At 70.4% G+C, this 112,778-nt stretch carries 105 protein-coding genes, 1 tRNA gene and 1 pseudogene (2 of these 107 cut by a window edge); 46 read left to right on the plus strand and 61 right to left on the minus strand.

Going from position 1 to position 112,778, the window contains the following annotated elements:
* Positions 1-156 carry the end of a GNAT family N-acetyltransferase gene (locus ACFY36_RS33385; protein WP_499749906.1) on the plus strand. 348 nt of this gene lie to the left of the window's left edge, so 156 of the gene's 504 nt are visible here — the last part of the coding sequence; the start codon falls outside the window, past its left edge; the stop codon is at positions 154-156.
* An 89-nt stretch (positions 157-245) separates the two neighbouring features.
* Entirely contained in the window at positions 246-1,409 is a 1,164-nt protein-coding gene (locus ACFY36_RS33390) for a DUF4192 domain-containing protein (RefSeq protein ID WP_499749907.1), read from the plus strand.
* Between the two features lie 5 nt (positions 1,410-1,414).
* Here the strand turns inward: ACFY36_RS33390 and ACFY36_RS33395 are convergent, their stop codons facing one another.
* A complete protein-coding gene (locus ACFY36_RS33395) occupies positions 1,415-2,983 on the minus strand; it encodes an alkaline phosphatase D family protein (protein WP_499750223.1) in 1,569 nt (522 codons plus the stop codon).
* A 108-nt stretch (positions 2,984-3,091) separates the two neighbouring features.
* Positions 3,092-3,919 (minus strand): formate dehydrogenase accessory sulfurtransferase FdhD, encoded by an 828-nt coding sequence (gene fdhD / locus ACFY36_RS33400; RefSeq protein ID WP_499749908.1) that lies wholly within the window; start codon positions 3,917-3,919, stop codon positions 3,092-3,094.
* 329 nt (positions 3,920-4,248) lie between these two features.
* On the opposite strand from fdhD, the gene mobA reads away from it, so the two are divergent.
* The 3 genes from mobA (at position 4,249) to ACFY36_RS33415 (ending at position 6,376) form a co-directional block, all read left to right on the plus strand.
* The gene (gene mobA, locus ACFY36_RS33405; RefSeq protein ID WP_499749909.1) at positions 4,249-4,848 is read left to right on the plus strand and encodes a molybdenum cofactor guanylyltransferase; all 600 of its coding nucleotides are present in this window, start codon (positions 4,249-4,251) and stop codon (positions 4,846-4,848) included.
* Between the two features lie 116 nt (positions 4,849-4,964).
* Positions 4,965-5,213, plus strand: a complete 249-nt coding sequence (locus tag ACFY36_RS33410; RefSeq protein ID WP_499749910.1) for a DUF6457 domain-containing protein — start codon at positions 4,965-4,967, stop codon at positions 5,211-5,213.
* 74 nt (positions 5,214-5,287) lie between these two features.
* Positions 5,288-6,376, plus strand: coding sequence for a T3SS (YopN, CesT) and YbjN peptide-binding chaperone 1 (locus ACFY36_RS33415; protein WP_499749911.1), 1,089 nt, complete (start codon positions 5,288-5,290; stop codon positions 6,374-6,376).
* A gap of 58 nt (positions 6,377-6,434) precedes the next feature.
* Here ACFY36_RS33415 and ACFY36_RS33420 read toward each other — a convergent pair whose 3' ends face one another.
* Together ACFY36_RS33420 and ACFY36_RS33425 are read right to left on the minus strand one after the other, a co-directional pair.
* A complete protein-coding gene (locus ACFY36_RS33420) occupies positions 6,435-8,180 on the minus strand; it encodes a beta-propeller domain-containing protein (RefSeq protein ID WP_499749912.1) in 1,746 nt (581 codons plus the stop codon).
* A gap of 20 nt (positions 8,181-8,200) precedes the next feature.
* Positions 8,201-8,671 (minus strand): Lrp/AsnC family transcriptional regulator, encoded by a 471-nt coding sequence (locus ACFY36_RS33425; protein ID WP_499750224.1) that lies wholly within the window; start codon positions 8,669-8,671, stop codon positions 8,201-8,203.
* Positions 8,672-8,738: 67 nt separating this feature from the next.
* Between ACFY36_RS33425 and ddaH the strand changes: the two genes are divergently transcribed.
* Entirely contained in the window at positions 8,739-9,566 is an 828-nt protein-coding gene (ddaH, locus tag ACFY36_RS33430) for a dimethylargininase (RefSeq protein WP_499749913.1), read from the plus strand.
* A 27-nt stretch (positions 9,567-9,593) separates the two neighbouring features.
* Positions 9,594-10,166: a bacterial proteasome activator family protein gene (locus tag ACFY36_RS33435; RefSeq protein ID WP_499749914.1), complete on the plus strand. Its 573-nt coding sequence runs from the start codon at positions 9,594-9,596 to the stop codon at positions 10,164-10,166.
* On the opposite strand, the gene ACFY36_RS33440 is transcribed toward ACFY36_RS33435, so the two are convergent.
* From ACFY36_RS33440 to ACFY36_RS33455, 4 genes are all read right to left on the minus strand, one after another.
* Entirely contained in the window at positions 10,163-10,966 is an 804-nt protein-coding gene (locus tag ACFY36_RS33440) for an HAD family hydrolase (protein ID WP_499749915.1), read from the minus strand. The genes ACFY36_RS33435 and ACFY36_RS33440 overlap by 4 nt on opposite strands.
* On the minus strand, positions 10,966-11,778 hold the full coding sequence (locus ACFY36_RS33445; RefSeq protein ID WP_499749916.1) for an HAD family hydrolase: 813 nt from the start codon (positions 11,776-11,778) through the stop codon (positions 10,966-10,968). Before ACFY36_RS33445 ends, ACFY36_RS33440 begins: the two co-directional genes overlap by 1 nt.
* A gap of 107 nt (positions 11,779-11,885) precedes the next feature.
* Positions 11,886-13,148 (minus strand): serine--tRNA ligase, encoded by a 1,263-nt coding sequence (gene serS / locus ACFY36_RS33450; RefSeq protein ID WP_499749917.1) that lies wholly within the window; start codon positions 13,146-13,148, stop codon positions 11,886-11,888.
* 34 nt (positions 13,149-13,182) lie between these two features.
* Positions 13,183-13,929 (minus strand): hypothetical protein, encoded by a 747-nt coding sequence (locus tag ACFY36_RS33455; protein WP_499749918.1) that lies wholly within the window; start codon positions 13,927-13,929, stop codon positions 13,183-13,185.
* Between the two features lie 67 nt (positions 13,930-13,996).
* Here ACFY36_RS33455 and ACFY36_RS33460 point away from each other — a divergent pair, with 67 nt between their 5' ends.
* The 3 genes from ACFY36_RS33460 (at position 13,997) to ACFY36_RS33470 (ending at position 15,635) form a co-directional block, all read left to right on the plus strand.
* Positions 13,997-14,425, plus strand: coding sequence for an OsmC family protein (locus ACFY36_RS33460; RefSeq protein WP_097325388.1), 429 nt, complete (start codon positions 13,997-13,999; stop codon positions 14,423-14,425).
* Between the two features lie 61 nt (positions 14,426-14,486).
* Positions 14,487-14,849: a metallopeptidase family protein gene (locus ACFY36_RS33465; protein WP_499749919.1), complete on the plus strand. Its 363-nt coding sequence runs from the start codon at positions 14,487-14,489 to the stop codon at positions 14,847-14,849.
* Positions 14,850-14,897: 48 nt separating this feature from the next.
* Positions 14,898-15,635 (plus strand): AIM24 family protein, encoded by a 738-nt coding sequence (locus ACFY36_RS33470; RefSeq protein WP_499749920.1) that lies wholly within the window; start codon positions 14,898-14,900, stop codon positions 15,633-15,635.
* On the opposite strand, the gene pheA is transcribed toward ACFY36_RS33470, so the two are convergent.
* From pheA to ACFY36_RS33495, 5 genes are all read right to left on the minus strand, one after another.
* Positions 15,632-16,579, minus strand: coding sequence for a prephenate dehydratase (gene pheA, locus ACFY36_RS33475; protein WP_499749921.1), 948 nt, complete (start codon positions 16,577-16,579; stop codon positions 15,632-15,634). The genes ACFY36_RS33470 and pheA overlap by 4 nt on opposite strands.
* Positions 16,580-16,597: 18 nt before the next feature.
* A complete protein-coding gene (locus ACFY36_RS33480; protein WP_499749922.1) occupies positions 16,598-17,185 on the minus strand; it encodes a hypothetical protein in 588 nt (195 codons plus the stop codon).
* A 23-nt stretch (positions 17,186-17,208) separates the two neighbouring features.
* Positions 17,209-17,598, minus strand: coding sequence for an ACT domain-containing protein (locus ACFY36_RS33485; RefSeq protein WP_498656101.1), 390 nt, complete (start codon positions 17,596-17,598; stop codon positions 17,209-17,211).
* A 74-nt stretch (positions 17,599-17,672) separates the two neighbouring features.
* The gene (locus ACFY36_RS33490) at positions 17,673-18,134 is read right to left on the minus strand and encodes a PAS domain-containing protein (RefSeq protein ID WP_498693389.1); all 462 of its coding nucleotides are present in this window, start codon (positions 18,132-18,134) and stop codon (positions 17,673-17,675) included.
* 107 nt (positions 18,135-18,241) lie between these two features.
* Positions 18,242-18,973 carry a hypothetical protein gene (locus tag ACFY36_RS33495; RefSeq protein ID WP_097325493.1) on the minus strand — a complete coding sequence of 244 codons (732 nt, stop codon included), beginning with the start codon at positions 18,971-18,973 and terminating at the stop codon, positions 18,242-18,244.
* Between the two features lie 300 nt (positions 18,974-19,273).
* On the opposite strand from ACFY36_RS33495, the gene ACFY36_RS33500 reads away from it, so the two are divergent.
* Complete coding sequence (locus ACFY36_RS33500) at positions 19,274-20,470, plus strand: arginine deiminase (protein ID WP_499749923.1); 1,197 nt, start codon at positions 19,274-19,276, stop codon at positions 20,468-20,470.
* 13 nt (positions 20,471-20,483) lie between these two features.
* On the opposite strand, the gene ACFY36_RS33505 is transcribed toward ACFY36_RS33500, so the two are convergent.
* The 9 genes from ACFY36_RS33505 to ACFY36_RS33545 all read right to left on the minus strand — a co-directional run bounded on the left by ACFY36_RS33505 (position 20,484) and on the right by ACFY36_RS33545 (position 28,498).
* Complete coding sequence (locus ACFY36_RS33505; RefSeq protein ID WP_499749924.1) at positions 20,484-21,218, minus strand: glycoside hydrolase family 16 protein; 735 nt, start codon at positions 21,216-21,218, stop codon at positions 20,484-20,486.
* A 2-nt stretch (positions 21,219-21,220) separates the two neighbouring features.
* A complete protein-coding gene (locus tag ACFY36_RS33510; protein WP_499749925.1) occupies positions 21,221-22,099 on the minus strand; it encodes a DUF5926 family protein in 879 nt (292 codons plus the stop codon).
* 38 nt (positions 22,100-22,137) lie between these two features.
* Positions 22,138-23,322: a sensor histidine kinase gene (locus ACFY36_RS33515; RefSeq protein WP_499749926.1), complete on the minus strand. Its 1,185-nt coding sequence runs from the start codon at positions 23,320-23,322 to the stop codon at positions 22,138-22,140.
* Between the two features lie 56 nt (positions 23,323-23,378).
* Positions 23,379-24,179 (minus strand): glycerophosphodiester phosphodiesterase, encoded by an 801-nt coding sequence (locus ACFY36_RS33520; protein WP_499749927.1) that lies wholly within the window; start codon positions 24,177-24,179, stop codon positions 23,379-23,381.
* The gene (locus ACFY36_RS33525; protein ID WP_499749928.1) at positions 24,176-24,511 is read right to left on the minus strand and encodes a rhodanese-like domain-containing protein; all 336 of its coding nucleotides are present in this window, start codon (positions 24,509-24,511) and stop codon (positions 24,176-24,178) included. Before ACFY36_RS33525 ends, ACFY36_RS33520 begins: the two co-directional genes overlap by 4 nt.
* A gap of 19 nt (positions 24,512-24,530) precedes the next feature.
* Complete coding sequence (locus ACFY36_RS33530) at positions 24,531-25,739, minus strand: LCP family protein (RefSeq protein ID WP_499749929.1); 1,209 nt, start codon at positions 25,737-25,739, stop codon at positions 24,531-24,533.
* A gap of 102 nt (positions 25,740-25,841) precedes the next feature.
* Positions 25,842-27,515, minus strand: coding sequence for a monocarboxylic acid transporter (locus tag ACFY36_RS33535; RefSeq protein ID WP_499749930.1), 1,674 nt, complete (start codon positions 27,513-27,515; stop codon positions 25,842-25,844).
* Positions 27,515-27,871 carry a DUF485 domain-containing protein gene (locus tag ACFY36_RS33540; protein WP_499749931.1) on the minus strand — a complete coding sequence of 119 codons (357 nt, stop codon included), beginning with the start codon at positions 27,869-27,871 and terminating at the stop codon, positions 27,515-27,517. The genes ACFY36_RS33535 and ACFY36_RS33540 overlap by 1 nt, the downstream gene beginning before the upstream one ends.
* Positions 27,872-27,988: 117 nt before the next feature.
* On the minus strand, positions 27,989-28,498 hold the full coding sequence (locus tag ACFY36_RS33545) for a flavin reductase family protein (RefSeq protein WP_499749932.1): 510 nt from the start codon (positions 28,496-28,498) through the stop codon (positions 27,989-27,991).
* Between the two features lie 81 nt (positions 28,499-28,579).
* Here ACFY36_RS33545 and ACFY36_RS33550 point away from each other — a divergent pair, with 81 nt between their 5' ends.
* Both ACFY36_RS33550 and ACFY36_RS33555 read left to right on the plus strand, forming a co-directional pair.
* On the plus strand, positions 28,580-28,810 hold the full coding sequence (locus ACFY36_RS33550) for a hypothetical protein (protein WP_342751598.1): 231 nt from the start codon (positions 28,580-28,582) through the stop codon (positions 28,808-28,810).
* A 26-nt stretch (positions 28,811-28,836) separates the two neighbouring features.
* Positions 28,837-29,064: a hypothetical protein gene (locus ACFY36_RS33555; protein WP_499749933.1), complete on the plus strand. Its 228-nt coding sequence runs from the start codon at positions 28,837-28,839 to the stop codon at positions 29,062-29,064.
* Between the two features lies 1 nt (position 29,065).
* Here ACFY36_RS33555 and ACFY36_RS33560 read toward each other — a convergent pair whose 3' ends face one another.
* The 7 genes from ACFY36_RS33560 to ACFY36_RS33590 form a co-directional block, all read right to left on the minus strand.
* A complete protein-coding gene (locus ACFY36_RS33560; protein WP_499749934.1) occupies positions 29,066-30,673 on the minus strand; it encodes an ABC transporter permease in 1,608 nt (535 codons plus the stop codon).
* Positions 30,664-31,446 carry an ABC transporter ATP-binding protein gene (locus ACFY36_RS33565; RefSeq protein ID WP_499749935.1) on the minus strand — a complete coding sequence of 261 codons (783 nt, stop codon included), beginning with the start codon at positions 31,444-31,446 and terminating at the stop codon, positions 30,664-30,666. The genes ACFY36_RS33560 and ACFY36_RS33565 overlap by 10 nt, the downstream gene beginning before the upstream one ends.
* Positions 31,447-31,464: 18 nt before the next feature.
* Complete coding sequence (locus ACFY36_RS33570; RefSeq protein ID WP_499749936.1) at positions 31,465-33,081, minus strand: sodium/solute symporter; 1,617 nt, start codon at positions 33,079-33,081, stop codon at positions 31,465-31,467.
* Positions 33,078-33,464, minus strand: a complete 387-nt coding sequence (locus ACFY36_RS33575; protein WP_499749937.1) for a DUF485 domain-containing protein — start codon at positions 33,462-33,464, stop codon at positions 33,078-33,080. Before ACFY36_RS33575 ends, ACFY36_RS33570 begins: the two co-directional genes overlap by 4 nt.
* A 30-nt stretch (positions 33,465-33,494) precedes the next feature.
* Complete coding sequence (locus ACFY36_RS33580; RefSeq protein ID WP_499749938.1) at positions 33,495-35,000, minus strand: DUF4153 domain-containing protein; 1,506 nt, start codon at positions 34,998-35,000, stop codon at positions 33,495-33,497.
* A 70-nt stretch (positions 35,001-35,070) separates the two neighbouring features.
* Complete coding sequence (locus ACFY36_RS33585; protein WP_499749939.1) at positions 35,071-36,075, minus strand: HAMP domain-containing sensor histidine kinase; 1,005 nt, start codon at positions 36,073-36,075, stop codon at positions 35,071-35,073.
* Positions 36,072-36,752 carry a response regulator transcription factor gene (locus ACFY36_RS33590; RefSeq protein ID WP_499749940.1) on the minus strand — a complete coding sequence of 227 codons (681 nt, stop codon included), beginning with the start codon at positions 36,750-36,752 and terminating at the stop codon, positions 36,072-36,074. The genes ACFY36_RS33585 and ACFY36_RS33590 overlap by 4 nt, the downstream gene beginning before the upstream one ends.
* 196 nt (positions 36,753-36,948) lie before the next feature.
* Between ACFY36_RS33590 and ACFY36_RS33595 the strand changes: the two genes are divergently transcribed.
* The 3 genes from ACFY36_RS33595 to ACFY36_RS33605 all read left to right on the plus strand — a co-directional run bounded on the left by ACFY36_RS33595 (position 36,949) and on the right by ACFY36_RS33605 (position 38,703).
* Positions 36,949-37,086, plus strand: a complete 138-nt coding sequence (locus ACFY36_RS33595; protein ID WP_498693363.1) for a hypothetical protein — start codon at positions 36,949-36,951, stop codon at positions 37,084-37,086.
* Positions 37,083-37,577, plus strand: coding sequence for an RNA polymerase sigma factor (locus tag ACFY36_RS33600; protein WP_499749941.1), 495 nt, complete (start codon positions 37,083-37,085; stop codon positions 37,575-37,577). The genes ACFY36_RS33595 and ACFY36_RS33600 overlap by 4 nt, the downstream gene beginning before the upstream one ends.
* A gap of 592 nt (positions 37,578-38,169) precedes the next feature.
* A complete protein-coding gene (locus ACFY36_RS33605) occupies positions 38,170-38,703 on the plus strand; it encodes a hypothetical protein (RefSeq protein ID WP_499749942.1) in 534 nt (177 codons plus the stop codon).
* Between the two features lie 216 nt (positions 38,704-38,919).
* Here the strand turns inward: ACFY36_RS33605 and ACFY36_RS33610 are convergent, their stop codons facing one another.
* Together ACFY36_RS33610 and ACFY36_RS33615 are read right to left on the minus strand one after the other, a co-directional pair.
* The gene (locus ACFY36_RS33610; protein WP_499749943.1) at positions 38,920-39,663 is read right to left on the minus strand and encodes a LytR/AlgR family response regulator transcription factor; all 744 of its coding nucleotides are present in this window, start codon (positions 39,661-39,663) and stop codon (positions 38,920-38,922) included.
* Positions 39,660-40,850, minus strand: a complete 1,191-nt coding sequence (locus ACFY36_RS33615) for a histidine kinase (protein ID WP_499749944.1) — start codon at positions 40,848-40,850, stop codon at positions 39,660-39,662. The genes ACFY36_RS33610 and ACFY36_RS33615 overlap by 4 nt, the downstream gene beginning before the upstream one ends.
* A gap of 149 nt (positions 40,851-40,999) precedes the next feature.
* Here ACFY36_RS33615 and ACFY36_RS33620 point away from each other — a divergent pair, with 149 nt between their 5' ends.
* Complete coding sequence (locus ACFY36_RS33620) at positions 41,000-41,848, plus strand: poly(ethylene terephthalate) hydrolase family protein (RefSeq protein WP_499749945.1); 849 nt, start codon at positions 41,000-41,002, stop codon at positions 41,846-41,848.
* Here ACFY36_RS33620 and ACFY36_RS33625 read toward each other — a convergent pair.
* Positions 41,845-43,434: a sugar transferase gene (locus ACFY36_RS33625; protein WP_499749946.1), complete on the minus strand. Its 1,590-nt coding sequence runs from the start codon at positions 43,432-43,434 to the stop codon at positions 41,845-41,847. The two genes, ACFY36_RS33620 and ACFY36_RS33625, sit on opposite strands and share 4 nt — an antisense overlap.
* Before the next feature lie 171 nt (positions 43,435-43,605).
* A complete protein-coding gene (locus ACFY36_RS33630) occupies positions 43,606-44,466 on the minus strand; it encodes an Fpg/Nei family DNA glycosylase (RefSeq protein ID WP_499749947.1) in 861 nt (286 codons plus the stop codon).
* A gap of 25 nt (positions 44,467-44,491) precedes the next feature.
* Here ACFY36_RS33630 and ACFY36_RS33635 point away from each other — a divergent pair, with 25 nt between their 5' ends.
* The 3 genes from ACFY36_RS33635 to ACFY36_RS33645 are packed head-to-tail and all read left to right on the plus strand — an operon-like array spanning position 44,492 to position 48,079.
* A complete protein-coding gene (locus ACFY36_RS33635; RefSeq protein ID WP_499749948.1) occupies positions 44,492-45,664 on the plus strand; it encodes a glycosyltransferase family 4 protein in 1,173 nt (390 codons plus the stop codon).
* A 30-nt stretch (positions 45,665-45,694) separates the two neighbouring features.
* Complete coding sequence (locus tag ACFY36_RS33640; protein ID WP_499749949.1) at positions 45,695-47,197, plus strand: arylsulfotransferase family protein; 1,503 nt, start codon at positions 45,695-45,697, stop codon at positions 47,195-47,197.
* A 60-nt stretch (positions 47,198-47,257) separates the two neighbouring features.
* Positions 47,258-48,079: an alpha/beta fold hydrolase gene (locus ACFY36_RS33645; RefSeq protein ID WP_499749950.1), complete on the plus strand. Its 822-nt coding sequence runs from the start codon at positions 47,258-47,260 to the stop codon at positions 48,077-48,079.
* Positions 48,080-48,608: 529 nt separating this feature from the next.
* Here the strand turns inward: ACFY36_RS33645 and ACFY36_RS33650 are convergent.
* Together ACFY36_RS33650 and soxR are read right to left on the minus strand one after the other, a co-directional pair.
* Positions 48,609-49,403: an HAD family hydrolase gene (locus ACFY36_RS33650; RefSeq protein ID WP_499749951.1), complete on the minus strand. Its 795-nt coding sequence runs from the start codon at positions 49,401-49,403 to the stop codon at positions 48,609-48,611.
* Positions 49,400-49,840 carry a redox-sensitive transcriptional activator SoxR gene (gene soxR, locus ACFY36_RS33655; protein WP_499749952.1) on the minus strand — a complete coding sequence of 147 codons (441 nt, stop codon included), beginning with the start codon at positions 49,838-49,840 and terminating at the stop codon, positions 49,400-49,402. The genes ACFY36_RS33650 and soxR overlap by 4 nt, the downstream gene beginning before the upstream one ends.
* A 45-nt stretch (positions 49,841-49,885) precedes the next feature.
* Between soxR and ACFY36_RS33660 the strand changes: the two genes are divergently transcribed.
* Complete coding sequence (locus tag ACFY36_RS33660) at positions 49,886-50,566, plus strand: thiamine pyrophosphate-binding protein (protein ID WP_499749953.1); 681 nt, start codon at positions 49,886-49,888, stop codon at positions 50,564-50,566.
* 3 nt (positions 50,567-50,569) lie between these two features.
* On the plus strand, positions 50,570-51,433 hold the full coding sequence (locus ACFY36_RS33665; RefSeq protein ID WP_499749954.1) for a transketolase family protein: 864 nt from the start codon (positions 50,570-50,572) through the stop codon (positions 51,431-51,433).
* A 6-nt stretch (positions 51,434-51,439) separates the two neighbouring features.
* Here the strand turns inward: ACFY36_RS33665 and ACFY36_RS33670 are convergent, their stop codons facing one another.
* A complete protein-coding gene (locus tag ACFY36_RS33670; protein ID WP_498693335.1) occupies positions 51,440-51,874 on the minus strand; it encodes a hypothetical protein in 435 nt (144 codons plus the stop codon).
* Positions 51,875-51,922: 48 nt separating this feature from the next.
* Here ACFY36_RS33670 and ACFY36_RS33675 point away from each other — a divergent pair, with 48 nt between their 5' ends.
* Positions 51,923-52,345, plus strand: a complete 423-nt coding sequence (locus ACFY36_RS33675; protein WP_499749955.1) for a PH domain-containing protein — start codon at positions 51,923-51,925, stop codon at positions 52,343-52,345.
* Here ACFY36_RS33675 and ACFY36_RS33680 read toward each other — a convergent pair.
* Complete coding sequence (locus ACFY36_RS33680) at positions 52,330-53,238, minus strand: rhomboid family intramembrane serine protease (RefSeq protein ID WP_499749956.1); 909 nt, start codon at positions 53,236-53,238, stop codon at positions 52,330-52,332. The genes ACFY36_RS33675 and ACFY36_RS33680 overlap by 16 nt on opposite strands.
* A gap of 14 nt (positions 53,239-53,252) precedes the next feature.
* Entirely contained in the window at positions 53,253-53,783 is a 531-nt protein-coding gene (locus ACFY36_RS33685) for a peptidylprolyl isomerase (RefSeq protein WP_499749957.1), read from the minus strand.
* A gap of 164 nt (positions 53,784-53,947) precedes the next feature.
* Here ACFY36_RS33685 and ACFY36_RS33690 point away from each other — a divergent pair, with 164 nt between their 5' ends.
* Positions 53,948-54,541, plus strand: coding sequence for a hypothetical protein (locus ACFY36_RS33690; protein WP_499749958.1), 594 nt, complete (start codon positions 53,948-53,950; stop codon positions 54,539-54,541).
* Here the strand turns inward: ACFY36_RS33690 and eccB are convergent, their stop codons facing one another.
* From eccB to ACFY36_RS33705, 3 genes are all read right to left on the minus strand, one after another.
* Positions 54,542-55,924 carry a type VII secretion protein EccB gene (eccB, locus tag ACFY36_RS33695; RefSeq protein WP_499749959.1) on the minus strand — a complete coding sequence of 461 codons (1,383 nt, stop codon included), beginning with the start codon at positions 55,922-55,924 and terminating at the stop codon, positions 54,542-54,544.
* A 31-nt stretch (positions 55,925-55,955) separates the two neighbouring features.
* Entirely contained in the window at positions 55,956-57,068 is a 1,113-nt protein-coding gene (locus tag ACFY36_RS33700) for a magnesium and cobalt transport protein CorA (protein ID WP_499749960.1), read from the minus strand.
* A 76-nt stretch (positions 57,069-57,144) separates the two neighbouring features.
* Complete coding sequence (locus ACFY36_RS33705) at positions 57,145-58,239, minus strand: aminotransferase-like domain-containing protein (RefSeq protein ID WP_499749961.1); 1,095 nt, start codon at positions 58,237-58,239, stop codon at positions 57,145-57,147.
* Between the two features lie 112 nt (positions 58,240-58,351).
* Here ACFY36_RS33705 and ACFY36_RS33710 point away from each other — a divergent pair, with 112 nt between their 5' ends.
* From ACFY36_RS33710 to ACFY36_RS33720, 3 genes are read left to right on the plus strand one after another with little or no spacing between them, the layout of a single operon-like run.
* Positions 58,352-59,083 carry a phosphocholine cytidylyltransferase family protein gene (locus ACFY36_RS33710; protein ID WP_499749962.1) on the plus strand — a complete coding sequence of 244 codons (732 nt, stop codon included), beginning with the start codon at positions 58,352-58,354 and terminating at the stop codon, positions 59,081-59,083.
* Complete coding sequence (locus tag ACFY36_RS33715) at positions 59,071-60,132, plus strand: iron-containing alcohol dehydrogenase family protein (RefSeq protein WP_499749963.1); 1,062 nt, start codon at positions 59,071-59,073, stop codon at positions 60,130-60,132. Before ACFY36_RS33710 ends, ACFY36_RS33715 begins: the two co-directional genes overlap by 13 nt.
* Entirely contained in the window at positions 60,107-60,835 is a 729-nt protein-coding gene (locus tag ACFY36_RS33720) for a CDP-alcohol phosphatidyltransferase family protein (protein ID WP_499749964.1), read from the plus strand. Before ACFY36_RS33715 ends, ACFY36_RS33720 begins: the two co-directional genes overlap by 26 nt.
* Positions 60,836-61,687: 852 nt before the next feature.
* Here ACFY36_RS33720 and ACFY36_RS33725 read toward each other — a convergent pair.
* On the minus strand, positions 61,688-63,421 hold the full coding sequence (locus ACFY36_RS33725) for a DUF6311 domain-containing protein (protein WP_499750225.1): 1,734 nt from the start codon (positions 63,419-63,421) through the stop codon (positions 61,688-61,690).
* On the opposite strand from ACFY36_RS33725, the gene ACFY36_RS33730 reads away from it, so the two are divergent.
* Both ACFY36_RS33730 and ACFY36_RS33735 read left to right on the plus strand, forming a co-directional pair.
* Positions 63,323-63,526, plus strand: a complete 204-nt coding sequence (locus ACFY36_RS33730) for a hypothetical protein (protein WP_499750245.1) — start codon at positions 63,323-63,325, stop codon at positions 63,524-63,526. The two genes, ACFY36_RS33725 and ACFY36_RS33730, sit on opposite strands and share 99 nt — an antisense overlap.
* A 356-nt stretch (positions 63,527-63,882) precedes the next feature.
* Positions 63,883-64,599, plus strand: coding sequence for a class I SAM-dependent methyltransferase (locus tag ACFY36_RS33735; protein ID WP_499749965.1), 717 nt, complete (start codon positions 63,883-63,885; stop codon positions 64,597-64,599).
* A gap of 34 nt (positions 64,600-64,633) precedes the next feature.
* On the opposite strand, the gene ACFY36_RS33740 is transcribed toward ACFY36_RS33735, so the two are convergent.
* On the minus strand, positions 64,634-65,158 hold the full coding sequence (locus ACFY36_RS33740) for a YbhB/YbcL family Raf kinase inhibitor-like protein (protein ID WP_499749966.1): 525 nt from the start codon (positions 65,156-65,158) through the stop codon (positions 64,634-64,636).
* Positions 65,159-65,428: 270 nt separating this feature from the next.
* On the opposite strand from ACFY36_RS33740, the gene ACFY36_RS33745 reads away from it, so the two are divergent.
* Complete coding sequence (locus ACFY36_RS33745) at positions 65,429-66,634, plus strand: GAF domain-containing sensor histidine kinase (protein WP_499749967.1); 1,206 nt, start codon at positions 65,429-65,431, stop codon at positions 66,632-66,634.
* Here the strand turns inward: ACFY36_RS33745 and ACFY36_RS33750 are convergent.
* The 5 genes from ACFY36_RS33750 to ACFY36_RS33770 form a co-directional block, all read right to left on the minus strand.
* A complete protein-coding gene (locus tag ACFY36_RS33750; protein WP_499749968.1) occupies positions 66,620-67,267 on the minus strand; it encodes a GNAT family N-acetyltransferase in 648 nt (215 codons plus the stop codon). The two genes, ACFY36_RS33745 and ACFY36_RS33750, sit on opposite strands and share 15 nt — an antisense overlap.
* Before the next feature lie 26 nt (positions 67,268-67,293).
* Entirely contained in the window at positions 67,294-68,181 is an 888-nt protein-coding gene (locus tag ACFY36_RS33755; protein WP_499749969.1) for a C40 family peptidase, read from the minus strand.
* Between the two features lie 557 nt (positions 68,182-68,738).
* Positions 68,739-69,344 carry a DUF4352 domain-containing protein gene (locus ACFY36_RS33760; RefSeq protein ID WP_499749970.1) on the minus strand — a complete coding sequence of 202 codons (606 nt, stop codon included), beginning with the start codon at positions 69,342-69,344 and terminating at the stop codon, positions 68,739-68,741.
* A gap of 143 nt (positions 69,345-69,487) precedes the next feature.
* The gene (locus ACFY36_RS33765) at positions 69,488-70,450 is read right to left on the minus strand and encodes an NAD(P)H-quinone oxidoreductase (protein ID WP_499749971.1); all 963 of its coding nucleotides are present in this window, start codon (positions 70,448-70,450) and stop codon (positions 69,488-69,490) included.
* Between the two features lie 14 nt (positions 70,451-70,464).
* Positions 70,465-72,309 (minus strand): ricin-type beta-trefoil lectin domain protein, encoded by a 1,845-nt coding sequence (locus ACFY36_RS33770; RefSeq protein WP_499749972.1) that lies wholly within the window; start codon positions 72,307-72,309, stop codon positions 70,465-70,467.
* A gap of 217 nt (positions 72,310-72,526) precedes the next feature.
* Here ACFY36_RS33770 and ACFY36_RS33775 point away from each other — a divergent pair.
* Positions 72,527-72,611: transfer RNA gene (locus ACFY36_RS33775), tRNA-Ser, on the plus strand.
* Positions 72,612-73,001: 390 nt separating this feature from the next.
* Positions 73,002-75,761: an ATP-binding protein gene (locus ACFY36_RS33780; RefSeq protein ID WP_499749973.1), complete on the plus strand. Its 2,760-nt coding sequence runs from the start codon at positions 73,002-73,004 to the stop codon at positions 75,759-75,761.
* On the opposite strand, the gene ACFY36_RS33785 is transcribed toward ACFY36_RS33780, so the two are convergent.
* Positions 75,747-77,204, minus strand: coding sequence for a cryptochrome/photolyase family protein (locus tag ACFY36_RS33785; RefSeq protein WP_499749974.1), 1,458 nt, complete (start codon positions 77,202-77,204; stop codon positions 75,747-75,749). The two genes, ACFY36_RS33780 and ACFY36_RS33785, sit on opposite strands and share 15 nt — an antisense overlap.
* 119 nt (positions 77,205-77,323) lie before the next feature.
* Between ACFY36_RS33785 and ACFY36_RS33790 the strand changes: the two genes are divergently transcribed.
* From ACFY36_RS33790 to ACFY36_RS33805, 4 genes are all read left to right on the plus strand, one after another.
* Positions 77,324-78,802: a SulP family inorganic anion transporter gene (locus tag ACFY36_RS33790; RefSeq protein ID WP_499750226.1), complete on the plus strand. Its 1,479-nt coding sequence runs from the start codon at positions 77,324-77,326 to the stop codon at positions 78,800-78,802.
* On the plus strand, positions 78,802-79,194 hold the full coding sequence (locus ACFY36_RS33795) for a MerR family transcriptional regulator (protein WP_499749975.1): 393 nt from the start codon (positions 78,802-78,804) through the stop codon (positions 79,192-79,194). The genes ACFY36_RS33790 and ACFY36_RS33795 overlap by 1 nt, the downstream gene beginning before the upstream one ends.
* A 2-nt stretch (positions 79,195-79,196) precedes the next feature.
* Complete coding sequence (locus tag ACFY36_RS33800; RefSeq protein ID WP_499749976.1) at positions 79,197-80,372, plus strand: L,D-transpeptidase; 1,176 nt, start codon at positions 79,197-79,199, stop codon at positions 80,370-80,372.
* A 191-nt stretch (positions 80,373-80,563) separates the two neighbouring features.
* A complete protein-coding gene (locus tag ACFY36_RS33805; protein ID WP_499749977.1) occupies positions 80,564-81,208 on the plus strand; it encodes a hypothetical protein in 645 nt (214 codons plus the stop codon).
* Positions 81,209-81,272: 64 nt separating this feature from the next.
* Here the strand turns inward: ACFY36_RS33805 and ACFY36_RS33810 are convergent, their stop codons facing one another.
* Entirely contained in the window at positions 81,273-81,509 is a 237-nt protein-coding gene (locus tag ACFY36_RS33810) for a hypothetical protein (RefSeq protein WP_499749978.1), read from the minus strand.
* 344 nt (positions 81,510-81,853) lie between these two features.
* Here ACFY36_RS33810 and ACFY36_RS33815 point away from each other — a divergent pair, with 344 nt between their 5' ends.
* Both ACFY36_RS33815 and ACFY36_RS33820 read left to right on the plus strand, forming a co-directional pair.
* Entirely contained in the window at positions 81,854-85,291 is a 3,438-nt protein-coding gene (locus tag ACFY36_RS33815; protein WP_499749979.1) for an NACHT domain-containing protein, read from the plus strand.
* Positions 85,266-86,183 (plus strand): alpha/beta fold hydrolase, encoded by a 918-nt coding sequence (locus tag ACFY36_RS33820; protein ID WP_499749980.1) that lies wholly within the window; start codon positions 85,266-85,268, stop codon positions 86,181-86,183. Before ACFY36_RS33815 ends, ACFY36_RS33820 begins: the two co-directional genes overlap by 26 nt.
* On the opposite strand, the gene fxsT is transcribed toward ACFY36_RS33820, so the two are convergent.
* The 6 genes and pseudogenes from fxsT to ACFY36_RS33850 form a co-directional block, all read right to left on the minus strand.
* Positions 86,161-90,108 carry an FxSxx-COOH system tetratricopeptide repeat protein gene (fxsT, locus tag ACFY36_RS33825; protein WP_499749981.1) on the minus strand — a complete coding sequence of 1,316 codons (3,948 nt, stop codon included), beginning with the start codon at positions 90,106-90,108 and terminating at the stop codon, positions 86,161-86,163. The genes ACFY36_RS33820 and fxsT overlap by 23 nt on opposite strands.
* A 4-nt stretch (positions 90,109-90,112) precedes the next feature.
* Positions 90,113-91,294, minus strand: a complete 1,182-nt coding sequence (locus tag ACFY36_RS33830) for a TIR-like protein FxsC (protein WP_499749982.1) — start codon at positions 91,292-91,294, stop codon at positions 90,113-90,115.
* Between the two features lie 87 nt (positions 91,295-91,381).
* Positions 91,382-92,176 (minus strand): AAC(3) family N-acetyltransferase, encoded by a 795-nt coding sequence (locus ACFY36_RS33835; protein WP_499749983.1) that lies wholly within the window; start codon positions 92,174-92,176, stop codon positions 91,382-91,384.
* Positions 92,173-94,437, minus strand: coding sequence for an FxsB family cyclophane-forming radical SAM/SPASM peptide maturase (locus ACFY36_RS33840; protein ID WP_499749984.1), 2,265 nt, complete (start codon positions 94,435-94,437; stop codon positions 92,173-92,175). Before ACFY36_RS33840 ends, ACFY36_RS33835 begins: the two co-directional genes overlap by 4 nt.
* Positions 94,438-94,468: 31 nt before the next feature.
* The gene (locus tag ACFY36_RS33845; protein WP_498656035.1) at positions 94,469-94,642 is read right to left on the minus strand and encodes a hypothetical protein; all 174 of its coding nucleotides are present in this window, start codon (positions 94,640-94,642) and stop codon (positions 94,469-94,471) included.
* A 403-nt stretch (positions 94,643-95,045) separates the two neighbouring features.
* A pseudogene (locus tag ACFY36_RS33850) lies at positions 95,046-95,753 on the minus strand (helix-turn-helix domain-containing protein); the annotation flags it as partial.
* 216 nt (positions 95,754-95,969) lie between these two features.
* Between ACFY36_RS33850 and ACFY36_RS33855 the strand changes: the two are divergent.
* From ACFY36_RS33855 to ACFY36_RS33865, 3 genes are read left to right on the plus strand one after another with little or no spacing between them, the layout of a single operon-like run.
* Positions 95,970-96,632, plus strand: coding sequence for a DUF4097 family beta strand repeat-containing protein (locus ACFY36_RS33855; protein WP_499749985.1), 663 nt, complete (start codon positions 95,970-95,972; stop codon positions 96,630-96,632).
* An 18-nt stretch (positions 96,633-96,650) separates the two neighbouring features.
* Positions 96,651-97,586: an ATP-binding cassette domain-containing protein gene (locus ACFY36_RS33860; protein WP_499749986.1), complete on the plus strand. Its 936-nt coding sequence runs from the start codon at positions 96,651-96,653 to the stop codon at positions 97,584-97,586.
* On the plus strand, positions 97,583-98,362 hold the full coding sequence (locus ACFY36_RS33865; protein WP_499749987.1) for an ABC transporter permease: 780 nt from the start codon (positions 97,583-97,585) through the stop codon (positions 98,360-98,362). Before ACFY36_RS33860 ends, ACFY36_RS33865 begins: the two co-directional genes overlap by 4 nt.
* A gap of 55 nt (positions 98,363-98,417) precedes the next feature.
* On the opposite strand, the gene ACFY36_RS33870 is transcribed toward ACFY36_RS33865, so the two are convergent.
* The gene (locus ACFY36_RS33870; RefSeq protein WP_498693281.1) at positions 98,418-98,873 is read right to left on the minus strand and encodes a peptidoglycan-binding domain-containing protein; all 456 of its coding nucleotides are present in this window, start codon (positions 98,871-98,873) and stop codon (positions 98,418-98,420) included.
* Between the two features lie 92 nt (positions 98,874-98,965).
* The gene (locus ACFY36_RS33875; RefSeq protein WP_499749988.1) at positions 98,966-100,912 is read right to left on the minus strand and encodes a hypothetical protein; all 1,947 of its coding nucleotides are present in this window, start codon (positions 100,910-100,912) and stop codon (positions 98,966-98,968) included.
* A gap of 105 nt (positions 100,913-101,017) precedes the next feature.
* Between ACFY36_RS33875 and ACFY36_RS33880 the strand changes: the two genes are divergently transcribed.
* A complete protein-coding gene (locus ACFY36_RS33880) occupies positions 101,018-102,451 on the plus strand; it encodes an Ig-like domain-containing protein (RefSeq protein WP_499749989.1) in 1,434 nt (477 codons plus the stop codon).
* Between the two features lie 41 nt (positions 102,452-102,492).
* Here the strand turns inward: ACFY36_RS33880 and ACFY36_RS33885 are convergent, their stop codons facing one another.
* Together ACFY36_RS33885 and ACFY36_RS33890 are read right to left on the minus strand one after the other, a co-directional pair.
* Positions 102,493-103,644 (minus strand): WD40 repeat domain-containing protein, encoded by a 1,152-nt coding sequence (locus ACFY36_RS33885; RefSeq protein ID WP_499749990.1) that lies wholly within the window; start codon positions 103,642-103,644, stop codon positions 102,493-102,495.
* Between the two features lie 158 nt (positions 103,645-103,802).
* The gene (locus tag ACFY36_RS33890) at positions 103,803-107,261 is read right to left on the minus strand and encodes a PQQ-dependent sugar dehydrogenase (protein ID WP_499749991.1); all 3,459 of its coding nucleotides are present in this window, start codon (positions 107,259-107,261) and stop codon (positions 103,803-103,805) included.
* Between the two features lie 147 nt (positions 107,262-107,408).
* On the opposite strand from ACFY36_RS33890, the gene ACFY36_RS33895 reads away from it, so the two are divergent.
* The 3 genes from ACFY36_RS33895 to ACFY36_RS33905 all read left to right on the plus strand — a co-directional run bounded on the left by ACFY36_RS33895 (position 107,409) and on the right by ACFY36_RS33905 (position 110,895).
* Positions 107,409-109,514 carry an MMPL family transporter gene (locus ACFY36_RS33895; protein ID WP_499749992.1) on the plus strand — a complete coding sequence of 702 codons (2,106 nt, stop codon included), beginning with the start codon at positions 107,409-107,411 and terminating at the stop codon, positions 109,512-109,514.
* Between the two features lie 21 nt (positions 109,515-109,535).
* On the plus strand, positions 109,536-110,129 hold the full coding sequence (locus ACFY36_RS33900) for a calcium-binding protein (RefSeq protein ID WP_499749993.1): 594 nt from the start codon (positions 109,536-109,538) through the stop codon (positions 110,127-110,129).
* 67 nt (positions 110,130-110,196) lie between these two features.
* Positions 110,197-110,895: a hypothetical protein gene (locus ACFY36_RS33905; RefSeq protein ID WP_499749994.1), complete on the plus strand. Its 699-nt coding sequence runs from the start codon at positions 110,197-110,199 to the stop codon at positions 110,893-110,895.
* Here ACFY36_RS33905 and ACFY36_RS33910 read toward each other — a convergent pair.
* Positions 110,892-112,226, minus strand: coding sequence for a serine/threonine-protein kinase (locus ACFY36_RS33910; RefSeq protein ID WP_499749995.1), 1,335 nt, complete (start codon positions 112,224-112,226; stop codon positions 110,892-110,894). The genes ACFY36_RS33905 and ACFY36_RS33910 overlap by 4 nt on opposite strands.
* Positions 112,227-112,318: 92 nt before the next feature.
* Here ACFY36_RS33910 and ACFY36_RS33915 point away from each other — a divergent pair, with 92 nt between their 5' ends.
* Positions 112,319-112,778, plus strand: the beginning of a protein-coding gene (locus ACFY36_RS33915; RefSeq protein ID WP_499749996.1) for an NADP-dependent oxidoreductase. 461 nt of this gene lie beyond the right edge of the window; the window shows 460 of its 921 coding nt (coding positions 1-460); the start codon lies at positions 112,319-112,321; the stop codon falls past the right edge of the window.

A 112,778-nucleotide genomic window follows, 5' to 3' on the forward strand; every position in this document is an offset into this window, starting at 1 on the left:
TCGCCCGAGTCGCGCAACGTCGACGCGATCCGCAGCCTGCACGCCGCCGGCTACGACGTGGTGACGTCGATCGAGCTCACCCTCGACCTCGACCGGGCGCCGTACGCGCGCCAAGAGGAAGGGCTCGAACTGCATGACATGCAGTTCCGCTCTTAGTGACGGGCCCGCCTGTGGATAACCACGTGTCGTCCACAGCCTGACGATTCGGCACGCCCCGGCCGGGCCGATCGGAGCAGAGTGCCGGCATGACGCCCGAGTGCTCGATCACCGTTCGCCACCCCGCCGAGCTGATCACCGTCACGCCGTACGTGATCGGGTTCCATCCCACCGACAGCATCGTGGTCATCGGCGTCCTCGACGGCGTGGTCACGTTCGCGGCCCGCCGCGACCTCCCCCCGCCGGGCGACGACGTCGGCGCCGAGCCGCTGGCCACCGTCGCGGCCGGTCAGCCGGCCCGCAGCTTCGCGATCATCGGATACGGCCCCGACTCGCTCGTCACCGAAGCGGTCACGCGCACCCTGGCCGAGTTCGGGCGGGCCGGCCTGCGCGTGTTCGACGCGCTGCGGGTCACCGAGGGGCGCTGGTGGTCCTATTTGTGCAGGGAGTGGGGCTGCAGCCCGCCCGACGGCAACCCCTGCCCGCCGGCCCACCATCCGCTCGCCGCCACCGCGGTCTTCCACGGCATGGTGGCGCTGCCCCACCGCAAGGCCCTCGTGGCCTCGGTGGCGCCGGTCGAGGGCGAGGCCCGCGCGTCCATGGTGGTGGCGACCGCACGGGCGCGCGTCCGGGTGGCGGAGCTCAGAGCGGCCGAGCTCCGGGTGGCCGACGGGCGGTCCCTTCGGCGGGTCGGGCGGGAGGCGGTCCGCGCGGCCGAAGCGCGATATCGGGCGAGGGGTGAGCTCACCGACGACGAGGCGGCCTGGCTGGGTGTGCTGCTGGCCGACGCGGTGGTCTTCGGATACGCGCTGGACCGGTTCGGTCCGGAGCCGTGGCGGCTCGACCTGTGGAACGGCCTGCTGCGACGGGTCGAGCCGGCGTTCGCGGCCGGGCCGGCGGCGCTGCTGGCCTACGTCGCGTGGCAGGCCGGGAACGGGTCGCTGGCCCGGGTCGCGCTCGACCGTGGCCTGCTCGAGGACCCCGGCCACCGGGTGCTCGGCGTGCTCGACGGCCTCCTGTCGGCGGGCATCGGACCGCAGGCGGTCGAGGATCTGCTGCCTCCTTCTCCTCCCGCCATCACGAACCGGTCGGCCCGCCGGGCCACGCGGTTGACGCCACCGGCTCGGACGCGGCCGGGGAACGAAGGCCGGAAGGGCCCCGACGCCGACGGTGGGGCGAGGCCGAGAAACGAAGGCTGGAAGAGGCAGCCCGCCGGCGGCCGGCCCCGCGGTGGCGAGCGGAGGCGGCGATGAGCCGGTCAGGGGCGCATGGTCTCCTGGCGGATCGTCTCGCGGGCGAGGTCGGCCGGGCGCGCGGCGGGCGACCTCGCGGCGACCGGTGAGGTGGGCACGTCAGAGAGCTTGTGGAGACCGGGTTCCCGGTCCTCGATCGCGAAGGAGGCCCGGGTGTGCGCCGGTGCGCCCGTCATGGTCACGTACGGCAGCACCCGGAAATCGGCGGTCATCGCGCTGGGCTCGATCCGGGTCCGTACGTAACCCCGCTGGCTGTTGTGGAAGCGCAGGTGCGGATTCCAAGCGGCCCACGGATGTCGGCCGTCCGGCACGTCGGCGCCGTCACCGTTGGAGGTGGTCGACGAGCACACCAGCTCGGTGCCGACCGTGCGCGACGACGGATCGGCGTAATTCAGCTTGAGCTCGTTGGCCCAGTGGGAGTGGACGTCGCCGGTGAGGACGACCGCGTTGCGAACGCCCGCGTCCACCCAGCCCCGGGTGATCCGCTCACGCGAGGCCGCGTACCCGTCCCAGGCGTCCATGCTGGTCACCATGGCCGGGCCGGCGTCGCTGTCGCGCTGGGCGAAGAAGACCTGCTGGGCCAGCACGTCCCAGTGGGCCGTCGACGCGCGGAAACCGTCGAGCAGCCGGCGCTCCTGCTCCGGGCCGGTGATCGAGCGGGCCGGGTCGGCCGCGGCGGCGCAGTCCCGATAGCCATCGCCGCAGGCCTGGTCGTCGCGGAACTGCCGGGTGTCGAGCAGGTGAAAGGTCGCCAGCCGGCCCCAGCGCAGGCGGCGGTGGATCTGGATGCCGGCCCCGTCCGGGATCGAGGAGCGCCGCAGCGGCATGTTCTCGTAGTAGGCCTGGAAGGCGGCCGTGCGCCGGGCGGGAAGGCTGGGGTCGGTGCTTCCGCCGGCCCAGTTGTTGCTCACCTCGTGGTCGTCGAAGACGACGGCCCAGGGCGCGACCGCGTGCGCCGCCTGAAGGTCCGGGTCGGTCTTGTACTGGGCGTGCCGCCGGCGGTAATCCGCGAGCGTGCGCGTCTCCGGGCCCTCGTGGTCGCGGGGGTTGCCGCCGGGCAGCAGATAGGAGCCGGCCTCGTACTCGTAGAGGTAGTCGCCGAGCTGGAGGATCAGCTCGGGCTCGTCCTCGGCCAGCCGGCGATAGGCGGTGAAGAAGCCGTGCTCGTACTGCGCGCAGGAGGCGAACGACATCGCGAGCGAGCCGGGCCGGGCCGTCGCCGCGGGCGCGGTCCGGGTGCGACCGGCCGGGGAGAGGTGGCGCTCGGCGCGGAAGCGGTAGAAGTACTCGCGGCCGGCCTCGAGGTGGGTCAGCTCGACGTGGACGGAGTGGCCGAAGTCCGGCCGGGCGACCTGGACGCCCCGGCGTACGACGCGGTGGAAGCCGTCGTCGATGGCGACCTCCCAGTCCACCGGGACGTCGCGGGCCGGCATGCCGCCGAGGCCGTCGGGGGCGAGAGGTTCGGGGGCGAGCCGGGTCCAGAGGACGAAACCGTCCTCGGAGGGGTCACCCGAGGCGACACCGAGGGTGAACGGGTCGGTTCGCAGCGGGCCGCGCGGGCGGATCGGGGGCATGCCCACCGCCAGGGAGCCGAGCAGGAAGGAGCGGCGGGAGAGCGCCATGGGAAAGCCCCGTCGTCGAAGGTGCCGAGGCCGGACCTGACGGACGGAGGGGTCGCGTGATCAGACGGTGACTCGCTGTGGCGAAGTGTAGACGTTCATGCTCTGACCACGGAGGAAGCCGACGAGTGTCATGCCGGCCTCGTCGGCCAGCTCGGCCGCGAGGGTGCTCGGGGCCGAGACGGCCGCGAGCATCGGGAGGCCGGCCATCCACGCCTTCTGGGTGAGCTCGAAGCTTGCCCGGCCCGAGACCAGCAGGAGGTGCCCGGTCAGCGGCAGGCGGCCCTCGCGCAGGGCCCAGCCGATCACTTTGTCGACCGCGTTGTGCCGGCCGACGTCCTCGCGGAGCACGACCAGCTCGCCGTCGGCGGTGAACAGGCCGGCCGCGTGCAGGCCGCCGGTGCGGTCGAAGGTGCGCTGGGCGGCCCGCAGCCGGTCGGGCAGGGCGGCGAGGGTGGTGGCGGGGACGGTCAGCGGGTCGGCGGCCACGTCGAACTGGGACTTCGTGCGGACGGCGTCGATGCTCGCCTTGCCGCAGACGCCGCACGAGCTGGTGGTGTAGAAGTTCCGGCTCGGGTCGGTGACCGGCGGGGGCACGTCGGCGCCGAGCACGATGTCGACCACGTTGTAGGTGTTCGGAGTGTCGGTTCCGGCGCAGAGCTGGGCGGTGACCACGTCTGCGGCCGAGCGGATGACGCCCTCGGTGAGGAGGAAGCCCACGGCCAGATCGATGTCCTGACCCGGGGTGCGCATGGTGACGGCCAGCGGCTCCTTGCGGACCCGGATCTCCAGCGGCTCCTCGGCGGCGAGGTCGTCCGGCCGGCGGCGGGGCTCCCCGGCCGCGTCCAGGTTGATCTTCACGACCGGCCGCCGGGTCATCGTCCTCGCCATGCGTCGAGCGTAGGCCGGTCCGTGCCCGGCGTCGCGGCGGGCGGGACCGCCGGCGGCGAGTGTTCCGCCACAGGCCGGCGTCGCGGTGGGCGGGACTGCCGGCGGCGAGTGTTCCGCCACAGGCTTCGGGGTGGGCGGGACTGCCGGCGTCGAGTGTTGCGCCACAGGCTTCGGGGTGGGCGATCGCGGGGAGTCGGGGGGTGATCCGGGGGTGAGTGGGCCGCTACCAGCGGGTGGGGAGATCCACTCGGCCGGTGGGCGGGAGTGATCCGCCACAGGTAACTGAGCGCGCGGTCACGCTCGACACGCGGTCGGGATACGGTACGTACGTGGGGGGATTTGCTGCGGTGGTGCTGGCCGGTGGTGCGGCGCGGCGGATGGGTGGCGCGGACAAGCCGACCATTCCCGTGGCCGGTCAATCCATGCTGACCAGAGTGCTGGCCGCCGTGCACGACGCCGACCCCCGCGTCGTCGTCGGGCCGGTGCCGCCCGACCTGCCCGTGCCGGTGCATTCGACCCGGGAGAACCCGCCCGGTGGTGGGCCCGTCGCGGCCACGGCGGCGGGGCTCGCGCTGGTGCCCGAGGATGTCACCTTCACCGCGCTGCTCGCGGCCGACCTGCCGTTCCTCACCGGCGAGGCGATCGACGTGCTGCGGCTGACCGCGGAGTCGGCGCCCATGCAGGGTGCGGTCTACCGCGACGCCGAGGGGCGGCGGCAGATGCTCTGCGGGGTGTGGCGTACGGCCCGGCTGCGCGAGGCGATCGACAAGCTCGCCCAGGAGCGCGGCGGGCTGAACGGCGCCTCGGTGCGCGAGCTCATGGAACACCTGCGGGTGGCCGAGGTCTCGTGGCGCCGCCCGGGCCCGCCACCCTGGTTCGACTGCGACACCGACGACGACCTGCGCACCGCCGAGGAATGGGCCCGCTGACCAGCAAGGCTGGCGAAATACGCGCGGCCGGGCAAACGTGGGCGGCGGAACAAGCGAGGGCAGCGGGCGGCGCGACCATGTGGAAGCGCGGGCGGTGGACGAGAGGAGCGGGCTCTATGAGTGATCTCGACGCTTGGGTCAAGGTGGCGGCGGCGGAGCTGGGGGTCGATCCGGCTGAGGTGCCGACCGGGGCCGTGCTCGGGCTGGCCAAGGATGTGGCTCATAACGTGGTTCGGCCGGGGGCGCCTGTGTCGGCGTACATCCTCGGGCTGGCCGTTGGTCGTGGCGCCGATCCCGTCGAAGCCGCCGAAAAGGTCAAGGCGCTGGCCCTGAGCTGGGACGGTGAGCAGGGCGGGAGCGCCTGAGCGTTCCAACCTCCGATACGGGCGCGTGCGGGCGGACGCCGCTCGATAAGGTGGCGGGAACGGAGGTGACGATCATGACGGCATCCAGCGCCGAGGGCGCGTCCACCGAGGCTGTTTTCCTGGACGAGCCGACCACGGCCGATCTGCGGGCCAAGGTCGTCGACGCGTGGCGTGAGTTCGGCAGCGCTCTCGCCGGCCTCCTTCCCACCCTGCGGGAGGGTGGGCACATCGATCTGACGCTCGACCCGACCGCCTCGGGCACCGGCATGGCCGTCTACTCGGTCAGCATCCGGGTCCGCGAGGGTGGCGTCGTCGAGGCGCTGGCCACCGGCAACGCGGGACTGCCCGAGGGCTACCGGATGGACCGCTCGTCGATCGGCGAGCTTGTCGCGCTCGGCTGGTCGCCGCCGGGGGTGCTGCCGGGCTCCGGCGACTCGTTCGGCCTCAGCTCCACCCAGGACAAGTCCGGCTCGTTCGCCACCGTCATCGCGCGCACCCTGCGCGACGTCTACGGGGCGCCGCACCCGGCCTTCCTCGTCTACCTCGTGCACGACGAGAACGACGAGCCGATCGACACCGCTCCGCTGGGCACGGCCCGGCACGAGCCCAGCATCGATGCCGAGCTCAGCCTCGACGACCTCGACGAGGACGGCACGCTGGCGGCCGCGCTGGCCGACGCCGCCGACGAGGTCGTGCCGCTCGACGAGCGGGTGCGCACGGTCGTGGCCACCATGTCCAAGACCACCGTCGACCAGCTGCAGTTCGACGCCGACGGCGACATCAGCATCCGGGCCGGCTCGGCCATGGTCTTCGTGCGGGTGCGTGACAACCCGCCGCTCGTCGACGTCTTCTCGCCGATCCTCACCGAGGTCGAGCCGACCGAGCAGCTCTACGTGAAGCTCTCCGAGCTGACCAACCGCATGCCGATCGGGCGCCTCTACTGCGCGCAGGACACGGTGTGGGCGTCCATCCCGGTCTTCGGCCGCAACTTCCAGGCCACCCACCTCATGCTGGCCGTGCAGGTGATGACCGGCCTGGCCGACGAGCTCGACGACCGGCTGCACGGCGAGTTCGGCGGCAAGCGCTTCTTCGGCGAGGGCGACAAGCCCGTGCCGCCGAAAGAGCCGGTCAGCGACGACCACCGTCCCGGGATGTATTTGTAGAGGGCCCGCCCCGCCGGCCACGCGGGGCTGAACCGCGACCGGTCGGGACGGGCCCGGCTCACTTCAGCGCCACCCAGCCCAGACGGTCCAGGGTGGACGCGTTCGAGGCGAGCAGCCCGGAGTCGGACACCGACCACAGCACGTCGCCGATCACCAGCGAGCGCCGCACCGGGCCGGCCATGGTCAGCCGGTCCGGCGATCGCAGCTGATCGCCGGTGACGCGCAGGGCGAGCGGCCCGTCCGAACGGGCGTCGCTGACCGGCACGACCAGCAGAGACGTCGCTTCCCACCACAGCACCGCGTGCGGGTCGATCTCGGCCTCCGACATCGATCCGGGAACGACGTGCTGGTCGAGGCGGCGCGGCGCGGCCGGATCGCTCACGTCGAAGAGGGAGATCTGGGTGCCGAGCGACCGCCCCTCGGCGGTCGCCTCCTGCCCGATGCCGATCAGCCGGTTCTCGCCGACCGGCTGGAGGTGCGCCGAATAGCCGTTGATCTTCAGTTCGCCGGTGACCCGCGGGCGGGCCGGGTCGGCCAGGTCGAGGCTGTACAGCGGATCGGTCTGGCGGAAGGTCACCACATAGCCGCGGGCGCCGGTGAAGCGTACGGAATAGATCTGTTCGCCTTTGCCCAGACCGCTCACCGAGCCGACCTCGGCGAGCTTTCCGTCGCTCTCCTTCAGGACCCGCACCGCCGAACTGTCCGTTGCCGGGTCGGTCGTGGCCACCCGAAGATGACCGTCCCATTCGGACATCGAGTATTGGTTGAGCAGCGTGCCGGGCACCTTGCCGGCCGCGACGTACACGGGCTTGCCGGCCGGCGGCAGCGTGAAACGGTAGATCTCGGTGTCGCGTTTCGGGGTGGTGTCGCGCGCCGAGGAGACCATCCGGCGGAACGCCGGGCTCTCGTTGTTGGCGATGTAGAGGCTGCTGGCCGTGGCGTAAACGGCGTCACCGTCGGCGACGAGCGCCACCGGCGAACCGTCACTGAGCGCGGTCGCGGCCAGGTCGAAGGTCAGCACCCGCAGCATCGAGGCGCCGGTGAACGTCTCGGGCTTGCTGACCTGTGCGCAGTCGAGCTTCCCGGTGGCGCGATCGGAACCGGTCGTGATCTCCCACGCCGGGACCCACGAGTCGATCTGCGGCGTGCTGCTGAGCACGACCCGGGCCACGCTGCCGGTCTGCCGGGCGTCGACCAGCGAGCCGTCCCCGCGATAGCGGCTGAGCAGGCGCGGCGTGCCGGTCAGGTCGATCAGCAACACCTCGGAGCGGCCGCTGTCCGGCCTCATCAGACGGGCCGAGTCCTTGAGGTACGAGGGACCGCCGTCCACGAGCACAAGCGCGTGATCACCGGAGAGGAGCACCTTCGGCTCGCCGAACGATTCGATGCCGAGATCAAGACGCCCGGTCTGGGTGCGGCCCGCCGCGTCGACGACCTTCAGGACGCCGCCGGTGACGGTGACGATCCGCCGGCCGTCGGTCTTGACGATGTCGGGCTCGTCGGCGCCGGCCTCGTGCACGTTGGTGCCCGAATAGGTCTTGGCCGCCGGGACGCCGCCCCGCGCCTGGTCGGGCATCGCCCGCATGTCGTCGATGGCCACCGGCTCCCGGCCGTACTTCTTGGCCGCGGCCCGCAGCTCCTTCTCGAGCTGGGCGCAGGAGTCGAAGGCGACGAGCTTCAGGGCGGGCCGGGCCGCGATGGTGGACGGCGGCGACGACGAGGAGGTGGAGGGAGCCGGCGAGCTGGTGCAGCCGGCCAGCGGAAGCACGGCCAGTGCGGCGTAGAGCCAGGTTCGACGCGACATGTCCGGTTGGACGTCGCGTTCTAGGAAGCGGTTCCCTCCGGCGCGGGAACGGGCGTCGGCGTCTCCACCAAGCGGGACAGCACGATCATGCTGCGGGTGGAGGTGACGAACGGCTCCGCCCGCAACTTCTCCAGCGCCTGCTCCAGGTGACCGATGTCGGCCGCCCGCAGATGCACCAGCGCGTCCGCCTCGCCGGAAACCGTGTAGGCCCCCACCACCTCGGGATGACGCCGGGTGGCCACCGTGATCTGGGCCGGAGTCGTCCGCCCGGTGCAGAAGAGCTCGACGAACGCCTCGGTCGTCCAGCCCACCGCCGCCGGGTCGATCACCGTGGTGAATCCCTTGATCACCCCACTGGATCGAAGCCGGTCTACACGGCGTTTCACCGCCGGGGCCGACAGCGAGACCTTGGCCCCGATCTCGGCGTACGACGATCGCGCGTCAGCCACCAGCAACGCAACGATTCGCTGGTCTACCGCGTCCATCTGCAACGATTCGCCTCCGATGAGCAAGATTTCTCGCTGTTTCGTGCGCCTGAGCCTACCTACGCTCTAGGTCATGAACCACAGCGAGCGCCAGCCGCGGAATCGGACATATCTCATGTGTCCCCCGGAGCATTTCACGGTCGAGTACGCGATCAACCCCTGGATGGACACCACCGTCCCGGTCGACGCGGCGCTAGCGGTCAAACAGTGGTCGATCCTGCGCGACACGCTCGGCGACCTGGGCCACACCGTGCACGTGCTCGACCCCGTGCCCGGCCTGCCCGACATGGTCTACGCGGCCAACGGTGCGTTCTCGGTCGACGGCGCCGTCTACGGCGCCCGCTTCCTCTATCCGCAGCGCGCGGCCGAGGCCGACGCCCACGCCGCCTTCTACGGCGCGGGCGGCTGGCGTTTCGCCGGCCCGGCTCACATCAACGAGGGCGAGGGTGATTTCGCCTATCTGCCCGCCGCCTACGGCGGCCTGGTCCTGGCCGGTCATGGATTCCGTACGGACCCGAGCGCGCACGCCGAGGCACAGGAGGTGCTCGGCCGCCCGGTGCTGTCGTTGCGGCTGGTCGACCCGGCCTTCTACCACCTGGACACGGCGCTGGCCGCGCTCGACGACCGCACCATCGCGTACTACCCCGGCGCCTTCTCCGCGGGCTCCCAGCGGGTGCTGGCCCAGCTCTTCCCGGACGCGGTGATCGCCGACCGGGCCGACGCCGAGGCGTTCGGGCTGAACCTGGTCAGCGACGGCCGGCACGTGATTCTCAACACCGAGGCGATCGCGATGGGTGACCGGGTGCGCGCGGCCGGCTACCACCCCGTGCACGTCGACCTCTCCGAGCTCAAACGTGGCGGCGGCAGCGTCAAATGCGCCGTGGCCGAGCTGAGGCCGTAGGCGGTTGTTTGGACCCGGTGCGGGAAGATGGACCGCATGACCGACGAGAACCGCACCGTGGAGAAGCAGGACGACGGCTCCGTGATCGTGGTCGGCCCCGATGGGCGCCCGCTGGGCACCATGGACGCCGACGGCAAGCTCGACCCCGAGGCGCCGGGCAACCTGATCGAGCAGCCGGCCAAGGTCATGCGCATCGGCAGCATGATCAAGCAGTTGCTCGAGGAGGTCCGGGCGGCGCCTCTCGACGAGGCGAGCCGGGGCCGGCTCCGCGAGATCCACCAGCGGTCGATCACCGAGCTCGAGGACGGCCTCGCGCCCGAGCTGCGCGAGGAGCTCGAGCGCCTGTCGCTGCCGTTCGAGGGCGACACCCCGCCCAGCGAGGCCGAGCTGCGCATCGCGCAGGCCCAGCTGGTCGGCTGGCTCGAGGGCCTGTTCCACGGCATCCAGGCCGCGCTGGTCGCCCAGCAGATGGCGGCCCGGCTCCAGCTCGAGCAGATGCGCGGCGGTGGCGGCGGCCGGCCGGCGCTGCCCATGGGCGCGCTGCCCGGCATGCCCACCCAGGCGCAGGGCGAGGGCGGCCGGACGGGTCAATATCTTTAGCCGAGGTCGTAGAGGTCGCGCAGGTATTGCGCGACCCCGTCCTCGTCGTTGGTCAGGCCGACCTCGTCGGCCACCTCTTTCACCGCGGGGTGCGCGTTGCCCATCGCCACCCCGCGCCCGGCCCAGGCCAGCAGCGGGATGTCGTTGGGCATGTCGCCGAACGCGACGACCTCCTCGGCCTTGATGCCCTCGTTCTCGCAGAGCCAGGCCAGGCCGGCCGCCTTGGTGACGCCGGCGGCCGAGATCTCGACCAGCGCCGTCGACGACGAGTGGGTGGTCTCGGCGACGCCGCCCAGCGTGCGGCTGACCAGCTCGAGGAACTCGTCCGGCTGGTGCGCGGCCGAGCGGGCCAGCAGCTTCACGGCCGGCGCCGAGGTGAGCTCCTCGGGGGTCGACAGAACCCGTACATGCGGATGGTTGTCGTTCTCCCAGCGCACCGGCCACGCCTCCTCGTACCAGAAGGCTCGACCGTCCTCGACCTCGACCGCGAGCGCCACGTCGGGCACGGCCTCGCGCAGCTTGGCGCTGACGTCGAGCAGCAGGTCGACCGACAGCGGGTCGGCCCGCAGGATCTCGTCGGTGTCGGCGTCGTAGACCACCGCGCCGTTCGCGCAGACGGCCGGGACCGGCGCCTTCATCTGGTCGAAGAGCTGCTTCAGCCAGCGGACGGGCCGGCCGGTCACCACGACGAACGGCACGGGCAGGGCGTCGAGCACCTCGATGGTCCGCTTGCTCAGCGTTCCGTCGGTGCGGATGAGGGTTCCGTCGATATCCGAGGCGACCAGCTTGAAAGGCGACATCACCTCGACAGTAGCCGGTCGAGATACACCGCCACCCCGTCCTGATCATTGGTGAGAGTCACGTCATCGGCGACCGCGAGCAGCTCGGGATGCGCGTTGCCGACCGCCACCCGGCCCCAGCCGGCCCAGGCGAACATCGGCAGGTCGTTGGGCATGTCACCGAAGACCAGCACGTCGGCCGGATCGACGCCGACGGCCTCGGCCACCACCGCGAGGCCGGTGCCCTTGTCGACGTTCGCCGGGCAGATCTCCACGTAGTTGAGCCCGGCCTGGGTGACCGAGGCCACCGTCGGCGGGACGATGCGCCGCGCCACCGCGAGGAGCTCGTCGACGTCGTACGCGAAAGATCGGGCGAAGGCTTTGATGACCTCGCCCGTGCAGCACTCGGCGCGGGTGCGCGGCTCGACGACGACCGGGTAGCGCCAGGTCGGGTCGTAGTCGCCCCAGAGCGGCGAGTCGTCGTGCTCCAGCGCCTCGACCATCACGGACAGCGGCCCGGTCTCGGCCTCGATCGCGCCCAGCACCTGGCCCAGCACCTCGCCGCGCAGCCGGGACCGGAGAAGATAGCTGGACTCGGCCTGGTCGAGCACCCAGCCACCCTGCGCCATCACGAGGAAGTCGGCGTCGCGGATGTCGTTGCGGGTGAGGGAGGTGAGACGCGGGCCGCGCCCGGTGGCGCCCACGACCCGGATGCCGGCGGCCCGGACGCGATCGAGGACCTCATGGGTGTACGCGGACACGGTGTCGTCACTGCGAACCAGCGTGCCATCGAGATCGGTCGCGACCAGTTTGGGGAGTCCAGGCTTGACCATCGATACCTCCGGGGTGTCACAACCCCCGCGGAGGGCGGAAGGAGAACGGTACACCCGCCCAGCTACCAGCGGCTATGACTTCTGGTAGCCGGACGGTGTATTACCCGTTAGCGCGAAGGTTCGAGAACATCACGGCCGCCCAGGTACGGCTGGAGGGCCTTGGGAACGCGCACCGAACCGTCGGGCTGCTGGTGGTTCTCGAGGATCGGAATCAGCCAGCGGGTGGTCGCGAGGGTGCCGTTCAGCGTGGCCGCGGTCTGCGGCTTGCCGTTCGCGTCCCGGTAGCGGATGTTGAGCCGCCGGGCCTGGAAGGTCGTGCAGTTCGAGGTCGAGGTGACCTCGCGGTAGCGGCCCTGCGACGGCACCCAGGCCTCGCAGTCGTACTTGCGCGAGGCGCTCGATCCGAGGTCGCCGGCGGCCACGTCGATCACCCGGTAGGGAATCTCGACCTTGGCCAGCATCTCCTCCTCCATCGCGAGCAGGCGCAGGTGCTCCTCGGCGGCGTCCTCCGGCTTGCAGAAGGAGAACATCTCCACCTTGTCGAACTGGTGCACCCGCAGGATGCCGCGCACGTCCTTGCCGTACGACCCGGCCTCGCGCCGATAGCAGGACGACCAGCCCGCGAACCGCTCCGGGCCGCTCTCGAGGTCGACGATCTCGTTCGAGTGGTAGGCCGCGAGGGCCACCTCCGAGGTGCCCACGAGGTAGAGGTCGTCGGCCTCGAGCCGGTAGATCTCGCTCGCGTGCGCCCCGAGGAAGCCGGTGCCCTCCATCGACTCCGGCTTGACCAGCGACGGCGTGATCGACGGGACGAAGCCGTGCTCCACCGCCTGGGCGATCGCCATCTGGAGCATGCCGAGCTGGAGCAGCGCGCCGACCCCGGTCAGGAAGTAGAACCGCGAGCCCGAGACCTTGGCCCCGCGCTCGGTGTCGATCGCCCGCAGGGCCTCGCCGATTTCGAGGTGGTCCTTCGGGTTGTCGATCGCCGGGATGTCGCCGACCTCGCGCAGCACGACGAAGTCGTCCTCGCCACCGGCGGGGACGCCCTCCTGCACCACGTTCGGCACGGCCAGGTGGGCCTGGCGCAGCGCCTCGTCGGCCGCGCTCGTCTCGGCCTCGGCCGCCTTGACCTCGGCCGCCAGCTCCTTCGTCCGCGCGAGCAGGGCGGCCCGCTCGTCGCCGGAGGCCTTGGGCACCTGCTTGCTCAGCGATTTCTGCTCGGCCCGGATCGCCTCGAACCGCTGGGTGGCGGAGCGGCGCGCCTCGTCGGCGCGCAGCAGGTCGTCCACCAGCTCGGTGGACTCGCCGCGCACTCGCTGGCTGGCACGGATCCGGTCGGGGTCGTCGCGAAGCAGACGCAGGTCAATCACGATTGACGAGCCTACCGGCGACCGGGCCCGATCTTCATCCGGATAGGCCGTCCCCGTAGGACGTGAACGGCTTGGCCGGTGCGACCGTCAGGTCGAGCGGAGCGTCGGGCTGCTTGTCGTCGGTGGCCACCGGGCGGCGCCACGACCAGGGTTCGACCGGGCCGGGAACCTCGTCGTCGTCCACCGTGGCCGCCCGGCCCAGATAGCGCCCGGCCAGATAGAGCGAGGCCAGGGCCAGCGCCATGGCGGCCAGGGCGCACCAGATGCCCCGGCCGTAGGCCAGGGTGATCTGGTCACCGTCGAGGGCGATCTCGTAGACCCGGTCGATCGCGCCGCTGCGGTCGCTCAGCTCGGCCGCGAGCGCGATGAGCAGGCCGAAGGCCGTGCCGGCCGCGCTGAGGCCGGCCAGCCGTGCGTAGCGCCGGCCCGCGGGCGGGCCGAACATGGTCAGCACCATGGCCGGGATCACGAGGAAGAGGCCGAGCAGATAGCCGGTGCCCAGCGCGCCCAGGTCACCGATGTTCGCGGCGATCGCGTGCTGTCCCGAGTCGCCGCTGAGCACCTCGGCGTCGACGGTGGTGACCTGCCATTCGGAGAAGAGCGAGGCCAGGGCGGCCACGCCGGCCAGGGCGGCCAGCACCGGGACCACCCGCCGATCGCCGGCCAGCTCTCGGGCGAAGCCACTGGACCGCCATCGCCGGGTGGGTGGCTCGGGGCCGAACTCGACCACCGACTCGGCCGGGGCGACACCGAGGTCGATCGGCTGTTGCTGCGCGGGCATGTGAACCATGATGACGGGTGCGCAGGTCCCCCGGCCAGCGGCCGAACGATGGACTAGCGTTCTGGATATGCCTATTCGTACCGCAACCGCCCGCTGGCAGGGGAACCTCACCGAGGGTTCCGGCACGATCAAGACCGGCAAGGGTGGCATCCAGGGGAACTACTCGTTCAAGTCGCGCTTCGAGGAGGGCGAGGGGACGAACCCGGAGGAGCTCATCGGGGCCGCGCACTCCGGCTGCTTCTCGATGGCGTTCTCCAAGGCCCTCTCCGACGAGGGCTTTACGCCGAACTCGGTCGAGACCGTGGCGAAGGTGCACATGGACAAGACCGACGCCGGCTTCAGCGTCACCCGCATCGACCTCGAGACCGTGGGCGACGTCCCCGGCATCGACGACGCGGCCTTCCAGAAGATCGCCGTGGCCGCCAAGGAGGGTTGCCCGATCTCCCGGCTGCTCTCCCCCGGCGCCGAGATCACGCTCAGCGCCAAGCTGGCCTGATCCTTTCAAGGTCAAAGACCGGGGCGCTTGGTCGTACGTCGGATCGAGCGCCCCGGGCACAATGGGTGGCGTGCCGGTCGAGATGAGTACCGAACGCTTCGAGGAACTTGTCGGTGAGGCCCTCGACGAGGTGCCACCCGAGCTCATGCGCATGATGAACAACGTCGTGATCATGGTCGAGGACCTGCCGCCGGACGGCAGCGACGACCTGCTCGGCCTCTACGAGGGCACGGCGCTCACCGATCGCGGCTGGGACTACGCCGGCGTGCTGCCCGACCGGATCACCATCTTCCGCCTGCCGACGCTGAAGATCTGCGACTCCGAGACCGATGTGATCGACGAGGTCGCGATCACCGTGGTGCACGAGATCGCCCACCATTTCGGCATCGACGATCACCGCCTGCACGAGCTCGGCTGGGGTTAGACGCGCCCTCTTACCCTGGGCTCAAGGAGCCACAACAGGAGGACCTTCATGCGCAGTGAGCTTTTCTCGGCGGAGAACCTCGAGGTCGAGTCGGCCCAGCCCGGGCTGCGGCTGCAGAACTCCAAGCTGCTCAAGGCCGAGCTGAACGGCGAGTTCATGGCGCGGGTCGGCTCGATGGTCGCCTATCAGGGGCAGGTCCACTTCGAGGCGCTCGGTTCCGGCGGCATCGGCAAGTTCCTCAAGCAGAAGATGACCGGCGAGGGCGTGCCGCTCATGCGGGTGAAGGGCAACGGCGACGTCTTCCTGGCCGAGCGGGCGGCCGACATCCATCTCATCGACCTCGACCCGGGCGACGCGCTGTCGATCAACGGCGCGAACGTGCTGGCCTTCGAGTCGTCCCTGAAATACGACATCAAGATGGTCAGCGGCGCCGGCATGATGTCGAACGCCGGCCTGTTCAACTGCGTCTTCACCGGACAGGGCCGGATCGCGGTCACGACGCACGGCACGCCCGTGGTCCTCACGGTCGACCAGCCCACCTATGTCGACCCGCAGGCCGCGATCTGCTGGTCGGCCAGCCTGCAGACCGGATATCACCGCGCCGACCAGCTCGGCCTCGGCACGCTGCTGGGCCGCAGCACGGGCGAGCGTTTCACGATGAGCTTCGCCGGCCAGGGCTTCGTCGTGGTCCAGCCTTCGGAGGAGCCCCCCGGCGGCTTCGCCGGCCTGGGCGGAGGCAACCAGCAGAGCGGCGGCGGCGGAATCCTCGGCAACCTTTTCGACTAAGCGGTCTCGCCGCTCCTGATCTGAGACAGCCAGGCCGCGGAGTCGGCGAAATCGTTTGTGGCCAGGCCTCGCGGGGCGGCGACGGGGGACTCGGGGACCAGGCGGTGGCGGGCGTAGCTGCCCAGGAAGCGGACGTCGGCGCAGATGCGGCGCAGGCCCTGGAGGGCCTCGCCCAGCTGGGGCTCGGCCACGTGGCCGGTGCAGTCGAGGAAGAAGACGTACGTGCCCAGCTGCTCGCCGGTCGGGCGGGACTCGATGCGGGACAGGTTGATGCCACGCACGGCCAGCTCGGTGAGCACCGCCAGCAGGGCGCCGACCTGGTCGCGCCGGATCGAGACGGCCAGCGACGTGACATCGTCGCCGGTCGGCTCGGCCGGGCGGCCGGGGCGGGTGAGCAGCGCGAAACGGGTCACCGCGTCCGGGTGGTCGGCTACCTTGCCGGCCAGCACGGTCAGGTCGTTGCGGGCGACGCCGATCGGGGCGCAGAGCGCGGCGTCGTGCTCGCCGGCGGCCGCGCTGATGGCCGCGGCCGCGTTGGAGAGGACGTCGACGATCACCGCGTCGGGCGCGTTGGCCCGCAGCCAGTTGCGGCACTGAGCCGACGCCTGCGGATGGGCGGCGATCGTCCGGAGCGCGCCCAGGGGCGTGAGCTGCCGCGCGGCCAGCACGAACTCGACCGGCAGCACGACCTCGCGGGTGATCACCAGCGGGGCGCCGGTGACGAGCTCGTCGAGGGTGACCGGGATGGCGCCGCCGACCGAGTTCTCCAGCGGCACCAGCGCGGCGTCGGCGTCACCGGCGCGGACCGCCTCGAGCGCCTCGGGGACGCTGCGGGCGGGGCTGCGCAGCCCGCGCTCGGCCGCGGGGATCGTGCGCAGGGCGGCCTCGGTGAAGGTGCCCTCGGGGCCGAGGTAGACGAAGCGCGTAGGCGGCGTTCCGGGCATGACGGGAAGTCTAGGGCGTCAGAAGCCGCAGGCGAGCACGCGGATCCCGGGCGGCGCGCTGTTCTGCACCGGGTCGATGCAGACCTCCGAGCCGGCCGCCACGCGGGTGAGGGTGGTGCCCGATCCGGTGGCGACCACCAGGAACGGGTCCTCCTCCACACCTTTGAGCCCGAGAGCCGTGTACGACCACGTGCCCGAGCAGAGCGGTCCCTCCCGCACGACGAGGGCCATGTTCGCCATGCCCTCCTCCTTCTTGGCGAGGGCCACGATCTCCGCGCCGGTCGGCGCCGTGGTGCACTTCGGGGCGTGCGAGGGCGTCGGTGTCGGCGACTTCTCGGTCGGCGCGGTCGTGGGTGACGTCGTCGTCGCGATGGTGGCCGGCGGGATCGTGATCGTGGGATAGGCCGTCGGGTAGGTCGTCGGGGGCGGGGTCACGGGCTGGGTCGCCGGCGCGGGCAGGGCCAGCGAGGGGTCCAGCGGGACGGGCGCGGCGCTCGCGGTCGCGTACGTCGGTGAGGTCGGCTGCGGCTGCGGTGGCTCACCGCAGGCCGAGAGGAGCGCCGGCCCCAGGATGATCAGGGGAATTACGCGTGTGCGGGGGAACACCCGGACATGCTAAGCCCGATCCATCAGGACGCAATGCGATGACCGGCGGCGTGCAGAGTGTCCATGGCCTCGGTGAGGCGGACCGCCGGAACCAGCAGGTAGTCGGTCGTATAGGTGGAGAACGTCACAATGTTGACGCGCGCGTCGGCCAGCGGGCCGATGAGCGAGGCCAGGACGCCGGTCAGGGCGAGGTCGAGCGGCCCCACCACGCGCAGGCAGCGCCAGGCGGTGTCGGCCGTGGCCCCGTCGGGCACGCGGTCGCTGGGGCAGATGATCGACAGCTCCTCCGGCGCCCAGCTCAGCGAGATCACGCTCTTCTCGTCCGGCCCCTCGTTCAGCGAAGCAGGAATCGGTGAGCCGGCCGGAAGGCGGCACACCGCGTACTCCCCTGGTAGCAGGTCGAGATCGAGCATGAACGCAGACTACGTTTCGAGGTCATTTCTGCACATGCCCGAGTGGTGCGGTAAACACCACAGCGCCGCGGCGGCTAGTAGCGCACCGGGGAGAAGAACGTCAGCGACCCGGCCACGCGCTCACCGTCGAACAGCGGCGTGGCGATCGCGTCGACCGTCAGCGGCGGCTCGCCCGGGCTCGGCACGACGCGCAGAAGACCCCGGGCCAGGCGCTCGCTGCGGACCGCGAGCAACGGCGGGATCTTGTCGGCGTCGGACTCCTCGAGCTCGCCCGCGCCGGCCGTGAAGTCGATCAGGTGCAGCACCCCGCCGAGCGGTTTGCCGATCACCTCCGGCGGCTTGCCCAGCCCGAGCAGCTCCGCGGCCGAGGCCGAGAGGGCCTGGATGGTCGTGGAGTTGTCGATGATCAGGCACGGCTCGGCGGCGGCCGCGACGGTCGCCGTCCACCTCTCGAGACTGGGGACGAACTCGGCCTCGGACGGTGTGCGCGCCTGGGGGACGAACGCTCCGGAAAGTGAGAGTTCGACGTGCGCCACCCGGTCCTCCTCGCTCCTGCGGATCAACGGCGGCGCCGCGGCCCACGACCGGTCACCCGGGCGCTCGCCGCGGCGATGAAGCCGTCGACATTCAACCGCAAAGAACGTTACCGGCGTGCCGGACGCTTGTCAGCGGCCGTTTGTCCGTCAGCGTGCCAGCGATAGTCGCCGGCCGGGCGGTACGGAGCGTTGGCCCAGGTGGCCGGGTGGTTGGCCACGGCCGAGAGCTTGCCCGCGGTGGCCGGCGAGATGCGGGCGCCACCGGCGATCAGCAGACGGTCGAGCTCCTTGTCGGTGGAGACCAGCACCTCTTTGGGGAGGCCGTGAACGCTGATCACGCCGGATCCGACGAAGGTGAGCACGGGGGTCACGGGCACGCTCAGGCCGACCGCGGCGGACAGGGCCTTGCTGGCGCGGCGGGCCTCGCGGCGGGCCTCGGCCACGTACGCCGGGCGCTTGCCGTTGATCTGGACCACGTCGCCGGCGATGAGCACGCGGGCGCGGCCGTGGTCGGCGACGGTCACCGCGTAGACCCCACCGGGGCCGATCGCCAGGAATCCGGCACGGTCGTCGGCCGGGTCGGGCTCGTAGTGGCCCAGGGCGTCGGTGCGCGGCCAGTCGACGATGTGCCACGCCGGGCCGAGGCGGTCCAGGCGGGTGAGAGCTCGGTTACCCGCGGCCTCGAGACGACGGGCGTCGCGCTCGGAGCGGCGGCGCTTGAAGTACTCGGTGGGCGACGGGCGATTCGGTGCCTCCAGCGCCGCGGGCTGCGCGAGAGGGCGGTCGATGAGGCTGGTCGGCTTCGCGGGCAGAGCAGGGCGTGCTGGGAAGACAGTCACTTCGACCTCCGGCAAAAGGTCCTTCGGGCTCTCTTTTCACTACCGTAAGTGCTCGACCCCCTACGGAAGCAAGACACCAGGGCGGAAAGAAAGGGGAGTGAGTGGGGATGAATGCCGCATTCACGCATCGCGACTTCTTGCGGATGGTGCATCTTGGCGCCCGTTCCCCTGTTCGACTGGTTCTCGGACAAAGTTAGTCGGCGCGCCGGGTTCATGCACAGGTGTCTCATGATCTAGACAGAACGTCATCGAACAACCGCGAGGAGTGCTGGGAGATCGACTGGGGGGTACGGTCGGGCTGTGGCGCACTACGTCGACAGCGAGGTGGGCAGGCTCCGCACGGTGCTCCTGCACCGGCCGGGACCCGAGTTGGCCCGATTGACCCCCAGAAACAACGATTCGCTGCTGTTCGATGCGATTCCCTGGGTCGGGCGGGCGCAGGAGGAGCACGACGCCTTCGCGGCGGCCCTGCGTGAGCGCGGCGTGGAGGTGCTTCATCTCGGCGAGCTGCTGGCCGAGACGCTCGCCATCGCCGAGGCCCGCGAGGAGCTGACCGCCGGGGTGCTGGCCGACCGCCGGCTCGGCGACACCCTGCGCGACAGCGTGGGGCGCTACCTCGCCGATCAGGACCCGCGGCGGCTGGCCGACGTGCTGATGGCCGGGCTGGCCCACGAGGAGCTGAAACCGGGGCCGGGCGGGCTGGTCTACGAGCTCATGGACCGGCACGACTTCGTGATCGACCCGCTGCCCAACCTGCTGTTCACCCGCGACTCCTCGGTCTGGGTGCGTGACCGGGTGGCGGTCACCAGCCTCGCCATGCCGGCCCGCAACCGGGAGACGACCCTGACCCAGGCGATCTACCGCTACCACCCGCGCTTCGCCGGGGCCGAGCTGCTCTACGACCCCGGGCTGGAGCATCTCGAGGGCGGCGACGTGCTGCTGCTGGCGCCGAACGTGCTCGCCATCGGCGTCGGCGAGCGCACCACGCCGGCCGGCGCCGAGCGGCTGGCCCGGCGGGTTTTCGCGGCCGGGCTCGCGCACACCATCCTGGCCGTGCCGATCGCCCAGGAGCGCGCGACCATGCACCTGGACACGGTCTGCACGATGGTCGACGTCGACGCCGTGGTCATGTATCCGAACATCGCCGACACCCTCCAGGCGTACACGGTGAAGGCGGACGCCGACGGCGAGCCGCGGGCCCGCGGGCCGAGGCCGTTCCTGGAGGCCGCGGCCGAGGCGATGGGTATCGACCGGTTGCGGATAATAGACACCGGTCTGGACCCCGTCACCGCCGAGCGCGAGCAGTGGGACGACGGCAACAACACGCTCGCCATCGGGCCCCGGCTGTGTGTGGCTTATGAGCGAAATGTCGAAACCAACGCCCAGCTGGAGCGGGCCGGCATCGAGGTGGTGCGGATCAGCGGCAGCGAGTTGGGAAGCGGCCGAGGCGGCCCGCGCTGCATGAGCTGCCCGATCGAGCGAGAGCCCCTCGGCTGAGAAGCGGAAGCGGCTAAGAGCAGGTGACGCGGGAGACGATCAGCTCCGGCACCGGGGCCGGCCCCTCCACCAGGTCGGCCCGGTCGGGGAAGTCGAAGACGGCGATCTGGAGCTGCATCGGGTACTGCGGAGCCTGTTCGACGCGCTTGACGACCTCGCCGTCGATCGTGAAGGCCAGCGACTCCCGGCGCCACCTCACGCCGTACGCATGGAAGTCGGAAATGTCCAAGGAATGCGTGACGGTTCCCCACTCCTCGGTCAGGTGGGGGTCGCGAAAACGATGCAGGCCCATGCCGATCTCATGCGGGGCGGTGCCGAAGACCTCCATCACGCAGATCTCGCCGGAGAGCTCGGGCGCGATCTCGATGCCGGCCAGCCAGAACGCGACCATGGACCGCGGCGTGATGACGCCGCGCATGGTGATCTCCACGTCGGCGTAGACCGGTGTCGCCCCCCAGAACTCACCCTGCTCCTCGCGGACCTGAAGGCCGTCGCGGAACGGCTGCCCGCCGATCGTGCTGCCGACCGGCCCGGAGTAGTTGGCGCTCTGGATCCCCGAGACGCGCAGCGGCGTCTCGTGCACGCCCTCGGCCCACAGCGGCTGGCCGGCGGGGATGTTGAGACGAAGCTCCCCGCCGCCCACTTCGTAGGTCGCCTCGGATTGCGCGCGGGAACTCCAATGCGGCAAATACCACGGAACCCAGACAGAGCGGTCCAGCTCCGGAGAGGTGAACCGCTCGTCCAGCATGGTCAGCGCAAAGTCAGCTGGCGGCCGATGAGGCCCTGCTTGGCGCGGCGGGCGTCGGCGTCCAGCGGGCCCGTCTCGGCCAGGATGTCGGCGTAGCGCTTGGCGAAGTCGGCCAGCGGGGCCTCCCAGTCGGCGCCCTCGCCCTCGCCCGGGATGTCCCAGACGGGCACGAGCAGGCCGTGGGCCCGGAACATGCCGGCGAACTTCGTGTTCTCGCCCAGCAGCAGGTCGCCGGAGGCCGACAGGCGGGCCAGCGCGTCGAGCGCCTTGTCCTCCGCCTCGGGCAGCACCCAGCGGACGTGGCCCTTGTCGGGGGCGACCCGGCACCAGTACGCCGCGTGGGCGCTCTGCAGGCGCACCGTCGGATAGATGGAGGCGTTCGCCCGTTCGAGGGACGCCTTCACGTTCGGGTCCTCGGCCTGCTCGGCGTCGAGCCAGTACTCGAAGCCGTCGTGCATGGTGATCTCGAGGGGGCCGTCGACCAGCACGTCCTGGAGGCGTGGGCCCTCACCGGGCAGGGCCGGCACCGACACGGTGTCGCCGGGCTCGGTGCGCAGCGCGCTGAGGATCGCCACCGCGAGGTCGCGGGAGACGTCACCGGACTGGACGTGCCGCTGCAAGCCGATGAAGACCCGCCCGTCCTGGCGCGTCATCGCCGGCCAGGCCATCGGGAGCACCGTCGAGAGGGTGATCGGGCGGTCCCCGTACTCCTCGATGATCTCGGGCTTGAGGGTCAGCGGCGCCGACGCGGCCGGGACGAGCTCACGAAGCGCGATCCACTCCGGCTCGTCGGCCATGCCCTCGAACGGCCGGGCGACGAAGATGTCCCGCACCTTCTCGCGTTTCGGTGCGGACTGGCGTTGGTTGCGACGCTTGCTCACGGCGACACAGCCTAGGCGGTGAAGGGCCCCGTGTCTTTTCAGGCTCGCGGGAGACGGACCTCGGCCGTGGTGCCGCCACCCTCGCGCGGGCGCAGCGACACCCATCCGTGCTGGCGCTCGACGAGCCGCCGTACGAGGTAGAGCCCCAGGCCGGCGCCGGGGTGGTGCTGCCGGTCGCCGGACTCGCCCTGCCAGTAGCGCTCGAAGGCCCGCTCGACGTGCTCGGGCCTGATGCCGACGCCCCGATCGGAGACCCGGAAGCGCAGCGTCTCCTCGTCCACGCCGGCGCAGAGCTCGATCAGCGAGTCGGGCGGCGAGTATTTGCCGGCGTTCGTGGTCAGCTCGGTCAGGATCGTCGCGATCGAGTCTCTTTCCCCGTACGCCTTGGGGAGCTCCGCCGGAAGGTTGCCGGTCAGCATGCGCCGGCGCAGGTCGGCCGGCAGCTCCTCGACCGCGCCCCGCAGCGTCTCGGGAAGGTCGAACGGGCCGGCCGGGGAACCGCCGATCTCACCGTCGTCGCTGGCCGCCGAGAGCAGGCGGTCGACCAGGCGGGCCAGCTCGCCGGCGCGGGTGCCGATGATCCGCACCGCCTCCTGACGGCCGTCCTCGCCGAGCGACCCCCAGTGGTTGGTCAGCGTGTCGGCGTACCCCTTGATGACCGTGACCGGGGTGCGCAGCTCGTGGCTGGTGACGGCGACCCAGAGGTCGCGGGCGTCCTGGCGGGTGGAGCTGTGCACCGGCAGGCCCGCGCGGGCCGCGTAGAGCCGCCCCACGTGCGCGGCGAGCAGCTCGAGCACGGCGTGGTGCTCCGGGCCGGGCTCACCGTCGTCGTCGCCGAAGTAGACGTGCAGGGAGCCGACTATCGCGTCGCCGACCTCGCAGCGGGCGCCGAGCATGCGGCGCAGGTCACCGCCCTCGACGTGCTTGGCGAACTCGTCGTTCAGCGAGTCGAGGGGGATGAGCAGCGTGCGGCCGCCGCGGAGGCGGGAGTCGGCGCGGTCGACCCGGCGGCCGATGGCGGGGGCGCAGGCGCCGGTGGCCGCGATGATGCGGCCGTGGTCGGGCGCGTATTCCGCGAAGCCGGCGCCCCGCCCGCCGAGCGCCTCCTGGGCCAGCCGGACGACCTGTTGCAGCGTGGGCAGCCCCGTCTCGCCGTCGTTGATCCGGTCGAGGAGGGCGATCTGACCTCGCGTCAGCGCGCTGTAGTCGGGGCGGTCCGGCATGCTTGCGAGTGTGCCTCGCTTCCCTGTTTTTGGGCAGGGCCGCGAAGTGGTGTACGTCACATTTCGGCGAGACGGTCGAGGACGAAGCGCGGCCGGTCGGTGATCACCCCGTCGACCCGCTGCTCCAGCACCAGGTCGAGGTCGGACTTCTCGTTGACCGTCCAGACGTACGCCTGATGGCCGGCGGCCCGGATCGCGGAAATCAGGCCCGGGCGCGCCCGCACCAGCCCGACGCCCGGCCCGGCGATGCGCGCGCCGAACGGCAGACGGCCCCGGGTCACCCCGACCCCCGGCGGCAGCAGCTCGACCAGATAGACCGTCGGGATGGTCGGCGCCTGGGCCCGGATGCGGCGCAGGGCCAGCGCCGCGAACGACATCACCGTCACCCGGACGGGGTCGCCGGGGCGCTGCTCGGCCAGCCCGTGCCGGTGCAGCATCTGCACGAGCCGCCGCTCGACCTCGGCGCCGTAGCGTGACGGATGCTTGGTCTCGATGAGTAGCCGCACCTGCCGGCCGCTGTCACGCACCGCTTCCAGCAGCCGGTCGAGGGTGAGCAGCCGGGTCAGATCGGGCAGCGGTTCCTCGTCGACCGGATAGCCCGGATGCCACGAGCCGAAGTCGAGCGAGTCGAGCTGGGCCAGGGTCTTGGTGCTGACCAGGCCGCGGCCGTTGCTGGTGCGGCCGAGCCGCCGGTCGTGCACGCAGACCAGGTGGCCGTCGCGGGTCAGCCGGACGTCGCACTCGAGCCCGTCCACACCGTCCTTCAGCGCCTGGAGATAGGCCCCGAGGGTGTGCTCGGGCAGCGCGTCACCGCCGCCACGGTGCGCGAAGACCAGAGGACGGTAATCGGGGTTCACAGGACGCTGGGTGGCTGACCGTTCTCACTGACGACCTCGCGGCCGGAAGCCGCCCAGGACTTCATGCCGCCGTCGAGGTTGCGCACGTTGTCCCAGCCGTTGCCCATGAGGTACGACACGACCTGGCCGGAGCGGCCGCCGGAACGGCACACCACCACGACCTCGACATCGGTCGGCACCTCGGCCACGCGGGCCGGGATCTCCATCATCGGGACGTGGTGGGCGCCGGGCGCGTGGCCCGCCGCCCACTCGTCGGGCTCGCGAACATCGAGAAGGTAGGCGCCGTCCTCGACCTCGACGGCGGTCACGCTGGGCACTTGGGGTCCGAACACGGCATTAAGCGTACGGGGGTCAGCCACCGGTGGTGGCGGTCGACCCCTTCTTCAGGTTGGCCGACATCCACTCGGTCATCTGGTCGGACGCGACCGCCTTGTAGAGCCCCAGCGCCTTCTCCCGGTCGGAGACCACCACCGACTGACCGCCGATGGTGTCGGCGCCCTTGTTGGGGCTGGTGATGAAGGTGAGGTTGTCGCCGCGGACGCCGCGCAGCTCGGAGGCCATGTCGGTCAGCGAGAAGTCGTTGTCGACGGTGACGGCGGCCGTGACCGCCTTGAGGAACGAGTTCAGTTTGCCGGGGTTGGTGATCGTGCCCGAGCTCGTCGCCTTCGCCATCAGGGCCTTGAGGAACTCCTGCTGGTGCTGCATGCGGGCGAAGTCGCCGCGGGCGAACTGCTTGCGCTGGCGCACCCAGTCGAGCGCCTGCTCGCCGTTCATGTGCATCATGCCCTTCTTGAACACCCGGTGCGGCTTGTGGATCGACGTGATGGTCTGCTCGACCTTCAGGTCGACGCCGCCGAGCGCGTCGGTGACCTCTTTGAAGCCGCCGAAGTCGATCGCCATGACGTGGTCGATCTTGACGTCGGTCATGCACTCCACGGTGTGCACGGCGCGGGGCAGGCCACCGAAGGCGAAGGCCGCATTGATCTTGGCGCGGCTGCCGTCGGAGCACTCGGCGTCGTTGCTCTTGGGAATGGTCACCCACAGGTCGCGGGGGATCGAGATGAGCTGGGCGCTCTTGTGGTCCTCGGGGACGTGCATGAGGATCAGCGTGTCGGCCCGCCACTTGCCGGCGCCGTCGTCCTTGGCGTCCGGGTCACGGGAGTCGCTGCCCACCAGCAGGATGTTCTGCGCGCCCTCGATCGCCTTGGCCGGGCGGTCGGTCGATATGCCGGAGAAGGCGTCGGTGCGCTTGAGGTCCTGGTCGAGGTTGCGGGCATATCCGTAGAGGGAGATGCCGGCGATGACCGCGATGATCAGGAGCGCCAGACCGGCCAGCAGGGCGATGCGCTTCCAGCGCGGCCGCGGGCGGTTTCCCCGGTACGAGTTGCCGCTGCCCCCGCCACCGGCGGGCGGGCGGCCACCGCCGCCACCGCCGCTGCCACGGGGCGGCCAGTCCTCTCCCGGCCCGGACGGGCGTGACGGACGTGCCGTGGCCCGGCCCGCGGGCGGAACGGAGGCTCTTCCCGACTGATTGCCGTACGGAGAGGTGGGAGCAGACATGAAAGCAAGGTTACGGACCCCGCGCCCGTTCGCCTCGTCTTAACGGGCGACGCGGCACGAAGGGGGGAGAGGACTCCTCTCCCCCCTTCATATTTCCCCAGGTCAGTGCGCGCCGTGTCCGGTTAGCGACCGGACCTCGAGCTCGGCGTACTTGTCGGCGTCGGTCTCCTTGGAGATGACCGTGCCGATCCAGCCGGCCAGGAAGCCGGCCGGGATCGAGATGAGGCCCGGGTTCGACAGCGGGAACCAGTGCCAGTCGTGGTCGGGGAACATGGCCGTCGGCGAGCCGGAGACGACCGGCGAGAAGAAGACCAGGCCCACGGCCACGATCAGGCCGCCGTAGATCGACCAGATCGCGCCGGACGTGTTGAACCGCTTCCAGAACAGGCTGTAGAGGATCGCCGGCAGGTTGGCCGAGGCGGCCACCGCGAACGCCAGCGCCACCAGGAAGGCCACGTTCAGGCTCTGCGCGAAGATCGAGAGCGCGATCGCCACCGCGCCGATGACCAGGGCCGAGATGCGGGCGACCCGCACCTCGTCCCGCTCGGAGGCCTGACCGCGCTTGATGACGTTGGCGTAGAAGTCGTGCGCGAGGCTCGACGACGAGGCCAGCGTCAGGCCGGCCACCACGGCCAGGATCGTGGCGAAGGCGACCGCCGCGATCACGGCCAGCATGATCGCGCCGCCGGTGTCACCGCCGAAGTAGTCGATGCCGAGCGCCTGGGCGAGCTGCGGCGCCGCGGTGTTGCCGGCCTTGTCCTGCGCGGTGATGTTCTTGCCGCCCACCAGGGCCGCCGCGCCGAAGCCGAGGGCCAGGGTGAACAGGTAGAAGGTGCCGATGATGCCGATCGCCCAGAGCACGCTCTTGCGGGCGATCCGGCTGGTCGGCACGGTGTAGAACCGGGTCAGGATGTGCGGCAGGCCGGCCGTGCCGAGCACCAGCGCGATGCCCAGCGAGAGCAGGTCCATCTTGCTGTAGAAGGTGGCCGAGGCGCTCGCTGTCTCGACGCCGTAGCGCAGGCCCGGCTCGAGGAAGGCGTCGCCCTTGCCCGACTGTGCGGCCGCGTCACCGAGCAGCTCGGACAGGTTGAACTTGTAGTGCGCCAGCACCAGGATCGTCATGAGCAGGGCGCCGGTCATCAGCATGAAGGCCTTGACGATCTGGACGTACGTCGTGCCCTTCATGCCGCCGACCACGACGTAGACGATCATCAGGGCGCCGACCAGGATGATCGTGGCGACCTTGGCCGTGTCCGCGTCCATGCCGAGGAAGGTGGCGCCCGGCTTGATGCCCAGCAGCAGCGAGACGAGCGCGCCGGCGCCGACCATCTGCGCGATCAGGTAGAAGATCGACACGACGATGGTGGAGACGCTGGCCGCGGTGCGCACCGGCCGCTGGCGCATGCGGAACGCCAGCACGTCGGCCATCGTGTAGCGGCCCGAGTTGCGCAGATATTCGGCGACCAGCAGCAGCGCCACCAGCCAGGCGACCAGGAAGCCGATCGAGTAGAGGAAGCCGTCGTAGCCGTAGAGCGCGATCAGGCCGGCGATGCCCAGGAAGGACGCCGCCGACATGTAGTCGCCGCCGATCGCCATGCCGTTCTGGAAACCGGAGAACTGGCGGCCACCGGCGTAGAAGTCGGTGGCGGTCTTGGTCTGCCGGCTGGCCCAGATCGTGATCCCCAGGGTGATCGCGACGAAGACCAGGAAGAGCGTGATGGTGAGCCCGCGCGAGGAGGAGGCGGTGGCCTCGGCGGCGAGGAAGTGCGGTTCCATCAGGCGTCGCTCCCCTTGTCCTTGTCGCCGCCGCTTTCGATCTCGTCGTAGATCTGCTGGGCCAGCGGGTCGATCTTCTGGGCCGCGTAGCGCGAGTAGTACCAGGCGATGAGGAACGTCGAGAGGAACTGGAGCAGGCCGAAGACCAGCGCCACGTTGATGTTGCCGACGATCTTGGTGCTCATGAAACCGCGGGCATACGCGGAGAGCAGGACGTAAAGGGCGTACCAGAGGAAGAACGCGGCCGTCATCGGGAAGACGAAGCTGCGGACTATGTGACGCAGCCTTCCGAACTCCTCGGACTGCTGGACGGCCACGTACCTCTCGGCGGAGGTCGAGGGCACTTCGGTAGTCACCGGGTTTCACCACCTTCGGGTGGGGCGGACTTTCCGGCAACGTACGGAGATTGCGGGCCGGTCACTGACCCCTGGTCGGCCGTTGCGCCGAGTGGCCGTCTGACTGCGCCCAACGGGTCACAACTCCCGGTACCTCCCTCGATAGTGGATCAGCGGTCCGGCCGGGGAATCGACGGTGATCGTCTCGATCACGGCCTCGACCAGCAGCGCCCAGCCGCATTCGCGCGACGACTCGATCCGGCAGCCGGCCCAGGTGCCGTGCCCGGCGGGCACCGGGCCGTAGTCGGTGTCGATCCACTCATCGGACGCGAAGAGCCCGCCGGGCGCGGGCATGAGGCCGGCGAAGCGGTCGGCGAGCTGCCGGTCGGCCGGTGTCAACGGGACCACCGCGAACCGGCCGCTGGTCTCCGCCGCGTCCCAGAAGTCGCTCTCGTCGTCGATCAGGCCGAGGACCCGGCCCGGATCGCCGTCGGCGATCAGCGCCGACGAGACGGTCAGCCCGGCCGGTCCGGGCGTGGTCCAGAGGGTGACCGGACTGGCCAGCCGGCCGCGCAGGCGCCGGACCGCGGACTTCTCCTCGTCCGGGGTGGCGAAGGGATCGGTCGAGTGAATCGTCACGCCGACCATTCTGGCTTTGCTTACAGAAGGTGCACGACTCTATCCGCCAACATTGATCAACAACTATCTTCCTACGGGAGGAGGTCGCCCGTGCATCAGCAAGTGCAGTTGCACCCGGGAGAGGTACTGCTCGTCGGCGCCGACGCGAGTGTGCAGTTCGAGGGCGCCCGGGCACTCACCTTCCGGCTGATCCGGGTGGACACGCGCAGCACGTACGACGGCTGGCTCTGGCTCGAGGGATACGTGCTCGGGCCGACCGGCGTGGCGCTGCAACGCCGCCGCATCTTCGTACGCCGTGAGGGTCTTCGCCCCGCTCTCTGAAAAGTTCCTGGATGTAACGTGTGCCAATGGAAGAGGCGTTGCCGCGTCCCGGCGAGGTCATCTACGTGGGCGGGGCGGCCAGCGTCCAGTTCCAGGGCGAGCGGGCGCTCACCTTCCGGGTCATCCGTGTCGACCCCCGGCTGACCTACAACGGCTGGCTCTGGATCGACGGCTACGTGCTCGGGCCGACCGGCGAGGCGGTCGAGCGGCGAGTGATCTTCGTACGGCAGGACGGCCTGGTCAAGCGGCGTTGAGTCACCGCCCGGCGGTGACCGCGGCCAGCACCTCGGGCATGCGTCTGTCCAACGTGTCCCCGGCGACGCCGGAGCCGATCAGATAGGCCGCGCAGCCGTAGGCGGCGCCGACCGGCAGGCCGATCCACAGCCAGACGTCGCCGAGGAAGAAGCCGACGATCAGCAGCGGCGCCGACACCACCACGGTGGCCGCCATCGCGCCGAGCGTGAGCAGGCCCTTCGCCACGCCACCGCCCGAGGAGACCGCGAACGGGCTGGTCGTCTCGGGCAGCGGATAGGCCGCGAACACGGAGATCGGCAGGACCACGCCGAGCCCCACCCCGTAGGCCGCGAGAAGCCCGCCGAGCAGCGCGGCGATCGCCTCCGGCCGCCCGCCGCCCACCAGTGCCACCACGACCGCGACGACCACCAGCAGCGGGACCGTGAACAGGGCGTGCGCCGCGGCCCGAGAGTGGATCTCGGTGGGGCCGGGCACGCCCGCGGTCATGTTCGCCGCGTACGCGCTGCCCTCGTAGCCGAACTGGTTGGCCAGCGCGATCGCGGCCAGCGCGCCCACGAACAGCGTCATGGGTCCGGGCGATCCGCCGCTCATCGAGATCGAGAGGGGCAGGAAGAGGCCGACCACGGTGAAGGTGATCAGCGAGGCGCGCCGCCGGGTCTCCCGCAGCCAGTAGCGGACCTCGCGCGCGACCAGTCCGCCGAAGCGGGTGGCCGGCAGCCGCCCGAACAGCAGGCGGCCGACCGGCGATCTCGTCTCGGTGGCGCCGCCGCCTCGCCCACTGCCGGCGGCGCCGAGCATGGCCCGTTCCAGGGTCGCGCTCCACCACCACAGCAGTCCGGCGACGGCCAGGGCGACGATCAAGAGCTTCAGGGGTACGGCCCAGAGACGCCCCGCCGCGACGTCGAGCCCCACCGACCACGGCGCGCCGAGCGGGGTCCACCCGGCGATGTCGGCCACCGTGCCGAACGCCGCCCAGTCGGCCCGCTCCAGGCCGGCCAGCACGGCCAGCTGCAACGGGCCGAGCAGCGCGGCCGTCACGGCGAGCAGGATCACCGCCAGGTCGCGCGAGCGCCGCGACCGCAGCCCGGTGGCGAACGCGCTGGTCACCGCCCGGCTCACGGCCACACAGAGCAGCAGCCCGCCGACGACCCCGGCAACCTGGGTCAGGGCCGCTCCGGCCCCGCCGAGCTGCGCGGCCGTGCTGACCGTCCCGGCCGTCGCGACCACTGTGGCCACCGCCGGCAGCCCGACCAGCGCGGCGGCGAACAAGCCGGTGATCAGGGTGCGGCGGCGCAGCGGGAAGAGCGCGAAGCGGGCCGGGTCGAGCGACTCGTCCACGCCGAAGAAGACCAGGGGCAGCACCACCCAGCCCAGCACCAGCGCCGCCCCGCCGAGCGGCAGCAGCGTGGCCGCCGCCTGCTCGTCGCCGAGGACCCCGGGCACCGCGAAGATCGCGTATCCGGCGACCGCGAAGACGCCGGAGAACAGCAGACCGGTCACGAACAGGGCGATGCGCCCGGGCCGGCCGCGCAGCCCGTTGGCGATGAGCCGCAGCTTGAGCCGGACGAACGGCAAAGGTGACCCGGGCGGGGCGGTGGTCACAGCCACGCCAGCTCCGAGCCGGTGCCGACGCGGGCGCCGACGACCTGGACGAAGACCTCCTCCAGGGAACGGTCGCCGCGCACGGCTTCGAGCGTGCCGTGCATCCGCAGCACGCCGTCGGAGAGGATGGCCACGTGCGAGCAGAGCCGCTCGACCACCTCCATGACGTGGCTCGAGAAGATCACCGTGCCGCCGCCGGCCACGTACCGCTGGAGGATGTCCCTGATCCGCGCGGCCGACACCGGGTCGACCGCCTCGAACGGCTCGTCGAGCACCAGCAGCCGCGGCGCGTGCAGCAGCGCGCAGGCCAGGCCGATCTTTTTGCGCATGCCGGCCGAGTAGTCGACCACCATCGTCTTGTTGGCGACGCCGAGCTCGAGCACGTCGAGCAGCTCGCGGGCCCGCTGGTCGACGGTCGCGGCGTCCATCCCGCGGAGCAGCCCGTGATAGGCGAGGAGCTCGGCGCCGGTGAGCCGGTCGAAAAGGCGTACGCCATCAGGGAGAACACCGAGCCGGGCCTTCGCCGCGGCCGGGTCGGCCCACACGTCGTACCCCAGAAGGAAAGCCTGACCGGCGTCGGGCCGGAGGAGACCGACGGCCATCGAGAGGGTCGTGGTCTTGCCGGCGCCGTTGGGGCCGAGCAGGCCGTAGAACGAGCCGGCCGGCACGTCGAGGCTGACGGCGGAGACGGCCAGCTTGGTATCGAAACTCTTGACCAGGCCGCGGAGCGACATGGCCGCCGGCGGTTGGTCACCCGAACGTTGCGCCGGCACGGTCATGTTTTCGAAAGTAGCAGGTCATGACACCCGCAACGACTCCGGCGCGTGCAGGCGGAGCATGGTCGCCCCGACATCGGGCGGCACCCGGCGGCCGGTCAGCAGCGAGCCGGTGACCATGACGAAGAAGGCCAGCGGCACGGTCCACGCGGCGGGCTCGCCGATGAACTCGGCGAACCATCCGTCCAGCGGCGGGCCGAGCACGGTGATCAGGACGGCCGCCATCGAGGCGCCGCCGCCGATCAGGATGCCGGCGATCGCGCCCACGTCGGTCAGCCGCCGCCACCAGATGCCGAGCACGAGCAGCGGGCAGAAGCTCGACGCCGCGACCGCGAAGGCCAGGCCCACCACCCGCGAGACGTCCATGTTGGAGGCGTAGATCGACAGCACGATGGGCACGATCGCGGCCAGCACCGTGGCCAGGCGGAAGTCGCGGACCGAACCGCCCCGGCCGGCGTGCAGCACGTCGGTGAAGACCACGCCGGCCACGCTGGTCAGCAGGCCGGAGGAGGTGGAGAGGAAGGCGGCGAGCGCGCCCGCGGTGACCAAAGCGGCCAGGAGCCGGCCGAGATGACCGCCGCCGAGCGCGGCCTCGGGCAGCAGGAGGACGACCGCGTCGGTGCGGCCCGTCATGAGCAGCTGTGGTGTGTAGATGCGCCCGAGAACCCCGTACAAAGTCGGCAATAAATAGAAGAGCCCCACGAGACCCAGCACGACCAGGGTGGTGCGACGGGCCGAGGCGCCGTCCGGGTTCGTGTAGAAGCGCACGAGCACGTGGGGCAGGCCCATGGTGCCGAGGAAGGTGGCCAGGATCAGGGAGTACGTGGCGAAGAGCGTGCCGTCGCCGCCGGGCAGGAGCCAGTCGGCGTCGAACTGGCTGTCCACGGTGCTGACGACCGGAACCTCTTCGCCCTTCTGATACGTAAGTTCCTGTCCCTTTTGTACGGCTTGGCCGTCGATCACCGCGTCCTGCTCGACGACGACCGTGGTCGCGGCCGGGAAGACCGTGGGAGTGACCTCGGGGCGGCCGTCCGACTGCCATTGCAGCACCAGGAAGATCACCGGGACGGCGAGCGCGGTCAGCTTCAGCCAGTACTGGAAGGCCTGCACGAAGGTGATCGCCCGCATGCCCCCGAGGGCCACGTTCGCGGTCACCACCACGCCGACCAGCAGGGCGCCCCAGACGTACGAGCCGCCGGTGACCGTGGTGAAGGTGAGCCCGGCGCCCTGCAACTGCGGCACCAGGTAGAGGCAGCCGATGAAGACGACGAAGACGCTGGCCAGCCGGCGCAGGGTCAGCGAGCCGAGCCGTACCTGGCAGAAGTCGGGCAGGGTGAACGCGCCCGAGCGCCGCAGCGGCGCGGCCACGAACAGCAGCAGGGCCAGATAGCCCGCGGCGAAGCCCACCGGGTACCAGAGCACGTCGACGCCGTAGCGCAACACCAGGCCGGCGACGCCCAGGAAGGACGCCGCCGACAGATATTCACCGCTGATCGCGGCCGCGTTCCAGGCCGGGCTCACCGAGCGCGAGGCGACCAGGAAATCCGAGGTCGTCCGGGCGAAGCGCAGCCCGTAGACGCCGATGCCGACGGTCACCAGCACCACGACCACCAGGCCGGGGACGACGTACGGGTTCACCGTTCGGGCCGGCGGATCACGGCGATGAAGTCCTGCTCGTTGCGCTCGGCCCAGCGCACGTAGGCCCAGCCCACGACCAGCAGGAACGGGAACGCGGCCACGCCGAGCAGCACCCACGGCAGATAGATGCCGAAGATCTTGAACTCGGCGACGCCGGGCGCGGCCACGAACAGCAGCGGCAGCGCGCCGAGCGCGATCACCACGACCAGCGCGAGCCGCAGCGCGAGCGCCAGCTGGGCCCGCATCAGGCCCTTGACCAGCGCCTCGCCCACCGGGGTCTGTTCCGCGAGGTCGGTGCGGGTCCGGTCGGCGGGGCGGCTGCGGGCCGCGACTTCCCCGAGCACGACCCTCGTCCGTCTGGGGGTCTCGTCATCGGGGGTCATGCCGGGAGTCTGTCCGCCCCGGACAGGATGTCAAGACCCGCAACGGGCATTCGGGTCGATCAACTGGTGCGCCCGCTCCCGGCCCCAGTTCCAGCTGCGCCAATCGCCGCTCCGGATGTCGATCTGGGCGATGACGCAGTTCCGGCGGTCGCCGGGCATGTCGATCAGGGCCGGCACGGCGTCGGGCGAGAGGTTCTGGAGATAGACCAGGTCGATCTCCCGGCCGTTGGCCGGGTGGATGTTGCGCTCGGCGATCAGCGCGTCCGGGTTGGCGGCGGCCAGGCCGAGCAGGGCGAGCACTCCGGCCGCGATGGCCACTCGCGGCAGCCAGGAGGCTTTTATCCGTACGCCGGCGAGCAGCACCAGGAGCAGGGTGAAGACGACCCAGAGCTCACAGCAGAAGACCAGCAGGCGCAGGCGGGTCAGGCCGTACTCGGCGGTGTAGATGGTCATCCGGTTCAGGGCGGTCGCCGCGATGACCAGCGTGAGCGTGGTCAGCGCGCCCAGGATGACGCGGATCAGCAGGCGGTCGGCGGGCTTGTCCCGGGGCGCCCAGCGGGCGGCGCCGGCCAGCACCACCAGGGTCAGGGCGGTGACCGCGCTGAGCTGGAAGAAGCCGTTGCGGGCGGCGTTGGCGTATTCGGCGACCACGAAGTTGCCGCCGAACAGCACGACGGCCTGCACGCCGACGAAGGCGCCGAACAGCATCGTGAGCAGGAACAGCGGGATCGCCCACTCCCAGCGGCGCACCTTGCGGCCCTCGGTGGTGTCCAAACTCGACAGGTTGGGTGGGGCGCTCGTCAGGAAGGCGGCCCCGCCGACGATCATGGTGGCCAGGCCGCCGATGAAGACCCAGCGGAAGATCGAGGCGCCGTTGAGGTCGGGCATGACCGCGTCGATCGCCTGCGAGAAGTAGAGGTCGGCCGAGGCCAGGAGCGCGCCGAAGGCCACGAGCAGCACGACCGAGACGATGGCGGTGGCGGCGACGCGCATGCTGGCGCCGCGGCTCAGCCCTCTCCGCAGCCAGGACAGGGCGCGGAAGGGCGCGACGACCGACATCGTGTATCCGGCGAAGATGCTCCGCATGGAACGGCCGCCGGCCAGTGCGAGGGCGGCGGTCAGCGTCGCCGTCACCAGGCAGAGGGCGAAGAGCCAGCCGGCCGCGCGCAGGGTGCTGACGGCGAGCAGGGCCACGGTGGCTGTCGACCAGGCGAGGCGCTCCGGGCTCAACCGGGGTTTCGGCAGCACATCCGAACGAGTGCTGTTGTCACCGATAGCCCGTGGGCGGGCCGGCGCGAGCCGGGCCACGACCAGGGCCGCGACCGCCGCCAGCGCGCTGACCAGCCAGCCTACGCCGGGTGGGCCCAGCGGAAGGCTGAACGCCACCACGCCGGCGGCGGCCAGGACGGCGCCCGCCGTGGCGCCGCTCGCCGGGAGGCCCGGGCCGGGCCATTGCCGCCACCAGGGCGCGGCGGACGGCCAGGGTCCGTGAAGAGGCCGTGTCTTCCAGTCCGGTGGGTTCGTGGTGATGGACATGGCTCTACCTCCGTGAGGGCAGCATCGACCGGCCCGCCTGGTCAGCCAAGCGGGCTTTGTGAGGTCTTGCTCAAAGTGGCAACGTCACCTGGATGTGGCAGCCGGGACGGCCGCGCTCGGGGTCGACCACGGCGATCGTGCCGCGGTGCATCTGCACCACCCAGCGGGCGATGGCCAAGCCGAGGCCGGTGCCGCCGCCGGCCGGCCGTTCGCCGCGGGTGAACCGTTCGAAGACGCGGTCGCGTTCGCCGGGCGGGATGCCCTCGCCCTCGTCGGCCACCGAGACGAGCAGGTGTTCGCCGCGGCGCTCGGCGCGCACCTCGACGGTGCCGCCGGGCGGGCTGTGCCGGGCCGCGTTGTCGACCAGGTTGGCGAAGACCTGGTGCAGCCGCTGCCGGTCGCCCGGCACGACGATCCCGGGCGATGTGACCTTGAAGAGCACGTCACGCCCGGCCCCGGCCGCGTTGACCTCGGCCTCGCGCACCACGTCGTGCAGGAAGGCCGATACGTCGATCGGGTGGCTGGCCAGCGGTGTCACCCCGGCGTCGACCCGGGACAGGTCGAGCAGCTCGGTGACCAGGCGGCCGAGCCGCTCGGTCTGGGCCAGGGCGGTCCGCATCATCGCCGGATCGGCCTCGGCCACCCCGTCGACGATGTTCTCCAGCAGGCCCTGGAGGGCCGTGATGGGCGTACGCAACTCGTGCGAGACATTCGCGATCAGCTCGCGCCGCTGCCGGTCGGCCGCGCCCAGGTCGGCCGCCATCTGGTTGAAGGCGGCGGCCAGCTCGCCGACCTCGTCGGCCGAGGTGGCCCGCACCCGGCGGTCGTAGTCGCCCTGCGCCATGGCCCGGACCGCCGTGGTCATCTCCCGCAGCGGGGACGTCATGCCGCGGGCCAGGAACTGCACGATGATCACGCCGATGACCGTGGCGGTGACACCGGTCCAGATCGGGAACCAGCCCAGCCACAGGTAGAACCAGACCAGACCGCTGAAGCCACCGGCGAACAGCACCATGATGATCTTCATCTTGATCGACCGCACCGGATCGAGCGGGCGGGGCAGTTTCAGTTTCACCGTTCCACCTCGAGCGCGTAGCCCACCCCGTGGACCGTGCGGATGAGGTCGGAGCCCAGCTTGCGGCGCAGGCCCTTGATGTGGCTGTCGACCGTCCTCGTGCCGGAGGCGTCGGCCCAGCCCCAGACGTCGGCGAGCAGGCGCTCGCGCGGGAGGACCGTGCGCGGGTGCGCGGCCAGGTGCACCAGCAGGTCGAACTCGGTCGGCGTCAGATGGGCCTCGACACCGGCCCGGGTCACCCGCCGCTCGGCCTGGTTGATCTCGAGGTCACCGAAGCGGAGCGACGCCGGCTTCTCGGGTTTCGTCTTCGTGGCCCGGCGCAGCAGCGCGTGAACCCGGGCGGCCAGCTCGCGCATCGAGAACGGCTTGACCATGTAGTCGTCGGCGCCGACGGCGAGACCCACCAGCAGGTCGGTCTCGTCGTCGCGGGCGGTCAGCATGAGGATCGGCACCGGGCGCTCGGCCTGAATGCGGCGGCACACCTCGAGGCCGTCGAAGCCCGGCAGCATCACGTCGAGCACGATGGCGTCGGGTGGCGTACGCCGTGCGGCCTCGACCGCCGACGGGCCGTCGCCGGCCACCTCGACCGTGAAGCCCTCGGCCCGCAGCCGCGCCGCGACCGCCTCGGCGATCGTCTTCTCGTCCTCGACGACCAGGACCCGTCGCTCCGTCTCCACGGCCCCCACCTTTCCTCGTCGTGGCGGCCGGTGCGCCCCCGTGACCCACCGGCCGACGGCGGTGAGCCTATTGATCATCCGTGCGGGCCGGGCGCGGAGATTGTGAACAACCTGTGGAGATCAGAGTAGCCACGGACATTTTCGCGGGCCCGAGCGTTTCCCCCATAACCGTATTTAAACGGTAAAGGGGGATCAGTTGGACATCATCGATCCGTTGGTCGGTGCGCTGGTCGCACAGGTCATCAACTGGATGGTGGCGGAACTGCCCGGCCTGCGCATCCGCCACTTCGACCTCCGCATCACCTGGCGGTCTTCTTCGGATGACGCGCCGTGACGGCCTTCGACGCGTTCTATCGGGAGAACTTCCGGTGGCTCTTCGCCCGGATGAGGGTGGAGGGCCTCGGCGAGCAGGACGCCGGGGACGTGGCCCAGGAGGCCATGCTGCGGCTCTACCGGCAATGGTCCGAACTGGACCGGTCGTCGGAGCCGGCCCTGAAGACGTACGTGCTGACCACGGCGAAGCGGATCCGGGTGGATCGGGCCCGTCATGCCGTACGGCAGCGGACCGGCCTGACCAGGATGGCGCCCCTCGTGCGGGTCGCCGAGGACGACGCGTACGGCGGAACCGAAGCCCTCGATGTTCTGCGCGTCCTGGACGGGCCGGCGCGCGAGGTGATGTCGCTGCTCTACGACGGCCTGCGGATCGGGGAGATCGCCTCGCTGCTCGGCCGCAACCCCTCGACCGTGCGATCACAGCTGCAGAAAGCCCGCGAGACCCTGCGGCCCTTGTTGGCCCGTCAGAAGGAGATGGATCATGGCCGATGAGGTGCTGACGCCGGAGGAGCGTGCGCTCTTCTCCCGGGCGGAGGCGGAGGCGCTGGCCGGCTTGTCGTTCGACTTCGAGGCGGGCCTGGCCGACTTGAGGAGGTCGGCGGCCTGTGTTCCACGCCAGCGCAGGGGTCCGGAGCTGCGGGCACGCGCCGGCGTGGTCGCGGCGGTGGTGATCGCGGCTTTCGGGGTGACATACGGCTTCCAGCAGGCGACGACGGGCGCCGTGGTCTTCACGGAACCTTTGCCGACGCCCCCGCCACCGTCTTCCAGCGCGGCGGCCTCGCCTCCGGCGGGCGGCTCGGTCAGGTTTCCTTCATTCGCCGGCCCTGTCAGTTCCTCCTTCGCCGGAGGTTCCGCCGGCTCGCCTTCCGCGGGCGGCCCGGCGGGCTCGATCTCTGGGAGCGGCCTCGCCGGTTCACCCTTCGCGGGCGGCCTCGCCGGTTCACCCTTCGCAGGTGGGCCCGCCGGTTCATCGTCCGGAGGAGGCCCTGATGGCTCCACTCACGGAGGCGGTCCCGCCGGCTCATCCTCTGGGAGTGGCCCCGCCGGCTCCACTCCCGGTGGCTCATCCTCCGCAGGTGGCGCTGTGGGTTCGCCCTCTGTGGGTGGGTCCTCTGGTTCGCCGTCGGGGGGTGGCTCGGCCGGCTCGCCCTCGGTGCCCGGGCCGTCCCGGCCCGCGTCGACCCCGCCGGGGCCGATCGGGTCGTCGTCGCCGTCGGTGGGGGGCGCGGCGACGTACCGGCTGCGTTATCCCGCGACCCTGGTCGCCGTGCCGATCGGGGACACCGGACCGCAGAGCCTGAACCTGGACGAGCCGAAGATCGTCGACGACGGCCCGGTGCGGATCACGGCGTCCCCGAACAGCGGCGACTCGCTCCTGAACAGCGGCGGCGGCGTGCGGGCGGCGATGATCCCGGCGGCCGACGTGACACCCGGCGACTGCGCCCAGGCGATCGAGGAGACGCCGGGCTCGCAGTTGCCGCTGCGCGAGGACCGGACGTACTGCCTCATGACTGCCGGCCCCGAGCCGCAACGGACCCTGGTTCGCCTGAACGTCGAGCAGCCTGGGCAGGACGGCGAGCTCCTTCTGCGGATCAAGGCTTGGGACGCCCTGCCGTGAAACCCAGGGCTTGGCCGCCAGCACCCCGACAAGCGCGCTGAAACAGGGGGGAGGCGTCGGCGGCCAACGAGGTGGCGCGATACGCGGAAAGGCAGTTGGCGGGCTGCTCGGAGCGGTCGCCAGGAGGGTTATCCACGGTTTGCCTGTGGATAACCCTGTGGACAAGGGTGTGGGGCTGTGGATAACTGTGTGGATTGGGTGGGGAGCGGGGTGTGGTCAGCGCTGCCAGTCGTGCTTGGCCGCGCGGATCAGACGGTCCTTCAGCTCGCGGGTGTGGCGGCGGCTCACCGGGAGTTCCACGCCGTCGATGTTCACCACGTAGCCCGACGGGGTCAGGCGTAGCTCGGCTATCAGGCGGATCTGCACCAGGAAAGAGCGGTGGATGCGGACGAACCCGGCGTCGGCCCAGCGGTCGGCCAGGGTGGCCAGGGAGACGCGGACCAGGTGGGAGGCGTCCGAGGTGTGCAGGCGGGCGTAGTCGCCCTGTGCCTCGACCCAGCGGACCGATGATCGGGGCAGCATGCGGGTGGTGCCGGCCAGCTCGACCGGGATGGCCGGCTCGTCGGCGGGCTGGGCCGGAGCAGCCGCGGGAACCGTGCGCAGGCCGGCCACGCGGCGGAGGGACTCGCCCAGGCGTTCGGCCCGGACCGGCTTGCGGACGTAGTCGGTGACGCCCAGGTCGAAGGCGTCGACGGCGCCGTCGTCGTAGGCCGTGACGAAGACGATGGCGGGTGGGCGGGCGAAGCGGCGCAGGATGCGGGCCAGCTCCATGCCGTCGAGGCCGGGCATGCGGATGTCCAGGAAGACCGCGTCGACCTCGGTGTCGCGCAGCACGCGCAGCGCCTCGGTGGCGTCGCCGGCGCGGTGCACGTGTGCCACCCGGCCGTCGGCGTTCAGCAGGTAGGCCAGCTCGTCGAGGGCGGGTGGCTCGTCGTCGACGGCCAGCACGACAAGGCTCACGCTCGTACTCCCGGGTGGAACTTCGGCACTCGCATGCTCACCTTCGTCCCGGCGCCGGGCGCGGTCTCCACGACCAGGCCGAAGTGGTCGCCGAAGACCGAGCGCAGGCGCTCGTCAACATTTGCCAGGCCCACGTGCTGCCCGTCGTCGGTCTCGGGCCCGCCCGCCGCGAAGACCTCCGGATCCATGCCGACGCCGTCGTCCTCGACCGTGATGTGACATTCGGCACCGGCGTCCTGTGCCTCGATGCTCACCATACCGACGCCCGGCTTACGGGACAGACCGTGGCGGACGGCGTTCTCCACGAGCGGCTGCAGGCACAGGAAGGGCAGTCCGACGGGTAGGACCTCGGGGGCGATCTGGAGGCGTACCTGAAGCCTGTCTCCGAACCTCGCTCTTTCGATCGTCAGATAGCGGTCGATGGAGCGCAGCTCCTCGGCCAGGGTGGTGAAGTCGCCGTGGGCCCGGAAGGAGTAGCGGGTGAACTCGGCGAACTCGAGGATCAGCTCACGGGCGCGCTCCGGGTCGGTGCGCACGAACGAGGCGATCGCGGTCAGCGCGTTGTAGATGAAGTGCGGGCTGATCTGGGCCCGCAGCGCCCGCACCTCGGCCCGGGCCAGGCGCTCGCGGGACGACTCGAGCTCGGCCAGCGCGATCTGGGTGGCGGCCCAGCGGGCGGTCTCCAGGGTCGCCTGGACCAGCCCGGGCGCGGGGTGGTCGTCGGCCACCGCGACCAGGGCGGCCGCGGCCCGGCCGTCGGGTCCGGAGAGCGGGGCGACGACGGCGCCGCGGACCACGCAGTCGACGCGGTCGCAGGGCAGGTCGGCGGCGGCCAGCACGACCGAGCGGTGGGTGTCGAGGGCGCGGGTGGCGGCGGCGGTGAACTGCTCGGAGTGGTGGCTGCCGCGGCCGTCGAAGGCGAGGCAGCGGTCGCCGTCGGCGATGGTCAGGCCGGCCGCGCCGACCAGGGCGCGCAGGTGGCGGGCGGCCTTGCCGGCCGAGGCGGGGCTCAAGCCGGCGCGTAGCGGCTCGGCGGCCAGGGCGGCGGTGTGGAGTACGTCGTAGGTGGCCCGCTGCATGGCGGTGGCGATGCCGCGGCGGGCCCGGAGCCGGATCACGGCGAGGACGGCGGCGGCCAGGGCGGCGAGCACAGCAACGACCGCGAGCACGCTTCCGACCTGAGCCACGAGCAGATATTGACGGCTACGGGTCGTTTCGTCCAATGGTCATACCGTGTTGGCAGGGTGCCAATTGGGATTACCGGCCGGTAACACCGCGATCAACAATCGATCTACATCGATACACGTGCGACACCCCACACCCCAGGGAGTGCTCCATGAAGAGACTCGCGCTGATCGCCGCGGTCGTCCTCGCCGTCGCCGCGCCGGCCGCACCCGCTCAAGCCGCCAACCCCTACGAGCGCGGACCGGCCCCCACCACCGCCAGCATCGAGGCGAGCCGCGGATCGTTCGCCATCGCCCAGGTCACCGTGGCCCGCTCGTCGGTCAGCGGCTTCGGCGGCGGCACGATCTACTACCCCACCAGCACCGCGTCGGGCACCTTCGGAGCGGTCGCGATCTCGCCCGGATTCACCGCGTCGCAGTCGAGCGTGTCGTGGCTCGGGCCGCGGCTGGCCTCGCAGGGCTTCGTGGTGATCACCATCGACACCAACAGCACGCTCGACCAGCCCGACAGCCGGGGCACGCAGCTGCTGGCCGCGCTCGACTATCTGACCGGGCAGAGCTCGGTCCGCACCCGGATCGACGCCACCCGGCTCGGCGTGATGGGGCACTCGATGGGTGGCGGCGGCAGCCTCTCGGCCTCGCGGACCCGGCCCTCGCTGCAGGCGGCCGTGCCGCTGACTCCCTGGCACGGCACCAAGAGCTGGAGCACCGACCGGGTTCCGACGATGATCATCGGGGCCGAGAACGACACGGTGGCGCCGGTCAGCTCACACTCCGAGCCGTTCTACACGAGCATGACGTCGGCGCCGGACAAGGCGTACCTGGAACTCAACAACGCCAGCCACTCGGCGCCGACCTCGACGAACGTGACCGTGGCGAAGTACTCGCTGTCGTGGCTCAAGCGCTTCATCGACAACGACACCCGCTACGACCAGTTCCTGTGCCCGGCCCCGTCCGGATCAACGATCCAGGAGTACCGGGCCACCTGCCCGCATGCTTAATAAGCGCCCTTGCGCTTGAGCACGACCCAGATCGTTCGCCAGAGGATGCTGAGGTCGTACGTCAGGGACCAGTTGTCGACGTAGTACAGGTCCAGGCGTACGGCCTCGTCCCATGAAAGATCGGAACGGCCGGAGACCTGCCACAGGCCGGTGATGCCCGGCCGGACCAGCAGGCGGCGGCGGACGTCGCCCAGATAGTCGCCGTCGTCGGCCGGCAGCGGGCGCGGGCCCACCAGCGACATCTCGCCCTTCAGCACGTTGATCAGCTGGGGCAGCTCGTCGAGCGACGTGGCCCGCAGCTTGGCGCCGAAGGCGAAGATCCGGGGGTCGTTCTTCATCTTGAAGAGCATGCCGTCGGACTCGTTGAGCTCTTCCAGCGTGCGCTTGCGCTCTTCCGCGTCGACGTACATCGTCCGGAATTTCCAGACCCGGAACGTGCGGCCCTCGTGGCCGACGCGAGGCTGGCGGAAGAAGACCGGGCCCGGGTCGGACAGCCGGATGCCGATCGCGATGATCAGCAGGATCGGGCTGAGCAGCAGCAGGCCGAGGCCGGCGGCGACCCGGTCGATCAGGTTCTTGATCAGCCAGCCGGGGCCGGAGAGGGTCGGCTCCTCGACGTGCAGCAGCGGCAGGCCCTCGATCGGGCGGATGTGCACCCGGGGGCCGGCGATGTCGGTGAGCTGCGGCGCGACCACCAGGTCGACGCCCGTGCCCTCGAGCTGCCAGGCCAGGCGGCGCAGCTCACCCGGCTCGGCGCTGGCCGAGCCGCAGACCGCGATGGTGTCGGCGCCGACCTCACGCACCAGCGCGAGCACGTCGCGGGCCGCGTAGACCGGCACCGGAGTCTCTATGCCGCGGGCGGCGGCGTAACCGTCGGTGATGTGGATCGCGACCGGGATCAGGCCGGCGGCGGGACTGCGGGTCACCGCCGTGTAGACCTCGAGCGCCTCGGGCAGGGTGCCGACCAGGATCATCCGGTGGGCGCCGTGCCCGGTGCGCCGCCGGGCGAAATGGAGCACCTGGCGGGCCAGCACGCGGTCGAGCAGCAGGAACAGCACCGCGCTGAGCGAGACCAGGGCGACCGTGCCACGCGAGAGCTGGGTCTTGGTGGCGAACGCCAGCAGCGACACGCAGGCCACGACGGTGACCGAGGTGCGGACGATGCGTTTGAACTCTTCGCTGCCCAGGCCCAGGTAGCGGCGGTCGTACGTGCCGTTGGCCCAGAGCAGGATCAGCCAGCCGAGCGGCAGCACCAGGTACGCGAAGAAGTAGAAGAGCTCGGCGCCGTGCAGGAACCCGAGCGACCGCTCCTGGAAGCCGGACTTCGCCTTCTCGAGGTACGTCGCGGCGAGGTAGCTCGCCGACAACACCGCGAGAAGATCGAGGAAGACCAGGACCGCCGTGTACGGGCGGTGCCAGCGCGACAGGCGCTTGTGCTGCCGGGTCCAGGCCGATCGGGGTACGCCGTTGCTCGGCGGCGGCTCCTGCTGCCACTCGAAGCTGTCGTACGGCACGGGTCTGCTCCGGCTGCTGTCGGTAACTGGGCGATGCAGGCTAGCGGTCACCTCGCCTACGTCCTCCCGCATCCGGAAAAGATTACGCACCGCCACGGGATTCGAGGGCAGCCGCGACTCCGGGGCTTGCTCGAACGTGTGACGCTCACGTTGGACCGGGCCACTATACCGATGGATCGGGCGGAAAGAAGCGGACGTTCAGGCCGCTTTCCCACTCCTGTACGCAGGGTGACCGTTGCGGCGCTAACGGATCAACTTGGACAGGCGTCGGTCGGCGAGAGGCTTGCCTCCGGTCTGGCAGGTCGCACAGTACTGGAGGCTCTTGTCGGCGAACGACACCTCCCGCACCGTGTCGCCGCAGACCGGGCAGGGCAGCCCGGTGCGCGCGTGCACCCGCATGCCGGCCCGCTTCTCGCCCTTGAGCTCGGCCGCCCGCTGGCCGACCGAGCGCGCCACCGCGTCGGTCTCGACCTCGCGCATCGCCTCGTAGAGCGTGGTGATCTGCTCGTCGGTCAGCTTGCCGGTGAGCGCGAAGGGCGACATCTTCGCCACGTGCAGGATCTCGTCGGAGTACGCGTTGCCGATGCCGGCCAGCACCTCCTGGTCGACGAGCACGCCCTTGACCTGGCCGTTGCGCCCTCGGACGCGCTCGGCGAACTCGTCGCGCGAGACGGCCAGCGCGTCGGGGCCGAGCCGCGACACGCCCGGCACCTCGGCCGGGTCGCGCACCAGGTAGGCCGCGAGGGATTTCTGGGTGCCGGCCTCGGTCAGGTCGAAGCCGGAGCCGTCGTCGAGGCGTACCCGGAGAGCGATGGGACCGCTGCCCGGCTTGAGCGGGGCCGGCGACTTGAAGGCGTCGCGGTAGTGCAGCCAGCCGGCGCGGGCCAGGTGGATCACCAGATGGATCTCCGGGCCCAGGCCGATGTCGAGGAACTTGCCGTGCCGTCCGGCGGAGGTGATCTCCAGGCCGTTGACGGCGGTGGCGGGCGGGTCGTACGTCTTCAGGGCGCTGAACGACGAGACCTCGAAGCGCTGCACGGTGTGGCCGACCGCGCGCTCACGCAGATAGGCCGCGAGCGCCTCGACCTCAGGGAGTTCGGGCACGGCATCAACGGTAGCGTTTCCGAGCGTGAAGGTCGTCGTTGCGCACAACCGGTATCGAGAAGCGATGCCGTCCGGTGAGAACGTCATCGTGGACACCGAGATCGGCCAGCTCCGCGCGGCCGGGGCCGAGGTGATCCCGTTCCAGCGCAGCTCCGACTCGATCGGTGAGCTGCCCCTGGCCGAGAAGGCGCTGCTGCCGCTCTCGCCGATCTACGGGCGGGCCGCCCAGCGCGATCTGGCCCAGCTCCTCGAGGCGGAACGGCCGGATGTGCTTCATCTGCACAACCCGTACCCCCTGCTCTCGCCCTGGGTCGTCCGGACCGCGCACAAGCACGGGGTCCCGGTGGTGCAGACCGTGCACAACTACCGCCAGGTCTGCTCGTCCGGGCTGTACTTCCGCGACGGGCACAACTGCCAGGACTGCCGGGGCAAGATCATCGGTTGGCCGGCCGTGCAGCACAAGTGCTACCGGGGCTCGTCGGCGCAGAGCGCGTTGATGGCGACCACGCTCGCCGTGCACCGGCCGACGTGGCGTTCGGTCGACCGGTACATCGCGCTCACCGACCGGATCGCCGCGCATCTGCGCGACTACGGCATCGCGGACGACCGGATCGTGATCAAGCCGAACGGCCTGCCCGACCCGGGCGAGCCCGAGCCGCTGGGCGAGGGGTTCCTCTACGGCGCCCGGCTCTCCCCCGAGAAGGGCCTGGGCCTGCTGCTCGACGCCTGGCAGCGGCATCCGGACGGTTCGCTGGGCACGCTGCGCATCGCCGGCGACGGGGAGTTGCGCCCCTTAGCCGAGCGGGTGTCATCGGAGCGGAATGATGTCGAATATCTCGGCATTCTCGACAAATCGGGCATGGAGGCGATGCGCCGCGCCTCGGCGGTGGTGATCGCGACGCCGACCTGGAACGACGTGCTCCCGACGGTGATCCTGGAGGCGCTGTCGGCCGGCCGGCCGGTGCTGGGCACCGAGGTCGGCGGCATCCCCTATCTGGTCGGTGACACCGGCTGGGTCGTGCCGCCCGAGCCGGAGGCGATCGCGGCCGCGCTGCCGCTGGCCCGCGACGAGGCCCCGGCCCGGGCCAAGGCGGCCCGCGAGCGCTATCTGAACCACTTCCACCCGAACGTGCTCACCGCCCGGCTCCTGGAGATCTACGCCGGACTCTCAGCGAACTCCGAGCGCTCGCCGAGGTAGAAGGCGCGCCGGCCGGGGAAGGCTCGGTCGGTGACGACCCGAAGAAACCTCCTGATCGGCGCGGGCGCGGCCGCGCTCACCGGAGTCGCCGGCGGCGGCTTCGGTTACGCGATCGGCACGCCCGCGGCTTCGGTGACGCCTTCCCCAGGCGGCGCCACGCCGAAATACTCCTCCCGTCCCGACTTCCAGAACATCGCCGACATCACGATCACGACCCCGGCGTCCGGGACGGCGCCGGGCCACCTGCTGTTCAGCCCGGCCTCCGGCACGAGCCTGTGGGGACCGCTGATGGTCGACGAGACCGGCTCGCCGGTCTGGTTCCGGCAGACGCCGCCGCCGGCCACCGTGTCGATCGACTTCAAGGTGCAGCGGTACCGGAAGCAGCCGGTGCTCACCTGGTGGGAGGGCACCATCGGCGGCACCGGCGGTCAGGGGGTCGGTCAGGGCGAGTTCGTGATCGCCGACCGGTCGTACCGGGAGATCACCCGGGTCCGCGCGGCCGGGACCGAGCAGGCCGACCAGCACGACCTGATCATCACGCCGCAGGACACGGCGCTCTTCTGGGTGTACGACCCGAAGGCGTACGACCTGACGTCGGTCGGCGGCCCGAAGGACGGGGTCCTGCACGACGGCGTGATCCAGGAGATCGACATCGCCACCGGGCGGAAGCTGTTCGAGTGGCGGTCCAGCGACCACGTCGGCGTGGACGAGTCGTACGCGCCGCTGCCGCAGGGCGATTCCGCCCACCTGCCCTACGACTACTTCCACGCGAACTCGGTGGGCCTGGCCGCCGACGGGGATCTGATCGTCTCGGCCCGGCACACCTGGGCCGTCTACAAGATCGACCGGAAGACCGGCGCCGTCCGCTGGCGGATCGGCGGCAAGAAGTCCGACTTCGCGGTCGACGAGCGGACAAATTTCGCCTGGCAGCACGACTTCCGGCAGCGCCGGGACGGCTCGTGGAGCGTCTTCGACAACGGGGCCGGAGTGACCAAGGTCCGCGACTACTCGCGCGGCGTCGTGTTCACAGTGGATGAAGACGCCAAGAAGACGGCATTCGTCGCGGAATATGTGCACCCCGACCGGATCTCGGCGCCGACGCAGGGCAACTTCCGGGAGCTCGCCGACGGCGGCTCCTTCATCGGATGGGGCCAGATGCCGCATTTCACCGAGCACAACGCGGACGGCTCGGTGCGGTTCGCCGGCCACATCCCGCTCGACAACCAGTCGTACCGCGCCTACAAGGCCGAGTGGGACGCCGATCCGCTCGACCGCCCGGCGCTCGGCCTGCGCGCCGACGGCGGCAACGTGATCGTCTCGGCCAGCTGGAACGGCGCCACCGCGGTCGCGAGGTGGCGGGCCCGCTGGGGCGCCCAGCCCGACGTGCTCACCGGCGGCACGATCGAGGCGCCCCGGTCCGGCTTCGAGACCACACTCACGGTTCCGGGCACTCCGGAGTACGTCGTGGCGGAGGCACTCGACGAGAAGGGCGCTCTCCTGGGCGTCTCGTCGGCGATCCCGGTCCGTGTTTGACAGTGATGGCTAATCGCGTTAGCTTTTAGCTAACGGACTTAGCCACTGCTGGAGGTTGTCATGTTTGTCGAAGTCGAGGGCGGCACCATCGCGTACGAGGTGACCGGTGAAGGTCCGCTGGTCGTCCTGGCCCACGGCATGGGCAACAGTCGGGACGCGTACCGGTTCGTCGTCCCGAAGCTGGTCGAGGCCGGATATCGGGTGGCCGCGGTCGACATCCGCGGCGCGGGCGAGTCGAGCGCCGTCTGGCCGTCGTACACCCGCACCGACATCGCCGGCGACCTGATCGCGGTGATCCGCCACCTGGGCGGCCCGGCCGTGCTCGTCGGCCACTCGATCTCGGGCGGCGCCGCCACCATCGCCGCGGCGAAGGCGCCCGAGCTGATCGTGGGGGTCGTCGAGCTCGGCCCGTTCACCCGCAAGCAGTCGATCAGCCTGGGCGGCCTGCGCGTGAAGCGGTACCGCACCGGCATGATCAGGCTGCTCGCCGCCGGCATCCTGGGCAGCACGAAGTGGTGGCACCGCTACCTCGACGTGGCCTACCCCGGCCGCAAGCCGGCGGACTGGCCGGCCCAGCTCGACCGCAGCGCGGCCATGCTGGCCGAGCCGGGCCGGATGAAGGCGCTGCAGAAGATGGGCCAGTCGACGCCGGCCGACGCGGGCGCCCAGCTGGCCAACGTCAAGGTTCCCGCCCTGATCATCCAGGGCACCCTCGACCCCGACTGGGCCGACCCCCGAGCCGAGGGCGAGGCCATCGTGGCCACCATGCCCAACGCCCAGCTGGCCATGATCGAGGGCGCGGGCCACTATCCCCACACCCAGTTCCCCGACGAGGTGGTGGCGCTCATGCTCCCGTTCCTCCGGGACCACACCCACGCTTAGATTTCCGGCGCCGGCTCTTTCGGAGGTACGGGGTCAGCAAGAGGCCCCCGCCGTAATAGCCGGGCCGTCGTTGGCCACGCCCTCACGCCGCCGCCGGGCTGTGCTGCCGGGTCACGCCGGCCTCCGGCCGGCGACAACCCCGCTGACCGCCCCGCACTGAACCTCGAACACCCCCGGCATGCCGTCGACCGCCGGCGAGTGCCTCTCGACCTCGTCCCGCAGCGCCGGAGGCCACGCCGTGGGCCACGCGCCGTACCCACGTCTTGGGCCATTCCACGACGTCCCATTCGCGGTAGGCAGCGATCATCGCCTCCTGGGCCACGTCGGCGGCCAGGCACGGGGCCGCGCCAGGCGCCGGCCTGTGCGAAGGTCAACGTTCCGGTGACCGGGCCGGCCATCGCCGCGATGGTCAGGATCGTCGCCCAGCGCAACGGCAGCGGGTCGGGTGACGGCGTTGTCATGTCCGCGTGCCCCTCTCGTTCGTGTCCACAGGGATAGTGGTTTCGAGAGGGCCGGCCGTTCAGTCGGGTCACTCGTCCGTGGACAGGCCCAGCTTTTCCAGGGCCCGGGCGAAGCCGTCGTCGGCGGCTGACGCGGTGGTGAAGGTGGCGGCCGCCCGTACGGCCGGGTGTCCGTTGGCCATGGCCACCGACTGGCCGCAGCAGGCGAACATCGCCAGGTCGTTCGGCATGTCGCCGAAGGCGACAGCGTCCGACGGGTGCACGCCCAGCAAGCCTAGGGCGCGGCGCGTGCCGGAGGCCTTGTCGACGCCGAGAGGTCCGATGTCGACCAGGTGGTCCGCCGAGTACGTCACGTTCAGTCTCGTGGTGAAGCCGGCCTCGGCCAGCCGCGTGACCATCTCGTCGGAGGTCAGCGTCGCGTGGCGGAAGACGGCACCGTAGGCCGGCCGGTCGGCGAGAGCGTCCAGCGAAACCGACCGCCACGGCTCGCGAGGTGTGTGGCCGCGCAGGCGCAGGTACGACGGCGTCATCTTCCACGCGTCGACGCCGAACACCGACATGCCCACCCCGGGCAGCGCGCGGGCGAAGTCGATCAGGGAGCGCAGCTCCTCCGTGGCGATGACCTCCTCCCACAGCGTCGCGCCGGTCGCCGGGTTCCAGCCCAGGGCGCCGCCGTTGCTCACGGCGAGTGCGAGGCGGTCCGCGAAACGGCCCAGGCGTCGCACGCCGGCCGGGGTGCGGGCCGTGACCGCGATCAGGGGGACGGTCAGGCGGCTCACCGCGGTCAGGGTGACCGGGGTGATCACGTCGCCGGTGGGGACGGCCGTGCCGTCGAGGTCGGTGACGACCGCGCGGATCGTCATGAGACCGGGTTGAGCAGGACCTGAGGGCCGGTGCCGTCGGAGGCGAGGCGGTCGCCGGGGTTGATCAGCTTGCAGCGGTTCAGGGACAGGCAGCCGCAGCCTATGCAGCCGCTCAGCTGGTCGCGGAGACGTTCCATCAGGGCGATCTTCTCGTCCAGGCGGTGGCGCCAGTGGGCGGACAGCTTGGCCCAGTCCGCTTTGGTCGGTGTCCTGTTCTCCGGAAGGTCGGCCAAAGCCGTTCTTATCTCTTCCAGCGAGACGCCGACCTGCTGCGCGATGCGGATGAACGCGACCCGCCTCAGCTCGGCGCGGTCGTAACGGCGCTGGTTGCCGCCGGTGCGGGTGGAGCGGATCAGGCCCTCGCGCTCGTAGTAGCGCAGGGCCGAGGGCGCCACGCCGCTGCGAGCCGCGAAGTCGCCTATGGTCAGGGTCTCCATGAGGGTCCTTGAGTTGAAGTGAACTTCAACTTGCAGCCTATCCTCATGACCGTCACCGCGATGCACACCGACCGGCTCCGTCCGCTGTTGCGGCGGCTGACCGGCGACGAGAAGCACGCGCCGAGCGCACACTCGACGCTGGACGTCCTCTGGGTCCTCTACGACCGCGTGCTGCGGGTGAGCCCGGAGACCGCCGACGATCCCGGCCGCGACCGGTTCCTGCTCTCCAAGGGCCACGGGCCGGCCGCCTACTACGCCGTGCTGGCCGCCAAGGGCTTCATCCCGGAATCGGCGCTCGACGATCTCGGCGGATGGGACAGCCCGCTCGGCCACCATCCGGACCGCGTGCGCATTCCGGGTGTCGAGGTCGGCACCGGCTCGCTCGGGCACGGCCTGGGTCTGGCCGTCGGCACCGCGCTGGGCCTGCGGGCGCAGGGCTTCACCACCACGCGGACCTTCGTGCTGGCCGGCGACGCCGAGCTGGACGAGGGCTCCAACCACGAGGCCATCGCGTACGCCGGCGCGACCCGCCTGCCGCTGACCGCCATCGTGATCGACAACCAGTCGTCCACCCACGGCTGGCCCGGCGGGATCGCCGCCCGGTTCATCGGCTGGGACGTCGCGATCGTCGACGGGCACGACCACAGCGAGCTGGAATGCGCCCTTCAGAAGACGCACGAAAGCCCGAATCTCATCATCGCGACGGTCGAGAAGAAGGGGAGCTGAAAGATGCGGCAGACGTTCATCGACACCACCACGGAACTGCTCGCCGACGATCCGCGTACGGCGCTGGTGCTGGCCGACATCTCGGCCGAGTCCTTCGCCCCGGCCCGGCGCCGGCACCCCGACCGCGTGATCAACGTCGGCATCCGGGAGCAGCTCATGACCGGCGTGGCCGGTGGGCTCGCGCTGACCGGGATGCGGCCCTATGTGCATTCGTACGCACCGTTTCTCATCGACCGGGCGTACGAGCAAGTGAAATTGGACCTCGGTCATCAGGACGTGGGCGCGGTGCTGGTCAGCATCGGCGGCTCCTACGACGCGGCGGCCGAGGGCTACACGCATCAGTCGCCGGGCGACGTGGCGCTGCTGGACACGCTCGACGGCTGGACCGTGCACGTGCCGGGTCACCGCGACGAGGTGTCGTCGCTGCTGCGGGACGCCGCCCGGCACGACGACCGGGTCTACGTCCGGCTCAGCGCGCAGGAGAACCGGCGGGCGTACGTCGCGCCCTCCCTGCAGGTCATCACGAGGGGTGGCCCGTTGGTGGTGGCGGTCGGGCCGATGCTCGATCCGGTGCTGGAGGCGACCCGTGGCCTGGACGTCACCGTGGCGTACACGAACACGCCGCGCCCGCTGGACGCCGACGGTCTGCGCGCGCTCACCGAGCACGAGGTGATCATGGTGGAGCCCTACCTGGCCGGCACCTCGGCGGCGGCGGTCAGCGCGGCCCTGACGGGCCTTCCGCATCGCGCGCTGCATCTGGGCGTGGGCAAGGCGGAGGTGCGGCGGTACGGCACGTGGCGCGACCACGCTCGGGCCCACGGCCTGGACGCCGCCGGCCTGCGCGCCTCGATCAGCGCTTTCCTCTGAAGGCCTCTAAGCCGCGATAGCGCGCGGCCGGAAGACGTTCTGCAGCAGCTGGTCGAAATGGATCACGGCCTTCGGGCTGCTCAGCCGCATGCGGAACCGCTCCCGCACCCCGTCCACCGCGGTCGCCGTCACGTCCACCCTGGACCGTGCCGGCTCCGGCTGCCACGAGACGTTGCTGAGATGCCGCAGGTTGGCGTTGAGATGCAGCTTGAGCCGGTGCAGCACCTTCGTCTCCTGGGTCACCACCAGCCGGCGATAGGTCAGCACCAGCATGAACTCGCCGGCCATCGGCGCGTCCGGCCGCAGACATCGGCTGACCAGCACGGTCTTCTCGTCCGGCTCGATGCAGCGGCGGAAGATGGGCATGTGCCGGCTCACGGTCGGGATGGCGACACCGGCCTCGGCGGCGGCGGGGAGGAACGTACGGGAGAACACGTCCATACGGCGTTCAACGGTGCCGGCGCGAGGAAGTCACTGCATAGTTGGGGCATGCAGTGGCGTGTGAAGCCGGTCCTCCCGGTCTCGAAGCTGATGGGCGCGGTCGCGGTGGCGGTGCTGGCGCTGGCTTTCGCCGGCGGTGACCCGATCCGATGGGTGCTCGCCGCGGTCGCCGGCGTCGCGCTGGCGCTGTGGGCGCTGCGCGATCTGATCAGGCCGGTCCGCCTGGCGGCGGACCCGTCCGGGGTCACGGTGGTGGCCGGGTTCGCGCGCCGTCGCCGCCTGCTCTGGGATCAGATCGAGAGGGTACGGGTGGACCGCCGCACCCATCGGGGTCTCCGCAGCGAGATGCTCGAGCTGGACGCGGGCGACGCGATCTACCTTTTCAGCACTCACGACCTGGGCACCGAGCCCGAGGAGGTCGCCACCGCCCTGGCCGACCTGCGGGTCTCCGCCTCTCAGAGCAACATCTGAGTCCGTACGACCGCACCGATCAACAGCACGAGGAACACCGCCGCACAGCCGATGAGCTGGACCCGGCCGCGGTTGCGCATCGGGGCGTAGGCCAGCACGTAGGCGACCGCGCCACCGATGACCAGGCCGCCGAGGTGGCCGGCGATCGACACGTTCGGCACGGCGAAAGTGAAGAGCAGGTTGACCACCAGCAGCGGGATGAGCTGGCTGATGTCGCGCTTGAGCCGCCGGTTCACCACGATCATGGCCAGGAAGAGCCCGAAGATCGCGGTCGAGGCGCCGGCGGCGGGCTGGTTCTGCGGCGTGAACAGATAGGCCGCCACGTTGCCGCCGAGACCGGCCAGCAGATAGAGCGCGGCGAAGCGCCACGGCCCGAACTGGATCTCGAGGTAGCGCCCGAGCTGCCAGAGCAGCCACATGTTCAGCGCCAGGTGCAGGATGCCGTAATGGAGGAACATGGCGGTGACCAGCCGCCACCACTCGCCGGCGGCGATGCCGTGTGCCTCACCGCCGAGCACGTACGGCGCGTAGCCCAGCACCTCACCCCATCGGGTGAGCGGCGTCTCGGACCCCATGAGACCGAACCATCCGCCGGCCCCGGCGAGCGCCGTGGCGCCGCCCAGGATCGCCGACAGGGCCATCACGGCCACGTTGAGGCCGATCAGGGTGCGTGTCACGTAGCCGCCGGCGCCGGCGCGGCTGCCGCCGAAAGCGGTGCGCGCCGGCCGCTGGCTTCGCTTGCCTTCCGCGACACACTCCGGGCACTGGTGACCGACGGACGCCTCGTTCATGCAATCGGGGCAGATCGGCCGGTCACAGCGGGTGCACCGGATGTAGGTCTCCCGCGACGGATGGCGGTAGCAGACCGGGACCGTCGAGGGAGCCTCACTCATGTATCAACGGTACTTCAGGACTGCGAACGCTCGATCTCCACCCGCTCCACGACGACGTCCTCGCGCGGACGGTCGCCGGGGCCGGTCGCCGTGGTCGCGATCGAGTCGACGACCTTGGCCGACTGCTCGTCGGCGACCTGGCCGAAGATGGTGTGCCGACGGTTGAGGTGCGGGGTCGGGGCCACCGTGATGAAGAACTGCGAGCCGTTGGTGCCCGGGCCGGCGTTCGCCATGGCGAGCAGGTACGGGCGGTCGAACTGGAGCTCCGGGTGGAACTCGTCGGCGAACTGGAAGCCCGGGCCACCGCGACCGGTGCCGGTCGGGTCGCCGAGCTGGATCATGAAGCCGGCGATGACCCGGTGCGAGATCGTGCCGTCGTAGTAGGGGCCGTTGCCCTTCTGGCCGGTGCGCGGGTCGACGTAGTCCTTCGTGCCCTCCGCGAGCTCCACGAAGTTGCGCACGGTCGCCGGGGCGTGATCCGGGAACAGCTGCAGCCGGATCGGGCCATGGTTGGTGTGCAGGGTGGCGTAAAGCGTCTCGGCCACGGGTACTCCTGTCTGTGTCACGGTCGCCCCACAGGTACCTCTCAGGGGGCGATTGGACAGTTCTTTGCAGTTCGGATCCTCCCCCATGTGTCTGAAAGCGGCAGCGCGGGGGTACCGAAGCAGGGCACGATGACGTGGGAGAGAGCCACAGGAGGTGGGCACTGGTGTTGGCAACGATGCGCCGTAAGAGCCGGAACCGGCGGATGAAGAACGAGCTCAATCAGGGCGTGGATCACTTCAAGCGCGCGGCGACGCTGGCAGCGCAGGAGACCAGCGCGACCGTGGGCCCGACGCTGACCGCCGCGGTCGACCGGGTCCAGCCGGCCGCCGTGAAGGCCAAGGACGCCGCGACCAGCGGCTGGGGCAGTGCTGTGGCGACCATCACGCCGCTGGTGGCGGCCGCCAGTGACAACGTGAAGCAGGCCGGCAAGGTCAGCAAGAAGTCGGCCAAGCAGAACAAGAAGGAAGCCAAGAAGCTTCAGAAGCGCGCGACCAAGGCGGTGAACCGCAAGCAGAAGAAGGGCCGCGGTTCCAAGCTTCTCGGTTTCGCTCTGCTCGGCGCGGCCGTCGGCGTCGGCGCGGCGTACGTCAACAAGCGCCGCCGGGCCGCCCAGTGGGACGAGTACGAGCCGGCCGCCCCGCTGACCACGAACCGGAGCACGAGCGCGGACGACGCCACGTTCGAGCCGGACGAGCCGCAGGCCTTCACGTCGTCGCCGAACGGCACGGTGCCCAACCCGGCGCCGAAGACCCTGTAGTCACTGCGGAGCTGTCTGACGGGCCCGCGCTGGATCCAGCGCCGGGCCCATCGGCATGAGCGACATCAGCTCGGCCGGTATCTGCTGAGGACGTACGCCGCCATAGCCCAGCTTGGTCAGCAGGGCCCGGCCGGCCAGCGGATATTGCCGGCCGGTGTCGGTCACGACGCTGACCGTGCCGGACCCGGCGGGCGCGGTCGGCGAGGCGGCGGAGACGGTGACCGCGCCCTTGCCGCGCTCGACGAAGACCCGGTCGGCCCGCACGCTGTTGTCGGCGCCGGGTACGCCGGCCACGGCCAGGCCCTGTGGCGTGGTCGGATCGATCCGGATGCCGGCGCCGGATTTGTCGATCGGCAGGGTGACGCAGGCCCGGGACGGCGTGCCCTCGGCCAGCGTGGGCAGGTCCGGCGGTAGCCCGTCCGGATCGCCGGCGTCGCTGACGCGGGTCTGCGACGTGGGGATGCTCAGGAAGTCGTTGCCGACGGCGATCGGCTCCCGCGCGCCCGGCACCGTGCGCATCAGGGCGGCCTGCATCTCGGTCAGCACGGCCTTGCCGTCGGCCAGGATCACCGCCACCTGCCGCGAGTCGGTGACCAGCTGGCCGACCCGGAAGTCACTGCCGGCCGAGTTGCCGCCGACGCCGGCGATCCGCGGGGCGACCAGGTCGGGGCCGGCCGGCACGGCGTTGATCCAGGCCACCGAGACCGGCCACGGCGACTGGGCGCCGAGGCGCAGCGTGTTCAGCGTGACGTCGAGCCGGTTCGCGGGGATGGCGAAGCGCCGGTTGCCGGAGATCAGATAGGTGCGGTCGTCGGGGTCGCTCACCAGAAGCGCCTGGCCGGCCTGGGCCAGGACCGTGCCGTCGGTGAGCTGGACGCCGGCCAGCAGTGTGCTCAGCGGTGAGCCCGACGAGTTGTCGGTGCAGACCGACCAGCGCTCGGTGAGCAGCGCCTTCTTGCCCGGCAGGGAGTCGGGCGCGTCCGGGATCCCGAGGGGGTCGCCGAGCGGCACGGTGGCCAGTTTCTCCGACGAGATGCCCTTCATGGCGGGCGCCTCGGCGTTCGCCAGCAGCAGGCCGGAGGCGTAGTTGAGCACCGGGTGCAGCCGGCTGTCGGCCTCCGAATAGACGAACCGGGCGCCGGTGCCCTTCTCCTGGAAGACGACGCTCGCGTCCTTGGGGCTGACGTTGCTGTTGCCGGTGATGACGCCGTAGATCGTGGCGGCGAGCACCGCGAGCGCGGCGATCAGCAGGCTGACCAGCGCAGTCGTACCGGCCCGGCGCAGTGGCGAACGCTGCGGGTCGGGGTCGTGGGTGACCAGCGCCGCCACCACTCGCTGAAGCGAGTACTGGTACGAATGGAGCTGGTCCTGACGCGACGGCACCCTGTCACTCTAGAGGCCACTGTCTATATGGTCACAGCCAGCCGCTGCGCCGCAGCGCACGGTAGAGCAGCACCGAGATGATCAGAATGACGGTCCACCACGCCGGATAGCCGTACTGCCAGTCGAGCTCGGGCATGAACTTGAAGTTCATCCCGTAGATGCCGGCGCCGGCGGTCCACACCGTCGCGATGGCCGCCCATGCGGCGATCTTGCGCATGTCGTTGTTCTGGTCGACGGTCACCTGGGCCAGCCGGGCCTGCAGGATCGAGTTGAGCAGGTCGTCGAACGAGGACACCTGCTCGACCGTACGGGTCAAGTGGTCCTGGACGTCGCGGAAGTACTTGCCGATGCGCTTGGGGACCAGCGCCACGATCATCGCCAGCGGGCGCTGCAACGGCGTCACCGCCCGGCGGAACTCGACCAGCTCCCGCTTCATCTGGTAGATCGCCGGGATCGGGCTGGCCTGGTCACGGGCGAAGACGCCCTCCTCGATCTGGTCGAGGTCGACCTCGACCTTGTCGGCCACCGCGACGTAATGGTCGACGACCCGGTCGGTCACCGCGTACGCCACCGCCCACGGCCCCTGCTCGAGCAGGTCGGCCCGGCTCGACTCGAGATCGGCCCGGACCGAGCCCATCTCGGAGGCGTCGCCGTGCCGGACGGTGATGACGAACTGCTCGCCCACGAAGATCATCATCTGGCCGGTCTCGACGACCTGCGAGGTCTCGGTGAGCTGGCTGTGCGGCACGTAGCGGGCCGTGCGCATGACCAGGAAGTGCACCGAGCCGAAGTTCTCCAGCTTGGGGCGCTGCTCGGCCTTCACCGCGTCTTCGACGGCGAGCTCGTGCAGGCCGTACGTCCGGGCGATGCCGGCCATCTCCTCCTCGCCCGGCTCGTGCAGGCCGAGCCAGACGAAGGCGTTCTCCCGCGCGCAGGCGATCTTCAGCGCCTCGTCGGGCGAGTGGTCGCCGGGCAGGCGCTGCCCGGCCACGTAGACCGCGCAGTCGACCACGGCGCTGCCCGCGCCGTGACCGGGGCGCGCGCCGTTCGGGCTGCCGTCGGCGGCGCCGAGCACCCTGTTCATGGCCCGCAAGGGTGCGGCGAGGGCTCGCGAGAGCGGCCTGTTCCGTTCGCGATCGCTCATCTGAACCTCCCCCACACAAACGTCGACCGGGCAAGGGTGAAACGTACCCGCCCGGTCGACGACGATGTCTGCCGCGTCAGGCACGGACCTCTTCGATGGCGGCGGCGATCCGGCGTACGCCCTCGTCGATCTGGTCGACGGTGACGGCCGAGTACGCCAGGCGCAGCGAGTGGTTACCGCCCTCGAGCAGGAAGTCGCTGCCCTTGACGACCGCCACGCCCTTTTTCATCGCGGCCGGGAACAGCTTGTCCACGTCGACGTCGTCCGGCAGGTCGACCCAGAGGAAGTAGCCGCCGTCGGGCTCGGTGAAGGTGGCGCCCGGGATGTGCTTGCGCAGCGACTCGGCCAGCACCTGGGCCCGCTCGCCGAGAGCCGTGCTCACGGTCCGCACGGAGCGCTCGATGTCGCCCGAGACGCAGAACTGGTGCACGATCGCCTCGGAGACCATACCGGGCGAGATGTACAGGTTGGTGGCCTTCTTGGCGATCGCGTCGATCAGCGCGGCCGGGCCGACCAGATATCCGACGCGCACGCCGGGGCAGACCGTCTTGGTGAAGCTGGAGGCGTGCACGACCGCGTTCTCACTGTCCATCGACAGCATCGACGGCAGCGCGTCGCCGCGGAACCGGATGTCGACGTACGGGTCGTCCTCGAAGATGGTGAAACCGAACTCGACGGCCAGCGCGAGCAGGGCCCGGCGCTTCTCGACCGAGAGCGTGATGCCGGCCGGGTTCTGGTAGTTCGGGATGATGTGCGCGAGCTTGGGGCGTACGCCGGACTCGAGCAGGGCGCGCAGCTCGTCGACGGCGATGCCGTCGGACTCCAGCGTCACCTGGTGCACCTTGGCGCCCAGGTTCTGCAGGCTGAGGAGCGTGCGGTCGTACGTCGGCTTCTCCACCACGACGTCGTCGCCCGGCTGCACGAGGTGGTTGAAGAGAAAGGCGTCGGCCTGGAGCGAGCCGTTGGTGACGATGACCTGGTCGGCCGAGACGTTGTGCTTCTCGGCGATCCACTTGCGCAGCGGGACGTAACCGACGGACGTGCCGTAAGCGGTCACGCCGGCCGGGTCGGCGTCGAAGGCGCGGGTGGCGGCGGCCTTCAGGCCCTCGACGTCGATGATGTCCAGCGACGGAGCGCCACGGGCGAAGGAGATCAGCTGCTCAGCGGTCATGCTGACAAGCTTACGAGCAGCCTCTATAGAATTTTCGTCTGCCTCGTGCGGTCCGGGCTGTGGGACAAGGGCCGTATTGTGCTGCCTTTAAGAAGATTTAGGAGACCACTTCATGATCGGCCTCATCCTCGCCGCCGGCGCCGGGCGCAGACTCCGTCCGTATACGGACACGCTGCCCAAGGCCCTAGTCCCGGTGGACGGGGACACCACGATCATGGACATCGCGCTGCGCAACCTCGCGGCCGCGGGCCTGCCGGACGTGACGATCGTGGTCGGATACCGCGCGAGCGCCGTCGAGGAGCGGGTCTCGGCCTTCGAGCGGAAGTACGGCGTGAAAATCACCCTCGTGCACAACGACAAGGCCGAGGAATGGAACAACGCGTACTCGCTCTGGCTCGCCCGTGACCACTTCGCGCAGGGCGCGTTGATGGTCAATGGAGACACCGTTCACCCGGTCAGCGTCGAACAGACCCTCCTCGATAATCGTGGCCCGAGCATCCTGCTCGCCATCGACAATCTGAAGAAGCTGGCTGACGAGGAGATGAAGACCGTCTTCAGCCCAGATGGACAGCTCACCAAGATTACGAAGCTGATGGAGCCCGGCGACGCCTTCGGCGAGTACATCGGGGCCAACATCATCGAGGCCCCGGCCGCAGCCGCGCTGGCCGACGCGCTCAAGACGACCTGGGAGCGCGACCCGAACCTCTACTATGAGGACGGCTTCCAGGAATACGCGAACCGTGGCGGCGAGGTCCGCGCCGCGACCATCGGCGAGGTGTCCTGGGTCGAGGTCGACAACCACGACGACCTGGCCAAGGCGCGGGGCATCGCATGCCGTTACTAGCCCGCAGCGTCCAGACGCCGCTGCACATCCTGGTGCGCCGCGGCGCGGTGGCCGACCTGGGCCGGATCCTGGCCGACGGTCGCGTCTCGTCCGGCGGTGACGTGGCGGTGGTGGTCGGCCCGGGACTGGGTGAGCGGATCGTCGAGCTGATCCGCCCGTCGCTGCGCTCGGCCGACGTCTTCACCACCACCGGTGGCACCCTGGACGCGGCGCTCGAGCTGGCCGCCAAGCTCCGGGCGGGCCAATACGACGCGGTGGTCGGCATCGGTGGCGGCACCACGGTCGACGTGGCCAAATACGCGGCCAGCCGCTGGGGCCTACCGATGATCTCGGTCGCCACGAGCCTGGCCAACGACGGCTTCGCCTCGCCGGTGGCCAGCCTGATCAACGACGGTCTCAAGGGCTCGTACGGGGTACACATCCCGTTCGGCGTGATCGTCGACCTCGACTTCGTCGAAACGGGGCCGGACAGGGTCAACCGCGGCGGCATCGGCGACGCGATCAGCAACATCAGCGCGCTGGCCGACTGGGAGCTGGGCCGTGAGGTCCGTGGCGAACCGTTCGACGGCCTGGCCGCGTCCCTGGCCCGGATGGGCGCCGAGGCCGTGCTCACCATGCCGGGCGACCTCACGGACGACGCGTTCGCCACGGTGCTGGCCGAGGCGCTCATCTCCAGCGGCCTCGCGATGGCGGTCTACGGCGACAGCCGCCCCGCCAGCGGCGGCTGCCACGAGATCATGCACGCCGTCGACTCGCTCTACCCGGGCACCGCCTCGCACGGTGAGCTGGCCGGTCTGGGCGCCCTGTTCTGCACGTTCCTGCGCGGCGACGATCGGCGCTTCGCCCAAATGGCCGACTGCCTCGGACGCCACCACCTGCCCCGGGTGCCGGCCGACATCGACCTGACCCACGAGCAGTTCGTCGAGGCCGTCGCGTTCGCCCCGCGCACCCGCCCCGACCGCTACACGATCCTCGAACACCTCGCCATGTCCCCCGACGAGATCAGCCGAAAGCTGGCCACATATGTCGAAGCAGTCGCCGCCCACTGACTCCACCGCCCCCACGGCCGCCGACTACTACGCGGTCAACCGCGGTGGTGGCCTGTTCAGCGAGGGCCTGAGCCAGCACATCGGTGCCCGGATCGCGGTACAGGCCTACAAGCACAAGATCGCGCCGTCCGTGCTCACCGTGCTCAACCTGGGCCTCGGCTGCCTGGTCTCGTTCGTGGTGGTGGCGGCGGCGGGCCCGGTCGCGGACGGCCAGGTCTGGGCTTGGCCGATCGGTCTTCTCGCGCTGGTCGGTTGGCAGTTGGCGTACGCCTTCGACTGCGCCGACGGACAACTCGCGCGGGTAACGGGCCAGACGAGCGCGGCCGGCGGCCGTCTGGACGTGCTGTGCGACGTGGCCGTGCAGATCTCCCTGGTAGCCGCCATCGCCGCGGTGGCGGAGGCGCAGGTGCCGGAGACCCCGGCCTGGTTGCTGGCCGCCTTCGCCGGCACGTGGATGGTCAACCTGGTCACGTCGGTCATGCAGTCCGGCGCCCAGGCGTCCAGCATGGTGACGAGCCGCTCGTTGCCCGTCCGCGTGGTGAAGCTGGTCCGCGACTACGGAGCGGTGATCGCCCTGGCCGGCGTGGTGCTGGCCGTGGCACCACAGTGGACGATCTGGTTCGTGGGCCTCTTCACGTTGGTCAACGCCGCTTTCTTGGCCGCCAGCGTGGTCTTCTCGGCCCGGGAGGCCCTGCGCGGCTGACCCGTTCCCCACCACCAGTCCGCGTGCACCATCTGAAGTCCCCCGACGCCGCCCGCCTCGCCGGCAGGTGGGCTGCACTATCTGCGTTCCCCGCCTCCAGCCAAGCCAGCCAGGCGGCGCGCGCTATCTGAGTTCGTCGTGCTGGCCTCGGCAAACAGGCGGTGTACGCCATCTGCGTTTGCCGGGCTGGCCTCAGCGGGCAGGCGGTGTGCGCTATCTGCGTTTGCCGTGCTGGCCTCAGCGGGCAAGCGGCCTGCGCTTTGAGTTTGCCGTGCTGGCCTCGGCAGGCAGGCGGTGTGCGCTATTTGAATCGCCGCCGGCCGACTGGCATGTTGGTTCGTTGCGCCATCTGAAGCCGTCTCCCTCGCGGCGGGCGCGCTGTGCGGGAAGCCGTGCTCGGCCGCCTCGCACGTCGCTGGTCAGGAGGTGGGGCCGCGGCGCGGTTGTCGGCGGCCGGAGGCCGGCGTGACCCGGCAGCACAGCCCGGCGGCGGCGTGAGGGCGTGACCAACGACGGCCCGGCTATTACGGCGGGGGCCTTCGGCTAACCCCGTATCTCTGAAGGACCCGGCGGTGGGCCGATCAGCGCGAGCCGCGTCTGACCCTGAAGGACCCGGCGGTGGGCCGATCGGCGTAAGCCGCGTCTGACCCTGAAGGACCCGGCGGTGGGCCGATCAGCGTAAGCCGCGTCTGACCCTGAAGGACCCGGCGGTGGGCCGATCAGCGTAAGCCGCGTCTGACCCTGGAGGACCGAAAGACCCGGCGGCGGGCCGATCAGCGCAAGCCGCGTCTAACCCAGGGCCGAAAGACCCGGCGGGGCGATCAGCGCGCGCCGCCGGGTCTTATCCCAGGGTCAGCTGATGTCGGGGCCGGTGAGTACGGCGGTGGGGTCGTCGACCAAGTGGCGGACGTCCCAGACCCAGGCGCCGCCGGTCCAGGTGGGCTGGAAGCCCAGGAGGTTTGTCATGGCTCGCAGCATCTCGGTGTCGCGGAGCTGCGGGGTCAGGACGATGACGGCGGCCTTCCAGTAGCGGAGGTCGGCCAGTGTCATCTCGCGGCGGGTGTCGGTGATCTCGGGGATCGGGTTGCCCTGGCGGATCGAGGCCATCAGGCCGCTTGTCGGGCGCCACGGTGGCGAGAAGATCGCGGTGCGGTCGGCCGGGTTCAGTGGGTTCTGGTTGGGCAGCAGCGCGTAGGCGCCGGCGATGCGCATGTCCTGGCCCGTGGTCGCCGTCCAGCGCAGCGGGTCGGGGTAGCTCGAGTCGGGCAGCGGCAACGTGACGACGGTGTGGTTGTCGTCGACGAACTGCTTCCAGGCGCCCGAGGTGACGAACTCGGGGGTCGGCGCCATCGGCGCGATCTGGAGCTGGATGGGGGCGAGCGGGACCAGGGCCATCGCCACCGCCGTGATCATGGCGACGCGGACCGGGCCCCGGGCGGCCGGCTGGGCCTTGATCAGGTCGGCCGCTCGTTGGCAGCCGAGGGCCAGGATGATGCCGACGACCGGGGCGATGGCCATGGCCCATCGGGTCGGCACGGCCGAGTTCAGCACCGGGACGCTGTGCAGAACGGACCAGATGCCAGGGATGCCGGTGTTGATGCCGTTGAGGAAAATTCGCGGTCCGAGCGACATCGCCGCGAACAGCAGCGCCACGGCGCCCAGGGTGACGATCGCGACTGAACGGCGCATCCACACGATCAGGCCGGCGAACAGAATGACCAGTCCCCAGCCGAAGAACGCATTTTCCTCGGCTGGGTTCTGCGCGAGCTCGGCGGCCACCGCGGAATTGCCGGCGACGGAACGGCTCGAATAGGCGGTGAACGACGCGAGGTCGGCGCCGAAGTTGCGCACGAACTGCGGGAGGCCGTGGTAGCTCTGCGGGCCGAAGAACTGCACCGCCAGCGGATAGGCCAGCACCGCCAGCGTCACCGTGCCGGCGACGGCCAGCCCGCTGACGAACTGCCGGGTCTCGCCGCGGTGCCGCTTGCGCCGGACGATGGCCATGACCAGGCAGAACAGGCCCAGTCCGACGGCCGTCATGAAGAGGATCTCGAGGTTGATGAACGCCTGCCAGACGAGCAGGCCGGCCAGGATCAGGCCGTTGCGCACCGCGCGGCCGGGCTCACGCAGGCGCAGGGTGCGCACGATGATCCAGGGCACCAGGAATTGCGAGACGATGTTCGGGTGGCCGCCCGCATGCGAAATCATGCTCGGCGCGAACGTGCAGAACAGGGCGCCGACCCAGGCCGCGAGCCGCGAGCTCACGAAGTGGCGCGAGAGAGCGAAATACCACGAGATGCCGGTGATCGCCAAAGCCAGCGTAAGAAATACGTTGAACGCCACATGGGGACCGAACAGAAGGGTCACCGGCGTCATCGGCAACGAAACGGCCAGCACCGAGGTGTTGGCCATCATGTTCACCCCATCGGGGTAATTCATGCGATCGGAGAAGAACGGATATGCGCCATCGGTGAGCACCCGCGCACCATGCGCCATCATCCACTCAAAGAAAGCCTGATCCTGTGGATCATCGCGCAACTGGTGATCAAGATTGAGCCAGAGTGGCGCGGTGATGTACAGCGCGATGACGACGAAAGTCGCGCAGGCCAGGAGATCCCGCCATGCGGGAATGCGGAGCCGGTGGAGTTTTGGCTGTTCAGCGTCGCGTTCCGGCGCTTCGGTGAGGACTGATCCGAGCGCCGCCAACTCGGCGTCGAGATCTTCGGTCTTCCCCACTTGACGGGGCGGAAGCACGTTCCCGCCAGCCGACTGGCCTGTCGAGTCAATACCCGTAATCGTCATAGCGTCGGCGAGCCTATCCGAGGTCCGTAACGTTGCAGTGACAAGCGGGCCATGCGTGACCGAGCCGATATGAACGGGGCTAACCGGACGCGAAGCAACTACGTGTAGTACCCAGCATGCCTATGTCTCAATCAGGCAAAAAATGAGCGGGCGGTCCGGGCTCAACTTTCGGTTACGAACCGAAGATGGTTAACTCTTCCGGTCCCGCTGTCAGCTTCGATCGGCAAGACGAGGGAACCTTACATATGGCAGACATCACTGGAGACCAGCGGATCCAGTCCGAAGTGCTCGAGGGCCTCGCCACGGCGGTGAACCACCGCCGGTGGTTCGTCGAGCTCGCTCTTCCGTACCTCGGGGACAACCCGATCGAGATCGGCAGCGGCCTCGGCGACTACGCGATCGAGTGGGCGGAGCACCTTCCGCGGTTCACGGCGACCGAAGCCGACCCCGACCGGCTGGTCCTGCTCAAGGAGCGGATGGCCGAGCACTCGAACATCGAGGTCCGCCAGATGCTGCTGCCGGCGGCCGACGCCACCGGTGAATACAGCGCCGCGGTGTCGTACAACGTGCTCGAGCACATCGAGGACCACGTCGGCGCGCTGCGCAGCATGTCCGAGCTCGTCCGCCCCGGCGGCCGGGTCATCATCATCGTCCCGGCCTTCATGTTCGCGATGAGCCAGGTCGACATCGCGACCGGCCACATCCGCCGGTACACGAAGAAGACCATGCGCGCCGCCATGACCGAGGCCGGTCTCCAGATCGAGAAGATGCACTACGCGAACGCGCTGGGCCTGATCGGCTACTACGGCGCGACCAGCATCTTCAAGCTGGCCCCCAAGGAAGGCCCGATGGTCAAGGTGTACGACTCGATCGTGCTCCCGGTGACCAAGGCGGCCGAGCAGATCGTGAAGCCGCCGTTCGGCCAGTCGGTCTTCGTGGTGGCGCGGACGCCGTCGAAGTGATCGTCAGCCGCCGGCCGGAGCCGGCGGCTGCGAGTCAGCTCTGGAACGTCGGGCGCATCGTCGCCCGGGCCAGCGTGTGGAACGCCAGGTTGAAGCCGACGTAAGCGGGCGTCGCGTCCGGGCCCACGTCGAGCTTGTCGACGTCGATCGCGTGCACCGCGAAGACGTAGCGGTGGGGGCGGTCCCCGGGCGGCGGCGCGGAACCGCCGTAGTTGCGCTCGCCGTAATCGTTACGGACGCAGAAGGCGCCACCGGGCAGCGGGTCGAGGCCGCGCGGCAGCTCGGTGACGGTCGCCGGCAGGTTGACCAGGACCCAGTGCCAGAACCCGCTGCCGGTCGGCGCGTCCGGGTCGAAGCAGGTCACCACGAAGCCGCGGGTCTCGTCGGGGAAACCCGACCACGCGAGCTGGGGTGACACGTTCTTGCCGCCCGCGCTGGTGTGCGCGAACAGCTCGTCGAGCGGCCGGCCGTCCTGCATGTCTGTGCTGGTCACCGTGAAGGACGGCACCGGGGGCAACAGATCGTACGGGTCCGGGGCTTCGGCGCGGTCGAGACTCATGGTGATTTGTCCTCCGGCCAGATGGTGAAAGCTCTCTCCGTAGGCAGACTAGCCCGAAACGCCGGGCTGTCACCCGATCGGGCGGACGCACACGGGGTGCGCGGTGTGTCCCCCGTGCCGGGTGATGCTTCTGTCCGACATCCGATCGGGTGCGTGCGGCAGAGATCCCCGTGCCCGATGGCGATAAGCAAGTCGGCACCCGCTTTGCGAAGCGGGTGCCGACTGCTTTATACGGCTATATCGCGCCGCAACAGGTGAGACGATCAGGCCATGAGAGCGCCGCTGCCCGCCAACGAACCGGCCCGGCTGGCCGCGCTCCACGACGCGCAGGTGCTCGACACTCCCCCCGAGGAGGACTTCGACGACATCGCCCTGCTCGCGTCGGAGATCTGCGGCACCCCGATGGGACTGGTCAGCCTGGTCGACCGGGACCGGCAGTGGTTCAAGGCCAAGGTCGGCCTCGACCTCGAGGAGACCGACCGGGACCTGTCGTTCTGCTCGCACACGATCCACGGGCACGACCTGCTCGAGGTGCCCGACGCCACCGCCGACCCGCGCTTCGCCGACAATCCGGTGGTGCTGCGGGAGGCGGGCGGGGTGCGGTTCTACGCGGGCGCGCCCGTGGTGCTCGACGGCACGTACTCGGTCGGCACGGTCTGCGTCGTCGACCACGTGCCCCGCACGCTCACCTCGTCGCAGAAACGTGCCCTGCGCAGCCTGGCCAAGCACGCCGCGGTCCAGCTCGAACTGCGCCGCTACGCGCGGCACGCCGGCGAGATCGCCGACCGGACCCGCCAGCTCGACCGCATGAAGGACTCGTTCCTGGCCACGGTCAGCCACGAGCTGCGCACACCCCTGTCGACCATCCGCGGCTATCTGGAGATGCTGCTCGAGGACGACTTCGACACCGACACGTCCCGCCGCTTCCTGTCGGTCATGTCGCGCAACTCCGACCGGCTGCTACGGCTCATCGACGAGCTGCTGCTGGTCGCCCGGCTCACCGACGAGCGGATGCAGCTCGACCTGGCCGAGGTCGACCTGGCCGACCTCGCGCACCAGGCGGTCGCGGCGTGCCGCCCGCTCGCCGATCATCGCGAGGTCAAGCTGCGCGACCGGACCGAGGGGGCGGTGCCGGCGCGGGGCGACGCCAAGCGGATCGCCCAGGCGCTCAACCACCTCATGGTCAACGCCATCAAGTTCACCAACCCCGGCGGCGAGATCACCATCGACGCGACCACGAGCGGCGAGCCCGAAGTGATCATCACCGACAACGGGGTGGGCATCGCGGCCGACGAGCTGCCGCACGTCTTCGACCGCTTCTACCGCTGCCAGGCGGCCGAGGTGATGGCGGCGCAGGGCCCCGGCCTCGGCCTGGCCATCGTCAAGTCGATCATCGACGCCCATCACGGCAGCGTCCACCTGGAGAGCGAGCCGGGCGTCGGCACCACGGTCCGCCTGACGCTATCCCGGTCCTAGAAACATCTCACGGCAAAGATCAAGACCTTCCGTCCGTACGGCGATGGAGCGCGCCGCCTCCCACGAAGCCCGGTCGAGGCGCAGCCGCCGCCCGGTCGTCGCCCGGTCGCGGATGGCGTGCCGGGCGACGCCGTCGTCGGCGTAACCCAGCTTGCGCGAGACCGCGTACGACGCGTGGTTGTCGGCGAAGGCCTCGGAGGTCGCGAACTCGGCCCCGAGCCCGGCGAAGGCCAGATCGAGCACGGCGGCCCGCATCTCGGTGCCGTAGCCCCGGCCGTGATGCGACCGTCCCAGCCACGAGCCGGTGCCGACCTCGCGGAGAACGGCGAAGTCGCCGGCGCCGATGCTCTGCGTGCCGACGACCCGGCCCTCGGCGATGGCCACCAGGCCGAGCTCCCACTTTCGCGGGCTCCACTCGGCCCGCGACCGCCAGTTCCACTGAAGGACGCTGCGGGCGACCTCGGCCGGGGGCGCGTCGGTCCAGGCGGCCTCGAAGGGCTGCACCGCCGGATCGTGCACTCCCTCGGCGGCGAGCTGGGCGAGCTCGCCGAGCAGCTCGTCGCCGGGAAAGCGCAATTCCAGCCGGGGAGTGCGCAGAACCAGCCGATACAGCGGCCAATGGTCGCTAAGCATGGGCTGATTCTGCGAGCCCCCCGGCGCTATTTCAAGCGCTCGACGTGCAGGCCCGAATAGAGCTTGCGGTAGACGACTCCGGTTCGGGAGTTGCCCGCGTCGATCATCATGCCGCGGCCCATGTAGATGCCCACGTGCCCCGGGCCGACGACCAGGTCGCCGGGGCGGGCGTCGTCGGTCGAGATGCTGCGGGCCCGGGCCGCCTGCGCGCCGGACGAGTGCGGCAGGTGGATGCCGGCCAGGGCGTACGCCCGCTTGGTGAACCCGGAGCAGTCGAAGCCGAACGGCCCGGTGCCGCCGTGGACGTAGCGCTTACCGACCTGGGAACGGGCGAAGGCGATGACCGCCGTCATGCCGCCGAGGGGGACGACGCGCTGGGCCCGCCGGGCCGTCGAGTGGCGGGTGATCACCGCCCGGGTGACCGCCCGGACCCGTACGGCCCGCTTGTGGGACCTTTCCCTGGCCGTTTCCCGGGCCTTTCGCTCGGCTCGGGCGGCGGCCTTGGCGGCGGCCTTGCGAGCGGCCGCGACCCGGAGCGCGGCCTTGCGGACGGCTGCCTTCCGAATGGCTGCTTCCCGGTCGGCCGCCTCCTTGGCCACGCCCCGCAACAGCTTGGCGCCCCCGAACAGCACGGCCAGGCCTTGGCCTCGGCGTCCATCTCGCGGTGCGAGACCTCCGCCTCCGCTCAGCGGCGCGAAATCTCCGCCTCCGTTCAGCGGTGCCAGGCCGCCGTCCTCGCTCAGCGGTGTTCGGGTGTCGCGGAGCGGTTCGGGGCCGTGGCGGAGCACCTCGCGGGCCTCCGCGGCGGCCTCGGCGGCCGGGCTGCGCAGGGCCTCCCGTTCGTCGGCCACCGTGAGGGCGACCGCGGTCCGGACGGCCTCGTGACGGACCTCCTCGTAAGCTTCGGGGCTCATCTCCGGCAGGGGGGTGCCGCCGGCGAGCGTGTGGAGAGCGAGCGGAGTCGCGGCGAGCCGGCGTTCCCCGGCCGTGCGGCGCTCGTAAGTGCGCTCGTGGGTGCGTGAGGCACGTTCGGAGGCGGCGGCGCGCGCGGCTTCCGTCTCCGCGAATGCGGCGGCGGTCTGGTCGGAACCAGCGTGCTCGGCGGGCGGTGTGGCCTCGGCGGCGTGCTCAGCAGGGTCTAGGGCCGGTGAGATGACGGCCAGCGCTAACGCGCCGGCGGTCAAGGCCCGGCTCGGGGACGGACGATGCAGTGTTGCCTCCGAAATCGGCCCGGGGCACTCGCGCGAATCCCTTCCGGCGTGGCATTACCGCGTGCCACGCCGGCACCGTGCGTTAGACGCACGGCAATGGGAACCCGGACATCTCGCTAATTCCGTCGATCATGCCAACACACATCAGGAATGTTTCGCGGCTGATTTCACACAATCACCCTCGCCCAATCGAGGAAAGAAAGGACTTTTGAGGTGTCGATCGACTGAATTAGATTTCCGAAATATGCCCGTGATCTGCTTCAACTCACCGGGACGCGAGCGCCCGGGCTGTCCATGGCGGTGTGCAGGACCAGCTCCGACAGCTGGACCCCGGCCGGAACGTCGAAGGGCAGGACACCCTTCACGGTGGCGCCGGGCGCGATCTCCTCGAGCACCGTGGGCTGAGCCTCGTTGAGGAAGACCAGTGCCTGGTCGGCCACCCGGTGCTCGGCGCCCTGGGAGTCCATCGCCCGCTGCGCGCCCGGATCGAGCAGCTCGGCCTCGGTCCCCGTGTTGTGCACGGCCACGTCGACCAGGCAGAACTGCCCGGCGGCGCGTTGCGGAAGGTCCTGCGGGCCGACCGAGGACACCCCGCAGCGGCTGCCGGTGACGGTGAGCTCGAAGTGGCCCTCGAAGGCCGACGGCGGCTCGGGCGCCGTCGCCGGCTCGTCGCGGGTCATGGCGAACGCGGCCGTTCCGGCCGCCAGCACGGCGACCGCGGCCCCCACGAGCCACGGCCACCGCCGTCTTCCCGGCGGCCTTGCTCCGGCCGGCGGATGCTCCGGCGTCGTTCCCACCGGCTGGCTGGCGGCCGGCTCCGTCCCCGTCGGCGCCAGTCGGGCGGGGCGCAGCGGCGTGTCGGTCATGAGACCTCCCGGGTCGAGTGCGGCCCTCATGCTGTGCCGCACACGGCCCCGGGAGACGTCACCACGCCGCAAATACGGACCAACCTGTCATAAAGACGCTGTATCGGTCACCCGAAGGTGGTACTTTCCATGGCGTCGCATGATCACGGCAGCAGCAGGATCTTGCCCAGGTGATCGCTCGACTCCATGAGGCTGTGCGCCTCGGCCGCCTCGGCCAGCGGCATCGTCGTATGGATGATCGGCTTGATCGCGCCCGCCTCGACCAGCGGCCAGACGTCACGGGCCACGGCCGACACGATGCGGGCCTTGTCGGCGAGCGGGCGGGCCCGTAACGACGTGGACGAGACCGAGCCGCGCTTGGCCATCAGCTGGACGAGGTCGAGCTCGGCCTTGCGGCCGCCCTGCATGCCGATGACCGTGATCCGGCCGTTGGGCGCGAGCGCCTCGATGTTGCGGGAGAGATATTTCGCCCCGACGATGTCGAGCACCACGTCGGCACCGGCCCCATCGGTGAAATCCTTTGTGGCGGCCACGAAATCGTCGGTGGTGTAGTCGATGCACAGGTCGGCGCCGAGCTCACGCAGCCGGTCGTGCTTGCTCGCGCGGGCGGTGGTGATCACCGTGGCGCCCAGCGCGTGGCCGAGCTGGATCGCGAACGTGCCGATGCCGCTGCCACCGCCGTGCACGAGGAAGGTCTTCCCCTTGCGCAGCCGGTCGCGGTCGACCGAGTTCGACCAGACCGTGCAACTGACCTCGGGCAGCGCCGCCGCCTCGTGCAGCGAAAGGCCGGTAGGCACGGGCAGCAGCTGTCCGGCCGGCACCGCGACCCGCTGCGCGTAGCCGCCGCCGGAGAGCAGGGCGCTGACCCGCTCACCGACGTGACGGCCGCTCACACCGGGCCCGACCGCGCTGATCACCCCGGCGCACTCGAGGCCCGGATAGACCGGAGCGCCGGGCGGCGGCGGGTAGAAGCCCTGGCGCTGGGAGACGTCGGCCCGGTTGACACCGGCGGCGGTGACGTCGACAACGACCTCGCCCTCCGCCGGCACCGGGTCGGGCACCTCACGGAGGGCGAGTTTCTTGTCCTCGATCACGATCGCGTGCATACCCCGAGGCTAGGTCACAACGACCATTTCTGGTTCGCGGCGCCCGTACAGGCCCAGATCTGAAGTTTGGCGCCGTTGACCGTGCTGTTGTCCTTGACGTCGAGGCACTTGCCCGAGGCGGTGTTGACGATGTCGCCGCCCGAGGTGACCGTCCACTTCTGACTGGCGACGCTGCCGATGCAGTCCCAGAGGTGAACGGCGCCGCCGTCGGCGGTCGAGTTGTTGGCCACGTCGAGGCACTTGCCGAGACCGGTGATCGTGCCGTCGGCGTTACGGGTCCACTGCTGGTTGGTGTTGCCGGCGGTGCAGTCCCACATCTGCGGTTGGTTGCCGTTGGCGGTGGAGCCGCCGGTCACGTCGAGGCACTTCCCGCCCAGGCCCTTGATCGTGCCGCCGCTGCTTCCGCTCCCCGACTGCGTCCCGCTCCAGGTGAACGTGGCCGAGGTGCGCGCCGGCAGACTGTAGACAAAGGACTGGCTGCCCCAGTTCACCTTGACGCTCTGGGTGCCGCCGCTGGTGTTGTAAGCGATGAGAGCCTTGGAGCCGTCGGAGTTGCGGAAGGCGACGTTCGGCACGGTGCCGTTGGCGCTCGAGTCGATCCGCACCGCTCCGGGCCGGACGAACTTGGTCAGGTGGCCCATCGTGTAGTACTCGATGGTGTAGTCGACCTGCCCGCGCCGGGCGTCGTTGCGGTGCACGGTGACCAGCCCCGTGCAGGTGCCGCAGCCGCCGTTGTGCGGGCCCATGTTCTCGTCCACGGCCATCGACCACTTCGTCCAGCTACGGCCCCAGTTGCGGAAGTAGTCGATCAGGTCGCCCATGTCCTCGGCGTGCTGGTTGCTCACCCAGGTGCCGCCCGAATGCTCGGTCATGTAGGCGTTGACCTGCGGATATTGATTGTGCACGGCGGTGGCGGTGGAGGGGTTGCCGCCGTAGTCGTGCCAGGCCACACCGCCGAAGTTGGGGTGGTTGCGGATGGCGGTGTCGGCGAGCAGCGGGGCCACCCACGTGTCGTACGTGTCGAAGTTCCAGTCGCCGACCAGCAGCTTGGTGCTCAGCCCGGCGCTCTGAAGGGCGGGAAGGAGATTGGTCTTCGAGAAGAACTGGAGCCCGGCCGCGTTCCACTGCATCGAGGGATAGCCGGGGCAACAGGTGGGCTCGTTCTGCGCGGTGACATAACGGATCGGCACGCCCTGCGACTGGTAGCCCTGGATGTACTTGACGAAGTACTGCGCGTAGGCGGCGTAATACTGCGACTGCAGCCAGCCTTGGCTGTACGCGTTGTTGTCCTTCATCCAGGGCGGAGCCGACCAGGGCGACGCCATCACGAACATCGACGGGTTGAGCCCGACGGCCTGCTTGGTCAAGGCCATGACATCGGCGTCACGGCTGAGCGAGAAGTCGTTGAGGTCGCAGCACGTGGTGTCGTACGAGAAATTGTTCTGAGCCAGATCGGACGACCCGATGACGTTGCGCAGGGCACTGACCCCGATGCCGGCGGTCGGGCTGAAGAGCTTGGTCATGACGTCGTTCTGGGTGGCGGCCGAAAGGGCTCCGCTCCCACGGATGTCGAAGGCGGCGGTGTCGGTGAAGGAGGCGCCGGCCCCTTCGAACTGCTGGTAGGTGGTGTTCTCGTTGACGGTGATGGTCTGGTTGGCGCTGCCCGAGCCGGCACCGAAAGCGACAGCGGCCTGCTGCTGAAGCCCGCGGGAGACGGAACGCCCGCCGCTGTCACTGGTGGTGGTCAGATAGACGTTGACGGTTTCGCCCGCCGCAAACGACGCCTGCGGCGAGACGAGCACGGCCGCCGAGGCGACCAGGGCCGCCGACGCGGCCCATCCGATCTTCCTGCTGAACATGGTGGGGACTCCCTTGCCGGAGGTGGGGGCCAAGGCCGGGAAAAGTAAAGACTGTGAACGATAAACACCTCCATCGATGCCGTGTCAACCGTCACGCCCACGTCAGAGAGCAGGGTTTCCGCAGTTCAGAGCCATTTTCACAACCTTGATACAAGTTGCTTCGCGAGTGCCTGCCGACACCGCCGCAGGCGTCTGGCAAACTGAGACAGCAACATCGGGAGGGCTCGCCTAGTGGCCGATGGCGCCGGTCTTGAAAACCGGTATGGGGAAACTCATCGTGGGTTCGAATCCCACGCCCTCCGCACTTCCTCCGGTCGCCCGGGCCGTCATCCGGCGCCGGCTTCGTCGGATGTACGTGGTCGCGTTCGGCTCCGGCCGCTCGGTCTTCGCGCCGCCGTTTGTCCGTGCGGTCATACCGACGTTGGATATGCCGTCGCGATGCGCCTGACCGCTCGGAGGCGGGAGGCTGCTGTGCGACCGCACCGACGGCTCGGTCGCGCGAAGGTCCGCGGGTTTTCGTGGCGTGGATCGCAAGTGGCGTGGATAGCAAAGCGTCACGTCGTAGTGGGCGGTCCGCTCGCGGCGGCTCGGCAGGCGCTAGCCGGGCGGGAACTCGCTGGCCTCGATGGCGCTCACCTCGGGTGATTCGGCCGCCTCGGTGGGCGCGGCCAGCTGTTTGCGCGGGCACCGGGGTGCGCAACGCCGCGCGGGTAGGCTTCCTGATCGCGGGAGGGAAGTTGCGGGACGACACAACGGGTTTGCTCGGGCGGCGGCGTGAGCGGGAAACGCTTGATGGGCTGCTTCGGGATGTAGGCGACGGGCGCAGTCGGGTGCTGGCTCTCCACGGTGAGGCCGGCGTGGGTAAGAGCGCTCTTCTCGACTACCTCGAGAAGCGGGCCGATCAATTCCGGGTCGTGCGGGCCGCTGGGGTCGAGCTCGAGTCGGACATCGCCTACTCGGCGTTGCAGCAGCTCTGTGCTCCCCTTCTCACTCATCTCGACAAGCTTCCCGATGTCCAGCGGACGGCCCTCTCGACCGCGTTCGGGCTGACCTCGGGGCCTCCGCCGGAGATGTTGCCGCTGGGCATGGCTGTGCTGGGGCTCTTTGCCGAAGCCGCCGGAACCAAGCCTCTCGTCTGTGTCGTCGATGATGTGCAGTGGCTCGACCGGCATTCGGGGCTTGTGCTGGCCTTTGTCGCTCGGCGGCTCGATGCCGAGTCGGTCGCTCTTGTGCTGGCTGCTCGTACGCCTGGTAACAGCCTTCTCAAGGATCTTCCCGAGTTGCGGATCGACGGGCTCGGGGATGCCGACGCCCATGCTCTGCTCGATTCGGTGCTGGTGGGGTCGGTTGATTCGCGCGTCCGGGATCGGATCGTGGCCGAGACTCATGGCAATCCGCTCGCTCTTCTCGAACTGCCGCGGGATCTGTCGCCGGCCGAATTGGCCTTCGGGTTCGGTGGGCACAGCACCTCGCTCGCCGGGCGGGTCGAGGAAGGCTTCCGGCGGCGCATCGGTGGGCTTCCCGGTGACACCCGCCTGTTGATGCTGGCCGCGGCGGTCGAGCCTGTCGGAGACGTACCCCTGCTGTGGCGTGCCCTTGAACTGCTCGGTGTCGGGCCGGACGCGGCGGGAGCGGCGGCGGCCGAAGGGCTTCTCGAAGTGGGCAGCCGGGTTCGGTTCCGGCATCCGCTCGTGCGGTCGGCGAGCTGGCGGTCGGCCGATCCGGGTGAGCTTCGGCGGGTGCACGCGGCTCTGGCCGAGGTCACCGATCCGGGGCTCGACCCTGATCGGCGGGCGTGGCATCGGGCGCATGCCGCTGTCGGGCCCGACGAGGAAGTCGCCGGCGAGCTCGAACGGTCCGCCGACCGGGCTCTGGCCCGTGGCGGGCGGTCGGCGGCCGCTTCCTTCCTCGAACGGGCCGCCATTCTCACCCCCGATCCGAAGAGGCGCGCGGCCCGCACGATCGCCGCCGCGCGGGCCCGGCTCGAAGCCGGCGCGACCTCTGATGTGCCTGAGCTGCTGGCCGCGGCCGAGCTGGGGCCGCTCGGGCCGTTGCAGCGGGCCGACCTGGAGCGGGTCCGGGCCAAGGTGGCCTTCGCGGTCAATCCGGGCCGCGCCTCCGGTTCCCTGTACGCCGCCGCTGGGCGGCTGGCCGATCTCGACGCGGCGGCGGCCCGGCAGACCTATCTCGAGGCGCTCGGCTCGGCCGTGCACGCCGGGCGGCTCGGTGGTGCGGCCGCGCTGAAGAACACCGCCGAGGCGGCCCGGGGTCTTCCGGCCGGGGAGGATCCGGCCGGCCTGTTCCTCACCGGTCTCGTCACCTGGAGTCTTGACGGCTACGCGCCGGCCGTCCCCCGGTTCGCGGCCGCCCTCGACGCCGTGACCGGCGATGACGACATGGATCTGCTGTGGCTGGCGGCGATGGTCGCGCTGGAGATCTACGACGACGTCGCGTGGGACCGGCTCGCCCGGCACGGGCTCGACTACGCGCGCCGGCTGGGTGCGCTGCCGATTCTGCTCACCGCACTGTCGTACCGGACCTCGTCCTTGATCTTCTCGGGTCGTTTCGCCGACGCGCAGGGGCTGGCCGACGAGTCGATCACCGTGGCCGAGTCGACCGGGCGGCAGGGTCCGCTGGCCAACACGATCTTCATGGCCGCTCACCGGGGGCGTGAGTCGCAGGCGCTGGAGCTGATCGCGGCGGCCGAACGGGAGGTCACCGAGCTCGGCGTGGGGCGGCTGCTCGGCATCACCGGCTATGCGAAGGCGGTGCTCCACAACGGGCTCGGCAACTTCGAGGCGGCCTCGAGGGCGGCCCGGTTCAGCGCCGAATACCCGGATCTGTCGTCGTACGGATGGTCGCTGAGTGAGCTGGTCGAGGCGGCGAGCCGGGCCGGCGACCTCGACACCGCGATCCAGGCCCGCGACCGGCTGGCCGAGCGGACGACCGCCGCCGGCACGCCGTGGGCGCTGGGGGCGCGGGAGCTGGCCGATGCCCTGACCAGCCCTTCGCCGGAGCGGCATTACCGGGCGGCCATCGACCATCTGGGCGGCGGCCGGCTCGGCCTTTTACAAGCAAGGGCGCGATTGCTGTACGGCGAGTGGCTGCGCCGCGCCAACCGTCGCAGTGACGCCCGGGTCGTGCTGCGGGCGGCGCACGAGGCCTTCGCCACCATGGGGGCCGAGGCGTTCGAGGATCGCGCCGGGCGCGAGCTCGTGGCCACGGGCGAGACCGTACGGAAGCGGTCTCCGGGCGTACGGGACGATCTGACCCCGCAGGAGGCGCAGATAGCGCGACGGGCGATCGAAGGCCTGACCAACCCGGAGATCGCCGCCGCTCTCTTCCTCAGCCCGCGCACGGTCGAGTGGCACCTTCGCAAGATCTTCAACAAGCTGGGCATCACGTCGCGGCGCGAGCTGGCCGCGGCTCTGGGCGACTCAGGGCGCGCGTGAACCGCGGGCCTTCTCCTGCTCCAGCAGGGCGTCGAGATCGCCGAGGCGGCGCAGGCCCCGCAGCGGCTGCCGCATCCGGTGATTGCCGGCCAATGCCTGTTCGTGACGGGCGAGAAAACTCCAATATCCGGCGGTGTACGGGCACGCGTCATCGCCCGCGCGCACTTTGGGGTCGTACCGGCAGCCGCCGCAGTAGTCGCTCATCCGGTTCACATAGGACCCACCGGCGGCGTACGGCTTCGTGCTCATCCGCCCGCCATCCGCGAACTGGCTCATACCGACCACGTTGGCGGTCATGACCCACTCGTAGCCGTCGACGAAGCACCGGTGGAACCAGTCGGCCACCACGCCGGGCCGCCAGCCGCGCTGCATGGCGTAGTTGCCCAGCACCATCAGCCGCGGGATGTGATGCACCCAGCCGCGGTCGCGGACACCGGCCAGCACGTCGGACAGGCAGCGGGCCCCGACCGCCTCGGCGTCCAGCTCGGCGAACCATTTCGGCAGCTCACGCCGCGCGTGCATCTCGTTGACGGCCCGATAGTCCGGCTCGAAATACCAGTAGAGATGCCAGATGAAGTCACGCCAGCCCAGGATCTGCCGGACGAAGCCCTCGACACTGGCCAGGGGCGCGGCGCCGCTCCGGTAGGCCTGCTCGGCCCGTTCGATCACTTCGAGGGGATCGAGCAGCCCGAGATTGATGGCCGGGCTGAGCATGCTGTGCGCCATCTGAGGATCGCCGGCCAGCATCGCGTCCTCGTACGGCCCGAACGCCGGCAGCCGATGCTCCACGAAATGCCGCAGCCGGGCCAGCGCCTCCCGTCGCGTGACCGGGAAGAGCCGCGGCCCGTCATTACCGACAAAAGTGATGCCGTCCTCGCGCTCCCAGCGATCCAGGTCGGCCCGCACCTCCTCGTCGATCTCGTCCTCGCTGATCGCGGGCGGCGCCGGCACATCGAGCCGCTCGGCCCCGCGCGGCGGCGGCTCCCGGTTGTCGGCGTCGAGATTCCATCGGCCTCCGGCCGGTTCGGACCCTTCCATCAGTACGTCGTGACGCTGCCGCGCGAACCGGTAGAAGTCCTCGAGCCGCAGATGGTCACGGCCACCCGCCCACGACACGAAGTCACCGGGCGTGGTCACGAATCCCCGGGGCGGCACCATCTCGACGTTCGGCAGGCGCCGGACGAGATCGCGGGCCGCGCGCGAGGTCGGATGGCACACGCTGACCGGCTCGGTCACCGCTTCGGCGTACGTCTCGGCCCGGACCAGCCGGACGTTTTCATCCCGCGCCCTGTGCCGGAGCGCGGAGAGCACGAGATGCGCCTTTTGGCGGTGGAAGACGCGGCGCCGGAAGACACCCTTCGACTCCACCAGCAGAACTGGCTGATCGGGCGCGTCCTGAAAGTGCGGCCCCAGTTGATCGGCGAACAGCCAGCGACGCTCCATATCTGCATGCTGCCGCACCGGCTTCGTTCCCGCGTGATCATCGCCACGAGCCGTCCGACTCTCCCCTCACGTGAGGGTAGGGTTCTCAGCGCTTCGCGTTCTGAGTCGAAATGAGTTATATGTCCGCCCTGTTGTCTCGTCCTGCCTTCCTGGCGTCGCCCCGGATGTTCCGGACGGAGGTATTGGCGGGGCTCGTGGTCGCGCTGGCGCTCATTCCCGAGGCGATCTCGTTCTCGATCCTGGCCGGGGTCGATCCGAAGATCGGGCTTTTCGCCTCGTTCACGATGGCGGTGACTATTGCCTTCACGGGTGGGCGGCCGGCCATGATCTCGGCCGCGACCGGTGCGATCGCTCTGGTCGTGGGCCCGCTGGCCAAGGAGCACGGGCTCGGGTTCCTGGTGGCGGCGGTCATTCTGGGAGGGGTCTTCCAGATAGTTCTGGCCCTGGCCGGCGTGGCCAAGCTGATGCGGTTCATCCCGCGCAGCGTCATGGTCGGCTTCGTCAACGCGCTCGCGATCCTGATCTTCTCGGCCCAGCTGCCGCACCTCACCGGGGTGCCGTGGCTGGTCTATCCGCTCGTGGCGGTCGCGCTGGCGATCATCTGGTTCCTGCCGAAGCTGACCACGGCCGTGCCGGCGCCGCTCGTGGCCATCGTCGTTCTGACCGTTTTCACGCTCGTCGCACACGTCGCCGTGCCGACCGTCGGTGACGAGGGCAAGCTTCCGGACAGCCTGCCCGTACTCGGCCTGCCCGACGTGCCGTTCACCTTCGACACTTTGAAGACCATTGCGCCGTACGCCCTGGGAATCGCTCTTGTGGGTCTGATGGAATCCCTGATGACCGCGAAACTGGTCGACGACATCACCGACACGCGCTCCGACAAGACGCGGGAGTCGTGGGGCCAGGGGGTGGCGAACATCGTCACCGGTTTCTTCGGCGGCATGGGCGGCTGCGCGATGATCGGCCAGACGATGATCAACGTGAAGACGTCCGGCGCCCGCACCCGGCTGTCGACGTTCCTGGCCGGCGTGTTCCTGCTGATCCTGGTCGTGGCGCTCGGCGACGTGGTCGCCCTGATCCCGATGGCCGCCCTGGTCGCCGTGATGATCATCGTGTCGGTGGGCACGTTCGACTGGCACAGCATCGCCCCGGCCACCCTTAAGCGCATGCCGGCCGGCGAGATCATCGTCATGCTGGTGACCGTCGCGGGCACCCTGGCCACCCACAATCTGGCCGTCGGCGTCGTGCTCGGCGTGCTCACGGCCATGGTCGTCTTCGCCCGCCGGGTGGCACACTTCGCCACCGTGACCAGCGTTCTCGATTCCGAGGGCGGGACGCGCGTGTACCGCGTACACGGGGAATTGTTCTTCGCCTCCAGCAACGACCTCGTGCACCAGTTCGACTACGCCGGCGACCCGGGCAAGGTGGTGATCGACATGAGCGCCGCGCACATCTGGGACGCGTCCTCGGTGGCCGCGCTCGACGCCATCACCACCAAGTACGCGGCCCGCGGCAAACAGGCCGAGATCATCGGGTTGAACGAGGCCAGCACGAAATTCCACGACAACCTCAGCGGCAAGCTGGGCGCGGCGCACTGATGTCGCTCATGCAGATCGGCGAGGCGGCCGAGCGGGCCGGCCTGAGCATCCGGACGATCCGCCACTACGAGGAAGCCGGCCTGGTCGTCCCGTCGGCCCGCAGCGAGGGCGGGTTCCGCCTTTACACGGAGCCCGACCTCGACCGGCTGCGCGTCATCAAGCGCATGAAACCGCTCGGTTTCACCCTGGAGGAGATGCGCGATCTGCTGGAGATCATCGACGCCCTGCAATCCGCGACCGGCGCTGCGCGGGAGCCGCTGCTCGACCGGCTGGCCTCGTTCCACACGGCGGCCGAGGAGAGGGTTCGCAAACTGCGCGAGCAACTGGAGATGGCCGAGGGTTTCGCCCACCAGATGCTGACAACATTCCAGGCCGCAGCCGCATCTAGGTAGGTGTGGTTCAACGACGTAAGTTCCTCCTCGGAGCCGTGAGCGTGGCCGGCCTGGCCGCCTGCACCCCCTCCCGCTCCTCTTCCACGGCCGCCACTGTCTGGGAGCAGCCCACGGCAGCCCCGCTCCGGCTGACCGCGCCCACCGGCCAGATCTCCCCGGCCGGCCCGGTGAAGGTGACGGTCGACGGCGGCCGGATCGAGTCGGTCACGGGTCTGGCCGGCGCGGTCGACGCCGACGGGGTGACCTGGCGGTCCTCCGGCGCCCTGGCCTACGACAAGACGTACAAGGTGACCGCTCATCTGCTCGACAGCCTGGGCGCCAAGGTCGAGAAGGCGGCGACCTTCACCACGGTCAAACCGCGCGCGCTGGCCGCGGTCACCTTCCAGGCCAACGGCATGGCGGCGCTGGAGACGGGCGGCACGTACGGCATAGGCCAGCCGGTGATCGTGGCCTTCAGCAAGGCGGTCAAGGACCGGGCGGCCGCCGAGAAGGCCATCAAGGTCGAGACGTCACCGCCCGTCGACGGCAAGTTCTTCTGGGTCGACAACAAGATCGTGCATTGGCGCCCCGCGAAATACTGGACAAAAGGCACCACGGTCAAGGTCAGCGTCAACACCCTGGGCGTCAACCTCGGCAACGGCCTGTACGGCAAGGCGAACGCCACCACCCACTTCACGATCGGCCGCAGCCTGATAGCGATCAGCGACAACAGCACCCATCGCACGAGGGTCTACATCGACGGCAAGCTGACCCGCGACATGGCGTGCAGCAACGGTCAGGGCGGCTACACGACGATCTCCAACGGCGACCAGATCCACTTCTGGACCCAGAACGGGCCGCACGTGGTCCTCTCGAAGGAGAGGAAACACAGCATGAGCTCGGCCAGCTACGGCTTGAACGATCCGAACAACCCGTTCTACTACGAGCCCGATGACGTGCAGTTCTGCACGCGGATCTCCTACTCGGGCGAGTTCCTGCACGCGGCACCGTGGAACAACCAGCTGGGCCGGGCGAACACCTCACACGGCTGCATCAACTTGAGCACGGCCGACGCCCAGTGGGTCTACAAGAACTTCATGGTCGGCGACGTGGTCGAGGTGGTGCACAGCCCAAAGGACCTGCCGGCGTGGGACGGCCTGGGCGACTGGACGGTCTCGTACGACAAGTACGGCACCTGAGTCCCAGGATGCGGTCGGGTTCCGGCGACCTGAAATCCGGCATATCCGATATGGCCGCCGGCAGTGCTGCCGGTGACGCCCGCCCGTCGCGCTGACCTGCATGATCACGATCAGGCCCGCATATTCAGCCGGTATGCCCGTTCCCGGCAGCTGATACCCGCCCTCATCTCAGGCACCTAGCGTCGGCGGGCGTGGAACCTGAACCAACGCCGCGCGAACGCGCCACCGCGCGCCTGATGCGCCAGTACCAGCAGGCCGGGCCGGGCTTCGACGGCATTCACCAGATGCTGTTGCAGCACTTGCGCGACAATCGGCACGCCGAGGCGCGGGTCGCCGACTCGGCCGGGCTCGCCCGCGCCGTCCTCGACCTGGGCTACACCGACTACCGGCGGCCGCACATCTCCTGGCCCAACTTCGTGATCGACGCGAGTGTGCTGCGCTCACACGCCCGTCTGGACAACGCCACCGTCGGCGCCGCCCTCGTCGAGGCGGTCGCCGACGAAGCCTGCCAGGTGATCGTGTCCCCGGCCGCGTACCTGCATGTGTCGCCCGATCTCAGCGGCGAGCAGGACCAGCGCCTCTACCGCCTGCTCCGCCGCATGGATCCCGCGCATGCCGCACCGTCGGACGACAAGGACGACCCGCAGCCGCTCGTCGACCTGCCGGCGCTGGCGTTCCGCGACGCCGACATCATCGCCCGCCTCAAGACAGGCGAGCGCCCGGACATCGTGCACACCGCTTTGCTGGCCTTGCGGCACCGATGCGTGCTCGGAACCCTCGATCCGGCCGCCTACCACCGAATCGGTTACCTGCGCACGCTCGACCTGGCGGCCTGAAGAGGCATCGGAACACTGAGGGGGAGCGCGGGCGGTCAGCGAAACGCCGACCGCCCGCGCCGTATCATCCCCGGGTGATGTAGATGCCCGCGATGACCAGAGCGACCACCATGATCAGCCCGAAGATCGACATCGCCAGGCAGGCGAGCACGACCGGGATCGCGCCGTACGCGACCGCGCCGAGAATCGCGGCTATGCCCCCGGCCGACCCGGCGGCGGCAGCGAGCGCCTTCTTGATGACCCCGGGCCGATGATCTGGGTCTTTCTGGTGATCGCCGGATGGTCTATATACCGTTGTCACGCTGTGCTCCTTGTCGAATGCGCACGCCTGCATTACCGGGAGAGACAGCACGACGGCCCGCTTGCCAGAGCGGGCCGTCCCCTTTCTGCGGAGTCCGGGCGCTGTCACATGCCGATACGGCAGTTCCTCGGAGACAGTTCGTCCGAGGTTCACGCCGACACGTTTAAGTGATGGGAGTCACACATCCGCGAGGAGTCGAGATCCGTGATTACCTCCGTCAGGCTTGGAGACCACGTCCGTGATCGGAAGGGGAATCCTGGCCCGCGAAGAGCTCCATCGAAGGCATGATCACCTAGCGGGATCGGTCGATGGCGTTCCGTTATGGGAGTCCGTATGCTCCGGGGATGGCGCGCCGATCTAGCCTCAGCTATCGGGAAGCGATGCGCCGGCTGGCTCCGGGGAACGCCCGGATCTCGCAGATCGACAAGGTCCTGTCGGCGGGGCTGCTCACGGGTGGTGCGCTCTCCCAAGGGGCGACCCTCGCCCTCCTCGGTCCCAAGAACGCTCTCCTTCAGGCCGTCCGCGATTTCACCGGTAATCCCGCCGGGCGAATCCGGACCTCCGGTGGCAAGTCCTACTACGAGCTTCTCGAAGCCAGCCACACCGTCCTTGCTCTGTCCGCCTTCTTCGACGCCTTCCGGGATGAGGTCGGGCCGGGCTTCGACCGGCTTGAGCTGACCGACTCCGAGAAGGGTGCCGTTGCCGCCGGGGACGGGCGCGGGCGGTCCCTGGCCGACGAGATCGATGGCGGGGGCTTTCCCCTTCCGTCGTCGGTTCTGGGGCTGGGTGAGGCTCGTACGGATGTCGAGAACGCCTATGTCGCCCTCTACGACGCCACCATCGTGTTCTGTGAAGGGCTTGCCGCCTGGCCTGATGTTCGGCGCGGGCTCGACCACAGTTCGCTGCGGACGCGGGTGGTCGAGCGCAGCATGCGTTATTACGACGACCGGTTCGATCGGCTTGCCGCCGATCTTCCCGAGTTCGGGTTCCGGACGTTGCGGCAGGCTCTCGAACATGGGGTCATCGACAACCGGGAGATGACCGAGCGGGTCGTCAACCGGCTCGACGCTCTCGAGGATCTCTTCGAGAACCTGTCGGGTCTGCACGGGCCCATGCCCTCAGCCGCGACCGATCCGCTCCGGGATTCGCTCGATCGGCTGGCCGCCTCCATGACCGTGGTCTTCAAGCAGCCGCTCTTGCGGATCAAGGGCATCGACTTCCACCTGGGCATTCCGACTGTCGAGAAGGGGTTCATCAGCCCGGACTTCCGCATCGCCGAGTACGACCGCTATGCCAAGCCTGAACAGGAGGACTGGTGGAAGGAACAGCGGTGGAGCGCCGACCTGGTCGGCTTTCTCAGCGACTATCTGACCGACCCGGAAAGCCTGCACCGTCCTTTGTTGATCCTCGGGCAGCCGGGGGCCGGTAAGACGCTTCTCACCCGGGTCATCGCGGCGCGGCTTCCGACCACCCGGTTCACGGCCATCGTGGTGCCCTTGCGGTTGATGACGGGGGACAAAAATCCGGCCGAGCAGATCGAGTCGGCGATCGAGCAGATCATGGATGACCGGATCCGGTGGAAGGATCTGCGGGAGGCGTCGAAGCGTACGACCGTGGTTGTCGTCTTTGACGGGTTCGACGAGCTTGTGCAGGCCACGGGCACGGCGCATTCGCAGTACATCGAGCGGGTGGCCGAGTTTCAGGAGCGGCAGTGGGAGCTCGGATACTCGATGATCCCGATCATCACGTCACGCATGCTGGTCATGGATCGGGCCAGTCTGCCGTACGGAACCGTGCTGGTCCGGCTTGAAGATCTTGCCGATCAGCAGATCGGGGACTGGGTCGAGGCGGTCAACAAGGAGAACGAGAGGCAGGCCGGCTTTCGGCCGTTGGTGGCCCGTGACCTGCTGTCGTACGGGGAGCTGGTGCGCCAGCCGCTGCTGTTGACCCTGCTCGCGATCTACTACAACGAGCACAGCGTCGATCAGCGGCCCGACTACGACATCTCGCAGTCCGACCTGTTCACCGGGCTGCTCACCGCCTTCATCAGGCGGCAGGTGGCCGAGAAGTCGGCGCGGGCGCCCTCGCCGGAGGAGCGGACGGCCCAGGAGGAGCGGCTCCGCCTCGATCTGGCGATCACCGCGTTCGCCATGTTCAACCGCAACCGTGAGGTGGTCAACCGGGCTCATCTGCGTGCCGACCTGGCCTGCTTCGGGGCCTCGGCCAACGACGCCGGCCCGCCGGGCGATCAGCTCGGGCCCGAGCAGCTCGTGACGACGGCGTTCTTCGTCGTCTACGGGCCCGACGACCTGCAGGGCGAGGACACCAGGCGGACGTACGAGTTCCTGCACGCGACCTTCGGTGATTTTCTCATCGCCGACCACGTCATCAACTCGCTGAGCGACCTGGCCGAGCTCCGGCGGTTCCTGCGGGCCGGCTCCGGCGCCCAGCTCGGCACCGGGCGGTTCCGGGCCCTGCTCTCGCATCAGCCGCTGGTCAAGCGTGACGCCGTGATGATGTTCGCCAAGGAGCTCAGCGGCAAGTTGAGCCCGCGGAAGCGGGCCGCCGTCGGCGAGACCGTGGTGGCGCTGCTGGCCGAGGCCCGTCAGCGTCACGACATCGCGGGGATCGACCGCTACGAGCCTTCGCGGTACGACCCGGTGCGCCTGCTCGCCGCCTACACCGCCAACCTGGTCAGCCTGGCCGCGCTGGTCGCCGGCGAGCGCGGCGTGCTGCACACGGACCTGATGGACGAGACGACCTGGACCTCGACCGTACGGCTGTGGCGGGCCGGCCTCGACGAGAAGGGCCAGCTCGCGATGATCAGCTGGCTGGGCCGGGACAGCGAGGGGCGGATCACCGCCGTACGCCGGGAGCAGCTCGGCAACGGCCTGAACGTGGCGGCCGAGGAGGCCCGGCTGGTCGGTGACATCACCGCGTACGGGCAGTTGCAGGCGGGCGCGCGCACGTGGCGCGGCCACCAGCCGGAAAGCTTCGAGAGCGGCCGCTTCCACGCCGACATGGTCGAGCTGGCCACCCGGCGCTGGCCGGTGCCGTCACTCAACGCCCTGACCCTGTACGACGAGCGCGGCTATCGCCGGCTGCTGGAGCGCGCCACCGAGCGGCCCGACGCGGTGTCCAGCACGACGGCCGCGCTGCTGCTCGAATGCCTGGCCGAGGACGGCCGGCAGCTGCCGGCCGACCTGGTGTGCGCGCTGACCCGGGTGGCGCTGAGCCGGCTGCCCATGTCGGTCACGGCCCCGGCCGAGCTGATCGTCTCGTGCCCGTACCTGATGGACGAGTTTCCCGATCTTCTCCGTTCGGTGGGCGCGCCCGAGGGGCACGCCGTCCTGCACGCGCTGATCCTGCGCACGGGGCTGAGCCGGCTGCCGGAGCGGTACGTCGCGCAGGTCCGCGCCGTCGTGGCCGATGTGGAGAGCCGACTGGCCGAGCTGCCCGTCGAGGAGGCGATGGTCTCGGCCGAGATGGTCGAGCAGTTCGCCGACGCCGGTGTCGGCAACCGCACCGCGCTGTGGCTGCTCATCGCCCTCAGCGGCTTCCCCGACCAGGCCTGGCGCAAGATTCCGCCGGCGGCGATGGTGCGCCTGCTGGCCCAGCGGCGGCCGGACGAGTTCCTGGACGAGGCGCGTCTGAGCCGCATCCTCACCGACTATCTGCGCGCGCACGGCCGGGCGCCCGGCGACGACACCCTCGCCGGCGCGCTGGCGGAGCTGACGGCATTCGAGGAGGCCCGGGTTGTCCCACCCGCAGACACGCCATGAGCACGTCGTCCGTACGGGAGGGAGGATCCTCGCCGTCGACGCGGTCGGGGCGGGAAACGGGCGGCCGGTGTTCCTGCTGCACGGCACCCCCGGCAGCCGCAGCGGCCCCCGCCCGCGGCCGAGCGTGCTCTATCGCCAGGGTGTCCGCCTGATCTCGTACGACCGGCCGGGCTACGGCGGCTCCAGCCGGTCGCCGGGGCGCAGCGTGGCCGACGCGGCCGGTGACGTGGCGGCGATCGCCGACCATCTCGGCCTCGGCGAGTTCTCGGTGGTGGGCCGGTCGGGCGGTGGCCCGCACGCGCTGGCCTGCGCCGCCCTGCTGCCCGACCGGGTGCTGCGCGCGGCCGTGCTGGTCGGCATGGCCCCGTCCGACGCGGCCGGGCTGGACTGGTTCGGCGGGATGACCGACGCCAACGTGCGCGACTTCCGCAGCGCCGGGCACGACGACGCGCTGCTGGTGCAGGAGTTGCGGCGGCGCGCGGCCAAGGTCATCGACGATCCGGGCTCGCTGCTCGAGTTCCTCATCGAGCAGATGACCGAGGCCGACCGGAAGGCCGTGGCCGGCGTGCCGATCCGGCGGCAGCTGCTCGACGCCTACGCCGAGGCTCTGCGCGAGGGACCAGGCGGTTGGATCGACGACGTACTGGCTCTGCGCTCGGACTGGGGTTTCGCCCTCACCGAGATCAAGATGCCGGTGCGGTTGTGGCACGGCGCTGACGACAACTTCACGCCGGCCAGCCACACGCGGTGGCTGGCCGGGCAGATCCAGAGCTCCGAGGTGCAGGTGCAACGGCACACCGCGCATTTCGGCGCGGTGGCCGTCCTGCCGGAGATCCTGGCCTGGCTGACCCGGCCCGACCACCCGCAGATCAGATCGGATGCGGGTCGATGATGCGCCGCTGAAACTTGCTCTCGCGGATGGCGGCGACCGCGAGGTGACCCTCGCCGAGCCGCCGGGCCAGGCGCCGGGCGGTCGCGTCGAGCTGCTGGCTGCGCCGGCCCGGCTCGAGCCGTTCCTGCAGGAGCAGCAGGTTGGCCCGGCAGCGCAGGGCGTTCGGGTGGTCCTCGCCCAGCACCCGGTTGAGCCCGTCCGAGGCGCGCTGCAGCAGGCGCAGCGCCTCCTGGTCGGCGGCGGCGCGGCCCTCGGGCGGGCTGGCCTGCTCGGCGATGGAGATGGCCAGGTTCATCCAGCCCGAGAGGGTGTACGGATGGCTGTCGCCCAGCGCCTCGGCCAGCAGGTCGGCCGCCTCCGACGCCAGCTCGCGGGCCCGGTCGAGATCGCCCGCGTAGCGCGCCACCATGGCCAGGTTGAGCTGGCAGACCAGGGTGAGCGGGTGACGCGGCCCGAGGTTGCGCAGATAGATCTGCTGCACCTCGGTGAGCTCCTCGCCGGCGAGCTGGTGCTGGTCGACCTGGAGCAGGTTGATCGAGAGGCTGAGCCGGCAGGTCAGGGTCTCGGGGTTGTCCGGGCCGAACCGGTCGGTCAGCGTCTTGAGGGCGGCGCCGAGCAGCTCACCGGCCTCGACCGGCTGGCCAGCCGCGCGCAGGGAGACGGCGAGGTTGGTCTGCGTACGAAGGGTCATGAGGTCTTCCGGTCCGCGTGTGCGCAGCAGGTCGCGGTAGACGCCGCGGAGCCGGGTGATGGACTGCTCGTAGTCGCCGGCGTCGCGCATGTCGATGCCGACGTAGGCCGACGAGATGAGCGTGTCCGGGTGTTCGGCGTGCCGCAGCAGACGGCGGCCGGCCAGCACCATCTCGTCGTTCTTGCGGGCCTCCCGGAAGTCGCCCATCAGCCGCTGGGTGCTCGCGAGGTTGTTGAGCGCCTTGAGCGACCGCCAGTGGACCTCGCCGAAGTTCTTCTTCCAGGCGGCGAAGGTGGTCGCGTCCAGCGCCAGGGCCTCGCTGTACTGGCCCAGGCCGCGCAGGTCGCGGGCGAGGCCGCCGGCGGTCATGAGCGTGTGCGGGTGGTCGTTGCCGAGCAACTCCCGCTGGCGCTCGAGGACCTCGGCGTCCAGCGCGTGCGACTCCTTGAGCAGGCCCAGGAAGCTCAGGATGTTGCCCAGGTTGAACTGGAGGTGCAGCAGCTGGCGCCGCAGGTCGGCCGCGGCCTGCTCGTCGGTCTCCTCCCGCAGCATCGCGTCCCAGGTCTTCGCCACCTCCTCGCCGAGCCGCCGGCCGGCCTCCAGCTCGCCGCGCAGCTGGAGATAGCGCACCCGGTCGATCATCAGCTCGCGGACCTTGGGCACCCGGCTGAACGGCGCCTTCGAGATCTCGAGATGCGGCCAGATCATCCGGAACTTGGGCCAGTCCTCCGGATCGTCGACCTCGTCGCTGGGGCGGGCCGCGGCCAGCACGAGATGCACCTTGCGGCGGGCCTCCTCACGCTCGTCCTCGGTCATGCGGGAGCGGACCGCGTGTTGCAGCAGGCGGTGCATGACGACGAAGCCGCCGCGGCCGGTCTCGCTGCTGGACGGGTTGTCGGCCCGCAGGTCGACCCGGACCAGGGCGAGCCGGTGGGCCTGCTGCACGAGCTGCTGGCGGATCAGGCGCTCGGTGGTCACCTGCGAGTGGTACGGGACCAGGGCCTCGGCGAAGGCGTCGCTGTAGACCAGGTCGGTGGCGATCTCGGGGGAGAACATCGAGCAGAGCTGAAGCACCCGGTAGGCGGCCGGATAGGTCTCGCGCAGGTGGCTGAGCGACAGCTCCCAGGTGGCCTCGACCGACTCGTTCTTGTGCGGCTCCATCACCGCGCCGCCGCCGGCCTGGACGATCTCGGAGAGATATTGCTCGACCGAGGCGCCGGTGTCGGCCAGCCAGGCGGCGGCGGCCGCGATGGCGATCGGCAGGTCGCCCAGCAGGGCCGCGATCCGGTCGGCCTGATCCTCCTCGATGGTCGGCACCCGCTGGATGAGGTGTTGCTTGCTCTCCTCGCGCTTGAAGACGTCCACCTGAAGCGCCGTGGCCCGCTCGGCCCACTGGAGGTTGCGCGAGGTGATCAGCACGTGGCCCTTGCCCTCGGGCACGTAGGGCAGGACGCCGTCCACCTCGTCGGCGTTGTCCATGATCAGCAGCCAGCGCAGGTCGGTGTGCCGCAGCGCCTGGAGCACGGCCCGGGCGTTGTCACGGTTGGAGTCGGACGGGCTCAGGCCGAGCGAGGTGGCCAGGTCGCCCAGCGCCGACTCGAGGAACGACACCTGGTCGGCGTCGATCCACCACACGACGTCGTAGGCGGCCCGGTACCGGTGGGCGTACTCCAGCGCCAGCTGGCTCTTGCCGATGCCGCCCATGCCCTGCAACGCCACCGGTCCGGGGCTGGCCAGCACGACCATCGGGCTGCTGCGCAGGTGGGTGCGGAGCTGGCGGAGGTCTTCCTCGCGGCCGGTGAACCGGGTGTTGCGGCCGGGCACCTCGAACACCGAGTTGTCGGCGCCGGGGAAGCGCGGGCTGGTCGGCAGCTCCACATCGGAGGGTGCGCCCTCGCGGCCGATCAGGCGCAGGATCCGGGCGGCGGCCACCTCGGCCTCCAGCCCGGCGATCGAGGCGGTCTGCGAGGACGGCACGTGCGTGAGGCGGCGCACGTCGGCCACGTAGACGACCAGCGGCACCTGGTCCGGTGAGCGGTCGGCGGCGGCCGCGATCGCGTCGTCGGTGGCGTTCGACTCGGAGACGATCAGCAGCTCGCGGGCGGCGCCCGAGACGTCGCCACCGGCGTCCGGGAACCACGGGTCGACCACCTTGACGTCGGCCGCGACCAGCAGATGGCCGATCCACTCGGCCCACACCCGGTCGTACGAGGAATGGCGAAGCACGACCTCGTTCTCGACCGAGGCCGGGGTGCGGGCGAACCGCGCGTTGATCCGCTCCCGCAGGGCGGTGGCCATCGGCGGGAGCGACTGGACGTCGCCCTCGGTGATCTCGTTGGCCAGCACCTCGTACGCCGACAGCAGCGACCCGTTCGAGCCGGGCTGGTCGGCGAAGGTCGCCAGCAGCTCCTCGTAGCCGTAGAACGCTTGGTAAGGCACCTGCATCCGGGCCCAGTAGCGGTCCCGCTCGGCCTCGCCCAGGCCGCTCGGCAGGCCGGCGAACCGCTGCCGCGCCACCGACCGGCCGGTGTCGGCCTTGATCTTCTCGGCCGGGTCGATCCGCATCGGCACCGGCAGCACCCGGATGCGCCGCTTGTCGTAGCGGTGCTCGACGAGCTGGGCCACCTTGGCCGCGCCGACGATGCCCTGCTCGCTGAGGGTGAAGCAGGTGACCAGGATGTCGGGCAGGTGGATGGTGCAGATGTCGGAGACGTCGGAGAACCCGGTGCGGCTGTCGATCAGCACGTAGTCGTAGTGCTTCTTCATGTCGGCCCGCAGCGCGTCGAAGAACTGGCCGCCGCCCTTGCGCTCGTAGAAGTCGTCCCAGTTCATCCCAGCCAGATAGCCGGCGTAGTCGTTGTTCTGCTGCCCGGCCGAGAGGAAGTCGAGGGTGCCGCCCTTGGGGAAGTGCTGCCAGTTCAGCGAGAACGAGTATTTGTGCACCCGCGCGTACTGCTCGTGCCAGCGCTCGCCGTCCTTGTCGGACTGCGTCGCCGTGGACAGCTCGTAGTCCTCGATCAGGTCGATGACGCCGAACATGCTGTCGAGCGCGTCGCGGTCGATGAACGGAGCGAAGAACCGGGCCAGGCCGGGCGACTCGAGGTCCCAGTCGACGGCCAGCACGCGCTTGCCGTTCGCGGCCAGGATCCAGGCGACATTGGCCAGGGCCATGGTGCGGCCGGTGCCGCCCTTGTAGGAGTAGAACGTGACGACTTTTCCGTCCCGCTGCGCCATGTGATCACTCCGTGCGTCCGTCGTCGCCCTCACGGCTGGGTGGAATGCTGTCCCACAGCCGCGGCCGCCTGGTCGGCCGGCCGGGCGGTGGATAGGCCGGGTGTTCGTCGAGATAGCGGCGCCGCATGCGGTGGGCCAGACCGTTGATGCCGGAGCGCCACTCGTCGTACGCGGTGACCTTGAGCAGCCCCGCGTGGGTCGGGAAGTGATCGGCCACCCGGTCGAGCTGGTCGCCGGCCGGGCCGTCCGCGATCAGCACCACGCCGACCCAGCTCCGCAGGCAGCTCGCCGCCTCGCGGATCACCGCGGCGCCGGCCGTGCCGAGCACCCGCGTGTCGATCACGATGATGCCGGGGCAGTGCTCGAACAGGTCGCCGGCCGGCACGAAGTCGTGGACCCGGGCCGGCATGCGCAGGCGCTCCACGGCGAGCACGATGTCGGCCACCACCGGCGGCTGGCCCGGAAAGGGCCGCCACTGGCTGCGCAGCGACTCGTATCCGTTGGCCAGCGCGACATCACCGGCCGTGGGCGCCCAGTCGGGGGTGATCAGCACCGTCCGGAAGGGGATGTCGACCGGTGGGGGCGGTGTCACGGCCGGCTGGGCCGAGGGCGACGAGACCTGCAGGGGAGAGCTGGCCGCGGTCTCGACGATGTGCCGGGCCATCCGCCGCACGATCTTCTGATATTCGCCTTGATAGATCAATAATCGGCACAGCGCGCTCAGGCCGCTGTCCGCGTACGCCTCGACGTCGCGGGCGATGAGCAGGGCCCGCTCCTGCTCGGCCCGGTGCGCCCGGAGCGGCGACGGCGTCCACAGCACCGGCAGGATGTTCGCCCCGTCGGGCGCCCGCCCGGCCCGCACCACACGCTGCCGGAACCAGTCACGCTCGCGCCTCGACTCGTGCCGGTTCAGATATTCCGGTGTGTACAGCGGAACGAGCACGTCGGCCTCGGTCAGCGCGCGCTGGCGTTGCGCCTGGCGGTCCTCCGACGGCGGCACCACGAAGTCGGCGAAGCCGGGCCGCCGGATGCGGCGGCCGGGCTGCTCGTCGATGGCCGCGTTGAGATCGACGAAGAAGCGGCGCACCCAGTGATCGCCCAGGAGCCGGTCGTCCGGCGACGGTATCGGGGCATAGCTCAGATAGAAGTACCGGGCGTCGGCCGAGGAACCTCTATCGAGAGTCATCTCGGTGTGATCACTAACTGCTCCCCGAACGGCGCGCTCCGTGACATTAACCCCAGACTAGAGAGGTAATCAGATGGAGACCAGGTTCTATCGCGCCGGATTACGATCCATCCACCCGACCGCGAACCGGACCATCGCCCGGATGGGTAGAAGGCGGGTGGGCGCCTGCCCGATCGTGCCCTTCCGGGTGAACGGCTGATCGTCGAGGCTGAGGCCGATACGGGTGAACGGCGCGGCGTCCAGATGGGGCGCGCGGAACTCGCGGCGGACCCGATGGCCCCGGTCGAGCTCGTAGCAGCGGTACGGGCGGACGGCCGGTGGCCGGCGCAACCTGTACTCGGCCAGGTGAAGGGCCGTGCACGACTCGTATCCGACACCGAGCAGGAGCGTCTTGGCGTTCGCCCGCTCCAGAGCGGCCAGCGGTGAGCGCTCGCCCAGGTGACTGTCGAGATCGTGCACGCGCATGAGCTCGCGGGCCCGGCGGCCCCACGCGCTGAACGAGGTCTGCGGGTGTCCACTGCGGATCGCACCCGGGCGGCGGCGGACGAATTCGGCGAAGGCGCCGACGCCGTACGACGGGGTGCGGCGCGCGTCGAAGCCGGGCATCCGCTCCTCGTAGGCCCGCCGCTCCTCGTCGGTCATCCCGTCGGTCGCGGCCCGATAGGCGTCGCTGCTCACCGAGTTGTCCGGGGTCTGTGCCGGCACCACCAGCGTCCCGCCGGGACCCACCGCCGCGCGGATGGCGCCGGCCAGGGCGGCCGCGCCGCCGATGACCTCACCGACCCTGCGCATCGAGCAGTGCACGAGCACCACGTCGCCGGCGGCCAGGCCCAGGGCCCGGAGCTCGGTGATCAGGGAGCGCTGGCGGGTCGCGGTGGTCATGGCGCCCAGGTGCTCACCATGCCGGAGACCTGTCGCAGCAGCCGCGAGCCGACGGGGGTCAGCGCGTCCGTGCGCTCGAGGGCCTGGATGGCCTCGGCGGTCCAGGCCCGATATTGCTCGAAGACGGCCGCGGCGCCGTCGACCTGCCGGTCGCTGCGGACCCGCCACATGCCGGCCACGGCGGCGTGGGCGTAGATGCCGTGCAGGACGGCCTCGGCCGGGCGCGGATCGGGACGCCAGCCGACGGTGATCTTGTTGGGCTTGGTGACGTCGACCAGGTTGCAGATGTCGAGCAGTGCGTTCATCTTGCTGTGCTGGAACTCGTGCACCAGCAGGACCGCCAGCGAGGCCGGATCGGTTTCGGTCACGGCCACGCTGCCGAAGGCCTGCCGCGCGGTCGAGGCCTCGCTCACCCCGTCGCCGGTCAGGCGCAGCGGCACGATCGCCCGCAGGCCGACCCGCAGCTCCTCGGCGTGGCCGGGCGCCTCGTCCCGCAGGATCCGCCAGGCCTCGGCGAAGGCGGCCGTCCACCGCTGGGCGGCGTCGTCGCCGAGCCGGTCGGCGGCCGGGAGCTTGTGGCAGTCGCGGTGCGGGTCGAGGTCTTCGAGCAGGACGGCGAGGCCGTCGGTGACCAGCCAGCGGTTCGGCCGCCAGGCCGTCTCGTCGTCGCGCTGGATGACAGCTCCGTCCAGGGTCAGCGAGCCGTCGCCGACGTGGAGCTCGGCGATCGAGTCGGCCACGCCGGGCCGCAGGATCGTGCCGAGCGTGGGCAGGTGGACGCGGCCGTCGCGCACCGGGACGAAGGTCCGCGCGGGCACACCGGCCGCGAAGGCGGCGGCCGCGGCGATCGACCCCAGATATCCCGGGCCCTGCCACGTGCCGGTGCCGGCGCCGGAGAGCAGTTCAACGGCCCAGGACCGGATGTACGGATGAGCGAGCACCCCGGCCACGGCCTCCGGATGGGCGTGATCAAGCTCGGTCAGCACGGCCCAGTTGTGCGCCGACGGCCCGGCCGCTTCCAGCCCGCCCGCGACCTTGACCAGCAGGCCGCGGACGATGGCGTTCTGTGCCTCGTCGAGCCGTCGCACGGCGTCGCCGTCGCCGGCCGACACCGCTATCCGGTCGAGCATCGCCGGCGGCAGCAGGGTGGGATCGGCCTCCGCGGGCGCCGGCGGGGGGTTGTCGTTCACGAACATGATCAGTTCTTTCAGATCGGCGCAGTAGACGCTCGGGTTGTCGAAGCTCCCGGCGCGGTAACGATGCGCGAACAGGCCGCCCCCGCACTGGCCGACCACCGGGCACTGCCGGCAGGCCGGGCTCAGGCCGTCGAGACCGGAGCGGCGGCGGGCCAGCTCGGGCGTGGCGGCCACGTCGTCGGCGGTGTGGGTGAAGACCGTCATGCCCGTCGCGGCGGCGCCGTCGAAGGCGGTCTTGAGCGAGTCGGCCTGCTCCCACTCGCCGTCGGTCTCGATCACCGCGAGGTCGACCGGGTCGAGGCCCACCCACTCGCTGCCGCTGGGCCGGCCCTCAGCCAGCGCCAGCAACGAGTCGAACAGGCGGATCGCGACCGGGCGGCCATCGGTGATCCAGCGCCGATAAACGGCTGAGAGCCAGGTGGCGTACGGAGCCGGAGCGTCGCCCGGGCGCAGCGGTGGCGTGTCCCAGGTCGCGTGTGGAAGGAGGAAGTCGATGCGCGGCGGCGCCTGGGCCACGAGCGACTCGTAGACCCGGAGGGGATCGGAACGCACGTCCACTGTGCACAGCAGGCCCGAGTAGAGCCGCCGGAAAGCGGGGCGGCGCAACAACTCCAGGGCCCGCAGAACCTGGTCGTAGCTGCTGGCGCCGTTGCGATAGCGCCGGTGCAGATCGTTGGCCTCGCGGTCACCGTCGATCGAGACGCCGACGCGGACGTCGAACTCGGCGAGGAGCGCGGCGAAGCGCTCGGTGAGCAGCACACCGTTCGTCTGCATACCGAGCCGTAGCCTGGTCACCGGGCTCACGATGTCCCGCAGCTCGGTGAGCACCTCGCGCATCCGCGCGGGGCCGAGCAGCAGGGGCTCGCCGCCGTGCAGGATGACCGAGACGTGGGCGAGATCGTGTTTCCGGGCGTGCTCGGCTATGCGGTGCGCGGCGGCGCGCAGGACGGTGCCGTCGATGCGCGCGGGGCGCCGCCGCCAGCTCTGGTCGGCATGCTCGAAGACATAGCAGTGGTCACACGCAAGATCACATCGCGAATGGACCTTGAGTACGAACTCCGTCAATGTCCCATCGGGCTGCCGGGCGGGCATGGGCTCAGATGAACGAGGAGAACTTCGCCGCGGGGATCCGGGTCTGGTCGAGGTGCGCCGCCATGATCCGGTTGACGATCGGCGACACGTCGTCGTCCGACAGGTCGTCGAGGTGCTCGGTGTTGAATTTGCCCAGCGGGAGCCGGGGCTTCTCCGCGTGCACAGCTAAGGTCGTCATCGATCTTCCTTTGGGCTTCTGTGGAGAGCGACAGACCGCCTCGCCGACGGCCTACCGTAGTGCCTGCGGCGGCCGACCGCCAACGGGCTAAGGGACGGACTTTGAGCGCGAAAAGGTGACCTGGGTCGATGCCGAGAGGCTTGCCCGGACACGCTCGCGCTCGTCGTCCCAGCCTCGGTGGGCGTACCCGAAGGTGGCCTGTCGCCAGACTAGTCTTGTCGCCTATGACCAGGGGCGATTAGTGTCAGTTCGTTTTGGCGTGTTTTTCAGTTAGGTTTGTTGACTGACCTGACTCCGCGCTGCCAGCCGGTACGGACAACGCCCCGGAAAGGTTCGACGCCGCTTCCGGACCCACCATCGGGTGACGTCGGAAATCCGATTGATCCGCTCCGGAGGGCGTATCCGGGGCTGTCGTGTAGAGGATGTCCCGCGCCTGCTCGGCGGCCCGGATGATGCTCTCGGCGACGAAATCCATGAAACGGGCGACGTTCTCGAGGCGCACCCCGGCCGGGGTGCCGGCGCCCAGGACGGCCACGCCCTGTCTCGCGGTGCCGGCCAGGTCGGCGTTCTGCCGGGCGGCGGCGATCATCGAGTTGAACCAGACCTCGTTGTCGACGCGGTAGCGCTCGCGGCGGCGCTCGTCGCGCTCCCGCTGGATCAGCTGGAGGTCCTCGAGCATGCCGACCGCCTTGGAGATGGAAGCCGGGCTCACCTGGAGGCGCTGGACCAGCTCGGCCGCGGTGAGGCTGCCCTCGTCGGTGGTGAACAGGCAGGTCAGGATGCGGGCGGTCATCTTCGGCAGACCCTGCTGCATGAACAGGGTCGAGAAGGTCTCCTGATATTCGAGCACGGCCGCGGCGTCGCGCCCGTGCGCCTGCGGCACCGTGGGTCCGTCGGGAGTGCCCTGCCGGCGCCGGTGGGCGCGGCGCTCGGTGGCGCGGTGGGCCAGATCGGAGCGGTAGCCGGTGGGCCCGCCGTTGCGCATCACCTCGCGCGTGATGGTCGAGGTGGGCCGGTCGAGCCGCCGGGCGATCTCCGCGTACGCCAGGCCGTCGGACAGGCCCAGCGCGATCTGCTGGCGTTCCTGCTGGGTGAGCCTGCCTCCGGGCATGCCGGTCTCCCTTCCTCGGTGCCGCCAGCATAGCGTTCAATTCTCACCAACGCAACGCTCCGGATCGCTTACGTTGCATTGAAATCCAAACCGTTGCAACGAAATAGCCGCTCTGAACTGGTGTTTCTCTTATCCAGTGCAACAAAGTTGTTGCCCGATCCATGAACGCAACGTAGCGTTTTGCACATCGGAAACGACCGCAGCAAGGAGAGAACGATGCAGACCTTCACCACCCCCGCCCCGATCGCCGCCATCCTCGACATCCCCGCCGGGCGCGTCCAGTTCATCGCCGCCGACCGCTCCGACACCGTCGTCGAGGTCCGGCCGGCCAACGCCGACAAGGGCCGCGACGTCAGGACCGCGGAGCAGACCAAGGTCGAGTACGCCGACGGCGTCCTGCGCATCGAGGCCCACGCCAAGAACCAGATCCTCGGCAGCTCCGGATACCTCGAGGTGATCGTTCAGCTGCCCGCCGGCTCCCGGGTCGAGGCCAAAGCGGCCGCGGCCGAGCTCCGGGGCGTCGGCCGGCTCGGCGACGTCGTCTTCTCCGGCGCCCAGGGCGAGATCAAGCTCGACGAGGCCGCGAGCGTGCGCCTCACCACCTCGGCCGGTGACGTCGCGATCAGCCGCCTCACCGGTCCGGCCGAGATCGAGACGGCCAAGGGCGACATCAAGATCGACGAGGCCGTACGGGGTTCCGTCGTGGCCCGGACGCAGGCCGGGTCGATCTCGGTCGCCGCGGCCAGGGGCGTCGCGGCCTCGCTCGACGCCGGCACCGGCTACGGCCGCATCACCAACGACCTGAAGAACGACGGCGCGGCCACGCTCGACATCCACGCCACCACCGCCTACGGCGACATCGTCGCCCGCAGCCTCTGAACCGGTAAGGGGAGACCAGTGACCAACCTGGCCATCGCGGCGAACGGGCTGCGTAAGTCGTACGGAGACAAGGTCGTGCTCGACGGTGTCGATCTGGCCGTGCCCGAAGGTTCCATCTTTTCGCTGCTCGGCCCGAACGGGGCCGGCAAAACCACCGCCGTGCAGATCCTGTCGACCCTCATCTCCGCCGGCGCCGGCGAGGTGCGGGTCGGCGGGCACGATCTGAACGCCGACCCGCAGGCCGTGCGGGCCGCGATCGGCGTGACCGGGCAGTTCTCGGCCGTCGACGGCCTGATCACCGGCGAGGAGAACATGTGGCTGATGGCCGACCTGCACCACCTGCCCCGCGAGGAAGGCCGCCGCCGGGCGGCCGAGCTGCTGTCCCGCTTCGACCTCGACGACGCCGCCGGCAAACCCGCCTCCACCTATTCCGGTGGGATGAAACGGCGCCTGGACATCGCCATGACCCTGGTCGGCCGGCCGCGGATCATCTTCCTCGACGAACCCACCACCGGCCTGGACCCGCGCAGTCGGCACAACATGTGGCAGATCATCCGCGAACTGGTCACCGACGGCGTCACCGTCTTCCTGACCACCCAATACCTGGAAGAAGCCGACCAACTCGCCGACCGGATCGCCGTGCTCAACAACGGCACGATCGTCGCCGAGGGCACCGCCGCCGAACTCAAACGCCTCATCCCCGGCGGCCACGTGCTGCTGCGCTTCACCGACCCGGCGACCTATCAGAACGCGGCCGCGGCGCTGCCGGAGGCCGGCCGTGATGACGAGGCGCTGGCCTTGCAGATCTCCAGCGGTGGTACCCAACGCGAACTGCGTGCGGTGCTCGACCGTCTCGACACCGCCGGGGTGGAGGCCGACGAGTTGACCGTGCACACCCCCGACCTGGATGACGTGTTCTTCGCCCTGACCAAGCCTGTGGAGGTTTCCCGATGACCACGTTCGCCGTTCGTGATTCCTCGACCATGCTGCGCCGCAACCTGCTGCACGCGCGCCGCTACCCGTCGCTGACACTGAACCTGCTGCTCACCCCGATCATGCTGCTGCTGTTGTTCGTCTACATATTCGGCGACGCGCTCAGCGCCGGGATAACCGGCGGCGAACCCGACCGCGCCAGATACATCGCTTATCTGGTGCCGGGGCTGTTGTTGATGACGATCGGCAGCACGGTGATCGGCACCGCGGTGTCGGTGTCGAACGACATGACCGAGGGCATCATCGCCCGGTTCCGCACCATGGCCATCCACCGCGGCTCGGTGCTCGTCGGGCATGTGATCGGCAGCGTGCTGCAATCGGTGGCCAGCGTCATCCTGGTCGGGGCGGTGGCGGTGGCGATCGGGTTCCGCTCCACCGACGCGACCGTGCTGGAATGGCTCGCCGCGTTCGGGCTGCTGGTCCTGTTCGCCCTCGCCCTGACCTGGATCGCCGTCGGCATGGGCCTGGTCAGCCCCAACGCTGAGGCGGCCAGCAACAACGCCATGCCGCTGATCCTGCTCCCGCTGCTGTCCAGCGCGTTCGTCCCGGTCGACTCGATGCCCGGCTGGTTCCAGCCCATCGCCGAATACCAGCCGTTCACCCCGGCCATCGAAACCCTGCGCGGCCTGCTGCTCGGCACCGGCATCGGCCACAACGGCTGGCTCGCCGTCGCCTGGTGCGTAGGCCTCGCGATCCTCGGCTACTTCTGGTCGACGTCGCGCTTCAACCGCTCCTGAGAGGTGCGAAAGGGCGGGCCGGTGAACACCGGCCCGCCCTTCACGTCGTTCTATGTCAGCTGACGCGGCGGCACGGGTCGCCGTAGTTCGGGTCGGTGTGCCGGATCGCCTTGCGGGTCAGCGGGCCGTACATCCCGTCGGCGCCGGTGCTGGAGACGCTCTGCACCTTCTTGAGGGCCTTCTCGGTGTTGCCACCGAAGTCGCCGTCGATCGACAGCGGGTAGACCTTCACCTCTTTGAGCTCGTTCGGGTAGCAGTCGTTCAGCGTGTCCTGCAGGCGGCGGACGCCGTCGCTGTTGGCGCCGCGGACCATGCCGCAGTTGACCGACCCGTTGGACGCGGCCGGAACCAGGGCGCCCTGATAGGTGACCGCCTTGGTGCAGACCGGGTTGGCCAGGATGGAGACCATCGGATCGGCCGACGCCGGACCGGCCGCCACCAACTGGAAGCCACCGATGCCGGCCGTCACGAACGCCATCGCCGCGAGCCGCTTCGCCATACGCGTTGCCATACAATTCTCCCCGTTGTTCGGTACACAGTGGAACTGGACCGGGGCGTACGGTAACAGAGCAAAGTGGTGGTCATCTATCCCGTTGCCCGTTCTCACTTGCGCACGGTGACCGCCGCGCTGCTGGCCCGGCCGTCGGTATATCCGGTCTTGCGGGCGACGACGGTGACGGTGAGCTTCTTGTTCTTCATGAAGGCCGTCAGCTTCAGCGTCGCGCTGGTGGCGCCGCTGATCAGCTTGCCGTTCAGCCGCCACTCGTACCGGTAGGAGTCGGCCTTGGGCGACCAGGCGCCGGTGGCCGCGCGCACGGTCCGGCCCACCTTGGCGGTGCCGGTGACCACCGGCTTCTTGGTCGCCTTGGGCGCGTTGCCCTTGGCCACGACGGCCGACGCGGCCGACACCGCGGCGCCCGGCTGATGGCCGTCGCGGGTCGCGGTCACCTTGACGGTGAGCCGTTTGCCGGCCAGCCCGCCCGAAATCGCGAGCGACGGACCGGTCGCGCCCCGGATGGCGGCGCCGTTGGCCAGCCACTGATAGGCGTACCGGTTGGCCGGCGGGCTCCAGGCGCCGACCGCGGCCTTCACCGTGTAACCCACCTTGACGGTGCCGGCGATCGCCGGCTTCTTGGTCGCCACCGGGGCCCGGCCCTTGGCCACCGCGACCGAGGCGGCCGAGGTCGCCACGCCGGGGCCGTTGCCGTCGCGGGAGGCGGTGACCCGGACGGTGAGCCGCTTGCCGAGCGCGGCGGCCGGGATCACCAGCGACGAGCCGGTCGCGCCGCCGAGGGCCACGCCGTTCGCCAGCCACTGGTACGCGTAGCGGGCCGGCGCCGGAGTCCACGTGCCCGTCGAGGCCTTGACCGTCGAACCGACCGCGACGGTGCCGGAGATCGCCGGGGCGGCGGTCGCCTTCACCGGCGGCAGGGTCACGGTGAAGGCGTTCGCCACCTCGGCGTGCGGGCCGTACATCCGGTCGAGGGTGAGCGTCCACGCGCCCGGTGCGGCCTGGGCCAGCGGGAAGGAGACGGTCATCGACGTGCGGTCGGTGACGACGTTCGAGACCACACCGGTGATCGGCTCGGAGCCGGGCCGGGTGAGCTTGACCTCGAGGCTCGAGGTGAACGACTGCCCGGTGAGCGTCACGACGGCCGTCGAGCCCTGAAGGGCGGAGGCGGGCACGATCCGGGTCGGCCGGAACGCGGCGACCACGCCCAGGTCGACCACGGTCGGCGCGGCCGGGGTCACCGTGAAGACCGGGGTCTCGCCGATCTCGTCGTACTGGTTGCCGTCGACCCGCGTCAGGTCGGAGTCGGTGGCGTCGCTGCCGACGTTCGGCGTGGTGAACAGCCAGTTGAAGCGGTACAGATTGGTGACGATCTTGAAGCGCTTGCTCGGGACCGTCTCCCGGTAGGAGCCGTCGTAGTTGTTGGCGAAGCCGTAGCTGTCGTCGTCGTCCTGCGAGCGGATCGAGATGCCCACGTCGGTCGCGGGCGGTTCGGTCGGCTGCCGGACGCCGTCGGCGTTCAGGTCGTTCCACAGCCGGCCGGTGATGTCGCCGGAGGCCACGACGCGGATCTGGCGGCTCGCGGTGTTGTCGGCGGTCGAGCTCTCCGGCGTCGTCGTCGACGCGGTCGCGACGACCGGAAGGACCGCGCCGGGCTGAGCGCCCTCGACGCCGACGCTGCGCACGATCGCCCGCTCGGACTGGCCGGGCGCCAGCTCGCCGAGATAGGCGCAGGTCATGGTCGGGACGGACCAGTCGCAGTCCCAGTTGCTGGTGCTCTCCGAGCTGAAGACGCGCAGCTCGGGCGGGAGCGTCAGGGACACGGTCACGCCCGCGGCCGGGAGCGTCCCGTCGTTGCGGACCACGACCTCCGGGCTCGACCAGCCGGAGGTCGGAAGGATATTGCGATCGGCGGCGAGCTCGACGACCACATTGGCGGTCTCGGCCTCGGCGGCCTGGGCCGGCACGGCGAGCGAGCTCGCGGCGACGGTGCTGAGCATGGTGAGGCCGACACACGTCAGCCATCGGGAACGAGACAAGTGGATCCTCCCCGTGATCGGGGAGGATCATAGAACGGTACCGTTCCGTCGTCGAGAGTCGTTATAGTGCGCCGGCCACAACTGCGCACCAGCGGGAGTTCATCGATGGGCAGGACTCGCTCGGTCACGATCGCCGCGATCGTCGCCACCTTGATCGTCACGGGCGGGACGCCGGCCTTCGCCGGCGTCGGCGACCCGTTGACCGTGACCTCCACCGGCCTGACCGACGGGCAGATCATCGGCCCGATGTCGCGGTTCCACGCGGCGTGGACCGAGGGCGCCGAGATCGTCAAGGTCGAGGTGTACCGGGACGGCACGCTCGCCTACACGACCACCGACCCGTCGGCCGACCTCCGGGTCTCGCTGATCGGCGTGCCGACCGGCACGGAGGCTCTGGTGACCGTCCGCGCCTACGGCGCCACGGGCGAATGGGCGGAGGCGAGCACGCGGGTCGTCGTGGACACCGCGCTGCCGACCGCGTCGTTCACGCCGACGGCCGGCATGCTGCCGCCGGTGAGCGGCGTCATCACGGTCACACCGAAGGAGATGTCCGACGACGTCGCCGCCATCTCCCTGATCGGCAACGGGGTGACGGTCGCCTCGGCCGGGTCGGCGCCCTGGACGATCACCTACGACACCGTCGGCGGCCCGTCGTACGTGACGGTCCGGGTGACCGACCGGGCCGGCAACCGCCGGGAGTACCCGGGCTACCACGTCGACAACGTGCCGCCGGCGATCGGCGCCCTCGACTTCCTCGGCCGCCCGGTGGGACGCGTGCGGGGCCTGAGCCAGGTCCGGGTCGACTTCCCGGGCACGGTGAACTACTACGAGTTCCGGGTCGACGGCGTCCGCGCCGGTTCCTGGGACGGGCACAAGAACGACTACAGCTACGGCAGTACGAAGGGCGGCCTGCTCACGTACGACTTCGGTGCCCGGTCCCGGACGGCCACCCTCGACGTGCTGGCCCGCGACGTCGCCGGCAACGAGGCCCGCCGGACCTTCACCCTGATCGTCGACGGAACCGGACCGGCGATCACCTCGGTCACGCCGGCCGCCGGGGCGCTGATCCGCGGCTCCCGGATCACCGGCACGGTCCGCGCGACCGACCCCGCCGGCATCATGGACGCGCAGGTCAACGGATATATGGCGAACGCGGCCGGCGCAGTCTCCGTGCCGGCCGGCGCGGACGGGCGCAAGACTCTGACGTGGACGGTGCACGACAACCTCTACAACGCGACGAAATTCGTCCGTTATGTCGTCGTCGACAACACCCGGCCCAGCCTGAAGATCACCAGTGGCCCGAAGAGCGGTGCGCGGGTCAAGGGAACCGTCCGGATCAAGGCGACGGCGGCCGACCGTAACGGCGTCGGCCGGCTCGAACTGCTGGTGAACGGCAAGGTGGTCGCCCGCACGGTCAAGGCCACCTACAACTTCGCCGTCAACACCGCGAAATACGGCAAGACGGTGCGGGTCCAGATCCGCGCGTACGACCGCGCCGGAAACCTGGCGGCCACCACCGTGCGCACCTGGCACCGATAGCGAAAAACGGGGGCCCGCGAAGGGCCCCCGTTCCTTTTACGTCAGGGCACGCGCCAGAGCCGGGCCTTGCCATCGGAGCCCGCAGTGACCAGGCGCTTGCCGTTCGGGGTGACCCGCACGGCCCAGACCGGCCCGACGTGGCCGGTGAGCGGCTCACCCTGAGCCTCGCCGGTGGTCGAGTTCCACAGTCGTACGGTCCCGTCGTCGGCCCCCGTGACCAGCAGGTTTCCCTTCGGGCTGAAGCGCATGGCCCGCACCGGGCCGGTGTGGCCGGCCAGCGGCGCGGTGGCCGCCTCGCGGGTGGCCACGTTCCACAACTGCACGGTGTTGTCGCCGCCGGACGAGGTGGCCAGGATCTTTCCGCCGCGCTTGAAGGTGAGCGCCAGGACCGGGGCGGTGCTGCTGGTCAGCGGTTCGCCGGCGGGCGCGCCGGTGGCCGCGTTCCACAGTTGTACGACGTTGCCGCCGCCGGAGGCGGCCAGGAGCTTTCCGTTCGGGCTGAAGCTGACCGCGTACACCGGGCCGGGGCTCACGGTCAGCGCCTGGCCGATCGGCCGGCCGGTGCCGGTCTCCCACAGCCGCACGGTGTTGTTGACGCCGGTGCCGGCCGCCGCGAGGCGCTCGCCGTCCGCGCTGAAGGTGACCGTGCGGACCGGGCCGGTGTGCCCGGTCAGCGTGCGCACCAGATCTCCGGTGGCCGGGTCCCACAGCTTGACCGCGCCGTCGTCGCCGGCCGTGGCCATCAGGTCGCCGGTGGAGCTGAACGACACCGAGCGCACGGGCCCGGTGTGCCCGGTCAGCGGCGCCCCGGTGCGTTCGCCGGTGGCCGGGTCCCACAGCGACACCTGGCTGTCGCCGGTGACCGCGAGCAGCTTGCCGTCCGAGCTGTAGGCGAGGGAGTAGACGGCGCCGACCTCGCCGGCGAGCGGCGCGCCGGCCTTGCGCCCGGTCGACGTGTTCCACTGCCGCACCGTGCCCTTGCTGACGGTGGCGAACACCTTCCCGTCCGGGCGCAGGGCGAGAATCCCGGTCTCGGCGGGCACGATGCTGCGCGCGCGGGCGCGGGCGCCGGCGGTGTCGGCCTGGCCCGGTGCGAGCGCGCGGGTCGGGGCGGCTTGAGTCGGGGCGGCCTGGGCCGGGGTGGCCTGGGCCGGGGTGGCGGCGGTGACCGCGAGCAGCCCGATCAAGGCCACGGCGACGGTCCCTCCGGCGCGACGCCGGCGACGCGTGTCTTTACGATCTCTCTGAGTAGTCACCCGGGCACCGTAACGACGGTGCCCGGGTGGTTTTACGGCAGTTTGCCGCAGTTCATCCGGCCGGGTTCAGCTGACTGGCCGAGTGGACGAGGGCGCTATGAGGCGTACATCGAGAATTTCGCGGTCCAGCGGTTGGAGCTGCCGAACGTGGCCGGCCAACTGCCGAACGGGGTGGAGGCGCTCCAGGCGCCCTGGTTGGCCGTGCCGGTCGTGAAGCTCATGTTGTTGTCGCCGTTGGTGTTGTAGACCAGCCAGTACGCGGTGTTCGGGGCGAGCGTGGCGGTGACCGGGCGGCTGTTCCACGAGTTGGCGGTCAGCGTGCCGGACGAGCTCGACGCCACCAGCGCGCCCGGTGAGCCGTTGGCGTCGGCGTAGATCGCCACCTGGTACTGGTTGGCCGGCGCGGCCTGCACCGACTTGAGGTAGACGGAGATCTGGCTGATCGGCAGGGCGGTGGCGCCGTTCACGAACCGCGAGCCGTTCATGTAGTTCATGTCGCCGGAGTCCAGCGAGCCGCCCACCTGGTCGTATCCGAAGCGCGGGGCGCTCGGATCGAGCGTGGTGAACGAGAACTGGTGGTTGGCCGCCAGCGCGTTGCCGGCCACGTCGGTCACGCCGGTCCGGACGGTCACCGTGTACTGGGTCGAGGCGGTCAGCGCGGCCGACGGCGTGATCGTCGCCGTCTCGGTGGCCGCGTCGTAGGCGACGGTCCGGTTGACCAGGGCGCCGCCCGGGCCGCGGAGCTCCAGGTTGGCCGCCGTGATGGTGGACGCCGCCATGCCCTCGTTGAAGCGCACGGTGACCGGGCTGGTCAGCGCGACCCCGGTGGCCCCGCCGGCCGGACTTGTGGCGGCCACAGTCGGCGCCGTGGTGTCGGCGCCGGTGGTCGCGTAGATGGAGAACTTCGCGTTCCACCGGTTGGAGCTGCCGAACGTGGCCGGCCAGGTGCCGAACGGGGTGGAGGCGCTCCACGCGCCCTGGTTGGCGCTGCCCGTGTCGTAGCTCAGGTTGTTGTCACCGTTGGTGTTGTAGAGGAGCCAGTACGCCGTGTTCGCGGCCAGCGACGCGGTGACCGGCCGGGTGTTCCACGAGTTGGCGGTCAGCGCGCCCGTCGCGCTGGTGGCCACCCGGGCGCCGGGCGAGCCGTTCGCGTCGGCGTAGATGGCCAGCTGGTACTGGTTGTTCGGCGCCGCCTGCACGTTCTTCATGTACACCGACATCGAGGTGACCGAGGCCGGGCCGGATCCGGTGACGAACCGGGAGCCGTTCATGTAGTTCGTGGCGCCCGAGTCGAGCGACGCGCCGACCTGGGTGTAGCCGATCCGTTGCGGCGCCGGGGCCGACGCGTAGGTCGCGGTGTACGTCGTGGCGGCCGCCGGCGCGGTGATGATGTGGGTCTGCGCGCCGCCGTCGGACCACGACGTGAACGTCGAGGAGCCCTGCGGGGAGGGCGCCGACACCGAGTTGGTGGAGCCCTGGATGACCGTACGGGAGAAGGGTGTTGTTCCTGACCCCGATCCGACCGCGAGCTGGAGCCCGGACGGCACCGTGGCGAAGGTCAGGTCGACCGTCTTCGGGTCGAGCCGGCGCGTCACCGCGTGCGTCAGGCCCTCCTGGTCGGTGGCCACCAGCTTGAGTTCCAGATAGGACGGATATTCGTGGTCGGGCGCCTCGAACGAGCCCGACGCCACGCCGGTCCAGCTGCGGATCGCGTGTTCGTGGCAGTTCTCCGGCGCCGAGCAGTGGTGCATGACCAGGTCCCAGTTCAGCCGGGACGCGGGCAGGGTGCCCTGTTGGGGATCGGTGGCGTGGCCGGTGAAGGAGAGGTTGTCACCGACCGCCCACGTCGTGCCCACGGCCGGGGTGTCGATCACCGCGGTCGGCGCTTCGTTGCCCGGCGTGACGGCGATCGTGCTGGTGTGGGTCGCGTTCAGCGTGTCGGTCACCGTCAGCCGCGCGGTGTAGGAGCCGGCGGTCGTGTACGTGAAGCCGGCCGTCGGCGAGGTCGAGTCGGTCGTCCCGTCGTTGGTGAAGTCCCAGGCGTACCGCAGACGGCCCTCGTCGGCCGGGTCGGGATCGGTCGAGCCGGTGCCGTTGAACGACACGGTCAGCGGGGCCGGGCCCTGCGTCGGCGTCGCGTCGATGACCGCGGTCGGCGGCTGGTTGCCCGGGAAGTAGCGCACCCGCCGGATGGTGCCGCCCAGGTCGGCGTAGTAGAGCTCGCCACCGGGACCGACCTCGAGGTCGACCGGGCTGGCCGCGTCGGAGACGAACGTCTGCACGTTGGCCGGGTTGGGCAGGCCGCCCGGGGTGGACGGCAGCGACGCCCAGACGCAGCGGCGCGAGTAGTCGGCGAAGAAGACCGCGCCGTTGTACGCCGCCGGGTAGGAGCCGCCGGCCGTCGGATAGAAGGCCACACCGGTCGACGAGGAGCTGCCGGTCGGGCAGGCCTCGCCCGCGACCAGCTTGCTCGAGTGGTTCCAGGCGACGAACGGCGCGGTGTGCGTGGCCGCCGGCGCGGTGTAGAGCGTCTCGCAGATCGGCAGGTTGGCGCTGTCGTACCCGGCCTGGCGGGCGTTGCCCTCCCAGCACGGCCAGCCGAAGTTCGTCACGCCCGCGGTCGGGTTCACCACCCGGTTGACCTCCTCCCAGGTGTTCCACCCGGTGTCGGAGATCCAGCTCTCGTTGGTGCCCGGCCGCATGGTGACCCGGTACGGGTTGCGCAGGCCGTTGGCGACGATCCGGCGGACGTTCGGGTCGGCCGAGCCGATGTTCGGGTTGCCGGGCGCGGCGGCGCCGGTGGCCGGGTCGAGCCGCAGCAGGGTGCCGTCGAGCTGGGCCGGGTCGCCCGTGGTGCGGATGTCCTGCGACCGCAGCGCCCCGCCCTCGTTGGCCGGGTCGGAGCACGGGTTGGTCGGCGCCCCCGAGGGGAACTGGCCGTAGTCGACCGCGCTGAAGCTGGCGCCGTCACCGGCGGCCACGTAGAGCATGCCGTCGGCGCCGAAGGCGATGTCGCCGATGGAGTGGCTCGGGAACTGCTGGCACCAGTCGTGCAGCAGCACCTGCTCGCTGCCGGTCATCGTGTCGCCGGCGGCCCGCAGGCGGGAGAGACGGCCGGTGACGATGCAGCGCCCGTCGTTCGCGTTGGCGCAGACGTCGTTCCAGACCGGGGCGGTCTGCCCGGGCGGCGCGTCGTACGTGTAGAGCACGTAGACGTAAGGGTCGGCGGGGAAGTTGGGCGCCAGCGCCATGCCGAGCAGGCCACGGTCCCACTGGTTGTGCACATTGGCCGACAGGTCGGCGAACACCGTGGGGGTGGTGTCGGCGAGATCGTCGAAGATCTTGATCCGGCCGCCCTTCTCGGCGACCAGGATCCGCCCGTCCGGCGCGAACTCCAGATCGACGGGCGAGCTCAGTCCACTGAAGACGATCTGTTCCTGGAAGCCGCTCGGCAGCGCGACCGCGGTCGCGGGCAGCGAGCCGATGAACGACGACATCGTGATCACGGTGGCCAACGCGACGAACCCACTCAGCGCACGCCGAAGCACGGGCATTCCCTCCCCCGAAAAAGATTGATGAACCTTAACGGCGCGCGTAATCGTCCAGGTGTCGGCTGACGGACTCGACGGATCGCCGACCGGTCAAACCTGCCGACCGTTCGAACGATGCACGTCCATGGCGTACGCCTGCATATTCCGGTGATGTTGGGGGATCTGGGCCATTGGTGTGCCCGTCGGCGGTGGCCGGTTCTGGGTACGTGGCTCGTCCTGGCCGTTGCCGGGCTGGTCTTCGGCGGCCAGATCTTCGACCGGCTCACCACCGCCGACAGCCTGCGGCCGGACGCCGAGTCGCAGCTCGCCGACCGGCGGATCGCCCAATTGCAGCCGGAGGGGCCGGTGATCGTCGCGGTCGTCGGCGGTCGCGACGTGTACGAGCCGGCGCTGGTCGCCGACGTCACGGCGGTCACCGGCGAGATCCGCGGGATGGACGGCGTGGCCGAGGTCGAGGACCTGTACGGCGCGCCGGGCGGGCGGATCGGCGCCGACAACCGGAGCTCGCTGATCCGGGTCGAGCTGGACCAGGGGCTGCCGGACGACCGGCGCGAGCGGGTGGAGGACGCGGTGGCCGCCGCCCTGCACCGGATCGGCGCGCCCGAGGTGCTGGTCGGCGGCGAAAAACTGGCGGAGCGCGCGTTCGCCGACCAGGCCGTGGCCGACGCCGCCCTCGGCGAGTCGGTCGCCATCGTCGTCCTGCTGGTCGTGCTGGTGCTCGTCCTCGGCGGCTTCGTGGCCGCCCTGATCCCCCTGAGCGCCGCTTTGGCCGCCGTGTCGGTGACGCTGCTCGGGCTGTACGGCCTGACGACGCTCACCGGGGTCAGCGAGTTCACCGTCAACGTGGTCACCCTGCTCGGCATCGGGCTCGCCGTCGACTACGCGCTGCTGGTGCTGGCCCGGTTCCGCGAGGAGCGCGACGCCGCCCCCGGGGCCCCGGTCGCCGGCCTGCTGGCCCGGACCACCGCGACCGCCGGCCGCACCGTGCTCATCGCCGGGCTGGCCGTGGCGGCGACCATGTTCGGGTTGTCGGCCTTCGCGGAACCGCTGCTCGGCGCGATGGCGCTCGGCGGGGCGGTCGCGGTGCTGCTGGCCACCGCGGCCGGGCTCACCGTCGTACCGGCGCTGATCGCGATCGCTCATCGCATGATCAAGCCCGCACGGCCGCCTCGTCGCGCCCTTCTTCCCCGGCTCGCCGCGTTCGCGCAGGAGCGGCCGGGACCGGTCGCGCTCGCCGTCACGGCCGCCCTGCTCGTGCTGTCGCTGCCGTTCGTGTTCGGGGTCAACCTCGAGAACTCGGACGCCCGCGCGCTGCCCGCCACGTCCGAGGACCGCCGGCTCCAGGAGACGGTGTCGCGCGACTTCAGCGCCGGCCAGGCCGACCCCGTGGTCGTGGTGGTCGACGCCGACCCGGCCGGCGCCCCGGTCCGGGACTTCCTGGACCGGGTCAACGCGCTGGACGGTGTGCTGCGGGTGCAGCCGCGGCCGGACATCACCGCGGCGGCCGTCATCGACGTCACGCCCGAGGGCGGCACCGCGGACGGGCTCTCCCGTGACGTCGTACGGGCGATCCGGGCCCTTGATCCGCCCTTCCCGATGCTCGTCGGGGGTGCCGCGGCCGAGCTTGTCGATTACCGCGACTCGGTGGCCGGCCGTTTCCCGGTGGCGCTGCTGATCGTGCTGCTGTCCACGGCGGTGCTGCTCTTCGTGCTCACCGGCTCGGTGGTCATCCCGCTCAAGGCGCTGGTGATGAACGCGCTCACCCTGCTGGCCACGCTGGGGACGCTGGTCGTCGTGTTCCAGTGGGGGATCGGCGACGCGCTGCTCGGCTTCGAGTCGTGGGGCGCCATCGACGTCACCACCCCGGTCCTGCTGTTTGTCTTCATCTTCGGGCTCTCGATGGACTACGAGGTGTTCCTGCTGGCCCGGATCAAAGAGGAGGGAGACGTACGGGCCGGGATCGTGAAGTCGGGGCCGGTGGTGACCGCCGCCGCGCTGGGCATCGGCGTCGTCTTCCTGGGCTTCCTGCTCGGCGACCTGATCGCCGTGAAGGAGATCGGCTTCGCGATGGCGGTGGCGCTGCTGCTCGACGTCACGGTCGTCCGCGGGCTGCTCCTGCCGGCCCTGATGACCCTGCTCGGCGAGTGGAACTGGTGGGCCCCGGCGCCCCTGCGCCGCCTGTTACCTACTCGTGACATCGAATCGAGAACCAACCTCGTGAGCGTCGCATCGCAAAGAGTGTCGGAAAGAAAATGAGACACCTGAACGGGGAACACGATGCGCAAGCTTCACCTGGCCGCGGCTCTGATCGGCGTCGCCCTCACCGCCACCTTCGCCGCGCCGGCCAACGCCGGCACCCTCAAGACCGGCGTCGCCTACGTCGTGCCCGACGGCGACGGTGACGGCGACGTGGTCGTCTTCAAGGCGGCGGCCGGCAAGACCAACCGGGTCGTCGTCACCAGCGGGCCGAAGTACTACGTCACCATCGACGACACGGTGGCGATCAAGGCCGGCGGCGGCTGCAAGGCCGTGAAGGGCGACCGGACCAAGGTGCTCTGCGGCATCGGTGAGCTCACCGAGAAGCTCCAGGTGTCCACCTTCGACCGCAACGACGGCATCACCAACAAGACCCGGCTGCGCCTGATCGCGTACGGCGGCACCGGCAACGACAAGATCCACGGCGGCGCGTCCGGCGACGCCATCTTCGGTGGTGGCGGGGCCGACACGATCTACGGCAACGGTGGCGACGACCGGCTCTACGGCGACGCCGGCAACGACACCCTGTGGGGCGGCCCCGGCAACGACCGGCTGATCGGCGGCCCGGGCAAGGACAAGCTGTACGGCGGAGCCGGCAAGAACCACCTCGCCTGAACCCGGCGGGCCGGCCGCGTCGGGTGGCCGGCCCATTCGTACACCCCAATCTGGAGATTTGATCCACATGCGTCGCATTGTCATGACTCTTGCCGTGGCCGGCGTGGCCCTGGCCGCCGGATGCGCCGACCGGCCGCGGCAGGTGGCGGGCGAGGCCATCCCGGTGGGTGGCTCCTCCTCGACCCCGACCCCGGCCCCGGCCCCGGTCGTCACCACCACCTCCCCCTCACCCAGCGCCTCTGCAACCTCCGCTACGCCGTCGAGAACCTCCGCGAGGCCGGGGACGTCCTCCAGCCCTCCGGCAAAGAACTCAAGCCCGCCGAAGATCAAGCGGGTGATCGGGCCGGTCACCGTGCTCGGCCCGACCGGGCTCGGCAAACTGCAGATCGGGATGACCCGCGCCGAGGCCGAGGCCACCGGCCTGGTCGTGGCCGGCGAGGGCGAGAACGGGTGCGGCAGCTGGATTCTCGACCTCCCGGACTCGGGCGGGCCGACGGTCGGCTACTCGCCCCTGGGCGTGGTCTCCATCCCCGCCTACGGCAAGGTCGCCACCCCGGAAGGCATCCGGATAACCAGCTCACTCGACGCCGTCGAGCGGGCCTATCCCGACCTTTCCGGTCCGGCCACCGAAAACGGGGCCACGCTCGGCGACGGGCCCGCCTACGCGGGACAGCAGGACAAGCACGGCGGCGTGCACTACCGGTTCACGTTCGAGAACGGCGCCGTCAAGACGATGAAACTCCAGCACGACACCCCGAAGTGTTAGGTGATCCGCAGGGTCTCGAGCACGTCATCGGTCCGGTCGGCCTCGCCGGCCTGCCGGATCTGCAGGTAGACGCCCCGGCCGCCGGCCCGGGTCAGCAGCACCTCGCTGTAGGAGACGCCGCCCGGGCACGCCGTCCAGCGCTGGACCCGGCCGGTCAGGCCGTCGGCGGCGGCCTCACGATCGGCGCCCCGGGTGCATCCGGGATGCGACGGGACGGTGGCCTTCGAGCCGGGCGCCAGCCATCGGCTCACCCCGGCGAACAGGACGGATGACGTCGCCGAGGTCAGATCGGCGCCGACCTGGAGGCCCGGTTCGGTGCCCGACGGCAGGCCCAGGGCCGCGACGTTCCAGCCGGAGTCGCGCAACTGCCGGGCCCAGTCACCGGGAACCGCGACCGACAGCGTGCCCTCGCCGTCGGCGACCCGGACCCAGCCGGCCGGAGTGCCGTCCACGACGGTCGCGCCACCGGCGCAGACGAGGAGCCCGAGCGCGACGACGGTGCCGACACCGCGCCGCAGGAAGCGCAGGACCCGGCTGGGGACAGCGGTCGTCGCGTCGTCCAGGGCCTGGGCGAAAGCGGCGGTCGACGGCCAGCGGCGGGCGCGGTCGCCGTCCAGCGCCCGCATCACCACCCGGTCGACGTCACGGGAGATACCGGTCCGCAGCTTGGACGGCGGCGCGGTCACGGCCTTGCCCGGCTGCGGGGGCCGCCCGGTCAGCATCTGATAGGTCATCGCGCCGATCGCGTGCACGTCGGCCCGTACATCCAAGCCTCCGCCTGGAAGATGCTGCTCGGGCGCCATGTAACCCGGGGTGCCGGCGACAACCGTGAAACCGGAGGCGTGCGCGATCTCCTTGGCCAGGCCCAGATCGGCGACCAGCACCCGCTCGGATCCGCGGACGGTGTCGAACAGGACGTTCGACGGCTTCAGATCGCGGTGCAGGACACCCGAGTCGTGCAGCACGCTGACGGCGTGGGCGATGTCGCCGGCGATACGCAGGCCGGTCCGCACCGGCATCGGGCCCCGTTCCAGCCGGTCGGCCAGGGTGCCGCCGGCGGCGTACGTCATGACCTGATAGGGACGGCCGTCCGGCAGTTCGCCGAAGTCGTGCACCCGGACCAGCCGCTCCGAGTCGGCGCGGCGCAGCACCTGCGCCTCCTGCTCGAACCGGGCCCGCACATCGGGGTGATGGGCCCAGTTCTCGGCCAGGATCTTGATGGCCACGCGCGATTCCAGGACGTCGTCCTCGGCAAGCCACACGGTGGCGAAGGCGCCGGAACCGAGCCGCTCGACGATCCGATAGCGGCCGATCATGGTTGGTGCTTGCACGATCGCATTATCGACGGTCCGGGCCGATCCAGGGGGACAGCAGCTTCCGATGGACTGTATGGTCCTTCTTAAGCGGAGACGGGAGGCGCCGGATGAAGGCGATCGTGGTGACGGACCAGGGTGTGGGAGCGGCCGGGATGAGGCTGGTGGAGCGGCCCGGTCCGACGGCGGCGATCAACGACGTCATCGTCGCGGTCCACGCGTCGGGATACGTTCCGACCGAGGTGGAGTGGCCGTCGACCTGGACCGATCGGGCCGACCGGAACCGGGCGCCGTCAGTTCTCGGGCACGAGCTGGCCGGCGTGGTCACCGCCCTCGGCTACGGCACGACGGGCCTGTCGGTGGGGCAGCGGGTGTTCGGGATCGCCGACTGGCATCGGGACGGCACCCTCGCCGAGCAGGTGGCGGTCGAGGCCCGCAACCTCGCGCCGCTCCCCGGCGACGTCGACTTCACGGTGGGCGCGAGCCTTCCGATCTCGGGCCTCACCGCATGGCAGGGCCTGTTCGTGCACGGCCGCGTCCAGGCGGGGCAGACCGTCCTCGCGCACGGTG

The organism is Actinoplanes sp. NPDC000266, from assembly GCF_042899005.1.
Taxonomy (GTDB): Bacteria; Actinomycetota; Actinomycetes; order Mycobacteriales; family Micromonosporaceae; genus Actinoplanes.

What these genes read in the sequence shown, in the direction of transcription:
- ACFY36_RS33470 (WP_499749920.1), top strand. Translation starts at nt 14,898, where the DNA reads ATGCGCAGTGAGCTTTTCTCGGCGGAGAACCTCGAGGTCGAGTCGGCC.
- ACFY36_RS33455 (WP_499749918.1), bottom strand. Translation starts at nt 13,929, where the DNA reads ATGCCCGCGCAGCAACAGCCGATCGACCTCGGTGTCGCCCCGGCCGAG.
- ACFY36_RS33670 (WP_498693335.1), bottom strand. Translation starts at nt 51,874, where the DNA reads ATGGACGTGTTCTCCCGTACGTTCCTCCCCGCCGCCGCCGAGGCCGGT.
- ACFY36_RS33830 (WP_499749982.1), bottom strand. Translation starts at nt 91,294, where the DNA reads ATGACTCTCGATAGAGGTTCCTCGGCCGACGCCCGGTACTTCTATCTG.
- ACFY36_RS33660 (WP_499749953.1), top strand. Translation starts at nt 49,886, where the DNA reads ATGACCGTCACCGCGATGCACACCGACCGGCTCCGTCCGCTGTTGCGG.
- ACFY36_RS33890 (WP_499749991.1), bottom strand. Translation starts at nt 107,261, where the DNA reads ATGCCCGTGCTTCGGCGTGCGCTGAGTGGGTTCGTCGCGTTGGCCACC.
- ACFY36_RS33765 (WP_499749971.1), bottom strand. Translation starts at nt 70,450, where the DNA reads ATGCACGCGATCGTGATCGAGGACAAGAAACTCGCCCTCCGTGAGGTG.
- ACFY36_RS33565 (WP_499749935.1), bottom strand. Translation starts at nt 31,446, where the DNA reads ATGACCGTGCCGGCGCAACGTTCGGGTGACCAACCGCCGGCGGCCATG.
- ACFY36_RS33665 (WP_499749954.1), top strand. Translation starts at nt 50,570, where the DNA reads ATGCGGCAGACGTTCATCGACACCACCACGGAACTGCTCGCCGACGAT.
- fdhD (WP_499749908.1), bottom strand. Translation starts at nt 3,919, where the DNA reads ATGGCGAGGACGATGACCCGGCGGCCGGTCGTGAAGATCAACCTGGAC.
- ACFY36_RS33835 (WP_499749983.1), bottom strand. Translation starts at nt 92,176, where the DNA reads ATGACCACCGCGACCCGCCAGCGCTCCCTGATCACCGAGCTCCGGGCC.
- ACFY36_RS33905 (WP_499749994.1), top strand. Translation starts at nt 110,197, where the DNA reads ATGCGTCGCATTGTCATGACTCTTGCCGTGGCCGGCGTGGCCCTGGCC.
- ACFY36_RS33720 (WP_499749964.1), top strand. Translation starts at nt 60,107, where the DNA reads ATGTCGAAGCAGTCGCCGCCCACTGACTCCACCGCCCCCACGGCCGCC.
- ACFY36_RS33855 (WP_499749985.1), top strand. Translation starts at nt 95,970, where the DNA reads ATGCAGACCTTCACCACCCCCGCCCCGATCGCCGCCATCCTCGACATC.
- ACFY36_RS33555 (WP_499749933.1), top strand. Translation starts at nt 28,837, where the DNA reads ATGGAAGAGGCGTTGCCGCGTCCCGGCGAGGTCATCTACGTGGGCGGG.
- ACFY36_RS33645 (WP_499749950.1), top strand. Translation starts at nt 47,258, where the DNA reads ATGTTTGTCGAAGTCGAGGGCGGCACCATCGCGTACGAGGTGACCGGT.
- ACFY36_RS33415 (WP_499749911.1), top strand. Translation starts at nt 5,288, where the DNA reads ATGACGGCATCCAGCGCCGAGGGCGCGTCCACCGAGGCTGTTTTCCTG.
- ACFY36_RS33620 (WP_499749945.1), top strand. Translation starts at nt 41,000, where the DNA reads ATGAAGAGACTCGCGCTGATCGCCGCGGTCGTCCTCGCCGTCGCCGCG.
- ACFY36_RS33395 (WP_499750223.1), bottom strand. Translation starts at nt 2,983, where the DNA reads ATGCCCCCGATCCGCCCGCGCGGCCCGCTGCGAACCGACCCGTTCACC.
- ACFY36_RS33460 (WP_097325388.1), top strand. Translation starts at nt 13,997, where the DNA reads ATGCCTATTCGTACCGCAACCGCCCGCTGGCAGGGGAACCTCACCGAG.
- ACFY36_RS33815 (WP_499749979.1), top strand. Translation starts at nt 81,854, where the DNA reads ATGGCGCGCCGATCTAGCCTCAGCTATCGGGAAGCGATGCGCCGGCTG.
- ACFY36_RS33895 (WP_499749992.1), top strand. Translation starts at nt 107,409, where the DNA reads ATGTTGGGGGATCTGGGCCATTGGTGTGCCCGTCGGCGGTGGCCGGTT.
- ACFY36_RS33900 (WP_499749993.1), top strand. Translation starts at nt 109,536, where the DNA reads ATGCGCAAGCTTCACCTGGCCGCGGCTCTGATCGGCGTCGCCCTCACC.
- fxsT (WP_499749981.1), bottom strand. Translation starts at nt 90,108, where the DNA reads ATGGCGCAGCGGGACGGAAAAGTCGTCACGTTCTACTCCTACAAGGGC.
- ACFY36_RS33530 (WP_499749929.1), bottom strand. Translation starts at nt 25,739, where the DNA reads ATGTCTGCTCCCACCTCTCCGTACGGCAATCAGTCGGGAAGAGCCTCC.
- ACFY36_RS33485 (WP_498656101.1), bottom strand. Translation starts at nt 17,598, where the DNA reads ATGCTCGATCTCGACCTGCTACCAGGGGAGTACGCGGTGTGCCGCCTT.
- ACFY36_RS33865 (WP_499749987.1), top strand. Translation starts at nt 97,583, where the DNA reads ATGACCACGTTCGCCGTTCGTGATTCCTCGACCATGCTGCGCCGCAAC.
- ACFY36_RS33675 (WP_499749955.1), top strand. Translation starts at nt 51,923, where the DNA reads ATGCAGTGGCGTGTGAAGCCGGTCCTCCCGGTCTCGAAGCTGATGGGC.
- ACFY36_RS33580 (WP_499749938.1), bottom strand. Translation starts at nt 35,000, where the DNA reads ATGTCCATCACCACGAACCCACCGGACTGGAAGACACGGCCTCTTCAC.
- ACFY36_RS33740 (WP_499749966.1), bottom strand. Translation starts at nt 65,158, where the DNA reads ATGAGTCTCGACCGCGCCGAAGCCCCGGACCCGTACGATCTGTTGCCC.
- ACFY36_RS33440 (WP_499749915.1), bottom strand. Translation starts at nt 10,966, where the DNA reads ATGTCGCCTTTCAAGCTGGTCGCCTCGGATATCGACGGAACCCTCATC.
- ACFY36_RS33680 (WP_499749956.1), bottom strand. Translation starts at nt 53,238, where the DNA reads ATGAGTGAGGCTCCCTCGACGGTCCCGGTCTGCTACCGCCATCCGTCG.
- ACFY36_RS33445 (WP_499749916.1), bottom strand. Translation starts at nt 11,778, where the DNA reads ATGGTCAAGCCTGGACTCCCCAAACTGGTCGCGACCGATCTCGATGGC.
- ACFY36_RS33870 (WP_498693281.1), bottom strand. Translation starts at nt 98,873, where the DNA reads ATGGCAACGCGTATGGCGAAGCGGCTCGCGGCGATGGCGTTCGTGACG.
- ACFY36_RS33750 (WP_499749968.1), bottom strand. Translation starts at nt 67,267, where the DNA reads ATGCTTAGCGACCATTGGCCGCTGTATCGGCTGGTTCTGCGCACTCCC.
- ddaH (WP_499749913.1), top strand. Translation starts at nt 8,739, where the DNA reads ATGAACCACAGCGAGCGCCAGCCGCGGAATCGGACATATCTCATGTGT.
- ACFY36_RS33880 (WP_499749989.1), top strand. Translation starts at nt 101,018, where the DNA reads ATGGGCAGGACTCGCTCGGTCACGATCGCCGCGATCGTCGCCACCTTG.
- ACFY36_RS33515 (WP_499749926.1), bottom strand. Translation starts at nt 23,322, where the DNA reads ATGCCGGACCGCCCCGACTACAGCGCGCTGACGCGAGGTCAGATCGCC.
- ACFY36_RS33505 (WP_499749924.1), bottom strand. Translation starts at nt 21,218, where the DNA reads ATGCTGGACGAGCGGTTCACCTCTCCGGAGCTGGACCGCTCTGTCTGG.
- ACFY36_RS33755 (WP_499749969.1), bottom strand. Translation starts at nt 68,181, where the DNA reads ATGAGCCCCGAAGCTTACGAGGAGGTCCGTCACGAGGCCGTCCGGACC.
- ACFY36_RS33625 (WP_499749946.1), bottom strand. Translation starts at nt 43,434, where the DNA reads ATGCGGGAGGACGTAGGCGAGGTGACCGCTAGCCTGCATCGCCCAGTT.
- soxR (WP_499749952.1), bottom strand. Translation starts at nt 49,840, where the DNA reads ATGGAGACCCTGACCATAGGCGACTTCGCGGCTCGCAGCGGCGTGGCG.
- ACFY36_RS33730 (WP_499750245.1), top strand. Translation starts at nt 63,323, where the DNA reads ATGCGCCATCATCCACTCAAAGAAAGCCTGATCCTGTGGATCATCGCG.
- ACFY36_RS33390 (WP_499749907.1), top strand. Translation starts at nt 246, where the DNA reads ATGACGCCCGAGTGCTCGATCACCGTTCGCCACCCCGCCGAGCTGATC.
- ACFY36_RS33710 (WP_499749962.1), top strand. Translation starts at nt 58,352, where the DNA reads ATGATCGGCCTCATCCTCGCCGCCGGCGCCGGGCGCAGACTCCGTCCG.
- ACFY36_RS33770 (WP_499749972.1), bottom strand. Translation starts at nt 72,309, where the DNA reads ATGTTCAGCAGGAAGATCGGATGGGCCGCGTCGGCGGCCCTGGTCGCC.
- ACFY36_RS33715 (WP_499749963.1), top strand. Translation starts at nt 59,071, where the DNA reads ATGCCGTTACTAGCCCGCAGCGTCCAGACGCCGCTGCACATCCTGGTG.
- ACFY36_RS33545 (WP_499749932.1), bottom strand. Translation starts at nt 28,498, where the DNA reads ATGGTCGGCGTGACGATTCACTCGACCGATCCCTTCGCCACCCCGGAC.
- ACFY36_RS33845 (WP_498656035.1), bottom strand. Translation starts at nt 94,642, where the DNA reads ATGACGACCTTAGCTGTGCACGCGGAGAAGCCCCGGCTCCCGCTGGGC.
- ACFY36_RS33465 (WP_499749919.1), top strand. Translation starts at nt 14,487, where the DNA reads ATGGGTGGCGTGCCGGTCGAGATGAGTACCGAACGCTTCGAGGAACTT.
- ACFY36_RS33790 (WP_499750226.1), top strand. Translation starts at nt 77,324, where the DNA reads ATGTCCGCCCTGTTGTCTCGTCCTGCCTTCCTGGCGTCGCCCCGGATG.
- ACFY36_RS33745 (WP_499749967.1), top strand. Translation starts at nt 65,429, where the DNA reads ATGAGAGCGCCGCTGCCCGCCAACGAACCGGCCCGGCTGGCCGCGCTC.
- ACFY36_RS33535 (WP_499749930.1), bottom strand. Translation starts at nt 27,515, where the DNA reads ATGGAACCGCACTTCCTCGCCGCCGAGGCCACCGCCTCCTCCTCGCGC.
- ACFY36_RS33785 (WP_499749974.1), bottom strand. Translation starts at nt 77,204, where the DNA reads ATGGAGCGTCGCTGGCTGTTCGCCGATCAACTGGGGCCGCACTTTCAG.
- ACFY36_RS33420 (WP_499749912.1), bottom strand. Translation starts at nt 8,180, where the DNA reads ATGTCGCGTCGAACCTGGCTCTACGCCGCACTGGCCGTGCTTCCGCTG.
- pheA (WP_499749921.1), bottom strand. Translation starts at nt 16,579, where the DNA reads ATGCCCGGAACGCCGCCTACGCGCTTCGTCTACCTCGGCCCCGAGGGC.
- ACFY36_RS33760 (WP_499749970.1), bottom strand. Translation starts at nt 69,344, where the DNA reads ATGACCGACACGCCGCTGCGCCCCGCCCGACTGGCGCCGACGGGGACG.
- ACFY36_RS33410 (WP_499749910.1), top strand. Translation starts at nt 4,965, where the DNA reads ATGAGTGATCTCGACGCTTGGGTCAAGGTGGCGGCGGCGGAGCTGGGG.
- ACFY36_RS33435 (WP_499749914.1), top strand. Translation starts at nt 9,594, where the DNA reads ATGGACCGCATGACCGACGAGAACCGCACCGTGGAGAAGCAGGACGAC.
- ACFY36_RS33700 (WP_499749960.1), bottom strand. Translation starts at nt 57,068, where the DNA reads ATGAGCGATCGCGAACGGAACAGGCCGCTCTCGCGAGCCCTCGCCGCA.
- ACFY36_RS33735 (WP_499749965.1), top strand. Translation starts at nt 63,883, where the DNA reads ATGGCAGACATCACTGGAGACCAGCGGATCCAGTCCGAAGTGCTCGAG.
- ACFY36_RS33650 (WP_499749951.1), bottom strand. Translation starts at nt 49,403, where the DNA reads ATGACGATCCGCGCGGTCGTCACCGACCTCGACGGCACGGCCGTCCCC.
- ACFY36_RS33705 (WP_499749961.1), bottom strand. Translation starts at nt 58,239, where the DNA reads ATGACCGCTGAGCAGCTGATCTCCTTCGCCCGTGGCGCTCCGTCGCTG.
- ACFY36_RS33575 (WP_499749937.1), bottom strand. Translation starts at nt 33,464, where the DNA reads ATGACCCCCGATGACGAGACCCCCAGACGGACGAGGGTCGTGCTCGGG.
- ACFY36_RS33795 (WP_499749975.1), top strand. Translation starts at nt 78,802, where the DNA reads ATGTCGCTCATGCAGATCGGCGAGGCGGCCGAGCGGGCCGGCCTGAGC.